This is a genomic window from Kitasatospora sp. NPDC086009, from assembly GCF_044540385.1.
In the GTDB taxonomy this organism is placed as follows: domain Bacteria; phylum Actinomycetota; class Actinomycetes; order Streptomycetales; family Streptomycetaceae; genus Kitasatospora.
In genome coordinates this window covers 283578-377967 of record NZ_JBITSA010000004.1, presented here as the reverse complement: position 1 = coordinate 377967, position 94390 = coordinate 283578, and the positions used below count along the sequence as shown (strand labels likewise).

General features: G+C 73.7%; 83 protein-coding genes (1 of these 83 running past the window's edge). 33 read left to right on the top strand and 50 right to left on the bottom strand.

The window, feature by feature from the left end:
* Window positions 1–135: 135 nt before the first annotated feature.
* Complete coding sequence (locus ACIF6L_RS13585; protein ID WP_329485246.1) at window positions 136–306, bottom strand: hydrophobic protein; 171 nt, start codon at window positions 304–306, stop codon at window positions 136–138.
* 251 nt (window positions 307–557) lie between these two features.
* On the opposite strand from ACIF6L_RS13585, the gene ACIF6L_RS13580 reads away from it, so the two are divergent.
* Together ACIF6L_RS13580 and ACIF6L_RS13575 are read left to right on the top strand one after the other, a co-directional pair.
* Complete coding sequence (locus ACIF6L_RS13580) at window positions 558–869, top strand: DUF4193 domain-containing protein (RefSeq protein ID WP_329485247.1); 312 nt, start codon at window positions 558–560, stop codon at window positions 867–869.
* A gap of 31 nt (window positions 870–900) precedes the next feature.
* Entirely contained in the window at window positions 901–1530 is a 630-nt protein-coding gene (locus tag ACIF6L_RS13575; protein WP_396489051.1) for a hypothetical protein, read from the top strand.
* A 312-nt stretch (window positions 1531–1842) separates the two neighbouring features.
* Here ACIF6L_RS13575 and ACIF6L_RS13570 read toward each other — a convergent pair whose 3' ends face one another.
* On the bottom strand, window positions 1843–2751 hold the full coding sequence (locus ACIF6L_RS13570; protein WP_396489469.1) for a GlxA family transcriptional regulator: 909 nt from the start codon (window positions 2749–2751) through the stop codon (window positions 1843–1845).
* Window positions 2752–2892: 141 nt separating this feature from the next.
* Here ACIF6L_RS13570 and ACIF6L_RS13565 point away from each other — a divergent pair, with 141 nt between their 5' ends.
* The 10 genes from ACIF6L_RS13565 to ACIF6L_RS13520 all read left to right on the top strand — a co-directional run bounded on the left by ACIF6L_RS13565 (window position 2893) and on the right by ACIF6L_RS13520 (window position 14510).
* Entirely contained in the window at window positions 2893–3486 is a 594-nt protein-coding gene (locus tag ACIF6L_RS13565; protein WP_329485251.1) for an MBL fold metallo-hydrolase, read from the top strand.
* Window positions 3487–5102: 1616 nt separating this feature from the next.
* Window positions 5103–6479: a nitroreductase family protein gene (locus ACIF6L_RS13560; protein ID WP_396489053.1), complete on the top strand. Its 1377-nt coding sequence runs from the start codon at window positions 5103–5105 to the stop codon at window positions 6477–6479.
* Complete coding sequence (locus ACIF6L_RS13555; protein ID WP_396489055.1) at window positions 6460–7926, top strand: class I adenylate-forming enzyme family protein; 1467 nt, start codon at window positions 6460–6462, stop codon at window positions 7924–7926. The genes ACIF6L_RS13560 and ACIF6L_RS13555 overlap by 20 nt, the downstream gene beginning before the upstream one ends.
* Before the next feature lie 27 nt (window positions 7927–7953).
* A complete protein-coding gene (locus ACIF6L_RS13550; protein ID WP_329485254.1) occupies window positions 7954–8217 on the top strand; it encodes a hypothetical protein in 264 nt (87 codons plus the stop codon).
* A complete protein-coding gene (locus tag ACIF6L_RS13545; protein WP_329485255.1) occupies window positions 8210–8929 on the top strand; it encodes a dihydrodipicolinate reductase C-terminal domain-containing protein in 720 nt (239 codons plus the stop codon). Before ACIF6L_RS13550 ends, ACIF6L_RS13545 begins: the two co-directional genes overlap by 8 nt.
* Window positions 8926–9675 carry a class II aldolase/adducin family protein gene (locus tag ACIF6L_RS13540; RefSeq protein ID WP_359806725.1) on the top strand — a complete coding sequence of 250 codons (750 nt, stop codon included), beginning with the start codon at window positions 8926–8928 and terminating at the stop codon, window positions 9673–9675. Before ACIF6L_RS13545 ends, ACIF6L_RS13540 begins: the two co-directional genes overlap by 4 nt.
* Before the next feature lie 108 nt (window positions 9676–9783).
* A complete protein-coding gene (locus tag ACIF6L_RS13535; protein WP_359806723.1) occupies window positions 9784–11052 on the top strand; it encodes an MFS transporter in 1269 nt (422 codons plus the stop codon).
* A gap of 46 nt (window positions 11053–11098) precedes the next feature.
* The gene (locus ACIF6L_RS13530; RefSeq protein WP_396489057.1) at window positions 11099–12550 is read left to right on the top strand and encodes a condensation domain-containing protein; all 1452 of its coding nucleotides are present in this window, start codon (window positions 11099–11101) and stop codon (window positions 12548–12550) included.
* The gene (locus ACIF6L_RS13525) at window positions 12547–13374 is read left to right on the top strand and encodes an HAD family hydrolase (RefSeq protein ID WP_352292765.1); all 828 of its coding nucleotides are present in this window, start codon (window positions 12547–12549) and stop codon (window positions 13372–13374) included. Before ACIF6L_RS13530 ends, ACIF6L_RS13525 begins: the two co-directional genes overlap by 4 nt.
* A complete protein-coding gene (locus ACIF6L_RS13520) occupies window positions 13371–14510 on the top strand; it encodes an acyl-CoA dehydrogenase family protein (RefSeq protein ID WP_396489059.1) in 1140 nt (379 codons plus the stop codon). Before ACIF6L_RS13525 ends, ACIF6L_RS13520 begins: the two co-directional genes overlap by 4 nt.
* 290 nt (window positions 14511–14800) lie before the next feature.
* Here the strand turns inward: ACIF6L_RS13520 and ACIF6L_RS13515 are convergent, their stop codons facing one another.
* On the bottom strand, window positions 14801–15304 hold the full coding sequence (locus ACIF6L_RS13515) for a GNAT family N-acetyltransferase (protein ID WP_359806717.1): 504 nt from the start codon (window positions 15302–15304) through the stop codon (window positions 14801–14803).
* Window positions 15305–15819: 515 nt separating this feature from the next.
* Here ACIF6L_RS13515 and ACIF6L_RS13510 point away from each other — a divergent pair.
* The 3 genes from ACIF6L_RS13510 (at window position 15820) to ACIF6L_RS13500 (ending at window position 17584) form a co-directional block, all read left to right on the top strand.
* A complete protein-coding gene (locus ACIF6L_RS13510; protein ID WP_396489061.1) occupies window positions 15820–16194 on the top strand; it encodes a hypothetical protein in 375 nt (124 codons plus the stop codon).
* Between the two features lie 344 nt (window positions 16195–16538).
* Entirely contained in the window at window positions 16539–16898 is a 360-nt protein-coding gene (locus ACIF6L_RS13505) for a hypothetical protein (protein ID WP_359835920.1), read from the top strand.
* Window positions 16898–17584, top strand: coding sequence for a rhomboid-like protein (locus ACIF6L_RS13500; RefSeq protein WP_396489063.1), 687 nt, complete (start codon window positions 16898–16900; stop codon window positions 17582–17584). Before ACIF6L_RS13505 ends, ACIF6L_RS13500 begins: the two co-directional genes overlap by 1 nt.
* 120 nt (window positions 17585–17704) lie before the next feature.
* Here the strand turns inward: ACIF6L_RS13500 and ACIF6L_RS13495 are convergent, their stop codons facing one another.
* The 3 genes from ACIF6L_RS13495 to ACIF6L_RS13485 form a co-directional block, all read right to left on the bottom strand.
* The gene (locus ACIF6L_RS13495; protein WP_396489064.1) at window positions 17705–18598 is read right to left on the bottom strand and encodes a carbon-nitrogen hydrolase family protein; all 894 of its coding nucleotides are present in this window, start codon (window positions 18596–18598) and stop codon (window positions 17705–17707) included.
* Between the two features lie 184 nt (window positions 18599–18782).
* Window positions 18783–19181: a VOC family protein gene (locus ACIF6L_RS13490; protein WP_352292756.1), complete on the bottom strand. Its 399-nt coding sequence runs from the start codon at window positions 19179–19181 to the stop codon at window positions 18783–18785.
* Between the two features lie 190 nt (window positions 19182–19371).
* Entirely contained in the window at window positions 19372–20172 is an 801-nt protein-coding gene (locus ACIF6L_RS13485; RefSeq protein ID WP_396489066.1) for a DUF6597 domain-containing transcriptional factor, read from the bottom strand.
* 64 nt (window positions 20173–20236) lie between these two features.
* On the opposite strand from ACIF6L_RS13485, the gene ACIF6L_RS13480 reads away from it, so the two are divergent.
* On the top strand, window positions 20237–20830 hold the full coding sequence (locus tag ACIF6L_RS13480) for a TIGR03086 family metal-binding protein (RefSeq protein WP_396489068.1): 594 nt from the start codon (window positions 20237–20239) through the stop codon (window positions 20828–20830).
* 259 nt (window positions 20831–21089) lie between these two features.
* Here ACIF6L_RS13480 and ACIF6L_RS13475 read toward each other — a convergent pair whose 3' ends face one another.
* On the bottom strand, window positions 21090–21557 hold the full coding sequence (locus tag ACIF6L_RS13475) for a MarR family transcriptional regulator (RefSeq protein WP_396489070.1): 468 nt from the start codon (window positions 21555–21557) through the stop codon (window positions 21090–21092).
* Window positions 21558–22332: 775 nt separating this feature from the next.
* Here ACIF6L_RS13475 and ACIF6L_RS13470 point away from each other — a divergent pair.
* The 3 genes from ACIF6L_RS13470 (at window position 22333) to ACIF6L_RS13460 (ending at window position 24626) form a co-directional block, all read left to right on the top strand.
* Window positions 22333–23040 (top strand): tRNA-dependent cyclodipeptide synthase, encoded by a 708-nt coding sequence (locus ACIF6L_RS13470; RefSeq protein WP_396489071.1) that lies wholly within the window; start codon window positions 22333–22335, stop codon window positions 23038–23040.
* Entirely contained in the window at window positions 23037–24257 is a 1221-nt protein-coding gene (locus ACIF6L_RS13465) for a cytochrome P450 (RefSeq protein WP_396489073.1), read from the top strand. The genes ACIF6L_RS13470 and ACIF6L_RS13465 overlap by 4 nt, the downstream gene beginning before the upstream one ends.
* Window positions 24258–24452: 195 nt before the next feature.
* Window positions 24453–24626, top strand: coding sequence for a hypothetical protein (locus tag ACIF6L_RS13460; RefSeq protein WP_359806689.1), 174 nt, complete (start codon window positions 24453–24455; stop codon window positions 24624–24626).
* A 90-nt stretch (window positions 24627–24716) separates the two neighbouring features.
* Here the strand turns inward: ACIF6L_RS13460 and ACIF6L_RS13455 are convergent, their stop codons facing one another.
* The 5 genes from ACIF6L_RS13455 to ACIF6L_RS13435 all read right to left on the bottom strand — a co-directional run bounded on the left by ACIF6L_RS13455 (window position 24717) and on the right by ACIF6L_RS13435 (window position 30569).
* Complete coding sequence (locus tag ACIF6L_RS13455) at window positions 24717–26657, bottom strand: YhgE/Pip domain-containing protein (protein ID WP_396489076.1); 1941 nt, start codon at window positions 26655–26657, stop codon at window positions 24717–24719.
* Window positions 26654–27430, bottom strand: coding sequence for an ATP-binding cassette domain-containing protein (locus tag ACIF6L_RS13450; protein ID WP_396489078.1), 777 nt, complete (start codon window positions 27428–27430; stop codon window positions 26654–26656). Before ACIF6L_RS13450 ends, ACIF6L_RS13455 begins: the two co-directional genes overlap by 4 nt.
* A 472-nt stretch (window positions 27431–27902) precedes the next feature.
* On the bottom strand, window positions 27903–28679 hold the full coding sequence (locus ACIF6L_RS13445) for an RNA polymerase sigma factor (RefSeq protein ID WP_396489080.1): 777 nt from the start codon (window positions 28677–28679) through the stop codon (window positions 27903–27905).
* A 337-nt stretch (window positions 28680–29016) separates the two neighbouring features.
* Complete coding sequence (locus tag ACIF6L_RS13440) at window positions 29017–29373, bottom strand: STAS domain-containing protein (protein ID WP_396489082.1); 357 nt, start codon at window positions 29371–29373, stop codon at window positions 29017–29019.
* Window positions 29374–29675: 302 nt separating this feature from the next.
* Entirely contained in the window at window positions 29676–30569 is an 894-nt protein-coding gene (locus ACIF6L_RS13435) for an SDR family oxidoreductase (protein WP_396489084.1), read from the bottom strand.
* 186 nt (window positions 30570–30755) lie between these two features.
* Between ACIF6L_RS13435 and ACIF6L_RS13430 the strand changes: the two genes are divergently transcribed.
* Both ACIF6L_RS13430 and ACIF6L_RS13425 read left to right on the top strand, forming a co-directional pair.
* A complete protein-coding gene (locus tag ACIF6L_RS13430) occupies window positions 30756–31229 on the top strand; it encodes a hemerythrin domain-containing protein (RefSeq protein ID WP_329485275.1) in 474 nt (157 codons plus the stop codon).
* Between the two features lie 721 nt (window positions 31230–31950).
* The gene (locus ACIF6L_RS13425) at window positions 31951–33006 is read left to right on the top strand and encodes a substrate-binding domain-containing protein (protein WP_396489085.1); all 1056 of its coding nucleotides are present in this window, start codon (window positions 31951–31953) and stop codon (window positions 33004–33006) included.
* A gap of 98 nt (window positions 33007–33104) precedes the next feature.
* Here ACIF6L_RS13425 and ACIF6L_RS13420 read toward each other — a convergent pair whose 3' ends face one another.
* From ACIF6L_RS13420 to ACIF6L_RS13330, 19 genes are all read right to left on the bottom strand, one after another.
* Window positions 33105–36590, bottom strand: coding sequence for a carbohydrate binding domain-containing protein (locus ACIF6L_RS13420; protein WP_396489086.1), 3486 nt, complete (start codon window positions 36588–36590; stop codon window positions 33105–33107).
* A gap of 708 nt (window positions 36591–37298) precedes the next feature.
* The gene (locus ACIF6L_RS13415) at window positions 37299–38234 is read right to left on the bottom strand and encodes an aldo/keto reductase family oxidoreductase (RefSeq protein ID WP_396489088.1); all 936 of its coding nucleotides are present in this window, start codon (window positions 38232–38234) and stop codon (window positions 37299–37301) included.
* Window positions 38231–39724: a GMC family oxidoreductase gene (locus ACIF6L_RS13410; RefSeq protein WP_396489090.1), complete on the bottom strand. Its 1494-nt coding sequence runs from the start codon at window positions 39722–39724 to the stop codon at window positions 38231–38233. The genes ACIF6L_RS13415 and ACIF6L_RS13410 overlap by 4 nt, the downstream gene beginning before the upstream one ends.
* Window positions 39721–40647: an adenosine kinase gene (locus tag ACIF6L_RS13405; RefSeq protein WP_396489092.1), complete on the bottom strand. Its 927-nt coding sequence runs from the start codon at window positions 40645–40647 to the stop codon at window positions 39721–39723. Before ACIF6L_RS13405 ends, ACIF6L_RS13410 begins: the two co-directional genes overlap by 4 nt.
* A gap of 185 nt (window positions 40648–40832) precedes the next feature.
* Entirely contained in the window at window positions 40833–42932 is a 2100-nt protein-coding gene (gene malQ, locus ACIF6L_RS13400) for a 4-alpha-glucanotransferase (protein WP_396489094.1), read from the bottom strand.
* Entirely contained in the window at window positions 42916–43824 is a 909-nt protein-coding gene (locus ACIF6L_RS13395; protein ID WP_396489096.1) for an HAD family hydrolase, read from the bottom strand. Before ACIF6L_RS13395 ends, malQ begins: the two co-directional genes overlap by 17 nt.
* 3 nt (window positions 43825–43827) lie before the next feature.
* Entirely contained in the window at window positions 43828–45987 is a 2160-nt protein-coding gene (locus ACIF6L_RS13390) for a glycogen/starch synthase (protein WP_396489098.1), read from the bottom strand.
* A 38-nt stretch (window positions 45988–46025) separates the two neighbouring features.
* Window positions 46026–46568 carry an NUDIX hydrolase gene (locus ACIF6L_RS13385; protein WP_329485284.1) on the bottom strand — a complete coding sequence of 181 codons (543 nt, stop codon included), beginning with the start codon at window positions 46566–46568 and terminating at the stop codon, window positions 46026–46028.
* Window positions 46565–47452, bottom strand: a complete 888-nt coding sequence (locus ACIF6L_RS13380; protein ID WP_396489100.1) for a sugar nucleotide-binding protein — start codon at window positions 47450–47452, stop codon at window positions 46565–46567. Before ACIF6L_RS13380 ends, ACIF6L_RS13385 begins: the two co-directional genes overlap by 4 nt.
* Entirely contained in the window at window positions 47449–48477 is a 1029-nt protein-coding gene (locus tag ACIF6L_RS13375) for an ROK family protein (protein ID WP_359806648.1), read from the bottom strand. The genes ACIF6L_RS13380 and ACIF6L_RS13375 overlap by 4 nt, the downstream gene beginning before the upstream one ends.
* Window positions 48470–49570 carry a sugar phosphate nucleotidyltransferase gene (locus tag ACIF6L_RS13370; RefSeq protein WP_396489102.1) on the bottom strand — a complete coding sequence of 367 codons (1101 nt, stop codon included), beginning with the start codon at window positions 49568–49570 and terminating at the stop codon, window positions 48470–48472. Before ACIF6L_RS13370 ends, ACIF6L_RS13375 begins: the two co-directional genes overlap by 8 nt.
* Window positions 49563–51668, bottom strand: a complete 2106-nt coding sequence (locus ACIF6L_RS13365; protein ID WP_396489104.1) for a glycosyltransferase — start codon at window positions 51666–51668, stop codon at window positions 49563–49565. Before ACIF6L_RS13365 ends, ACIF6L_RS13370 begins: the two co-directional genes overlap by 8 nt.
* 5 nt (window positions 51669–51673) lie before the next feature.
* Window positions 51674–53140: a hypothetical protein gene (locus ACIF6L_RS13360; RefSeq protein WP_396489106.1), complete on the bottom strand. Its 1467-nt coding sequence runs from the start codon at window positions 53138–53140 to the stop codon at window positions 51674–51676.
* A 2-nt stretch (window positions 53141–53142) separates the two neighbouring features.
* Window positions 53143–53949, bottom strand: a complete 807-nt coding sequence (locus tag ACIF6L_RS13355; RefSeq protein WP_329485290.1) for an ABC-2 family transporter protein — start codon at window positions 53947–53949, stop codon at window positions 53143–53145.
* Entirely contained in the window at window positions 53946–54791 is an 846-nt protein-coding gene (locus ACIF6L_RS13350; protein WP_396489108.1) for an ABC transporter permease, read from the bottom strand. Before ACIF6L_RS13350 ends, ACIF6L_RS13355 begins: the two co-directional genes overlap by 4 nt.
* Window positions 54788–55804 carry an ATP-binding cassette domain-containing protein gene (locus tag ACIF6L_RS13345; protein ID WP_396489109.1) on the bottom strand — a complete coding sequence of 339 codons (1017 nt, stop codon included), beginning with the start codon at window positions 55802–55804 and terminating at the stop codon, window positions 54788–54790. Before ACIF6L_RS13345 ends, ACIF6L_RS13350 begins: the two co-directional genes overlap by 4 nt.
* Entirely contained in the window at window positions 55801–57102 is a 1302-nt protein-coding gene (locus ACIF6L_RS13340; protein ID WP_396489111.1) for an aspartate aminotransferase family protein, read from the bottom strand. Before ACIF6L_RS13340 ends, ACIF6L_RS13345 begins: the two co-directional genes overlap by 4 nt.
* Window positions 57099–57506: a cupin domain-containing protein gene (locus ACIF6L_RS13335; protein ID WP_329485294.1), complete on the bottom strand. Its 408-nt coding sequence runs from the start codon at window positions 57504–57506 to the stop codon at window positions 57099–57101. The genes ACIF6L_RS13340 and ACIF6L_RS13335 overlap by 4 nt, the downstream gene beginning before the upstream one ends.
* Before the next feature lie 58 nt (window positions 57507–57564).
* The gene (locus ACIF6L_RS13330) at window positions 57565–58785 is read right to left on the bottom strand and encodes a sedoheptulose 7-phosphate cyclase (RefSeq protein WP_396489113.1); all 1221 of its coding nucleotides are present in this window, start codon (window positions 58783–58785) and stop codon (window positions 57565–57567) included.
* A 176-nt stretch (window positions 58786–58961) separates the two neighbouring features.
* On the opposite strand from ACIF6L_RS13330, the gene ACIF6L_RS13325 reads away from it, so the two are divergent.
* From ACIF6L_RS13325 to ACIF6L_RS13315, 3 genes are all read left to right on the top strand, one after another.
* On the top strand, window positions 58962–60623 hold the full coding sequence (locus tag ACIF6L_RS13325) for a glycoside hydrolase family 13 protein (RefSeq protein WP_396489114.1): 1662 nt from the start codon (window positions 58962–58964) through the stop codon (window positions 60621–60623).
* A gap of 133 nt (window positions 60624–60756) precedes the next feature.
* Window positions 60757–61191: an Hsp20/alpha crystallin family protein gene (locus ACIF6L_RS13320; RefSeq protein WP_359835810.1), complete on the top strand. Its 435-nt coding sequence runs from the start codon at window positions 60757–60759 to the stop codon at window positions 61189–61191.
* 162 nt (window positions 61192–61353) lie between these two features.
* Window positions 61354–61752, top strand: coding sequence for a DUF2267 domain-containing protein (locus tag ACIF6L_RS13315; RefSeq protein ID WP_329485298.1), 399 nt, complete (start codon window positions 61354–61356; stop codon window positions 61750–61752).
* A 100-nt stretch (window positions 61753–61852) separates the two neighbouring features.
* On the opposite strand, the gene ACIF6L_RS13310 is transcribed toward ACIF6L_RS13315, so the two are convergent.
* The 8 genes from ACIF6L_RS13310 to ACIF6L_RS13275 form a co-directional block, all read right to left on the bottom strand.
* The gene (locus tag ACIF6L_RS13310) at window positions 61853–63163 is read right to left on the bottom strand and encodes a cellulase family glycosylhydrolase (RefSeq protein WP_359806619.1); all 1311 of its coding nucleotides are present in this window, start codon (window positions 63161–63163) and stop codon (window positions 61853–61855) included.
* A 119-nt stretch (window positions 63164–63282) separates the two neighbouring features.
* On the bottom strand, window positions 63283–63897 hold the full coding sequence (locus ACIF6L_RS13305; RefSeq protein ID WP_396489117.1) for an SGNH/GDSL hydrolase family protein: 615 nt from the start codon (window positions 63895–63897) through the stop codon (window positions 63283–63285).
* 66 nt (window positions 63898–63963) lie between these two features.
* A complete protein-coding gene (locus ACIF6L_RS13300) occupies window positions 63964–65271 on the bottom strand; it encodes a cellulase family glycosylhydrolase (protein WP_396489119.1) in 1308 nt (435 codons plus the stop codon).
* 56 nt (window positions 65272–65327) lie between these two features.
* Window positions 65328–66521: a mannose-6-phosphate isomerase, class I gene (gene manA / locus ACIF6L_RS13295; protein WP_396489121.1), complete on the bottom strand. Its 1194-nt coding sequence runs from the start codon at window positions 66519–66521 to the stop codon at window positions 65328–65330.
* A 94-nt stretch (window positions 66522–66615) separates the two neighbouring features.
* Window positions 66616–67644 carry a LacI family DNA-binding transcriptional regulator gene (locus ACIF6L_RS13290; RefSeq protein ID WP_396489123.1) on the bottom strand — a complete coding sequence of 343 codons (1029 nt, stop codon included), beginning with the start codon at window positions 67642–67644 and terminating at the stop codon, window positions 66616–66618.
* A 157-nt stretch (window positions 67645–67801) separates the two neighbouring features.
* The gene (locus tag ACIF6L_RS13285; RefSeq protein WP_396489125.1) at window positions 67802–68683 is read right to left on the bottom strand and encodes a carbohydrate ABC transporter permease; all 882 of its coding nucleotides are present in this window, start codon (window positions 68681–68683) and stop codon (window positions 67802–67804) included.
* Window positions 68680–69678: a carbohydrate ABC transporter permease gene (locus ACIF6L_RS13280; protein WP_396489127.1), complete on the bottom strand. Its 999-nt coding sequence runs from the start codon at window positions 69676–69678 to the stop codon at window positions 68680–68682. Before ACIF6L_RS13280 ends, ACIF6L_RS13285 begins: the two co-directional genes overlap by 4 nt.
* Window positions 69679–69775: 97 nt before the next feature.
* Window positions 69776–71083: an extracellular solute-binding protein gene (locus ACIF6L_RS13275; protein WP_329485306.1), complete on the bottom strand. Its 1308-nt coding sequence runs from the start codon at window positions 71081–71083 to the stop codon at window positions 69776–69778.
* A 348-nt stretch (window positions 71084–71431) separates the two neighbouring features.
* On the opposite strand from ACIF6L_RS13275, the gene ACIF6L_RS13270 reads away from it, so the two are divergent.
* Complete coding sequence (locus ACIF6L_RS13270; protein WP_396489129.1) at window positions 71432–72433, top strand: ROK family protein; 1002 nt, start codon at window positions 71432–71434, stop codon at window positions 72431–72433.
* A 233-nt stretch (window positions 72434–72666) separates the two neighbouring features.
* Window positions 72667–73695, top strand: a complete 1029-nt coding sequence (locus ACIF6L_RS13265) for a LacI family DNA-binding transcriptional regulator (RefSeq protein WP_396489131.1) — start codon at window positions 72667–72669, stop codon at window positions 73693–73695.
* A 14-nt stretch (window positions 73696–73709) separates the two neighbouring features.
* Here the strand turns inward: ACIF6L_RS13265 and ACIF6L_RS13260 are convergent, their stop codons facing one another.
* Entirely contained in the window at window positions 73710–74765 is a 1056-nt protein-coding gene (locus ACIF6L_RS13260; protein WP_396489471.1) for a LacI family DNA-binding transcriptional regulator, read from the bottom strand.
* 523 nt (window positions 74766–75288) lie between these two features.
* Between ACIF6L_RS13260 and ACIF6L_RS13255 the strand changes: the two genes are divergently transcribed.
* The 3 genes from ACIF6L_RS13255 to ACIF6L_RS13245 all read left to right on the top strand — a co-directional run bounded on the left by ACIF6L_RS13255 (window position 75289) and on the right by ACIF6L_RS13245 (window position 82381).
* Window positions 75289–77700: a glycoside hydrolase family 2 protein gene (locus ACIF6L_RS13255; RefSeq protein ID WP_396489133.1), complete on the top strand. Its 2412-nt coding sequence runs from the start codon at window positions 75289–75291 to the stop codon at window positions 77698–77700.
* 536 nt (window positions 77701–78236) lie between these two features.
* Entirely contained in the window at window positions 78237–81020 is a 2784-nt protein-coding gene (locus ACIF6L_RS13250) for a M4 family metallopeptidase (RefSeq protein ID WP_396489135.1), read from the top strand.
* A 383-nt stretch (window positions 81021–81403) separates the two neighbouring features.
* Window positions 81404–82381 (top strand): 2-hydroxyacid dehydrogenase, encoded by a 978-nt coding sequence (locus ACIF6L_RS13245; protein ID WP_396489137.1) that lies wholly within the window; start codon window positions 81404–81406, stop codon window positions 82379–82381.
* A 157-nt stretch (window positions 82382–82538) separates the two neighbouring features.
* Here the strand turns inward: ACIF6L_RS13245 and ACIF6L_RS13240 are convergent, their stop codons facing one another.
* The 9 genes from ACIF6L_RS13240 to ACIF6L_RS13200 form a co-directional block, all read right to left on the bottom strand.
* Window positions 82539–82904: a hypothetical protein gene (locus ACIF6L_RS13240; RefSeq protein WP_359806588.1), complete on the bottom strand. Its 366-nt coding sequence runs from the start codon at window positions 82902–82904 to the stop codon at window positions 82539–82541.
* Between the two features lie 187 nt (window positions 82905–83091).
* Window positions 83092–83469: a peptidoglycan-binding domain-containing protein gene (locus ACIF6L_RS13235; RefSeq protein WP_359806585.1), complete on the bottom strand. Its 378-nt coding sequence runs from the start codon at window positions 83467–83469 to the stop codon at window positions 83092–83094.
* Window positions 83470–83955: 486 nt separating this feature from the next.
* A complete protein-coding gene (locus ACIF6L_RS13230; RefSeq protein ID WP_396489139.1) occupies window positions 83956–85074 on the bottom strand; it encodes a hypothetical protein in 1119 nt (372 codons plus the stop codon).
* 268 nt (window positions 85075–85342) lie between these two features.
* Window positions 85343–85987 (bottom strand): dihydrofolate reductase family protein, encoded by a 645-nt coding sequence (locus tag ACIF6L_RS13225; protein WP_329485314.1) that lies wholly within the window; start codon window positions 85985–85987, stop codon window positions 85343–85345.
* Window positions 85988–86128: 141 nt separating this feature from the next.
* Entirely contained in the window at window positions 86129–86794 is a 666-nt protein-coding gene (locus ACIF6L_RS13220) for a maleylpyruvate isomerase N-terminal domain-containing protein (protein WP_329485315.1), read from the bottom strand.
* A gap of 127 nt (window positions 86795–86921) precedes the next feature.
* The gene (locus ACIF6L_RS13215) at window positions 86922–87380 is read right to left on the bottom strand and encodes a DUF1877 family protein (RefSeq protein WP_396489142.1); all 459 of its coding nucleotides are present in this window, start codon (window positions 87378–87380) and stop codon (window positions 86922–86924) included.
* Between the two features lie 117 nt (window positions 87381–87497).
* Window positions 87498–87995: a hypothetical protein gene (locus ACIF6L_RS13210; protein WP_396489144.1), complete on the bottom strand. Its 498-nt coding sequence runs from the start codon at window positions 87993–87995 to the stop codon at window positions 87498–87500.
* Window positions 87996–88406: 411 nt separating this feature from the next.
* On the bottom strand, window positions 88407–88667 hold the full coding sequence (locus ACIF6L_RS13205; RefSeq protein ID WP_352292661.1) for a hypothetical protein: 261 nt from the start codon (window positions 88665–88667) through the stop codon (window positions 88407–88409).
* Window positions 88664–89002 (bottom strand): DUF6247 family protein, encoded by a 339-nt coding sequence (locus ACIF6L_RS13200; protein ID WP_359840228.1) that lies wholly within the window; start codon window positions 89000–89002, stop codon window positions 88664–88666. The genes ACIF6L_RS13205 and ACIF6L_RS13200 overlap by 4 nt, the downstream gene beginning before the upstream one ends.
* A 712-nt stretch (window positions 89003–89714) precedes the next feature.
* Here ACIF6L_RS13200 and ACIF6L_RS13195 point away from each other — a divergent pair.
* The 3 genes from ACIF6L_RS13195 to ACIF6L_RS13185 all read left to right on the top strand — a co-directional run bounded on the left by ACIF6L_RS13195 (window position 89715) and on the right by ACIF6L_RS13185 (window position 92464).
* Complete coding sequence (locus ACIF6L_RS13195) at window positions 89715–90584, top strand: hypothetical protein (RefSeq protein ID WP_396489146.1); 870 nt, start codon at window positions 89715–89717, stop codon at window positions 90582–90584.
* Window positions 90585–90859: 275 nt separating this feature from the next.
* On the top strand, window positions 90860–91516 hold the full coding sequence (locus ACIF6L_RS13190; protein ID WP_359836059.1) for a DUF6215 domain-containing protein: 657 nt from the start codon (window positions 90860–90862) through the stop codon (window positions 91514–91516).
* Window positions 91517–91738: 222 nt separating this feature from the next.
* The gene (locus ACIF6L_RS13185) at window positions 91739–92464 is read left to right on the top strand and encodes a rhomboid family intramembrane serine protease (protein WP_329485324.1); all 726 of its coding nucleotides are present in this window, start codon (window positions 91739–91741) and stop codon (window positions 92462–92464) included.
* Window positions 92465–92778: 314 nt separating this feature from the next.
* Here ACIF6L_RS13185 and ACIF6L_RS13180 read toward each other — a convergent pair whose 3' ends face one another.
* Window positions 92779–93990 carry an alpha/beta fold hydrolase gene (locus tag ACIF6L_RS13180; RefSeq protein ID WP_329485325.1) on the bottom strand — a complete coding sequence of 404 codons (1212 nt, stop codon included), beginning with the start codon at window positions 93988–93990 and terminating at the stop codon, window positions 92779–92781.
* A gap of 88 nt (window positions 93991–94078) precedes the next feature.
* Here ACIF6L_RS13180 and ACIF6L_RS13175 point away from each other — a divergent pair, with 88 nt between their 5' ends.
* On the top strand, window positions 94079–94390 hold the 5' portion of the coding sequence (locus tag ACIF6L_RS13175) for a TetR/AcrR family transcriptional regulator (protein ID WP_396489148.1). Its footprint extends 270 nt past the window's final position; 312 of the gene's 582 nt are visible here — the first part of the coding sequence; its start codon is at window positions 94079–94081; the stop codon falls past the right edge of the window.

Sequence of the window (94390 nt, the reverse complement as noted above, 5' to 3'; positions counted from 1 at the left end):
GTTGGCGCGGCCCCCCCCCCCCCGCCCCCCCCCCCCCCCCCGGGGGGGGGGGCCCGGGGGGCCCCCCCCCCGGGGGGGGGCCCCCCCCCCCCCCCGGCCCCCCCCCCCCCCCGGGCCGGATCCTGAGGGCGTGACCTACCAGCGGTACCACCGGTGGCGCCGGCCCGAGGAGTGCGTACCACGGGCCACGAAGCCCACCAGCCACAGCACCAGTACGGCGATCGCCACCCACCAGAGAATCTTCAGTGCGAACCCGGCGCCGAACAGGAGCAGAGCGAGCAGGAGAACGAGAAGAAGGGGAACCATCGGAACCTCCGCAGTCGGTGTCGAGCACCCGACTGCCCCGGGGGCCGCTCGCCTATTCGTACGAATCTTTCCGGCGGTCCGGGGCAAGGGCCTCGCTTGTTCGGCGGCGGCGGGCCGTCGGCGACCGTCGCGGACGCCCCGGTCGGCGACCCCGCCTGCGTGATCGGCGGGCGCGGGGGACAGTGGTCCGAGGCGTGACGATCCGGTCCGCCCCCCGCGCGTACCGGATCCCTCCGACGGAAGGTGCAGCAGTGGCAACCGACTACGACGCCCCGCGTACGAACAGCGACGACGAGGAGGTCGACAGCGTCGAGGAGTTGAAGAGGCAGCGTGCCGAGCGTTCCGGCGGGACGCCGGACGTGGACGTGGCGGAGGAGGCGGAGTCCGTGGAGCTGCCGGGCGCCGACCTCTCAGGGGAGGAGCTCACCGTCCAGGTGGTGCCCGTCCAGGGGGACGAGTTCACCTGCGCGCGGTGCTTCATGGTCCACCACCGCAGCCGCTTCTCCCGTGAGGAGGACGGGCAACCGGTCTGCCGGGACTGCGTGCCCGCCCCCGGCGACTGACCGGGCGGGCGGTGAGCGGGCGACCCGCTACGTGCACCAGAAGAGGAACGGCGTGCAGGTGGGCGTCGGCTTCGCGGTGACGGTGGCCGAGGGGTGCGGAGCGGCCGTCGAGGGCTGCGGGGCGGTGGGCGGGGCCGTGCTCGAAGCGGCCGGGACGGGAGGCGGCGACTCCGGGGCACGACTGCTCGTCGGCGCGGGCGGGGCGGTGCTCCTGGTGGCCGTGGCGGAGGCGGTACGGCTCGCGCCGGTGCGCTGTGTGGTCGGCGCGGCCGGGACCGTGGTCCCGCCCGTCGCGGTGGGGGGCGCGGCGGAGGTCGGGGCACTCGGCGTGGGCGTCGCGACCGGCCCGCCCGCGGCCGGCGCGGGCGAGGCGCCCTCACTGCCGTTCGCGGCGAGGGCCGCGGCACCGAGCCCCGCGACTGCCAGGCCGACGACGGAGAGCGCGAGCACGCCGGCCCGCCGCGCCGGCCGGCGCCCGGAACGCCGGGACCGGGCCGGTGCGGCGGACCGGCCGGCCGCCGGAGGCGGTGGCACAGCGGGCGGTGGTCCCTGGGACGGCGTCAGGGTCGCGTCCGGCAGGGTCTCCCGGGTCGCCGCGGGGGCCCCGCAGCCGGGGCAGGTCATCGCGCCGTTCAGATGGCGGCGGCAGGGTGCGCAGTAGTCCATGTGGTCTTCCCGTGCTGCCGGGGTGGCCGGCCCACACCGGTCGTCGGCGGCTCCGCGCACGTCGTCGTGCGCATGCGGAGCCTAGGCAGCCCGGCTGTGAGGGTTCCAGACCCAGCTGTGACGCTTCTGCGAAGATTGCGCACCCTCCGGAGCGGCGAGTCCCCGTACCCGCGGGGGATAGGAGGAGGGTCCGACAGCACGGCCGCCGTCCGCGAACGCCCTCGTGCCCCGTACGGCGCACGGCCGGACATCCGCCGGGCGCGTGGCGACGGTGGACGCCGGGGGCCGGGGCGGACCTGCCGGACCGTCACGGCGTGCCGGTGAAAGCGCGCCGGTAGGCGCGGGGCGGGACTCCCCGGCGCCGCACGAACTGGTCGCGCAGGACGGCGGCGCTTCCGTAGCCGACCCGGCGGGCGATCTCCTCGACCGGCAGGTCGGTGGCTTCGAGGAGTTCCTCGGCCCGGCTCAGGCGCAGGTCCCGCAGCCAGGCGTGCGGGGTGGTGCCGGTCGCGGCGGTGAAGCGGCGGGCGAAGGAGCGCCTGCTCATCAGGGCGCGGCGGGCCAGTTCCGTGACCGGCAGGGGCTCGTGGAGGTGCTCGCGGGCCCAGCCGAGGACCTCGGCGAGCCGCTCGTCCTGGCCGTTCTCGGGGACGGGCGCGGCCAGGTACTGGGCCTGCCCGCCGTCGCGGTGGGAGGGCAGCACCATGTCGCGGGCGACGGCGTTGGCCAGGGCGGCGCCGTACTCCCGCCTCAGCAGGTGGAGGCAGAGGTCGAAACCCGCGGCGGCTCCGGCGCCCGTGACGACGTCTCCGTCGTCGATGTAGAGCGCGTCCGGGTCCACCGTGACGTCCGGGTAGCGGCCGGCGAGCAGGTCGGCGAACCGCCAGTGGGTGGTCGCCCGCCGGCCGGTGAGCAGTCCGGCGGCGGCGAGCGCGAACGTGCCGACGCAGTGGGCCGCGACCACGGCGCCGCTCGCGTGCGCGGCCCGCAGCGCGTCGAGCACGGCGGGGGCGGGCGGTTCACGGAATCCGGCCCCGGGCAGCGCGATGAGCAGATCGGCGCCGGCGAACCGGTCCAGTCCGTGCGGGACAGCGAGCGGCACTCCGCAGTCCGTGGGCACCGGTCCGGGGCGGTCGGAGCAGAGGGCGAAGTCGAAACCGGGCACCGCCGCTCCGTGCGGACCGAACACCTCGGTGACGATGCCGACGGCGAGCATGCCCGCGCCGGGCGGGACGTAGGCGGCGACGGTCCGGAAAGGCGGCACGCAGGCAGTGTCGCACAGGGTTGGCACGAATCCTGCGGTCACCGGCAGACGTGCCACTCGTGAGCCGCCGTCAAGACCGGAAGGATCGAAGCCATGACAGACGCACCGCTCGGCCGCAGCGCCGCCTTCAAGGTCCTGACCACCGGCTATGTGGGCTCCACCGGCCCCGGGGTCGCCGCCACCGTCTCCTACATCTCCGACGCCGGACGGCACGTGATCTTCGACCCGGGCATGGTGGCGAGCCGTGACCACATCCTCGCCCCGCTCGCGGAACTGGGCCTCGGCCCCGACGACATCACCGACGTGGTGCTCAGCCACCACCACCCCGACAACACCATGAACGTGGGCCTCTTCGGCCGGGCCCGGGTGCACGACCACAAGGTCGAGTACCTGGGCGACCACTGGACCAACCGGGACGCCGAGGGCTACGAACTCACCCCGTCGCTGCGGCTGATCCGCACCCCGGGCCACAGCCCCGAGGACATCACCCTGCTGGCGGGCACGGACTCGGGCGTGGTGGCCTTCGCCGGCGACCTGTGGTGGCACGCCGACGGCCCGGCGGACGACCCGGTGGCCCCGGACCGCGAGGTGCTGCGCGCCTCCCGGCTGCGGGTGCTGGCCGCGGCGGACCTGATCGTGCCCGGCCACGGCGGGCCCTTCGTGGCGGACGACACCACCCCGCGGTAGCGGTCCGGCCGGCCCGGTCGGGCGCCGCCCGGCGGAGTCCACCGGGACCCGGAACCGCCAGGACACGAGGACGCGTCCTCGCCCGTACGAACTGCGCCGATCCCAGGGGGACCGTACGTACTCGCACGAGTGCCCATCACCACGACGGGCGGGCCGAGTCGTGGGGCCGGTGGTGCCGCGCCGCCCGACCGGGCCGCCCCGCCGCCCACGCCCACCGGCGCCGAACCCGAACGCGGCACAACGGCGAGCCGAACGCCGCGGAACGGGGAGCCGATCGCCGACGAAGGAAACCTCCGGCGCTTCGGCGGGCGTCATGGACCGGTCGGTGATGTCGGCGCGCTCCCCGTGCGGGAATGCGGGACGCGCGACCGGTTCGCGCGTGCGGACCGGCCGGGTTCGGCGCAATCCCGGCCGGTCCGACCCGAGGGCGCCCGCGGGGATCTCCAGCCCGCCTTCCCCGGCGCGGTCGCCCAGGTGGGCGCCCTGCTCGGCGGCGCTCCGCAGGTCCGTCGGCGCGGGTTCGGTTCCGCCGGCCCCGGCCTCGGAATCCGCTGGGCAGAGGCGGTCGGCCGACGAGTCGCCGGGCCGCTCGGAGCCGGTCCGGAATTCCCCGGTCGGCGCCGACCGGACCCCGCGCCCGGGCGGCCCGTGACGATGGATCACCAGCTCCGTCGGGCACGTCTCGGAGCGGGCGGATGCGCGGCGTTCCGACCGATGCCGATTCCCCGCGACCAGGGAATCCGGCCCACGCCGGATATCGCCCGTTCCGGCGATCACCGGAAATTCCTCGGACATACTTCGCGCCGTTTCACCCAGGGTATTCGACGGATTCTCGGCCGAGGCCGAGGGACATTCCGTCCGGCTCCGTTCCGGATCGAATCACCGTCGGGCCGGTCCGCAGATACCTGTCCCGCGGTATCGGCCGGGGCAGCGCGGACCGACCGGTCTGCGCCGGCCCGGCGTCCGGCCGGCGGGGCGGACACCGGGGGCGGACACGCGGGTCGTCAAGCGACCGCGTGGGTGGGTCTCCGCCACCGCCGGGAGCGAGCGCTCCGGCCGGCGCCGGTCGCGCCGCCCGGGACGGGGGGCTTGGGTCCAATGTCGGTATTGTCCGCGAACCAGCGTCTGCTACAGGCGATTTGAATGATCGCCAGCTCTGCGCCGCGGTCACTTTCGGCAGGTCGCGACCGCCCCGCCGGGGGCCGCCGAACAGTCCCTCGATGGTCTACGCCAATCCTTGACAGCGCTCACGTGGGTGCCACAGGATGATCGCCAGCCGCCGCTTACCCAGGGCGCGGAACAGGTGATTCATCCACTTCACACAGGCCGTTCACGGGGGACGGGCTGTCGACGCCCGCAATGACGCGGGCGGCACAGTCATGTCGAAGTCTGTACACAGTTCCCTGTAGCCGCCGCATGCCATCTGCCGAACTGGCCGGGGGGCTTTCGCCTGCCCTCTCGCAGGCCTGGTCGGCCGTGCCACCAGACGAGATGAGGTTTCGTCAGACGTGCAAGGCAATGCAGACACATCAGCCATACCCGCCGTACGAGCAGTACCCCTCGCCCGTAGACCCGAGCACGCGCCGCCGGACTTCGAAGCCGACATGTGGGCCCGGATGGCCCTGCCCGCGGCACCGTCCGAGTCGCCCGCCGAGCCGGCCGCGGCTCCGGGCCTCAGACTCGCGCTGTCCCTGCTGGAGGAAGGCGCGCTGACCAGCCGGGCCGACCGTTCCCGCAGGTCGCACGGGGCTCGGGCGGTCCCGTCCGCCGGGGCCGTGTACCCCTACGAGTTCGCCGTCCTCACCATGGAGAACGGCGCGCCGGCCGCCTTCCGGGTCGACGCCGACCGCCGTACCTGCACCCGGCTGGCCACCGGGGACGTCGCCGGAGCACTGCACGCCTCGACGCTGGCGATCCCCGGAGACGGCGGCGCGGTCATCGTCACCCTCACCCGGCCCTGGTTGTCGATGCGCAAGTACGGCGACCGCGGCTACCTGTACACCCAGCTCGACGCCGGGCACGCCGCCGGGAACCTGCTGCTGGCCACCACCGGCCGGGGCGCGCCGGGGACGCTGCGGCTGCGCTTCCCCCGCTTGCCCCTCTCGGGCCTGCTGGAGGCGGGCGAGAACTGCCGGGAGGTGCACTCCGCCCTCCTGGTACCGGCGGCCGAGGCCGACGACGCCTGGACCCGCTGGACGGTGCACGACGGCGCCGCCCGGGACGGACACGCGCCCACCTGGCGGTCCTGGCTGGAGCAGACCTGCTGGGACTCCCTCTCCGCGCGGGCGGAGCACGCCGGGACGGACGGCGCACCCGACGCCCTCGCCCCCCTCGCGGACCTGCGCGACCGCGGGCGGGCGGCCGGTGGGCAGCCCGGTCTGGGCGATCCTTCCGAGTGGCCGAAGCTGCTCGCCACGCGGGCCTCCAGCAAGGCGTTCGTTCCCGGCACCGTCCCCGCGGCCGACGTCTGGCAGGCCGTCTCGGCCCTCTCCACGCCGGTGCGGACGGACCTGCCGGCCGCCTCGCCGATGGGCGCCACCCTGGTCCTGCGGTCGGCCGAGGAACCCGGACAGAACGCCGTGCACCCGTTGACCGGCGAGGGCGCGCGGCGCACCGGCCGGCTGCCCTCCGCCGACGAGGTGGTGCGCGCCTGCATGCAGCAGCGCACCCTCGCCGGCGCCGCCGCCGTGGTGCTGCTGCACGCACCGCGCACCGCGCTCACCGACAGCGCCGGCGACTCGGCCGCCGGCGCCGAGGACCTCCGCGAGCTGGCCTTCCGCTGCGGCGCCCTGGGGCAGCTGCTCTATCTGGGAGCGAACCGCGCCCGGATCGGCGTGACCGGCGTCGGCGGGTTCGACGCGGCGCTCTGGCACACCCTGGCCGGGCTGCCGGAGAGCGACGAGATCCTCTACGTCCTGATGCTCGGCCGTCCGGACGACTCCGGCGTCAAGCTCGACCGGCTGGCCACCGCCCATGCCCAGAACGAGCGGTGAGGCCACGATGAACGCCGTCCTTCCCCACGCCTTCACGGACGCCCTCGCCCGCCACGGCGACCGCGTGGCGGTCACCGACCCCGACGCGTCGCTCAGCTACGCCGAACTGGCCGACCGGGCCCGGGCCGCCGCCGCCCGGCTCGCCCCGTACGGCGTGGCCGGCGACCGACTGCGGATCGGCCTGTACGCCACCAACTCCACCGACTACGTGGTGGGTTACCTGGCGGCACTGTTCGCCGGCGCGGTCCCCTTCCTGGCCGACTCGGCCTTCGGACCGTTCGAGCTGTCCCGGATCGCCGAGGACTGCGGGCTGGACCTGCTGATCCACGCGCCGGACGCCGACGTCGAGCAGGTCACCGCGGAAGTCCTCACGGCGGGAGGCGAGTTCGGCGGCCTCACGGTCAGCCGGGTGCGCCGCTCCGCCACCCCTCCCCCGCCGCTGCTGCCCGGCACCGAGGTGTGCCGCTTCACCTCCGGCTCCACCGGCCGGCCCAACTGCATCGAGTTCTCCGGCACGGCCGTGCTCGCGGCGGCCCGCAACTGGGCCGAGGGCACCGGACTCTCGGCCCAGGACCGGATCGCCTGCCTGGCCGCGCTCTCCAACGGCCTGGCCTTCAACACCTCGCTGCTGGCGGCCTTCCTGCCCGGTGCCTCGCTGCACCTGTCACGCGGCCTGCCGACCGCCTCCCGGATCGTGCGGCTGCTGGAGAGCACCGGCGCCACCCGCCTGGTGGCGTTCCCGGCACTGTACGAGTCGATCGTGCGGCGCTCCTCGACCGGGGGCTTCACGGGTGTCCGGGCCGCGATCTCCTCCGGCGCCCCGCTGCGCGACAGCGTCCGCGAGGAGTTCACCCGGCTCACCGGCGTACCGGTCCACAACTACTACGGCGTGGCCGAGGCCGGGCCCCTGACCTACGCGGCCGACGGTGACGGCACCGGGCTCGGCACCGCGCTGCCCGGCGTGGAACTGATCGCCGACGAGCAGGGCGTCCGGGTCCGGAGCGAGTCCATGGGCTCGCGCTACCTCAACGCGCCCGGCGTCTTCGAGGAGCGGATCGACGCCGAGGGCCGCTACCGCACCGGCGACCAGGGCCACCTGGTCGCCGGCGTGCTCCACCTGACCGGGCGCACCGGGCGGCTGGTCAACGTCGGCGGGCGCAAGATCGACCCGATCGAGGTCACCGAGGTGCTGCGCGAGGCCGCCGGGGTGCTGGACGCGGTCGCCTTCGAGGCCGAGAGCCGGCACGGCGAGCCGATCCTGGCCGCCGTCGTCGCCGTCGGGCCCGGTCCGACCGCGCAGTCCCTGCGCAGCCACTGCTCGGCGGTGCTGCCCTCCTTCAAGGTGCCCTCGGTCCTCCACCTGGTGGACCGGATCCCGGTGAACTCGATCGGCAAGCCTTCCGTCGAGCGCCTGCGGCGGCTGCTCGCCGACGCCCAGAGCAACTGACCCCCTCCCCCAGCCCAGGAGAACCCCATGGACAACAGCTCCCTCCACACCAAGATCCTCGACCTCGCGGTCGCGGCCGGCGACGGCAGCTTCACCGCCCGCGAGCTCGCCGAGGCCGGCTACTCGCTGCGCGCGGTCAGCTTCTCCTCGCTCTCCTACATGCGCCTGATCGACAGCATCGAGAACGACCTCGGCGTCTACCTGGACCCGGAGGTCGACGCCGAGCACTACGAGACCATCGACAGCGTCGCGGCGCTGGTGGTCGCCAGCGGTGTCGGCGCCGATGCCTGAGGCACCCGCGACCGGCGGCCCCACCCTGGGCGTCGTCGGTCGCGGGCGGCTCGGCGCGGCGCTGCTGGCGGCCTGCCGGGCGGACGGCACGCGGGTTTCGCTGACCGCCTCCCGCGGCGGCGGCTGGCAGGTCGACGCCGTGCCCGACGTCCTCGTGGACGCCAGCGCGCCCGACGCGCACCCGGACGTGCTCGACTACTGCGCGGCGCACCGGGTGCCGCTCGTCGCCTGTGTCTCCAACCTGACGGACGCCCAGTGGACGTCCCTGGCGGAGCTGGCGACGGTGGTCCCGGTGGTCCGGGCCACCAACCTCTCCTTCGCCCACTACCTCCAGCTGCGCATCGCCGAGTTCACCGCGGCCCTCACCAGGGGTCCGCTCGGCGCGGCCACCACCACCGTCCGGGAGCGGCACCCGATCGGCAAGGCGCACCGGCCGAGCGCCACCGCCGTGGTCCTGGCCCGGGCCTGGGCCGGCGCGAGCGGCCGGGAGGTGGCCGACATCGCCGACGAGCGCGCCGGACTCCCCGTCAGCGAACACGAGTTGACCCACACCTGGGACGGCGAGTCGCTGCACGTACGGCACCACGTCGGCAGCTGGGCGGTGCCGGCCAGGGGTGCGCTGACGGCCGCCGACTGGGCCCGCACCGCGCCTCCCGGCCTGGTCACCATGCGGACCGTCTACGACGACCTGACAGCAAGGAGCACGCCATGACCACCGCAGAGGGGCGGCCGCTGAGCCCCGCCGAACGCCGGCTCGTCCTCCAGGTCGCGGTCGGCGCGCGGATGCTCTCCCTCGACGGGCACGACGACTTCAACCAGGGCCAGATCTCGGCCCGGATCCCCGGCCGGGACGAGTTCTTCATCAAGGGCGCCCTGGTCGGCTTCGACGAGGCCGCCCCCGCCGACGTGGTCCGCTGCCCGGTCGACCACACGCTGCCCGCCCCGCCCCTGGCGCCCCCGGAGCTGCCGCTCCACCAGGCGATCTACCGGGCGCGCCCGGACGTCAACGGCATCGTGCACAGCCATGCGCCGTACACCCTGCTGTTCGGGGCCACCGACCTGCCGATGCGCCCGATCTCGCACGACGGCGCGTACTTCCGGGACCGGATCGGGCTGTTCACCGAGACCAGCAACACCGTCCTGGACATCGAGACCGGTGACCACATCGCCAAGGACCTCGACGACCACCCGGCCGTCCTGCTGCGGAACCACGGCGGCGTGATCGTCGGCAAGAGCGTGCGGCACGCCGCCGTCTTCGCCCAGGTGCTGGAGCGCGCCTGCCGGCTCCAGCTGACCGCCGAGGGCACCGGCGTCCCGTACGCCTGGTCCACCGAGCAGGACGTGGCCGCCAAGCAGGACTTCATCTACGCCGACCTCTCCGTCCGCTCGTACTGGGACTACGCCGTCCGCCGGGTCGGCCGGCACTGGCCCGAGACCGCCGACTGGGCCCGCGGCTGACCCGCGGGCCCGGCCCGCCACGGGCCGCCCCTCGGGGCGGCCGGAGATCCCCCCATCACCCCCGCAGACACGCACAGACCCCGCAGACACGCACAGAGCCGGAGCGCCATGCCGACCTTGACCACCACCACCGACCCGCCGCGCCACGACCGCGCCCGGGTGCAGCGACGGACCGTCCGGACGCTCGTCGTCGCCGAGGTGATCAGCGGCAGCGGCATCGCCACGGGCTTCGCCGTCACCAGCCTGCTGGCCGAGGACCTCGGCGGGAGCGCCACCCTCGCCGGCCTGTCGCAGACCGCGGCGACGCTCGGCGGCGCGGCCGCGGTGGGGGCGATCGCGGCGATCACCCACGTCCGGGGGCGCCGGCCCGGGCTGGCCACCGGCTACCTGGCCGCCACGGTGGGCGCGGTGGCCTGCGTGGTGGCCGCCGTGGCGCACAGCTTCCCGCTGTTCCTGGTCGGCATGGTGCTCTACGGCGCCGCCGGGGCGACCGGCCTGCAGGCCCGCTTCGCCGCCGCCGACCTGGCCGAACCGCAGCACCGGGGCCGGGCGATGTCGCTCGTGCTCACCACCACCGTGGTCGGCGCCGTGATCGGCCCCAACCTCACCGGGCCCGGCGCGGCGATCGCCGAACACCTGGGCCTGCCGCCGCTCTCCGGCACCTACCTGTTCGCGGTCGTCGGCTTCGCGATCGCGTTCACCGCGATCGCCGTCCTGCTGCGCCCCGACCCGCTGCTGCTGGCCCGCGGGCAGGACGAGGCCGGGGAACGGGAGAAGCCGCCGCCGCTGCGCACCATGCTGAAGGCGCTGCGCGGCAACCGGCCGGCCGTGCTGGCGATCCTCAGCATCGTCGCCGGACACCTGGTGATGATCGCCGTGATGTCGATGACCGGCATCCACATGCACCACGCCGGTACCGGCCTGGGCGTGATCGGCATGGTGCTCAGCGGCCATCTGGCCGGGATGTACGGCTTCTCCACCCTGTTCGGCTGGGCCGTGGACCGCTTCCGGAGCACCCCGGTGCTCTACGGGGGCACCGCCGCGATGCTGCTGTCGCTGTGGCTCTGCGGCACCGCCGACGGCGACGACGTCGTCCAGCTCTCCATCGCGCTGGCGCTGCTGGGGCTCTCCTGGTCGGCGGTGCTGGTGGCGGCCTCGGTCCTGCTCTCCGAGAGCGTGCCGGTCGCCGAACTCCCGGCCGCCCAGGGGTTCTCCGACATGGCGATGAACCTGGCCGCGGCCGCGGGCGCCGCACTGTCCGGCGTCGTCCTGGAACGCCTCGGCTTCGCCACCCTGAGCGCGCTGTCCGCGATCGTCCTGCTGCTGCCCCTGCTCGCCCACCCCGCGCTGCACCCGAAGTCCGACCGATCCGCCTGACTCCCCGGCCGCCCCGGGCCTCTCCCTGCGAACGGACCGCCACACCATGACGATCCCCACCACCGTCCACGTCACCCGGCCGGAACCCAACACCTCCACCGAGGTCCGCCCCGCCACCCGGGGCGCGGCCGTCCCGGCCACCCACACCCAGCGGGAGCGCCTGCTCTGGGGCCGGCACGTGCACCAGGTGAACAACAACATCGCGCTCGGCCTGCGCTTCGACGGGCCGCTCGACGTCGCCCTGCTGGAGCGCAGTCTGAACCTGCTGGCCGAGCGCCACGAGACCCTGCGCACCGTCTTCCCCGAGGTGGACGAGGCGGCCGGGGAGGAGCACGTGATGCTGCTGCTCCCGCCGGAGCCGCGCGCCCTACCCGTCCTGGAGGCGCCCGACGAGCCGGCGCAGACCCGCCTGCCGCGGGTGTTGGCCCTGCTCGCCGAGCACGCCAACCAGCCCTTCGACCTGGCCGCCGGCCCGCTGTTCCGCCCCGTGCTCGGCCGGGTGAGCGAGAGCCTGCACGTGCTCTCGATGACCACCGACCACATCGTCTTCGACGCCTGGTCGGCCCGGATCATGATCAACGATCTGCTGACCATCTACGCCACCGAGCAGGGCGACGCCGTCCCCGCGCTCCCCGAACTCGGCGTCCAGTTCCCCGACTTCGCGCTCTGGCAGCACGGCCACCTGGACGGCGTCCAGCTGGAGCGCCAGCTCGGCTACTGGCGCAAGCAGCTCGACGGCATCACCCCGATCCCCGCCTCCGGCCTGGCCGACCCGCAGGCGCCGACCGGCGCCGAGCCGGGCGTGACCAAACTGCTCGAACCGATCGGACCGGAACTGAGCACCACCGTCGAGGAGTTCGCCGCCCAGGAGCGGGTGACCTCGGCCGTCGTGGTCTCCGCGGCGCTCAAGGCGGCCATGTGGCGGCTGCGCCTGGAGACGGTGGGCGAGGACGCCGCCGGCGACGTGGCGACCTTCGGTTCGCTCGCCAACCGGACCCGGCCGGAGACCGACGCGATGGTCGGCTACGTGGCCACCCCGGCCACCTTCCGCACCCGCTTCACCGGCGCGACGCCGTTCGGCGAACTCGTCCGCCTGGAGGCGCAGACGCTGTTCAACGCGATGCGCCACCAGCGGATCCCGTTCTCGCTGATCAGCCGGGAACTCGCTCCCGAGCAGTACGGCATCCGCTTCCGCGAGCCCGGCAGCGTGCCGATCTACCTCAACTTCGACATGGACATGGTGGAGGACGAGCGCGAGCCGCTGCTCCAGCCCACCGGCCTCGGCGTGCAGCCGATCGGCATCCCGATGCCCGAAGTCCCGCGCGGCGGCCTGCGGGTCATCGGCTACCAGCGCAAGGACGGCATCGCGCTCGAACTCCGGTACCGCCACGACCTCTACGGCCGCGACTGGTCCACGCGCTTCGTCCGCCTGATCCACGCGTTCCTGCAGCACGGCGTGGACGCGCCCGGCACCCCGATCGAGGAGCTCCCCGCATGACCGCCACCCCCGACCTGCCCCGACTGATCGCCGTCGACCTCGACGGCACCCTGCTGCGCCCCGACTACTCGGTCGCCCCGCGGACCCGCCGCGCCGTCGCCCTGGCCCACGAGCAGGGCATCGAGACGGTCTTCGTGACCGTCCGCCACGCCGCCGCCATCGAGTACATCGTCGAGGCCCTGGACCTGACCGGCGAGGCGATCTGCTGCGGCGGCGCCGCACTCTGGCAGGTGCCGTCGATGGAGCTGACCGAGGCGTCCACGATCGACGCCGCGACCGCGCGCGAGACGGCCGCCCGGCTGAAGCGGGCGCTGCCGGACGCCAGGATCGGCTGGATGCTGGCGGACCGCCGGGTCGGCTACGCACCCGACTACCCCGAGCCGCTGCTGATCGGCGAGTCCTACCGCGCCGACCCCGAGACCATCGACGTCCCGGTGCTCAAGCTCTTCGCCGTCACACCCCGGCTGCGCGAGATCGACACCGCGGAGGTCGAGGAGATCCTCGGCGGGCTGGTCACCGTCTCCCACCACCACAGCGGTGTGGTCGACCTGGTCGCCCACGGGGTGAGCAAGATCGCCGCGCTGGAGAAGCTCTGCGCCGGGCGCGGCATCGCCCCCTCGGAGGTGATCGCCTTCGGCGACGCCCGGACCGACCTGGACATGATCCGCTGGGCCGGCCGCGGGGTGTTCATGGCGAACGCCGACCCCGCCCTGCACGCCGAGGCCGACCTGATCGCGCCCTCCAACGAGGAGGACGGCGTCGCCGTCGTCCTGGAGAACCTGCTGCGGTCGCAGCACCCGACGCTCACCGAGGTGGCCCGATGAAGGTCCAGCGCATCCTGCCCACCGAGGAGGCCGCCGACCTGCTCGACCTGGTCCGGGACCTCACCACCAACGAACTCGCCCCGAGAGTCGCCGAGTTCGAGGCCAACCACGAGTTCCCCCGCGAGGTCGTGCGCACCCTCGGCAAGGCCGGACTGCTGAGCCTGCCCTACCCCGAGGAGTACGGCGGCGGCGGGCAGCCGTACGAGGTCTACCTCCAGGCGCTGGAGGAGGTCGCCTACCACTGGCTCGCCGTGGCCGAGTCGGTCAACGTGCACAACCTCGCCTGCTTCGGCACCGCCACCTACGGCACCCGGGCCCAGCGCGAGGAACTGCTGCCCGCCATGCTCGGCGGCGAACTCCTCGGCGCCTACTGCCTGTCCGAGCCGGAGGCCGGGTCGGACGCGGCCTCGCTCACCACCAAGGCGGTCAAGGAGGACGGCGGGTACCGGATCTCGGGGACCAAGTCCTGGGTCACCCATGCCGGTTACGCGGACTTCTACAACGTGTTCAGCCGGACCGGCGGGCCGGGCGCCCGCGGCCTCTCCTGCCTGGTGGTGCCCGGCGGCACACCCGGCATGGTGGTGCACGAGCGGGAGAAGAAGCTCGGCGTCTGGTCCTCCCCTACCGCCCAGATCGGCTTCGACTCCGTCCAGGTCCCCGCGGACCGGCTGATCGGCCGCGAGGGCAAGGGCTTCCTGATCGCGATGGGCGCGCTGGACTGCGGCCGGCTCGGCATCGCCGCCTGCGCGGTCGGCCTCGCCCAGGCCGCCGTCGACTACGCGGTGCGGTACGCCAAGGAGCGCCGGCAGTTCGGCGAGCGGATCATCTCCTTCCAGGGCATCGGCTTCATGCTGGCCGACATGGCCACCCAGGTCGCCGCCGCGCGGGCGCTCACCCTGGCGGCCGCCCGCCTCAAGGACGCCGGCCTGCCCTACTCGCTGGAGGCGGCCAAGGCGAAGCTCTTCGCCACCGACATGGCGATGAAGGTGACCACCGACGCCGTCCAGGTGCTCGGCGGCGCGGGCTACGTGGCCGACCACCCGGTGGAGCGCTGGATGCGTGAGGCCAAGCTGCTGCAGATCGTCGAGGGGACCAACCAGATCCAGCGGCTGGTCATCGCCCAGGGCCTGGCCTGACACCGCGGTGTGGTGGGGCCCGGCCGGCCCCGGCGGGGCGCCCCCCCCCCCCCCGCCCCCCCCGGGGGGCCGCCCCCCCCCCCCCCCCCCGGCGGTGGGCCCCCCCGTGGCTCCCGCCCCCCGCGCCCCCCCCCCCGCCCGGGGGGCGCCCCCCCCCCCGGGGGCCGCCCCCCGGCGGGGGGGGGGGCCCCCCCCCCCCCCGCGCCCCCCCCACCACACCGTCACGCTCTCCCGTGCGGGCCCGGACTCCCGACAGCGCCGCGGGGCGGGCGCTCCGGCGCACCCCGGTGCTACGCGCCGGGGTGTGCCGGCAGGGCGAGCCAGCGCGACCAGGAGATCTCGCGGCCGACGAAGCGCGGCCGCCCGAACGGCCAGTCGGCGGCGATCCACTCCGGTACCAGCGCGTCCAGCGCCCGCTCGACCCCGCTGCCCACCAGCTCGTCCACCACCCACCAGGAGATCTCGGCGTCCGCGCCGGCCCGCTCCGGCGGGTCGATGTAGACGCAGCCCAGCAGGGCCGTCTCCGCCGTGTCGAACAGCGCGTAGTTGAAGGACTGGTGTGCGGCGATCTCCTTCTCGTGCCGCAACAGGTCGGCCTGATCGGCCTCGTAGGTCATCGTGGCCGCGGGCCAGCCCCAGGCCGGACCGAAGAGGGTCCACAGCCGCTCGCGCGAGCCCATCACCGCCGGATAGTCCAGCGGGGTGTCCGCCTCCCGGATCGGCCGCAGATGATGACCGCCACCCGGCAGCGGCACCAGGACGGGGTGGACGAAGTCGTCGGGAAGCCAGTTCATGGCGCCCGACCGTAGCACCGCGCGGGCATCCGGGCTCCTGGATTTCCCCCGCACCCCCGCCCGGTGGTCACCGCCGGGTCCAGTCCCGGCACGCCATCTCGTGCCAGGTCGTGCGCACGGCCGCGCCGCCCGGCGTGAGGTGCTGGCTGGACCAGGTCCGACAGCACCCGCCCGTCACGCGCGGCCGGGCCGGTGCCGCCGGCCTCGCCACGCGGACCGGGGCGGCCGCGGAGGCCGGGGAGGCCGGATGGCGCCGGCGTAGTGGACCACTGGTCGAAGGTGTCGTCATGCCGCAGGCTCTGCCCACGTCGCCGGGGCACCGAACCCCGCCGCCACTCGAACGGCCCAGCCCAAACCGCCCCCAGGCGTACGCTGCGCCGCACCGGACAACCGGAGGCCGGGCGGGCGTGCCCGCCCGGGGGCGCCCGGCGTCGACGGCCGGGGACCGACGGATAATGGCCTGGCCGCAGGCCGCCCGCGCCGGTGGCAGTGACCGACGGAGAGGCGGAGAACGGATGACCCTGGACGAGGGCCGACGCGTGAGGTTGGCCGAGGACCTGGCGATCGGTGAGGCGGTCGCCGGGGAACCCGGGGCCGCCGTCGGGTTCCTCTCGCTGGGGGCCGGGGCGGAGGGCACCGTCGAGCGGGTGGACGGGGAGCTCCCGGAGAGCACGGAGGTCCGCGAGTACCAGCGGCTCAAGGCACTGTTCGAGGACTACGGGCACACCATGCCGGCGGCGAGCCGGGAGCGGCTGGAGACGGAGATCGCCGCGCTGGAGCCGGCGTGGGCCGCGTACCGGGAGCAGGGGCGGCGGGTGACGGTCCGGGTCCGGCTGGACAGCGGCTTCGTCCTCGACGGGCTGCACCAGGACGTCCTCACCCCGCTGTGACGCAGGGCGTCCCGGTGCGACGGCGGCGGCCGGGGTTCCCCTCGGCGGACGGAGAAGCCCGGTAACGGGACGGCCGGTGGCACCGGTGCCCCGTCCGGTCGGCAAGGGCCGGTCTCCCGCGGGCAGCGGAGGAGCCGGGGCCGGCTCCGGCCCGCACCACCCGTACGCTGGTGGCCGGTCCCCTCGCGTCGACGAGCGCGAGGGGGCCGACCATCTTCGCGGGCCGCCCACGGCCGGGGGCCGCCGGGGCGGGGCGGGTGGAGCGGGGCCGGGGCGGGTGGAGCGGGGCCGGGGCGGCATACGATCGGCGGGTGTCGGAACGCAACGATCCCTCGTCATCGGCTCTGTCGGCCTCGGTGGCCGCAGCGGCCTCGTCCGTGTCGTCCTCGCCCTCGTGGTCCCGGTGGTCCGAGGACTCCACCCTCTCGATCGGCTCGGTGGCCTCGGTGCTGTCGATCGGTTCGGTCGGCTCGGTGCTCTCGGTGGGGTCGGTCGGCAGCGTGCTGTCGATCGGCTCCGCCGGTTCGGCCCTGTCCGTGCTGTCCGCCGGGTCGTGGCTCTCCCTCGGGTCACTGCTGTCCGCCAACTCGCGCTGGTCGGTGCTGTCCTGGCGCTCCCGCCACGGGCTGATGGCCGCCGGTGCGGTGGCCGTCGCCGCGGGCGCCGCGCTCGTCGGCGGTCCGCGGCCGCGGCGCGCCCGGTAGTGGCCGGCCCGCGCCCGACGCGCGCTTCGCTGCGGCGGCTGATACGGAACCCGGCGTTCTGGTTCGTCGCCGTGCTCGCCGTGATGTGGCCGGTCCTGCGGCTGCTGCCGTCCGAGCAGGTGCTGGCACTGCGGGAGTGGGCGTCGACCAACCTCGACAACCTGCGCCTCTGGCCGTCGGGGCACCCCGTCGAAGCCCTGACGGTGTCCGTGTTCGTACCGCAGAGCACCCTCTGGGTGTGGCCGGTCTTCGCGCTGTCCGTGTTCGCCGTGGTGTCGGCGCTCGGCGCCCGCCGCGCGGTGGCGGGACTGGCCCTGGCCCACCTGACCGCGACCGGGCTGACGGAGGCGCTGGTGTGGTGGCGCGTCGAGCACGGCGAACTGCCCGCCGCCGGGGCGCACGTGCTGGACACCGGCCCGTCCTACGTGGTGGTCGCCGCGCTGGCGGTGGCGATCGTAGTGGCCCGTCCGGCGTGGTCGCGGGCGGTGTGGCTGGTGATGCTGGCGGTGGCCGCACCGGACCTGCTGTCCGGGCTCGGGGACGGCGAGGTGTCCGCGGTGGGCCATGTGCTCGCCTTCGCCGCCGGCCTGGCCATCGCGGGCGCCCACCGGCTCGGCCTGCCACCCGTGGCAGGCCGAGCCCGTCCGGGCGCGGCGCCGGCGCCGTCCGGAGGCCCTCGTCGCTGAGGCGCCGCCACTCCGGGTGGAGGCCCCTCGACGGGCCGGCCGCCGCAGGTCGTCCCACGCGCGGGGGCGCCGGGCCGGGGACACCGAGAGCCCGTGCCCGCGGGACGGGATCGTCTGCCGTCAGAACGCGGTGCGGTCGGCGCTGCGGGGGTCGTCGGCCGCCGTGTGGCCGTCGTAGAGGCCGGTGCGGGCGAGGCGGCGCCAGGGGCGGACGAGGTGCAGGGCGGTGTGGATGTCGGGCTCGGTGCTGTCGAGGTCGAGGTCGGCGATGGCGAGGCCGGGCCGACCGTCGCCGGCGCAGCGCGCGAGCCAGCGGCCGCCCGGGGCGACCAGGCCGGCAGGGACGGTGGCGCTGTACTGGGCGGGCAGGGCGTAACCGAGCCAGTAGGAGTAGAGGTTTGCGTAGGCCTGGGCGAGGGTGGCGCGGGCGGCGTCGTCGACCATGACGGAGAGCAGGACGCAGTCGACGTCCAGGGCCTCGTACTCGGCGAACAGGGCGGGGAAGTTCGCCTCGATGCACAGGGCGGTTCCGAAGCGGATGCCGTCCACGTCGAAGACGAGCGGGTCGGTGCCCGGGGTGTAGAGGTAGGAGAGCTCCGTGTGCGAGAGGAAACGCTTGTCGTAACGGGCGCTGAGGCGGCCCTCGTCCGAGACCACGTAGAGGCTGTTGTGCGGGCGGCCGGGGGCGGTGAGGGGGTGGATCGAGCCGAACACCGTCCACAGAGCCAGCTCCCCCGCGAGCCCGGCGACCGCCTCCGCCTCCTCGCGCAGGACGTCCCAGGCGGCCCCCTCCCAGTTCGCCGGGCCGAGGCCTCCCTCCGGGCGGCCGGCGACCACGTGCTTGTCCGGGTAGACGAGCGAGCCCTCCGGGAACTGCACCAACCGGACGCCCGCACCCGCCGCCTGACGCATCAGCGCCCGCATCTGCCGCCCGGCGCCCCGGATCGCCTCCTCGTCCCGCGGGTCCTCCGGGACCGTGCTCTGCGCCACCGCCAACCGCAATGTCCTCGCCATCGGGCGACGATACAACGCCACGCTCGCCGGCTCTGGGGAACGGCCGCGGACGGGCCGCCGATGACCGGATCCCGCGCGAGCGGATCAGGCCACCGACCGGCCCACCTCCCGCGCCCCGGCCCGTGCGGACGAGCCGCGGCCCCGCCCTCCGGGTGCCGCGGCTCGCCGTTCCGGACCGGGGAGGTCAGCGGGCGAACTTCTGCCGGGCGGCCGGGGTCACCGGGGTGAAGAAGTTCACCAGGTTGCCGTCGGGGTCGCGGAGGAGGAGCGAGCGGTTGCCCCAGGGCATGGTGGTGGGCTCGTTGACGAAGTCCTCCACAACGCCGGTCAGGTCGCGGTGCACGCGGTCGACGTCGTCGACGAGGAACTCGATGACGACGCTGCGGTTCGCGCCCGGCTCGGCCGAGCCGGGCGCGAAGAGCGGGACGGTGCGGGTGCTGCCGATGGCGAGCGCGGCCGTGGCGGTGGTGAGTTCGGCGAAGTCTTCATTGGCCCACTGCGCCGTCACGCCGGTGGCGCGCTCGTAGAAGCCGACCAGTCGTGCGACGTCGGCCGTGATGACGCGGATCGAGACGAGGTTCACGGGTGTTTCTCCTGGAGTACGTCGTGCTGTCGACCACACGTTATGGCCGATACCGGACAGAATCGGCCCGGTATCGGCGAGTGGATTCCGGGCAGGCCGCGATCCGGTCACCCGCTGCTCGAACCCCATCGGCCGAGGGAACGGCCCGGGCCCTCGGTGCGAGCGGCAACCCGCCTGCCGGTGGCCGGAGTTACGGCCTTCCCGAGGCGTAGCGGACTGGTGGCGTACCGACCGTGGCCGTGAAATCGCGGGTGAGGTGGGCCTGATCGGCGTAGCCGAGGTCGGCGGCGAGCGCCGCCCAGTCGATGTCGGTACCGCGGTCGGCTCGCTCGGCGGCCTCGTGCAGGCGGGCCCGGCGCAGCACCCACTTCGGGGTGGCCCCGACGTACTCGGCGAACAGCCGCTGCAGGCGGCGCACCGTGATGCCGAACTCCTCGGCCAGTTGGTCGACCCGGCGCAGATCGGTGGCGCCGGCGATCCGCTCGACCATCGCGGCGACCTGCTCGGCCACCGGGTCGGGCGCGGGCGTCCGGGCGAGCAGGAAGGAGTCCACCCGGGCGGCGAGGGCGGCGAGGTCCCCGGCACCGCGGAGCACCTCGTCGTTGAGCCGGTCCGCCCCGGGGCCGAAGACCTCGGCGGCCGGGACGATCCGGTCGGCCAGGTCGGCCACCGGGCGGTCGGTGAACGGGCGGAAGCCGCCGGGGCGGAACTTGACTCCGAGGACGTGGCCGGTCCCCTCCAGCCTGCGGACGAAGAGGGACTTGCCGACCCCGTGGACGTGGGCCGCCGGCGCCTCCAGGACGAGGTGGACGCTGGGGTGGACGAGCACCTTCTGCTCGTGGGCGGGCAGGCCGTCACGGTTCCAGCGCACCAGCCAGTAGAACTCGACGAAACGCGCCAGCTCCGGGGCGGGCTCGTACCGGATCAGGCTGATCGCGGCCGCGGCCCGGCCGGGATGGAGCACTCCGCGTCCGAAGTCCGGGAAGGTCATGCCGCCAGGCTAGCCGTCGCGTTTGTTCAAGACGGCGCCCGGCCCCCGGGGCGAGGATCGGCACATGAACGGTCACGCACTCCACCCCCTCATGTCCCGCGCCGCAGCGGAGGCCGCGCGCATCGCCCGCGGTGTCCGACCGGAGCACCTGGACGGGCCGACGCCCTGCACCGCGTTCGACACCAGGACCCTGGTCAACCACTGGGTGCTGTACACCTCCCACGGCCTCGAACGCCGGGCACGCCGGGAGCCGCTGCCGGAGGAACTGGTGGCGCGCGACTTCACCGCCGACCCCGATTGGGCGCTCGCCTACGCGGACCAGCTCGACCGTGCCGTGGCGGCCTGGTCGGACCCGGCCGCCTGGGAGGGGGAGATCGATCTGGGCGGGATGTCGGTGTCGGCGGCATCGGTCGCCCGGATGGTGGTCAAGGAGATGGTGCTCCACGGCTGGGACGTCGCCCGGGCCACCGGCCGGCAGGCGGACGTCGACGACGATCTGGCCCGTCTGGTTCTCACGGTGGTCGAGGAGAACGCCGAGATCTACCGCCAGTACGGCGGCTTCGCCGAGGCGGTGCCGGTGGCCGCCACCGCCTCGTCCCTCGACCGCGCCCTCGCCGCCTCCGGCCGCGACCCGGGCTGGGAGCGTTCCACGGGCTGAGTTCCCGACCGCCGCCGCCGGTACGGCGGTCGAACCGATGGAGGGCGAACCGACGGCGGGCGAACCGACGGCGGCGCAGCGGCCCTCGCGCGGCCACGAGCGGCGTGAGCCACTGGCAGCCGACCGGACGGCGCCGCCCGGAGGTCGTGTTCCCACCGCGGCTGAGACCCGCAGCCGAGCCCCGCGGCTGAGCCGCGGGGCGGAGGCCCGGGCCCGTGGTGCGCCCCTGGCCCGGGCCGGGCGCCCGGGCCAGGAGCCGCTAGGCGAGCCGCCCGCCCGCGTTGCGGATCAGTCGCCGGAGCACCTTCACGGCGGTGACGTAGTCCGCGTCGTCGATGCCTTCGTGGAGCGCGGCGCGGATCGCGGGGGCGTTGCGCGCCAGGTCCAGGCGGGCCCGCTCCCCCTCCTCGGTGAGCCGGAGCCGGTCCCCGGTGTCCCGGCTCAGCCAGCCGCGCTCCAGGAGTACCGCGGCCTCCGCCGCCAGATCGTCCTCGGGCCGGAGGTACGAGGCCATCGCCTCCCGGAGCTCGGACAGCGTCATGCCCGCGCCGTCGGGCGAGATGTCGTTCACCGACAGATTGCGCAGCAGCCAGAACTGCGGCTGCGTGTAGCCCTTCTCGGCCTGCCGGGCCCGGGTGAACGCGATGAGCGACTCGTAGGCGACACCGGTCCAGTACGCGGCGGGCTGGCCGGCGAGCTCGACATCGGACATCTGCTGGGTCGTCATGGGGTGTCCCCTCGTGGTGCTCAGGTGGAATCCGCGGGCCCGGCACCTGCCGGGCGGGTCATACGAAGACCGTAGAACCTCAAGTCCGGTTGAAGGCAAGCCGCCCGAGCCGGTCGGACAGAACCACTCTCGACGCCGCCGGGCTGGGACCTCCTGTTCTCGGGGGGCGTGCTGCTGCTCGGCAGTGCCGTCCTCGCCCTGCGGCAGCGGTTCCAGAGCCGGTCAGCCGGATGAGCGAGCATCCCACCAGCAGCCTCGACGACGTCGTGCACCAACGGGTGCGCCTGGGCATCCTCGCGGTGGCCAGGGAAGCCCGGCGGGTGGAGTTCACCTTCCTGCGCGACACGCTCGGTCGCCGAATCACATGCCGAGGAGGACACCGGGATGAGTGCCTTCGAGGCGGCCGCGAAGATGCCCTACGACTTCTCACCAGCCCGGATGCGGTGCATGGAACTCACGGCCCAGCTCCTCGCCCGGGACCTCACCGACGACAGCTGACGGACACCCGCCGGCCGGCCCCGGCGGCGCCCGCGGCTCGTGGCCGGCGTCGGCCGCGAAGGCCCGCAGCCGGTTCTCGGACGCGTGGCGCTGGGCGAGGGAGTCCCGGCCGCCCCTGGTCGGGGTCCGCGGCGTGCGGACGCCGGCCACCGTTTCGGACAAAGCCCGGCGGTGACTGTCAGTGCCCGTGCGCTGCGGATAGAGTGACGGGGCCGCGGCGTCACACCGAGGGGCACGGGGCCCGGTCGGCAGCAGCGCGCGGTGGAGGACTACGCGTGTGATCACAGCACCCCCGGTGAAGGCCGCCGACGTGTTCCGGGTCAAGCCCTACACGCGCCACTGCGAGGTCATCCACGACGAGGGCGCGCACGCCGTCATCGGCGTCTCGCCCGGCAACAGCTACTTCTCCGCCCAGCGCCTGCACGACCTCGCCGCCTGGGGCCTGGACCATTACGGCCGGGTCGACTTCGTCTACACCGACCTGCACGTGGCCGAGATGTACGAGGCGTGCGGGTACGGCCCCGACGACGCCCGCAGAAAGGCGGCGAAGAACCTGCGGAGCGTTCGGGCGAAGGTCCGCGACGCCGTGACGACGGCGGATCCGGGACAGACGCGGCTGCACTGGCGGCCCATGTCCGACTTCCGCCCCAACACCGCCTACCAGGAGATCCACCGGCAGCTGACGCGCCGCCTCGAAACGGACGCCGACCTGCGCCGGGCCTGCGACGACCTGGTGAGCCGGTTCCTGACCGCACGGGGGCAGGAACCCACCGAACGGCAGCGCGCCGTGTGCCTGGAGTACGTGTGCGCCGAGGCGCCGCTGTTCCTCGACAGCCCCGCGATCATCGGCGTGCCGTCCTCGCTCAACTGCTACCACCAACTCCTGCCACTCGCCGAACTCCTGTACGCCCGGGGCGCCGGCCTGCGCGCCTCCCGCAACCAGGGCCACGCCATCGTCACCCCCGCCGGAGGAGCCCGCGCATGAGCACGACCACCACGACCGGGCACCCGGCCGTCGCCAGCCCCGACCTGCTCGACTTCCCGTTCTCCCGGGACGGCACCCGGCTCCCCGCCGACCTGGCGCGGCTGCGTGCGGCCACCCCGGTCCGGCGGGTGCGCACGATCGCCGGAGACGAGGCCTGGCTGGTGTCCTCGTACCGGCTGTGCAAGCAGGTCCTGACGGACGACCGGTTCTCGCTGAAGGACACCTCGGCACCGGGCGTGCCACGCCAGTACGCCCTGACGATCCCGCCCGAGGTCGTCAACAACATGGGCAACATCACCGGCGCCGGACTGCGCCGAGCGGTGCTGAAGGCGCTGAACCCGAAGTCGCCGGGGCTGGTGCGGTGGCTGCGCCAGGAGGCCGAGCGGCTCGTCGACGGGCTCGTCGAGGACGGCCCCACGGCCGACCTGCGCGGCGCGTTCTGCGAGCCGTACTCCGCGGGGCTGCACTGCCGCATCCTCGGCATTCCGCAGAGCGAGGGCCGCGCGTTCCTGCGCAGCCTGGACATCGCCTTCATGAACTCGGCCTGCCCGATCGCCGGCGCCGCGATCAACTGGGATCGCGACATCGCCCGCATGACCGTCCTGCTGGACGACCCCGCCACCTCCGGCCTGGTGGGCGAACTCTCCGCCCTGCGCGAGGACCCGGACTACGCGCACCTGACCGACGAGATGCTGGCCACCGTCGGCGTCACCATGTTCGGCGCCGGCACCGTCTCCACCTCCGGCTTCCTCACCATGGCCCTGGTCCACCTCCTCACCCACCGCGACACCTGGCACCTGTTGCGCGACCGCCGCGACCTGCTCGACGCGGGCGTGGAGGAACTGCTGCGAGTGAACCTCTCCATCGGAGATGCCCTGCCCCGGCTCGCACTCGCCGACGTGCGGCTCGGCGATGTCGACGTCCAACAGGGGGAGTTGGTCCTGGTGCTGGTCGAGGGCGCGAACTTCGACCCGGAGGAATTCCCCGACCCGCACCGCTTCGACCTCGACCGCGCCAACGCCGCCGACCACCTCTCCTTCGGCGGCGGTTCCCACTACTGCCCTGCCACCGCGCTCGGACGCGTCCACGCCCGGATCGCCCTGGAGACCCTGCTCGACCGGCTGCCGGACCTCGAACTCGCCGTTCCCGTCGCTCAACTGGTCTGGCGGACGGGCTTCATGAAGCGGATTCCCGAACGGCTCCCGGTGATGTGGTAGGCGGGGCCGCCGCCTCCGCGGCCCACCATCGGTCCGGGCCCGGCGTGACCGCGGTCAGCCGGCCACCCTCCCCGCGGGCCCGCCCGCCCGCGGGACCACCGCCACCATAGGCCGCACCACCTCCGCCGCCGCGGGCCAGGTCCGCGACATCGCCGCACCGCCTGGAGCCGCGCCGCCGGCTGGACGCCCTGGATCATGACCGGTGACTGGAAGTACGGCGGCTCCCCCACCACGGTCTACAACCCGGACACCAGGACGGCCGAGGTGTTCGCCCTGCGCACCGACGGCGTCATGGCTCACGCCGCCGACCCGGCCGGCGGAGGCTGGACCGGCTGGTCCGTGGTCGGCCGGATCCCCACGACCGGCTGACGGCGAGGGCCCGGCGCCGGGCGGCCCGCCCTCGGCGTGAGGGCGAGCCGCACGGCGCCCCCCGGGCGGGGCCGCGGTCGGGTCCGTCCGTCAGAGGTCCAGGTCGGGGTGGAGCCGGGCGACCGTCCACACGCGCCGACGGCGCAGGGCCAGCGAGGTGAGGACCAGGAACAGGACACCGAAACCCGCCAGGACGGCGATGTCCCGGATGACATGGGAGGACGGGCCGCCGCTGATCGTCACCCGGAGCCCGTCGACCAGGTAGGTCATCGGCAGGAAGGGGTGGACCGCCTGGAACGGTGCCGGGGTGGTCTGCATCGGGTACAGGCCGCCGGAGGCGGTGAGCTGCAGGATGAGCAGGACCAGTGACAGGACGTCGCCCGCCGTACCGAACGCCGTCCGCAGGCAGTGGTCGATGGCGATGAACGCGGCGGCGCCGACCGTGAGGAGCAGGACGGTCGTCCACGGGGCGGCGGCGTGCAGCCCGAGACCGGCGCTGACGACGCCGTAGAGGATCACGGCCCCGAGCACGCCCAGCGCCGCGGCCGGGAGCCAGCCCGCCACGGCGACGGTGGAGGCCCGGGTACGGGCGGCCAGCGCCCGGGTGTTGACCGGTCGCAGGAAGAGGTAGGCGAAGAGGCCGAACACCCACAGCGCGATGCCGAAGAAGAACGGGGCCAGTCCGCGGCCGTACACGCCGGCCGGGTGGAGGTTCGACCGGTCGATGGCGACGGGTGTCCCCAACACCTCGGCGGCGTGTTCCAGTTGGGCCGAGTCCAGGACGGGCACCTGCTTCTTCCCGTCGTCGATCACGGTGGCCAGGGTCGTGGCGCCGTTGTGGGCCTGGTCGGCGGCGGTCTGCAGCGCCACGGATCCCTGCTGAAGGGCGGACAGCCCCGTGGACACGGTGGCCGTCCCGGCGGCGATGCTCCGGGCGCCGGAGTCGACCAGGGCCAGCGGGGTCTGCGCGTTCTGGGCCGACTGCTGGACGGCCGCGGCCGTCCTCCGGAGACCGACGGCCTGCTGGAGCGCCGCGTGGGCGTTGCCGGCGGCGGTGGCGGCGTGACCGTCGATCTGCCCGGCCGCGGCGTCGGCCGCCGTCACGTCCTGTTGGAGGCGCTGGAACAGGGGGTCGTCGCCCAGTCCCGGGTGCGCCGCGGCCAGGTGGTCCAGATCGGTCACCGCCTTGGCGGTTCCCTGCTTCACCGTCGACGTCGCGGTGTGGACGGCGTCCACGCCCTGGGTGACGAGAGTGGCCGCGCTCACCACGGCGTCGGCGGCCGCGCCCAGCGGCGGCGCGGCCTCGCCGAGGGCGGTCGCCGCCGCGTGCACCTGGGTCGTGGCCTGGCTCAGCTTCTGGGCGCCGTCGGCGAGCTGGGTGGAGCCGGACCGCAGCGTGGCGCTCGCGCCTGCGGCGGCTGAACTCCCCTGCTGGGCCACGGTGGTGGCGTTCACCAGCCCCTGGGCCGCCTGCGCCGCCGTGTCCAGCTTCCCGCCGATGTCCGCGAGCCGACCGTAGACGCCGCGGACGTAGGCCTCGTGCGCGGCGGAGTTGACCTGCTCCTGCAGCTTCGCTTCGACGACCTCGGTCATGACGCCCGCGATGTAGTTGTTCGCGTCGTTGAGCAGGATGTGGATCCGGGCCTGTTCGGGCTGGGTGTCGGGGCCGGTGGCGAGGCCGGCGCTGAAGTCGGCGGGGATCCGGATCGTGAACGCGTAGCGCCCGCGCTCCAGGCCGTCGCGGGCCGCGGCCTCGTCGACGAACGCCCAGTCGAACTGCCGTGAGGCCTTGAGCTCCGTCACCACCTGGGCGCCCGCGTCCACCCGCTGTCCCTGCCGGGTCTCGGCCGGGTGGTCCTCGTTGACCACCGCCACGGGGATGTGCCCCGTCTTGCCGTAGGGGTCCCAGTTCGCCCACAGGTACATGGCGCCGTACAGCAGCGGAACCAGGCACAGCACGAGCGGGACGAAGCGCCTCAGTGGGCCCCGGAAGCCGCGCAACTCCAACACGGCCAGCCTGATCGCGGTCATGCGTCCTCCTCGCCCCGGCGCGCGCCGGTGCGCCCGCCGTCCGGTTCCCGCCGCCCGAGCAACCGCCACGACCGCGCCGACGCGTCTGTCCCGTCTGGCTCGGCTGCCCTGTCCGCCCCGTCTGGCTCGGCCGGCTCGCCTGCCCCGTCCTCCTCGGCGGCCGGCGCCGGCCGCTCGGGCAGGTGGCTGCGGCGGGGCAGGGCCACCAGCACCGGCGCCGGGCCGAGGCCGGCACCGGAGGCGGGAGGGTCGAGGGCGCCCGCCACGACCGTGCAGCCCACCCGGCAGACCCGCCCCACGAGCTGCCAGGCCCGGACGCGCTCGTCCGCCGGGCACCCGCGGTCCACGTCGTCCGCGACGATCACGGCGGGGCGCGTGGCCAGAGCGAGCGCGAGGGCCACGCCCAGTGCCTCCACCGGCGGCAGGTCCCGGACCAGCGTCCGGTGGTCCACGTCGACGCCGAGGACCGAGAACGCCTCCCCGAGCTGTGCTCTGCTCAGCCGGCGGCTCAACCAGCGGCGCTCGTCCACCAGCTCCCGCACCCGCAGATCCGGGTCCAGGCCGAGGGCGGGCTCCGCACGGGCCACCGCCACCAGGTCCCTGACACGACGGCCGTCGCGGGGCAGGACGTGCCCGCCCACCCGAACCGCTCCGCCGTCCAGCCGCATCCGCCCCGCGAGCGCGAGCAACGCCGTCGTCCGGCCCGAGCCGCCCGGCCCGTGGAGCACCAGCAGCCCGCCGGGTTCCACCCCCAGGTCCAGATTCTCGAACACCGCTCCCCGGGGCCCTCGCACGCTCGCTCCGCGCGCGACCACGTCCATGCCGGCAATCTCCACTCCCAGTGGGTAACCCGTCCGTGCCGCGCCATGTCTGTCAGACCGGTCACACTCCCGCGTCCGCGGACCGCGGTCACCCCTCCGGCCGGGCGGCGGGAGGGCGGACTGCCGGGCCGTGCACAAGCTACCCACGGCACAGCGGAGTTGGGCGGCCTCGCAGTCGGAGCACATCGGCCTCCCCGTAGCGCCATGGGCGGCGGGGCGAGCGCGAGGCTGTCGGCCGGCGGTCAGCCGTGCCCGGTCGACGCGGCCGAGGGGGTCGGGAGGGGGTCGGGTCACGGTCACCGCTCTGCCGCACGCGGACGCCCCGATCGCGTACGCGAAGCTGCTCGGCGCCCGGGGGCCGCCGGGCCGCCGCCCAGCGGCCCACGGGCCCGCGCGGTGCGGTCCGCTCAGGCGTCACTCCGGCTCAGCAGGACCGCACCGGCTCAGGCCCCGCACGCCACGGCGCCTCGCCCTCCGGGCGACGGTCGGCCCGGCGGAAGTCCCCGGCCACCCGCCCGCGGCGCGGGCACTCCCCCGAATGGCAGGCCGGCGCCCGCCGCCGACCCGGGCGGCGGGCCGTGCCGGTCGGCAGCGGGGTGCGGCAGCGGTAGCGGTACTCCGGGGGCGGTGTCCTCGTCCACGTGCGCGCGCGGGTACGCCCCGCGCGGGCACGGGCGGCGAGGGAGCGGACGCCGCTCGGGGTCATGCCCATCCGCTGGGCGACGGTGGCGGCCGGCTCACCCTCCACCACGAAGCACCAGAGCAGCACCTGCCAGCGCTCGGGTAGGGACCCGTAGGCCCTGGCGACCAGGGCTGTCTCCTCGGCCGCGAGCAGCGCGCCGTCGGTCTCCACCTCGTCCGCCAGGCGCTCGGCCCATTCGGCGAAGTCCTCCGGCAGCACGACGCGGCCCCTGGTCCGCGCGCTCTCCATCGCGGTCCGGCGGACGACCGCCATCAGGTAGGGGCGCCAGGCATGCCGGGGGCCGCGGCCACGGGCGACGGACGAGTAGGTGCCGGCGTAGGCCTCCGCGGCGAGGTCCTGGGCGGTCTGCGGGTCACGGCAGTAGCCGCGGGCGTAGGCGAGGACGGCGCCGTAGTGGCGGGTGAACACCTCGGCCATCACCTCCCGGACGCGGGATCCCCCGGTCCCGGTGGAGTCGGTGAGTACGGCCGAGAGTTCGGCGTCGCTCAGTGCGCTCAATCCCGTTTCACAAGCGCTGGCAGGAAGGGTCAACGTGTTCCCCTCGACTCTGTCCTTCTCACGGCGGGGAGTTCGCGGGCCTGACCGACGGGACGGCCGGACGGGCCGGGAACGGGAAGTGGTGGCCGGATGAAGGGCATCGACGGCGGTCTGCTGCTGCGGCCGACGGGACGGTGTGGCGGGAAGAGCCACAGCACACCAGTGCTACGGGTTTCAGGGCAACAGTTCCGGACACCGCCGGCCGCCCGGCGATTCCGGATCAGAACCGTGGGAGAGTCAGCCCTCGCTCCGGTCGCCGTCCCCAGCGACGAGGCCGCCTGTTCCGTCCCGACCCTCCTCAGGCGCTGCGCGCCGGCGGCCCCTCGGTCACCTCGAACACCTGGTCCGTGCCGGTGACGTCGAGCAGCCGGACCACCTGGTGCGAGGGGCGGGCGAGAGCCAGGAGAGTCCCGCGCTGCTCGGCTTGCAGGCGGGCCCGGAGCAGCTCGTTGAGGCCGCTCGAATCGCAGAACGGGACCGCCGACAGGTCGACGAGCACCACGGACGGGGCCGGGGTGCGTAGCAGGACCCGGTTGAACACGGCATGCAGGACGTCGACTTGGTCGATGTCCAGGTCCCCCGAGACCTCGATCACAGGCCCGGTACCGGTCTCCCGGACGACGGCCGCGAACTCACGCCCTGGGGTATCGCTCACGGTGGCCCCCTCTTTCCGCTGTCTCGCATCGAATGGACACGACGATCCTAGAGGGGGTCCGACCGCTGGTGATCCGGCGAAGCCTCTGTCCACCGCCCCGTCTCGTCAGTGATCGAGGGCGGGGTGTGTGGCGCCTGTCGGCCCCGGGGTGGGCGATCCCCGCCGGGGCCGCCGGTCGTCGCGGCGGGCCTGCCGTCCACGCGCGGGCACGCTGCCACACACCCGCCCGACTCGACCGGATGCGGCCGCCCGCCGTCCGGGCCTCCGCGAGCCCGGGCGTCCGGAGGCCGGGGCCCCGCTGGTCAGGGCAGAGGCGTGCCGCCGGTGGCGTTGACGATCTCGGCGGTGATGTACGAGGACTCCTGGGAGGCGAGGAAGACGTAGGCGGGGGCCATCTCGGCGGGCTGGGCGGCGCGACCGAGCGGGGACTGCTCGCCGAAGTGCGCGACCTTCTCCTCGTCCATCGTCGCCGGGATCAGCGGCGTCCACACCGGGCCCGGCGCGACGGCGTTCACCCGGATGCCGTCGGGCGCGAGCTGCCCGGCCAGGCCCTGGGTGAACGCGACGATCGCGGCCTTGGTCATGGCGTAGTCCAGAAGGTGGGGGCTGGGCTTGTACGCCTGGACGGAGGCGGTGTTGATGATCGAGGCGCCTTCGCGCAGGTGGGGCAGGGCGGCCCGGGTAATCCAGAACATCCCGTACAGGTTGGTCCTCATCACCCGGTCGAACTGGTCGGTGGTGATCGCGGCGAGGCCGTCGGGCTGGGACATCTGGTAGGCGGCGTTATTGACGAGGATGTCGAGGCGGCCGAACACGTCGACGCAGCGGGCCACCAGCTCGGCGCAGAAGTCCTCGTCGCGCAGGTCGCCCGCGACGGCGAGGGCGCGCCGCCCGGCGTCCTCGACCAGCCGGGTCGTCTCCGCCGCGTCGGCCTCCTCCTCGGGGAGGTGGCAGAAGGCGACGTCGGCGCCCTCGCGGGCGAAGGCGAGGGCGACGGCGCGGCCGATGCCGGAGTCGCCACCGGTGATCAGCGCGACGCGGCCGGCCAGCCGGTCGGCGCCGCGGTAGCTGTCCTCCCCGTGGTCGGGGCTGGGGCGCATGGTCTCACCGGTGCCCGGGTGGGGCTGGGACTGCTCGGGGAACGGCGGCTGCGGCTGCTGGGAGGTGGGGTCCTGAGGGGTGTGCTGGTCGCTCATCACGGCGGATCCGGTGCTCCTTCGGAGTGGGTGCGTCGGGTTCGGGGCGAGTCTGGCCCCGCGCGGGGCCGTTCGCGCGGTGGGACGGGCCGTGCGGGTGGTCCGTGCGCCGCCCGGGTGTCCGCGGCGGCGCACGGGGTACACGTGCGCCCGACCACGGGCCGTCTACCCCGGAAAGGAACGCGCATGGACGCGATCGTGCTGCTGAAGGAAGACCACAAGACCGTCGAGAGCCTGTTCAAGGCCTTCGAGAAGGCCGGCGACCGGGCCTTCGCCGAGAAGCGCCGGATCGCCGACCAGGTGATCGAGGAGCTGACGGTCCACGCCGTCATCGAGGAGGAGGTCTTCTACCCGGCCGCCCGCGAGGCCGCGCCCGACACGAAGGACCACGTGCTGGAGAGCGTCGAGGAGCACCACGTCGTCGTGTGGATGCTCTCCGAGCTGGCCGGCATGGACCCGGAGGACGAGCGGTTCGACGCGAAGATGACGGTGCTGATGGAGAACGTCCGCCACCATGTCGAGGAGGAGGAGAAGGAGTGGTTCCCCGAGGTCCGCAAGGCGATGGGCCGCAACCGCCTGGTCGAACTCGGCGAACAGCTGGAGGAGGCGAAGAAGTCCGCCACCCGCGACCCCCTCAAGGTGCCCAGCGCCACCGCGTGACGGGCGCGCGAGATGTACGGGAGCGTGTCGTCGCCGTCGACGGTGAGAGGTTCCGCTGCTTCGGCTGCCAGGGCGTGGCGGTGACACGTTCGTTCACGGGGGATCGTGTGGTGAAACCGAACATCCGCCCGTGAGCATCCGGGGGGACGCGGTGGAGGCCGTCCTCGGGGCCTCTCCGCGGTGCAGCGTGTCTGGAAGGACGCCGGCGCCGGCGTGTTGTGCTCGCCGGCGCCGGGCCTCCCGGTGAGCAGAGGAGCAGAGCAGCAGCCCGGTGGGCCGCCGGTCAAGGGCCCACCGGGCTGTCGGCTTTCCGCTGGTGGGGCGGCACTCGGGGGAATCGTGCCGGTGCGCGCGGGGGATCCTACGGCTCGGTCGGGCCACCCCCGCCAGGCCCCCCGGAAGCATCCCCCGACAGACCGTGACGGAACGTCAAAGCGATCTCTTTAACGTCCGATCTCTTGACGCTCGTCGGCATGAGGGTCTTCCATGTCACTGCACGTCGGAACCTGTTGCATTCCGTTTCCTTCTGTTGTCATGGTTCCGTCTGTGTGCGCCCGGCACCCACCCCTCCGCCGGGCACCTCTCGTCCCCGGTCCTCGGGTCCGGCCACCTACCCCGGTCGTCGTGACTTCCCGATCACCACCAGCAGCCCGGCCGCCCTACCGGCCTGCGACGCACCCTTCCTTCCGCGCAGAGTCGCGCGTCCCCCACTGGAGCCGTCATGTTCACCACGCCCCAACGCCGAGCCGTGGCCGCCACCGGCCTCCTGCTCACCTTCGGTCTGAGCAGTGCCTGTTCCACCGGCCAGGAGTCCACCTCGGCCTCGGGGGCGGACGCCCCGATCGCTCCGGTCAGCGGGAAGATCTCCATGACCTACCTCCAGAAGCAGGGCGACCAGGAGTACTTCGTCGGCGAGGCCGAGGGCGCCAAGGCCAAAGCGACCGAGCTCGGCGTCGACCTCAGGATCGTCAACCTCGGCAGCGACGCCAACAGGACCGTCAGCGAAGTCCGGTCCGCCATCGCGCAGAAGAGCAACGGCCTGATCGTCGTCGTCCCCGACCCGGCGGTGGGCCCGCAGGTGGTCCAGGCCACGCGGGACGCCAAGGTCGCGCTGCTCACCTCCGACGACCAGATCTGCGCCACCGGCCCCGACCCGTCCACCTGCGCGAAGCAGAACCTGGTGCCCCGGATCGGCTTCTCCGGCGCCCAGATGGGCGGAGAGGTCGGCAAGCGGGCCGCCGAGGAGTTCAGGAAGGCCGGCTGGAACCCGGCCGAGACCCGCACCATCTCCGCCTGGAAGCAGGACGTCACCGTCTGCACCGACCGCGTCAAGGCGGCCAAGGAGGCCTTCGCCGCCGGCGCCAGCGCCGGTGTCCAGAACATCGACGTCGCCACCGACAACACCCCGACCGGCGCCCAGGACAGGATCGCCGCGACCGTGACCGCGAACCCCGGGGTGAAGAACTGGGTCGTCTGGGGCTGCAACGACGAGAACGTCCAGGGCGGCGTCACCGCGCTGGAGAACGCCGGCATCGGCCCCGACCGGGTCATCGGGGTGGGCCTCGGCGCCTACCTCGCCTGCAAGAACTGGACCGGCGGCAGGCCCACCGGCATGAAGGCCGCCCTGTTCATCAACGGCAAGGACGTCGGCGCCCTGGCCGTCCAGACTCTGTACGACAAGCTCAAGAACGGCAAGGACATGCCCGCCGAGGCCTTCGCCCCCACCACCATGGTCAACGCCACCACCTGGCAGAGCAGCGGCGTCACCTGCCACTGACGTCGCTCCCCCACCGGGCGCCCCCGGGCCGCGAAGCAGGCTGTGGCCGCCGGGAGACCCGGCGGCCACAGCTGGTGGAGCGTTGCCTCGGCCCTCCCCTACTTCAGGTAGGGACCGTCGGTGCCGACCTTGCCCGGGGCGGCGTTCTTGCCGCCCAGGTCGAGGACGTAGACCCGCAGGTTGCCCTTCCCGGGGGCGGCGATCGCCATGGTGCCGTCGGCGACGACCTTGACGTCGCCGGAGACGGCGTCCTTGTAGGTGCCGTTGGGGATGCCGGTGAAGGTGGCGCCGTCGGTGACGGAGACCAGGGCGAAGGAGTCGACCCCGCTGGTGGCGTCGGTGTAGCGGCGCTTGAAGGACATGCCGCCGCCGTTGACACCCTCGGTGGAGTACTGGCCCATCTGCAGGGCGGGGACCGCCCGGCGGATCTGGTTGAGCCGCTGGACCTGCTTGACCAGCGGCTGCTGCAGCGTGGTGGCCACCGCCCCGCTCGCACTCGACACCACCGAGAAGTCGGAGGCGGTGACGCTGCCCTCGACGTGGTCGCCGTAGTAGGCCCGGCCGGTGGTGGCGAGCGGGCAGGACGGGCCGCAGTCGATCTGCTTGCCGGCCTGGAACTCGATCTCGGAGCCGTAGTACAGGGTCGGGATGCCGCGGAAGGTCCACATCAGGGCCATGTCCTCGGCCCAGGCGTCGGTGCCGCCGGTGTACCGGACGCTGGACTTGTTGGGTCCGTAGTCGTGGCTGTCGACGTACACCACGTTGTAGGTCGCGTCGTTGGTGGAGTCGTCGGAGTCCTTGCCGTTGTTGAAGGCGTTGTGCGCGTCACCGAAGTTCATGTGCATCCGCATGTCGATGATGTTCATGCCGGAGAACTTCGAGTGGTCGGGCGCACGGTAGGTGTTGCCGTCCAGGAAGGCGTTGGTGGACGTCGGCTGGTTACCGGTGCCGAGCTGCTCCTCGTAGGTGTACTGGTCGAGGGCGGCCTGCACGTCGTTGCTGGTGTAGTCCTTGCGCTCCTTCCAGGTGTAGAACTGCGCGGAGTGGTTGACCGAGCCGCGGTTCCACTTGTCGTTGACGAACGCGGCGACCTCGCCGAAGACGAAGAAGTTCTGCGCCTTGGCCGGCCCCCAGTCCTGCGTGACGCGCTGCTGGATGGCCGGCAGGAAGCGCCGGTTCCAGGTGACCCGCGGGACGTGCACGGCGGTGTCGACGCGGAAGCCGTCGACGCCCATGTCGATGTACTTGTTGTACGCGCCGATCAGGTAGTTCTGGACCTCGGCGTTCTCGGTGTTGAAGTCCGCGAGGTCGTCCGCCAGCCAGCAGGAGCGCGAGTCCTCGCCCTCCCAGTTGCCGATCCAGCACTGGTGGTAGTACGTGGACGGGAACATGCCCGAAGTGGGGTTCGGCCACTGGCAGTTGTAGATGGTGTAGCCCCCGGGGCTCTTGTACTGCGTCGGGGTGCCCCAGCCGACGCAGGTCTGGCCGGCGGGCTGGGTGGAGGACCAGAGGTCGCCGTTGTAGTACGACTTGCCGGTCTTCGGGTCGATGGTCAGGCCGTCGTACTCGAAGCCGTCCTCCTTCTCGTCGTAGTACCAGGACCACTGGGAGTCCCGGACGCCGTAGACGGTCGGGACGAACAGGCCCTTGGCGCCCCAGCGGGAGCTGTGGTTGTAGACCACGTCCTGGTAGATCTTTACGCCCTTGGCGTGGGCGGCGTTGATCAGGTCCTGGTAGGACGCCCCGGCGGACTCCAGGCGCGGGTCGACCTTGTAGAAGTCGTAGCCGTGGTAGCCGTGGTAGTCGTAGTCGGAGCGGTTCAGCACGACCGGGGTGATCCAGATCGCGGAGAAGCCGAGGCCCTTGACGTAGTCGAGCTTCTGGACGAGGCCCTTGAAGTCGCCGCGGAACATCGGGTCGTTGTTCGCCGCGTTGCCGGAGGCGACGTTCTGGTTGCCGCCCCGGTCGTTGGACGTGTCGCCGTCGTAGAACCGGGCGGTCAGCACGAAGTAGATCGGGTCCTTGCGCGGGTCGGTCCCGATCATCTCGCCGGCCTTGGCGGGCGGCGGGGCGTCACCGGTGGTGGCGACCGCGGCGGCCGAGGCCGCCGAGACGTTCCCGGCGGCGTCCAGGGCCTTCACCGTGTAGGTGTAGACGGTGCGCGCCTCCAGGCCGGTGTCGGAGTAGACCGTCGAGCCGGCGTTGATCACCGAGGTGCCCTTGGTGCCGCCGGTGCGGGTGATCTGGTAGCCCGTCACCCGGGTGTCGTCGGTGGACGGCTCCCAGGTCAGCACGATGGACGTGTCGGTGGCGGAGGCGTTCACCGAGCCCGGCACGCTCGGCGCGGTGGTGTCCGGCTTGACGCCCGCGCACGGGTCGGCGGTGTTCGCCGTGACCTTGCTGTTCTGCACGGTGCTGATGCCCGCCGGGACGACGTAATTGTTGCCGTTGTTGTTGTCCCAGGTGCCGAGGCCGTTGTTGAACGTGGCCGCCATGCCGGTCGCGGAGCCGAGCGGGACGGTGCGCTTGAACCAGCCCGGGCAGGCCAGTTCCATGCCGACGCCGGGCACCGCCGTCCACGCCCCGCCCGTCGGGGCGTAGTGCAGGTTGACGGTGCTCCAGCCCACCGCCGCGGTCGAGTAGAAGACCGTGGCGCTGTTCCCGGCCGGCGGGGTGCTGCTGCCGGACGGCGACGGGGACGCCGAGGAGGACGGCGTCGCCGAGGACGAGGGGGAGGTCGACGGCGAGGGGGAGGTACTCGGGCTCGAACTCGCGCTGGGGCTGGGACCGGGGCTGCCGTCGGTGCCGCACGGCTCGGCACTGCCGACCACGCCGTCCTTGACCGTGACCACGCCCGTTCCGAGGGCGTAGTTCTTGCCGCCGTTGCTGTCCCAGCTGCCGGCACCGTTGTTGAAGGTGGCCGCCAGTCCGTTCGCGGTGCCCAGGGCGAGGGTCTTCTTCACCCAGTCCGTACAGGCCCCCTCCATCGCGACGCCCGGCACGGTGGTCCAGGTGCCGCCGTTGGGGGCGTAATGCAGGTCGTAGGCCGACCAGTTGCGCGACTTGGTGTAGTAGTAGACCGTCGTGCTCGCGCCCGCCGGGGACTGGCTCGGGGCCGGGCCGGGCGAGGCGCTGGCGCCGCCGTTGTCGGCGCCGCACGGGTCGCTGTGGGCGATCACGCCGTCCTTGACCACCACCGTGCCGGTGCCAAGGGCGTAGTTCCTGCCGCCGTTGCTGTCCCAGGTGCCGGCGCCGTTGTTGAACGTCGCCTGCAGGCCGCTGGCGCTGCCCAGGTCGACGGTCTTCTTCACCCAGTCGGTGCAGGCCGCCTGCATGGCGGTGCCCGGCGTGGCGGTCCAACTACCACCGTCCGGAGCCCAATGGAGGTTGTACGTCGACCAGTTGTGGGTCTTGGTGTAGTAGAAGACGGTGGCGGTGTTGCTGCCGGTGGCCGTACTGGCCGTCGTCGCCGCGGTCGCGGCCGTGTCGAGTGGAGCGGTCGACAGCAGACCGGCGGTCAGGGCCGCCGCCGCTGTCAGGACGGCGACTGTGGAGCGCCGCCGGTGCCGTGCTCGTCCGGTCAAGGGAGAGTCCCTCGGTCATGGCCGCAGGCGGTGGGGACTGCCTTGCGGCAGGGAGTGGGTGGGGCCACTTGCGCAAGAACCTGCAAAAGCTTCCAGGAGGTTACTGACGCATGACCGGGCTGTAAAGGCTTCCCGGCCACCTGTGAACACCGGCATAGCGTCACAAATCCCTCCGTTCCGCGGCCGGATCTTTCGCGCCCGACGCCGACCCGAGCCCGGGGAGCCGTTCGGGACGCCGCACGCGGGGTGGCGCGCCGATGCGGAACATCCCCGGGCGCACCCGCGGCAGCGGCCTACGCCCACCAGGGCTCTGCCGCCGGCCTGGTGACCCTCCGTCGGGAGATCCGAGCTGAAAAGATTTGCAGCACATTCATGTACGACTTTGCACGAGCCCTTGACGATCCCGCCCCAGGGCGGGATGGACGTCTCGCATCCTCCACCGCCCGCCCCAAAGTCTCCGGGCGCCCCGCACCGCCGTCCAGCCGGACGCCCACCCCCGCGTCCGTCCGACGGCCGGCCCGCCGGAACTCCTGACGGGATCCCCACGGCCTGCGGGCGGCCCCCGGCCGCGGAGCCTCCAGCCGGGTGGCGCCCCACCGCCGACCGTCGTGACGAACCCCCCGGGACTCGAGTCCCGGGGGGTTCGTTCCGCCCTGCGGTGTCAGGCCGCGCGGTGTCAGGGCCGCGCGGGACCGGACCGGCGCCGGATCAGGGCAGCGGGGCGCCGCGGGCGGCGATCCACAGCTCGTACCACTCCTCGTGGCTCAGCTCCGGCTCGCGCAGCACGGCGTCGCGGCAGGCCGCGATGCGTTCGGGGCGGGCGGTGCCGATGACCGGCGCGATGCCGGCCGGGTGGCGCTGGAGCCACCACAGCACGATCGTCTCCGGCGTCGTCCCCCTGCGCTCGGCGAGCCTGCCGACGAGTTCAGCGGCCGGCGTCGGCTCGCTGCCGGTGAAGCGGCCCCGGGCCAGGGCGCCCCAGGCCTGGAGCCGGATCCCGTGGGCGGCGCAGTACTCGACCGTCCCGTGCGGGAAGCCGTTCGAGGCGGCGGCGGAGGTGTTGACCAGGACGCCGGCCTCGACCCAGTCCCGGCGGTCCAGGCTCATCTCCAGCTGGTTGACGACCAGGGGCACGTCGAGCACCGACTGGAGCCGGGCGATCTGCGCGGCGCTCATGTTGGACACGCCGAACCGCCGTACCAGGCCCTGCCGGTGGAGCGAGCCGAGGGCCTCGGCGATCTCCTCCGGGCCGGCCAGCGGGTCGGGCCGGTGCAGCAGCAGCACGTCGAGGCTGTCGGTGCGCAGCCGGGTCAGGCTCTCCTCCACCCGGCGGAGGATGCTCGGCCCCCGCAGGTCGTAGTGGCCCGGCCGCCCGCCTTCGGGGAGCCTGATACCGCACTTGGTCTGCAGGGTGATGCGCTCCCGCAGGCCGGGGGTGCGGGCGAGCACCTCGCCGAAGACCGCCTCGGACTTGCCGTACCGGTAGATGTCGGCGTGGTCGAAGGCGGTGATCCCGGCGTCCAGCGCGGCGCCAACCGCCGCCTCGGCGTGGTCGATGTCCGTCGCCGTGTACGGGCTGTCGTCCCAGCTGCCGCCGAGGCCCATGCATCCGTACAGGACGCGGTCGGCGGTGGCCCCGGTCATGCCGCTCCCCCGATCAGGTCCGCCAGCATCTCCGCGACGGCGAGCACCGGAAGCTGGGTGTTCGCCGCCGGGACGGTCGGCAGGACGGAGGCGTCGACGATCCGCAGGTTCGCCACGCCGCGTACCCGGGCCTCGCCGTCGACCACCGCCAGGGGGTCGTCCGGCGCTCCCATGGCGCAGGTGCCGACGGGGTGCCAGTAGGTGCCGAGCCGACCGCGCAGGTCCTGGTCGGACAGGTCCCGGGCGGGGTGGCCCCGGACCGGACCGGCCAGTGGCTTCAGGGCCGCCGTCGCGGCCATCCGCTCGACGATCTCCAGGCCCGAGCGCAGGACGGCGAGGTCGTGGCCGCCTTCGTCGGTGAGGAAGCCGGGGTCGATCTCGGGGGCCGTGGCGGGGTCGGCGGACGCCAGCCGCACGGTGCCGCGCGAGGTCGGTTTCATGACGAAGGCGGAGATGCCCGCCTCGTACCGGCCCGGCGGGAGCTTGCCGAACAGCGGCGGGCCGGCGACGGGCAGGATGTGGAGGTCCCAGGAGTCGTCCGGGCAGAGTTCGCCGGCCGCCCGGACCAGCATCCGGCTGACGTACAGGTCGCCGTCGGCCTCCTTCGCGGCGAGCGCCGCGTTCAGCTCGTCGGTCGGGGCCAGCGGCACGAAGACGCCGGGCTGGTCGGTGAGGTTCGATCCGACCCCGGGGAGGTCGATCTCGGGGCGGATGCCGACCGTCCGCAGGTGGTCCGCCGGGCCGACCCCGCTGCGCATCAGCACCGCGGGCGAGCCGAAGGTGCCGCAGGCCAGCAGGTAGGCGTCGGCGACGAGGGCCTCGTGCCGGCCGCCGATGTCGACGCGGACGCCGAGGACCCGGCCGTCCCCGATGTCCAGCCGGTCCACGGCGGCTCCGGCGAGGACGGTCAGGTTGGGCCTCGCGCGTGCCGCGTCCAGGTAGGCGAAGGCGGCGTTGTGGCGCACTCCGTCGAAGGCGTTGAGCAGGGGCGTGCCGTAGCCGGGCCCGCCCGGGGTGCCCATGTCCACCTCCCGGAAGCCGAGTTCCGCGGCCGCCGCCAGGGCGGCGCGGCTCCACGGTGAGAACTCGCGCTCCGGTACCCGGCGCAGGCCCATCTGTTCGACCGCCGCGAGGCGGTACGGCTCCAGCGCCGCGGCCGTCCAGCGCGGACCGCCGGTCCGGGCCCACTCGGCGTGGTCGGCCTCGGATCCCCAGGTGTTCCAACAGCCGTTGATGCAGGAGGAGCCGCCGAGGACGCGGGCGCGGATGCGGTGCGCGGGGGCGTGCCGCTCCCACACCTCCTCGCGCGGCAGGGCGCGGGCGTTCAGCACCTTCGCCGGCCAGTCCTGCCGGTCGGGGCCGAAGTCGGGACCGGCCTCGACCAGGCAGACGGTGCGGTCCGGGTCCTCGCTCAGACGGGCCGCCAGCACGCAGCCGGCCACTCCCCCGCCGAGGACGATCACGTCGTAGCCGGCCGGTGTGCCCGTCACGCGCCCGCTCCCGCTGCCGCGGCGTCGAGTTCGGCGAGGCGGGCGAGGAGTGCGTCCCGGCCGATGGAGTCGGTGCCGGTCGCCGGCACGGTGCAGGCGAAGGCTCCGGCGATCGCGCCGTACCGGGCGCAGCGCGCCGCCGGCTCACCGGACAGCCAGCCGAGCAGGAAGCCCGACGCGAAGGCGTCGCCCGCGCCGTTGGAGTCGATCACCGGTGCGGGCGGGGTGACGACCGGGACGTGGGTGATCTCCCCGTCGGCGAGCAGGTACGCGCCTTCGGCGCCGGCGGTGGCGACGACCACCCGGGCCCGGCCGCGTTCGGCGATCTGCCGCATGGTCCGCTCGGGGTCCGCCAGGGCGGTGGTGGACACGAACACGACGTCGGCCTCGTGGGCGAACGGCTCGTGGTAGGGGTTGGTGCCGTCCCAGTTGTGCAGGTCGGTGGAGACGGTCAGGCCGGCCTCGCGCAGCAGCGGCAGGGCGAAGGCGCAGGGATAGGTGATCGAGACGTGCGCGTGGCGGCTCGCCGCGGCCAGCGCCCGGACGGTCTCCTCGGGCAGCCGGTCCGCCTCGTGCGAGCGGCTGTCGTCGTAGAGCGACAGGCGCCGCCCGTCGGGGCCGACCAGGTTGACGGCGCGCTTGGTGCCGCCCGGCAGCGGGACCTCGGTGAGCGGGATCCCCCGGTCGCGGTGCAGGGCCCGGATCAGGTCGCCCGCGTGGTCGGCGCCGATCATGTCGAGGTGGTGGGTGCGCAGGCCCAGCGCGCTCAGGCCGAGGGCGACGAAGTCGCCGGTCTGGCCTGCCCGCATCTCGATCCTGGGCACCATGTAGCTGTCGGCGAACGGGAGCGGCAGCTCGGGCACGTACACGATCGTGTCGACACCGGCGCCTCCCAGGACGAGGACGTCTGTCTCGGTGCTCATGGGTGTTCCTCTCGGACGTAGGGTCCGGGTGGCGGTGGCCGTGGGCCCCCACCCGGTGGTGGGCCGCTCCCCCGGCGGGCGGGTCGGCGGGGCGGTGCGGCGGGGCGGTGCGGCGGACGGGCAGGGTCCCGCGGACGGCTCCGGCGTGAGCCGTCACCCGGTCGAACGCGGGGCCGCCCCGGACGTCACGGGGCGGCCGGCAGGTCCCGGTAGACCTCGGCGACGGCACGGGGGCCCGGCAGGGCGGCCAGCTCCTCCAGGGTGAGCGGCCGGCCGGCCGGATCGGCTATGGGCAGCCGCCAGTTGGGGTACTCGTCGACCGTGCCGGGCAGGTTCTGCGGGCGGCGGTCCCCCACCGTGTCGGGCAGCCAGACGCCCAGCAGCTTCGCCGGGGTGAGCGCGAGGAACCGGTGCAGGCCGAGCACCTCCCGGCTCGGCACCTCCGGGCCCGGCACCTCCCCGGTCCGCGGGCCGGGTGCGCCGAGTGCGCCGGCCCGCTCCGCCTCGGCGAGCCAGCCGGCGCTCTCGGCCGCCGCCGCGGCCGCGGCCTGCTCCACCGGTTCGGCGAGCAGGCCGAGCTTCTCGTGCAGGCCGACGTGGTCACCGTCCAGCCAGGCGGCGGTGCTGGGCAGGTCGTGGGTGGTGAGGGTGGCCAGGCAGCCGTCGCGCCACTCCTCGGGCGGGAGCGGACCGGAGCGCTGTTCCGAGCCCCCGAGGTACTCGAAGCGCAGCACGGACGTACCGAGGATCCCCCGGTCCGTCAGCTCCTCGCGGACTCCGCGCTCGACGGTGCCCAGGTCCTCGCCGATCACCATGCTGCCGGCCCGGTGCGCCTCCAGGGCGAGCACACCCAGCATCGCCTCGTGGTCGTACCGGACGTAGGCGCCCTCGGCGGCCCGCGCCCCGGCGGGGACCCACCAGAGCCGGAACAGCCCCATGATGTGGTCCAGCCGCAGTGCGCCGGAGCGGTGCAGCGTGCCGCGCAGCACCTCGGCGAACGGCGCGTACCCGGCCTCGGCGAGCGTGTCGGGCCGCCAGGGCGGCAGGCCCCAGTCCTGGCCGTGCGGGTTGAAGTCGTCGGCCGGGCAGCCGACCGTCATGCCCTCGGCGAGGTAGCGCCGCAGGCTCCAGGCGTCCGCGCCCTCGGGATCGACGCCGACCGCCAGGTCGTGCATGAGCCCGATGGCCATGCCCGCCCCGGTCGCGGCCCGCTGCGCCTCGCCGAGCTGTTCGTCGACCAGCCAGGCGACCCTGCGGTGGAACTCGATCCGGCCGGCCAGCTCGCGCCGGGCGCCGGCGACGTCGGGCCCGTCGGGGCTGCGCAGCCCGGCGGGCCAGGACCGCCACCGGGTGCCGTGCACCTCGGCGAGGGCGCACCAGGTCGCGAAGTCGGTCAGCCCCGGCCCCTCCGTGTCGGTGTACCGCCGGTAGGCGGCCTGCCGGGCCGCGTCGAGCGGTACCCGGTGGAGGAGTTCCAGGGCGCGGAACTTGAGGTCGCGGACGGCCGCCCGGTCGATCAGTGCGCCGGTGAGGACGGCCTCGCGCAGCCGGCCCCCGCTCGCGGCCAGCTCCTCGACGGCGGCCCGGTCGGCGGGTGACAGGGCCGCGTACTCGGGTACCGCCTCGATGCGCAGGTTCATCGGGTCGGGGTAGCGCCGGCTGCTGGGCCGGTACGGGGACGGGTCGGGCAGCGGGCCGGGCACGTACGCGTGGAGCGGGTTGAGCTGGACGAAGTCGGCGCCGAGGGCGCCGGCCCAGCGGCCCAGGTCGGCCAGGTCGCCGAGGTCGCCCATGCCCCAGGAGCGCGCGGAGAGCACCGAGTAGAGCTGGGCCAGGAATCCCCAGCCGCGCCCGGCGGGACCGGCCAGCCGGGTGGGCGCGACCAGCAGCGGGGCGGCCTCCCGCCGGCCGGCCCGCTCGGCGTGGAGGGTGTGGCGGCCGACCGGGAGTTCGGCGAGGTCCGTGCCGAGGTCGCGGACGGGCCTGGTCCGGCCGTCCTCGGTCTCGACCAGCAGGTCGGTGCGGGGCGGTGTCCGCAGGTCGGCGCGCGGGCGTCCGGAGCGGAGCACGACGCTGGGCGGGAGCAGGCGTTCGGCGAGGGCGCGCCGGCGCTCGGAGAGGGCCGCCCGGACGGAGCCGCCGGTGGCGGCGTCGACGCCCAGGGCGGCCAGCACGGCCCGCAGCGTGTCCGGGGAGGTCTCGATCCGTCGGCCGACGTCGGTGGTCCAGTGGGTGGAGACGCCGTGCAGTTCGGCCAGTTCGGACAGCTCACGCGTGGGCGACATCGGTCGGACTCTCCCGTCGGTCGGTGGTGGATGGGGCGGCGGCGGGCCGGTCGGCGGCGGATCGACCGGCGTCGGGCGGGAAGAACCGTTCGAGCACCACCGCGACCCCGTCCTCCTCGTTGCTGGGGGCCGTTTCGTCCGCGCGGCGCCGGAGTTCGGCGTGGGCGTTGCCCATGGCGACTCCGTATCCGGCCCACTCGATCATCGGGATGTCGTTGGGCATGTCGCCGAACGCGATGGTGTCGGCGGGGGTGAAGCCGAGCAGGGCGGCCGCGGCGGCCAGTCCGCTCGCCTTGCTGACTCCGGCGGGGAGCAGCTCCACCAGCCCCTCGCCGGAGTGGGTGACGGCGACCTCGTCCGCGCAGACCCGTCGGGCCAGCGCGGCGAGCTCGTCGTCGCCCAGGTGGTCGTGCCGGATCAGCACCTTGTCCACGGGCCGCGCCCAGAGGTCGTCCGGGCTCTCGGCCAGCCGCCAGCCGTGCCGCAGGCGGCTCTCGAACCCCGGTGTGACCAGGAAGTCCCCGGTCAGGCCGGCGGTCACCACCGCGAGTCGCAGCGGCCCCGCCTGCTCGGCGATGCGCGCGACCAGGGGTCGCACGGTCGGACCGTGCAGGCCCTGCGAGGACAGCAGCCGGTCGGCGCCGACGTCGTAGAGCTGGGCGCCCTGGCCGCAGACCGCCAGTCCCCGGTAGTCGAGTCGTTCCAGCAGGGTCCGGCAGCCGGCCGCTGCCCGGCCGGTGACCACCAGGTGGAGGGCGCCGGACGCCTCGGCCCGCGCGAGCGCGGCCCGCGTCCGGGCGGAGAGGCTGAGGTCGCCGCGCAGCAGGGTCCCGTCCAGGTCGGTGGCGACCACCCCGAAGGGCGGCGGACGGCGGCGGGTGGGTGCGGTCATGGGTCAGTCCCTCTCCAGTCCGGCGCCGACCGGCGTGACCCGCCGGGGGGTTTCCAGCGGGCACTCGTCCCAGGCGGAGCGGCCGTCGCTCAGCCGCAGCAGGAGGACCAGCGGCCCCTGCGGCCGCTCCCGCAGCACGGTGGTGAAGTACCCCTCGGCCCCGGCCAGCCGGTGCTCGCCGGTCGGCAGTACGAGCAGCACGCTCTCGGCGTGCGGCAGTCGGTAATCGATCCGCAGGCCGTCGCCGACCGGCTCGACCAGGCAGCGCCCGTCCACGAGGGCGGTTCGGCCCGGGTCGTCCAGGAGGACGGCGAGTTCGGCGCAGCGGGCGAAGTCGGCCCTGGCGTACGCGGCGGCGAACAGCTGCTCCAGCGCGGTCCGGTCCACCGCCGGCACGCATCTGCGGTAGTTCGCCAGGTCACCGCGGCCGAGCGCCGATTCGGCGATCTCGCGCCGGTGGGTGACCCAGTCGGTGTCGGCCAGGCTCTCGAACCAGCCGTACCCGGCGGCCCGCTCCGGCGTCAGTCCGGGCAGGACTCCGGCGGCGGCGGCCGCGAAGGTCGCCAGCCGGGTGGTGGCGGCCTTGCGCCAGGTGAAACGGCGGGCGAGCGCACGGGAGTTGTCGGAGAGGCGGCGGTACTCGGCCGGGTCCTCGCGGTGGATCCGGGCGGCCTCCAGGATCCGGTCCGTCAGGGCGGCGGCGAGCAGCGGGTCGTCCTCGGTGAACGAGCGGGGGACGGCGAAGCCGGTGGCGTCCGGGTGTTCGCGCGGCAGCTGGTGCCGGTAGTGGGTGGTGACCTCCTGTGCGGTGCCGATCGGCACCGCGCCGCAGGCCATCAGCTGTCCCTGGGCGATCAGGAAGGAGTCCAGCTCGAACTTGGACGGGAAGAGGCAGAAGTCGGCCGCCACGGCCTCCCGGTGGAGCACGTCCTCACCGGCCATGGACCAGTCCAGCCGGACCCGCCCGGGGTGACGGTTCGCGACCTCCTCGAAGAAGGGGTCGCCGACCGGGCTGACCACACCGTCCCCGCCGGCCGCGACGGCGCAGCGGACGACGAAGTTGATGTCCGGGTCGACGGCGAGCACGGCGTCGATCGCCCGGAACAGTTCGACCTGCCCCTTGTGGTGCACGGAGAAACGGGCCACGTGGTAGAAGGTCGGCAGGGCCGGGTCCAGCCCGCGGGCGGTGAGCAGTCGCGCGCGGTCGGCCCCGGCCGGGTCGCGAGCCAGCCAGCCGTCGGGCACGGCGCAGCCGCCGACGAACTGGCGGGCCGCCGACTCCCGGACGATCCGCGCGACGGTCAGGTCCTGGAAGGCGCGTTCGAAGGGCGTGTCCCGGAAGGTGGAGTAGAAGTCCAGCTGACCGGGGGTGAGGAAGTCCAGCAGGTCGCAGTTGGCGGCGACGAGCGCGTAGTAGCCGATGCCGTCGGCGGTGGGGCGGTCGGCCAGGTGGGTGCTGGGCAGTTGGGAGGTCATCGCCGCGGCGAGCCGGCCGGTGGCCGGCGGGTCGGCGAGCGCGTCCAGGTCGGCGTCGGTGTCGAACAGTTCCAGCAGCCGCTCCAGCTGCGGCCGGTGGACCTGCTGGTTGATCGGCATGTTGCTGGCCAGGGTGCTGACCACCAGGAAGCGCGGGTCGGTGCGCAGCACCGGCGGCAGCAGGTAGTGGTAGTAGGGCTCGTAGGCCTGCACCACCGCGGGCTCCGCGCCCAGGTCGAGGTGGGCGCGCAGGAAGCGCAGGCCGGAGACCTGGAAGACGAGCGGCTTGAAGAAGGCCAGGTCGTGGCCCTCGCTCGTGCGGGCCGGGTAGATCCGCTCGGGCAGCAGGTCGAGGTACTCGTCGGACAGGAAGTAGATGTCGACGCCCTCGTGCCGGAGCCGGTGGGCGCGGGTGGTGAGCCGCAGTTCGAGCTCGGCGGGGTGGCCGGGCCAGACGGCGCGGTCGAGTACCAGCGGCACGGTGTGCCGGTCGACGTGGTCCAGTTCCTCCAGCTCGTAGTGGGCCCTGAGGTGTTCGAGGCAGCCGTGCGCCGGGGTGATCACGGAGACGCGGTGACCCTGGTCGGCGAACTCGCGGGCCAGGTTCCACACCAGTGAGGCGAGGCCGCCACGCATGAGGCGGATGTCGAAGCCCACGCTCTCGAAGGCGAATTTGACGATGTGCACCGCCGGGTCCTCTCTGTCGTCGCGTCGGTCGTGCTGTCTCAGGCCTCGCCGGGGGCGTGCAGCGTGAGCAGGGTGTGCGCGGCCAGGGTGGCGGCGTCGGTGATCCGTCCGGACCGGACGAGGGCGCGCCATTCGTCCGGATCGGCCCAGCGCTGGACCATGTCCGCCTCGGAGGCCTCCCGCTCCGGCTCCCCCGCCGTCAGCTGTTCCGCCAGGAAGACGTGGCAGCCCTGGCTGGAGTAGCCGTAGGCGACGTGCAGCCGGCCCAGGTAGGTCATCCGGGCGGCCCGCAGGCCGGTCTCCTCGCGCAGTTCGGCGCGGGCCAGGTCGAGCGGGGCCTCGCCGCGGTGGCCCTCGGGCCAGGAGCCCTGCGGGAACTCCCAGTACCGGCCGCCGGCCGGGTAGCGGTACTGCTCCACCAGGTGCACCCGGCCGTCCTGGCGGGGGACGACCAGGGCGTAGTCGGGTTTGTCGACCACCCCGTACCGGCCGGCGCTGCCGTCGGCCCGTTCGATGTCGTCCTCGCGGACGGTCATCCACGGATTGCGGTAGACCTCGCGGGAGCGGACGGTGCGGATCACGGCTTGTCCTCCAGCAGGGCTCGGGTGCCCTCGGTGACTCCGCGCACCCGCAGCCCGTGGGCGGCCAGGAAGCCGGCCAGCCGGTCGCTGGTCAGGCAGGTGTTGGTGGGGCGGCTGGCGTAGCGGCCGGCGGCCTTGGGCACCTTGCGGACCAGCGAGCGGGGCACGCCGAGGCCGTCGGCGACGGCCTCGGCCCAGGCCGCCCGGGAGATCCGGTCGGGGCCGCCCAGGTGCAGCAGCGGGGGCGCCGCGCCGGCCAGCGCGGCGGCGGTGACGGCGGCGACGTCCTCGACCAGGACGGGTGTCGTCCACTGGTCGTCCGGGGCCTCCACCGGCTCCCCCCGGCGCAGGCTGTGGGCGCAGGCCGAGAAGAAGTTGAGCCACTTCCCCGCGTCGGCCGGCTCCCAGCCGTAGATCAGGCTGACCCGCAGCACGGTGGCGCCGGGTGTGCGTCCGACGATCCGCTCGGCCCGCAGCTTGGCCCGGCCGTAGGCGTTCGCGGGGGTGGTGGGCGCGTTCTCGTCGTTGGCCGGCGAGCTGCCGTCGAAGACGTTGTCGGTGGAGATCAGCACCGTCCGGCAGCCGGGTGCGGCGGCCGTGAGGTTGGCCGCCGCGGCCGTGTGCAGGTCGGCGGCGCGTTCGGGGTTGGCCTCGCACCAGGTCACGTCGGAGGGGCCGTGCACGAGCACCAGCCGGTCGGGGCGGACCTGCTCCACCACCCGGGCGCAGGACCGGGCGTCGGCCGCGTCGAGCGCCACCCAGGGGGCCGGCGGGGCGGTGAGCGGGTGCCGGGAGGCCAGCACGGGGCGGTCGCCGGAGGCGGCCAGCCGGGTGGCGACGGCGCGTCCGACGAAGCCGCTGCCGACGATCAGGGTGCGGGTCACCGGGCGGCCACCGCCTGCCGGGCGGTGCCGCGGGCGGTGAGCAGCCGGCCGGCGCCGATCAGCCCGTGGTCGTCGTCCGGCTCGCCGAGGACGACCATCCGGCCGATCTCCTCGGCGCTCAGGCCGAAGCAGCCGAGCCGTCGGAGCTCCTCGGTGAGCAGTTCGACGAAGCGCGGGCCGACGGCCAGGGCGAAGCCGCCCATCAGGACGTAGCGCCGTACGCCGATCGAGGCGAAGACGGAGGTGATCGCGGAGGCGAGGTGGGCGAGGCCGCCCCGCAGCACGGCGGTGGCGAACGCGTCGCCGGCGCGGACGGCGGCGACCAGGGCGCGGTTGTCGAGCCGCGCGGGGTCGGGCGCGTCCTGCGCGAGCCGGGAGCCGGCGTAGCCGGCCGGGTCGGCGAGGGCCGCGCGGCGGGCGGCGGCCTGCATGCCGCGGCCCGAGGCGATGGCGCCGAGGTGGCCGCGTCCGCCGCAGTCGCAGCGCGGTGCCCGCGGGGACGGGTCGCTCGTCCAGTGGCCGAGCTCGCCGCCGTGCCCCTCGGGGTCGAGCAGCACCTCCCCGGCGCGGTAGACCTTGCTGCCGATCCCGGAGCTCACCGTGATCAGGCAGAACGGCTGCCGGCCCTCGGTGGCGACGTACCGCCAGACGGCGGCCGTCAGGTCGTTGACGACGACGACCGGGAGGCCGAGCCGCTCCTCCAGCAGCAGGCGCAGCGGCAGCGGTTCGCCGCGGCCGCCCCAGACGGTGGGTGCGGTCATCACGCGGCCGTCGGCCGTGACGGGGCCCGCGAAGGCGAGCGCCAGGGCGCTGCTGCGGTGGCGCCGCACGGCCCGGCCGGCCAGTTCGGACAGTTGTGCGACGATCCGGTCCTGCAGTTCGGGCACCGGCGCGCCGGGGTGCCGGTCCATGCCCTCGGTGGGGGTGCGGCGGATGTCGGTGAGCGCGTCGGTGGCGGTGTCGTAGCGGGCGATCCGCAGGGTGGTTCCGCCGAGGTCGGCGACGGTGAAGGCGGACTCAGACACGGGCCCCTCCCCGGGCGTACTCCATGGGCTGCACGTAGCCGTCCTCCAGGACGACCGCCGAGTCGATCTCGGCTCCCGCGGGCACGCTCGCGCCGGGCAGCAGGACGCTGCGGCGCACCACCGCCCCGGCGCCGATCCGCACGCCCGGGAAGGCGACGCTGTGCTCGATCCGGCCGTGGTTGGCCAGGTCGGCGGGCACCACGCTGCGCTCGACGCCCGGGGCGCGGACGACCAGGCCGCGCGCCGTCGCGGGCCGGACCGTGAGCGGCAGCCGGTCGAGGGGCAGGGTCGGGCCGTCCCCCACCATGGCCAGGTGGGCCCGGTGGTAGCGCTCGACGGTGCCGATGTCCTCCCAGTGCCCGGGGACTTCGTAACCGAGGATCCGCTCGCCCCCGGCGAGCATGGCGGGGATGACGTCGCGGCTGATGTCGTGCTGCCAGTCGGTGCCGTCGAGGTGCTCCAGGTAGCGGTGCAGCACCGTCGCGTCGAAGACGCAGAAGGCGGCGAACACCAGGTCGCTGGTCGGCTCGGCGGGCTTCTCCACGAAGCCGGTCAGCCGCCCGGCGGCGTCGAACTCGACCATTCCGAAGAGGTGGACGAAGCGGCGTTCGATCCGCTGGTAGGCCACGGTGAGCGCGGCGCCGGTGCGGCGGTGCCGCTCGATCAGCGGGCGGTAGTCGAAGCGGTAGACGTGGTCCGCGTGCAGCACCAGCACCTCGCTGGTGCCAGGGCCGAAGACGTAGCGGGCCTTGCGGATCAGGGCGTCCGCGGTGCCCCGCTCCGGCGGCCCGTCGGGGCGGACGAGCGCGCTCTCCCCGCCCTCGCGGTAGGCCCGGTCGTAGGGGCCGAAGTTCACCCGGAAGCCGGGGCGCCACCACGTCCGGTGCAGGTCGTCCATCAGCTGCTTCTCCTCGTACTGGGAGAGCAGCAGCACCTCGCCCAGGCCGGAGGCGGCGGCGTTGGCGAGCGAGAAGTCGATCAGGCGGCAGGCACCGCCGAAGGGCACCAGCGGCTTGAGCCGGCCGTGGCCGAGCCGGCCCATCCGGCGGCCCTCGCCGCCGGCCAGCAGGACGGTGCGCACGGAGTCAGCCATGTCGGATCACGTCCCAGGTCGCGCGGCCGGTGGTGAGGGTGAGCAGGAAGTGCAGGTCCTCGCCGGGGGCCGGCAGCGGGCAGGTGAACACGTCGCCGCTGCGGTCGAGCTGGTGCACGATCACCTGTCGGCGGCCCGGTCCCGGCGGGGCGAGCCGGACCAGTTCGACCCGCTCGGCGTGCGGCAGCCGGTAGACGATCGAGCCGTCCTCGACGGTGCAGCGCCCGTCCAGCCTGGCGCGCAGCGCCGGGTCGCGGTCCGCGGTCGGCTCGCAGCGGACGAAGTCGGCGCGGGCCCAGGCCGCTTCGAACAGGGCGCGGTCGGTCGCCGGGTCCGGTTGGTGGCAGCGCCGGTGGGCCTCGGCGTCGCCGAGCCGGGCGGCGGCCTCGGCCACCGCGGCCCGGTCGCTCTCGTACGCCTCGTCCGGCAGCAGGTCGAACCAGCCGTGCCGGAGCACGCGGTCCAGGCCCAGCTCCGGCGAGCGTCCCTCCCAGAGCGGGGTGAAGGCCGCCACGTGCAGGTCGGCGGCGTGACTCCAGGTGAACCGCCGGGCGTTGGCGACCGCGTTGGCGCGCAGCCGGCGGTACTCCTCCGGCCGCTCGCGCAGCAGTGCCGCGGCCTGGTGGATGCGCCGGGCGAGGGCGTCGGCGAGCAGGGGGTCGTCCTCGGCGAACGAGCGGTTGACGGCGAAGCCGGTGGCCCGCTCGGCCTCGGGGCCGGCCAGCGGGTCGGCGACGTGTCCGAAGTGCGCCATGCCGCGCTGGGCGGTGGCGATCGGCACCGCGCCCGCGGCCATCGCCTCGCCCTGGGCGATCAGGAAGGTGTCCATCTCGAACTTGGACGGGAAGAGGCAGAAGTCCGAGGACGCCGCGTACTCGACGATCCGCCGCTCGTCGACGCGCTGCCACTCCAGGTGCACGCGGCCCTCGTGGCGTCGCACCACGTCGTGGACGTAGGGGTCGTCGATCCCGGAGTCGCTGATGCAGCGCAGCACGAAGTTGGCGTCCAGGCCCTCGTTCAGGACCCGGTCGACGGCGCGGAACAGTTCGACCTGCCCCTTGTGGTTCACCGCGTAGCGCGCGTTGTGGAAGAAGGTCGGCCGGGCGGGGTCGAGTCCGAGCCCGCCCAGCACGGCGGCCCGGTCGACGGCGGGCGGCTCGCCGGTGGTCCAGGTGTCGCCGACGGCGCAGCCGCCGACGAAGCTCTTGTGGGCGTTGCGGCGCACCGTGTCGTGGATCGGCAGCCGGGTGAAGAGCTGTTCGAAGGGGGTGTCGGCGAAGTCGGTGTAGAACTCCAGGTGGCCGGGTGAGAGGAAGTCGACCAGGTCGGCGTGGTCGGCCACCAGGTCGTACACCCGGACGTGCCCCGGGCCGTACTCGTAGTGCAGGTGCGTGAGTTGCTGGTAGCCGCTCATCACCTGCTCGTGCTCGGTGAGCGGGTGTCCGGCGTCCTCGGCGGGCAGCTCGACCCCGGCGCCGAGGAACTCCAGCAGCCGTTCCACCTTGGGGCGGTAGACCTTCTTGGTGATCGGCATGTTGCTCTGCACGGTGCCCACCACCAGCTTGTCCGGGTCGTGGCGGAACGCCGCGGGCATCAGGTAGTGGTAGTACGGCTCGTGGGCGTGCAGGACGGCCTTCTCCTCGGCGAACCGCTCGCGCACGAAGCGGATGCTGTCCACCTGGTAGGCGAGCGGTTTGAAGAAGACCAGGTCGTGGCCCTTGCTCTGGTAGGGCGGGTAGAACCGGTCGGGCAGTTCGTCGAGCAGCCGGTTGGAGAGGAAGTAGAGGTCGACGCCGTCCAGGCGCAGCAGGTGCGCGGTGGTGGTCAGCGGGATCCGCACCTCGGCGGGGAAGCGCTCGCCCCAGGTCTGCGGGTCGAGGACGAGGGGCAGCTCGTACTCGTCCCGGTAGTCCAGGGTCTCCAGGTCGTGGAGGCGCCGCAGGTCGTCCAGCCGACCGTGGGCCGGGGTGACGATGGAGACGCGGTGGCCGCGGTCGGCCAGCGCCTTGGAGAGGTTCCAGAGGTAGACGGAGGTGCCGCCCTGGATGAGGCGGTGGTCGAAGCCGCCGCACTCGAAGTAGGTCTCGATGATGTGCACGGGTGTCAGTCCTTCGCCGCGGAGGCGGGGAGTCGGGCGGCCTCCACGGCGTGCCGCAGGTTGATCGCCGCGTGGTAGGCGCGGTCGTGGGCGTACGCGTAGTCGAGTTCGTGGACGAGCCGGCGCAGCCGCAGCAGCCGCCAGGCGGGGTGGCCGGCCAGCGGCCGGCCGTCGGTGATCAGCAGGTCGCCGGTGCGGGCCGCCCAGAGCCGGGCGGCGGACGTGAGCCGGGCCAGCTCGGCGACGTGCCGGGGGGTCCAGCCGGGCGTGTCCGGCTCCGCGCCGGCGGCGAGCAGCAGCGCCGTCCGGCAGGTGTCCTCGGGGTCCGTCCGGAGCGTCCGGGCCGCGTGGTCGGCCAGCTCGTCGGCGGTGAAGATCTCCAGGCCGCGTTGCAGGGCGGCGAGGTCCTGCCAGGGCGACTGCGCGGTGGACGGGTCGGCCGGGTCGGCCTCCGGGGTGGAGAGGTCGATCACGCACAGCTCCCAGCTGCCGTCCGCGCGCTCGCGGCGCAGCAGGTGGGACAGGTGCAGGTCGCCGTGGCAGGGGCCGGCCGGCCAGGGCCGCGGCGGCAGGGCGGCGATCCGCGCCAGCTCGCGGTCGAGACCGGCGGCGGCGGCCTGCCGGACGGTGACGGGGAAGCGGTCGTCGTCGAGGATCAGCGGGCGCAGCGCGGCGGTCCGCCCGGCGGTCTCGGCCAGGAAGTCGCTCGCCGGGAACTCCGGGTGCGGGCCGAGCCGTTCGGCCAGGTCCCGGTGGAACTCGTGCAGGAACCGGCCGGTCGCGCGCAGCGGCCCGGCCAGGGCGCGCTGGGAGTCGGCGACGGCGTCCTCCGGGTCGGCGCCGGCGTGCAGGAGGGGCCACATGGCGCGGATCGCGGCGCTCAGCGGAACGTTCAGGCCGTCGCCGTCGACGTAGCGGTAGAGCACGCCGAGCGGCTCCCGGCGGCCGGTGGCGGTCTCCACGTAGGCGTAGTCACCGGCCGGCTGCTGGGTCCGGCCGCCCGGTGCCATCAGGCGGAGCAGCTCGGGCTCGCGGGTGCCGACGCCGATCCGCCGGTACGTCTTGTGGGCGTGCGCGGCGCCGCCGAGGTCGAGCAGCGAGAGCGCGTTGGAGGACCAGCCCGGGTCGAACGGCAGCCGGCCGCGGTACTCGGCGGGGTCGCCGCGGAACTCGATCAGGTTGCCCCGGGCGGTGGGCAGCCGCAGGCCGTTCCGCAGGGCCCGGACGACCAGTTCGTCGTACTCGGGGGTGCGGTCGGCGCCGCGGCCGGGGTCGTCGTCCATGACGGGCACGAACCAGCGGCCGGTGCGCTCGCCGGCGGGGGCGACGATCAGCAGGCGGACGGTCTCCAGCGTGGCCTGGTCCAGGAGTTCGAACCGCCCGGCGCGGCGGCCGGTCTCGTCGATCCAGGAGGCCCGGCGCAGGAGGTCGACCGTGGCCGGCGGAAGGCTGCCGAGCAGCAGGGTGTCCATGTTCAGCTCCCGGTCATCTCGTAGCGGTCGACGCCCCGGTGCCACACCAGCAGGGCGAGTGCCGCCAGGGCGGCGGTCACCACCGGCAGCCAGCGCAGCAGGTCCGTCGCTCCGAAGAGCAGGTAGGACGCGGGGGCGTAGGCGGTGAAGGCGTAGGGCAGCAGCCAGGTGAGCAGCCACCGCAGGGAGGGGTGGTACAGGTCGAGGGGGTAGCCGGCGAAGTCGCCCAGCTGGTTGGCGGCGTACAGGGCCGGGAAGCTGTTGGTGGTCCAGAAGGACAGCGCGGCGAACGCCGTCTTGATCGAGGCGAGGATCAGGGCGCCGCACAGCACCAGCAGCGGGACGAGCAGCAGCCGGCCGGCGCTCGGGCCGAGGTCCAGCTGGTCGGCGGCGTACCAGGTGATGGCCACGCCGGTGACCAGCTCGCCGAAGCCGTCCGGGTAGAGGAAGCGTTCGGACAGCAGCGCGTACAGCGGGTGGACCGGCCGGATCAGGTACCGGTAGAACTCGCCGGACTGCACCAGGCGCCGTGCCAGGATCCACAGTTGGTCGGTGAACAGCCGGTCCAGGCCGCGCGGGAGGAGCGAGAACCCCAGCAGGAACAGCACCTGGTGGAAGTTCCATCCCGCGATCACCGGGACCTGCCGGAACACCATCCCGACCACGGCGAGCTGGCCGCCCACCCGGAGCAGCAGGCCGCCCGCCCCGAGGGCGAAGTCCATCCGGTACTCGGTCAGCCGGTGCAGGCTGACGGCGCTCAGGTACCAGGTCAGCCGGGTGTAGCGGGCCGCGGTGGTGAACGCGCTCATCCGCCCAGCACCTCCACCCTGCGGACGGCCCCGCGCCAGGCGAGGGCGGCCAGGGCGGTCAGGCCGACGGCCCAGCCGGCCTGACCGGCCAGGATCCCGGCGGCCTCGGCGGGCCCCCGGTAGTGGCCGAGCAGCAGCCGCAGCGGTCCGTCGACCAGGGCCTGGAACGGCAGCAGGTGCGCGACGGCGGCCAGCGGCCCCGGCATCAGGGCGAGCGGCACGACCTGGCCGGCGAAGAACGCGACCACGCTGTCCTTGACGATCCGCACGCCCCAGATGTTGGTGGTGACGAAGCCGGCCAGGCCGACCAGCAGGTTCACCCCGAACCCGATCACCAGCGAGAGCCCGGCGGACAGCGCGAACAGCAGACCGCCCGCCCAGCTCGGCGCGGACAGCGGCAGCAGCAGCGCGTACAGCAGCACCACCGGGACGGCGACCGTCCCGGCGTTGACCAGGGAGACCGGCAGGCCGGCGGCGAACCGCGCCAGCGGGTAGCTGACCGGGCGCAGCAGCGAGACCGCGATGTCGCCGCGCTGGACCTCCCCGGCCACCTCCTCGTCCACCCGGCTGGCCTGGAGCAGCGCCAGCATCTGGGCGAGCAGCACGTACGTGGTCAGCTCGGGCAGGTCGTACCCGCCGGGCGGGCCGCCGGTGCGGCCCGCGTACACCGCGCGCCAGAGGAAGACCTGGAGGCCGACGGCCGTGGTCGCGGTGACCGCGTTGATCACGAAGGTCGAGCGGTACTGCAGCAGGCCCTGCAGGCTGGCGGCGGCGAACGGGGTGTAGCGGCGCCAGGTGACGGCGAGCGGGGTGCGGCGGTGCCAGGTGGCGGAGGCCGTCACAGCAGCGCCTCCCGGGGCTCGGCCCGGCGGGTGTAGATCCGGCGGAGCACCGTTTCGAGGTCGGGCTCGGGGGCGACGCAGTCGGTGACGTCGAAGTGCTCCAGCAGGAAGCCCATCACCTCCCGGGCGGACGAGTGCCGGGTCGGGTACTCGACCCGGATCCGTCCGCCCTCGACCGGCCGGGCGGTCACGCCCGGCAGCCTGTCCTCGATCATCGCGATCGCCTGGGCCGGCGCGGGCCAGCCCTGGTGCTCGAAGACGACCGACCGGGTGTCGGCGGCGCGCAGCAGCTCGTGCACGGTGCCCTGGTGCACCACCTCGCCCCGGTTGACGACCAGGACCTGGTCGCAGATCGAGGTGATGTCGCCGATGTCGTGGCTGGTGAGCATGACGGTCGTGCCGAGTTCGGCGTTGACCCGGTTGACCAGTTCGCGCACGGCCTCCTTCAGGACCAGGTCCAGACCGACGGTCGGCTCGTCGAGGAACACGACGGCCGGATCGTGCAGCAGGCTCGCGGCCACCTCGGCGCGCATCCGCTGGCCGAGGCTCAGCTGCCGCACGGGGGTGCTGCCGAGGGCGTCGAGGTCGAGCAGCTCGCGGTAGAGCGCCATGTTGCGCCGGTAGACCGGGGCGGGGATCTCGTGGATGCGGCGCAGGATCCGGAAGGAGTCCGGGACCGGGAGGTCCCACCAGAGCTGGCTCCGCTGGCCGAACACCACGCCGATGTTGGCGGCGTTGCGGCGGCGCTCCCGGTACGGCTCCAGGCCGGCCACCAGGCAGCGGCCGGAGGTCGGGTTCATGATCCCGGTCAGCATCTTGACGGTGGTGGACTTGCCCGCGCCGTTGGCGCCGATGTAGGCGGCCCTGGCGCCGGCCGGGATCTCGAAGGAGACCCCGGAGACGGCGCGCACCAGGCGGTGCTCCCGGCTGAACAGCGTGCCGAGGCTGCCGAGCAGACCGGGCCTGCGCTCGTAGACCTTGAACTCCTTGACCAGGTTCTCCGCGACGATCACCGGCCGGCCTCCGTGACCCGCTCCAGGGCGCGCCCGAGCAGGGTGATGCCCTCCTCCAGGAGCGCCCGGTCGATGGTGAACGGCGGGGCGAGCCGGATGATGTGGCCGCCGAGCGAGGTGCGCAGTCCGAGGTCGAGGGCGGCGAGGTAGACGGCGCGGGCGATCTCGGGCGCGGGCTCCCGGCTCTCCCGGCTGCGGACGAACTCCAGCCCGTGCAGCAGTCCGAGTCCCCGGACGTCGCCGAGGACCTCGAACCGGGACTTGAGTTCGGCCAGCCGGTCGTCGAGCAGCGCACCGAGGGTACGGACGTTCTCGATCAGGGTGTCGCGGGCCACCACCTGCAGGGTGGCCTTCGCGGCGGCGATGCCCAGCGGGTTGTTGGCGTAGGTGGAGGCGGTGGATCCGGCCCCGGCCGCCCGCGGGTGGCGCAGCAGCTCCGCGCGTCCGGCCAGGACGGCGAACGGGAAGCCCGAGGCCATGCCCTTGGAGAGGGCGACCAGGTCGGGCTGGACGCCGAAGCGCTCGCTCGCCAGGAAGCTGCCGGTGCGACCACCGCCGGTGAGGACTTCGTCGGCGACCAGCACGACCCCGTTCTGCCGGGCGCTGTCGGCGATCTGCTCCCAGTAGCCGGGCGGCGGCACGATGACTCCGGCCGCGCCGAGCACCGGCTCGAAGACCAGCGCCGACACGTTGGACTTCTCGGTGATGTGCCGCCGGACCAGCGAGGCGCACCGCACCCCGCAGGAGGGGTACTCCAGTTCGAGCGGGCAGCGGTAGCAGTACGGCGAGTAGCCGAGGATGCTGTTGCCCGCGTGGGCCTGGTTGCCGATGTCCCAGTGCACCAGCATCCGGGCGCCCTGGGTCTTGCCGTGGAAGCCGTGGCGCAGCGCGCCGATCCGGTTGCGGCCGGGGTCGGCGACGGCCTGCACGGCGCGCAGCGCGGCCTCGACGACCTCGGCCCCGGTCGAGAAGAAGCCGTAGGTGTCGAGCTGTTCGGGCAGCAGGCGGGCGAGCAGCTCGCACAGCTCGGCCCGGTCGGCGGTGGCGAAGTCGTGGACGTTCCACAGCCGGCCGGCCTGCTCGGTGAGCGCCGCGACCACCTCGGGGTGGCAGTGGCCGAGCGACTGGGTGAGGGTTCCGGCGGCGAGGTCGATGTACTGGTCGCCGTCGAGGTCGGTGAGGACGGCGCCGCTGCCCTCGACGAACACCCGGCGCCCGAGGGCGGACTCCTCCGAGGCTCCCGGCGCGAGGTGGACGGCCTCCCGGGCCAGCAGCTCGCTCTGGCGCGGGCCGGTCACCGGGCGCCGCCCATCGGGCCGACCTCGAAGACCAGCAGCTGGAGGTCTTCGTCCGAGGCGTTGGCGAGGCCGTGCTCGCCGTACGCGCGGTTGGGGACGACGTCCCCGGCCCGGACCTCGAACTCCTCGCCGTCCAGGGTCATCAGGCCCCGGCCGGACAGGATCACGTAGGTCTCCTCGTCGTCGGCGTGGCGGTGCAGGCCGATCGAGGTGCGGGGCGGCAGCACCACCAGGTCGATGAAGGCGACGGGGGCCGGGGCGCTCTCGCCGTGGTAGGCCCGGTGGGCGAGGATCGTGCCGGCACCCCCGTGGTCGGCGTTCACCCCTCGGAGCAGGCCCTCGTGCAGGTTGGACACCCGGCTGCGGGTCACACCACGGGCCGGCGGCGGTTCGGCGGGACTCATCTCGGTGCGGGCTCCTGTCGGGGACGGGACGGACGGGGCGTCCGTCGGCGGGCCGGGTTCAGTGCGCGACGGCGAGCGGACCGGGGAGGGTTCCCGGGCGGACGGCCAGGGCGTCCAGCGCCTCCTCCAGCGCGGCGGCCGGGATGTCCTCCAGGTCGTCGACGAAGACCGCGGAGCCGATGCCGTCGGGCACCACCAGGTGCAGCCGGCGCCCGCGCCGCTCCCAGGACGCTCTCAGGGCCCGCTGCATCAGCTCGGGCGTGCAGGTCTGCGGGTCGTACACCGGAAGGCCGAGGCGGGAGATCAGGCGGACGATCCGCTCGCAGTCCTCGGCGCCGATCACGCCGAGCACGCGGGCGAGTTCGCTGGAGATCGCCATGTCGACGGCCACCGACTCGCCGTGGGCGATCCGGTAGTCGCTGGCCGTCTCGATCACCGGCCCGAAGGTGTGCCCGAAGTCGACCAGCCGCGCCAGGTCGTGCTCGCGGAGGTTCGGGCAGAGCTCCTCCATCATCAGCGCCATGGAGGTGCGCAGTACGTAGTCCTCGACGCCGCGCCCACCGTCGGCGGCCAGCCACGAGGGGGGCGGGCAGGGCTGCCGGAAGACCTCCGGGCACTCCTCCAGGGCGCGGAACAGCTGCGCGTCCTTGATGATCGCCATCTTGGCGATCTCCCCCAGCCCGCAACGGATCTGGCGCGCGGGCAAGGTCCGGAGGAAGGCCGGATCGTTGATCGACGCGTGCGCCGGGTGGTACGACCCGAGCATGTTCTTGGTGCCGAGGGCGTTGACCCCGGTCTTGACGCCGACGCCGACGTCGACCTGGCCCACCAGGGTGGTGTTGACCTTGATGTAGCGCACGCCCCGGCAGTAGACGGCCGCCGCGAAGCCCACCGTGTCGCAGGTGACGCCGCCGCCGACGGCGATCATCACGCCGCGCCGGTCCAGCCCGGCGGCCTTGGCCTCCGCGCAGATCCGCTCGACGGAGTCCATGGTCTTCTGTGCCTCGCCGCCGCCGATCACCACCACGCTCCAACTGCCCGGCGCCAGACGCTCGGCCAGGTAGCGGCGTAGCTGTTCGCCGTAGAGCCGGTCCACGGACGGGCCGAGGAAGGCGATCACCCGGCGCCCTTCGCAGTACTCGGCCAGCAGCGGGTTCCCCGGTGCGAACACGCCGTCGGTGAGGTCGACGCGGTACGAAGTCCCCTCCGGTGCACGGAGCGCGAAGCCCCCGTCGTCGGCCCGCACGCCGTGCCCGGCCCATGCTGTCTGCTCCGCCACAACACTCCTCGGATCGGCCGGTCCCTGACCGGACGTGTCGTCAACTGCGGTAACGGGCCAGAGTTAAACAGTTGATAGCCAGATATGGCAAGGATCTTCAGAAACTTGCAGCAATCGCTTGCAGAGGCTTGGGGCCGGTGCGAGCATCGAGGCTCCGCCACCCGAGGAGTCCTCAGATGACCGCACCCATGACGGCGCCGGCCCCCGCACGCACACGTTCGGACTGGTGGGAGGACGCCGTCATCTACCAGGTCTATCCGCGCAGCTTCGCCGACAGCGACGGCGACGGCTGCGGCGACCTGAACGGAATCCGCGACCGTCTGGGCCACCTGCGGGAGCTGGGTGTCGACGCGCTCTGGATCTCGCCGTTCTACACCTCACCGCAGGCCGACGGCGGCTACGACGTGGCGGACTACCGTGCCGTCGACCCGGTGTACGGCACGGTCGGCGACGCCGACGCGCTGATCACCGACGCGCACGCCCTCGGCCTGCGGGTGATCGTCGACGTGGTCCCCAACCACTGCTCGGACCAGCACCCGTGGTTCCTGCGGGCACTGCGCGAGGGCGCCGGCTCCCCGCTGCGGTCCCGGTTCCACTTCCGCCCCGGCCGCGGCCCCGGCGGCGAGGAGCCGCCGAACGACTGGATCTCCCTGTTCGGCGGCCCCGCCTGGACGAGGACCACCGAACCCGACGGCACCCCGGGCGAGTGGTACCTGCACCTCTTCGCCGCCCAACAGCCCGACCTCAACTGGGACTCCACCGCCGTCCAGGACGAGTTCCGGTCCATCCTGCGGTTCTGGCTGGACCTCGGCGTGGACGGATTCCGGGTCGACGTCGCGCACGGCCTGGTCAAGGCCCCGGGCCTGCCCGACCTCGGGCGCTACGAACAGCTCGGCCTCCTCGGCGAAACGTCGGTACCGTACTTCGACCAGGACGGCGTCCACGAGATCTACCGGTCGTGGCGCGGCCTGCTGGAGGAGTACCCGGGCCAGCGGATCGCGGTGGCGGAGGCCTGGACCCGGACACTGGACCGCACCGCCCGCTACGTCCGCCCCGGCGAGCTCCACCAGGCCTTCAACTTCAAGTTCATGAACGCGCCCTGGGACGACGTCCGGCTGCGCGAACTGATCACGACGTCCTTGGCCGCCATGGGCACCGTCGACGCCCCCACCACCTGGACGCTCTCGAACCACGACGTCATCCGGCACGCCACCCGGTACGCGCAGGGCGACCCGGTACGCGGCCTGCGCCGGGCCCGGGCCGCCGCGCTGCTGATGCTCGCGCTCCCCGGCTCCGCGTACCTCTACCAGGGTGAGGAGCTGGGCCTCCCCGAGGTCACCGACATCCCCGACGAGGTCCGCCGGGATCCGGCGTTCCACCGCGCCGATGGCGGCCACGGCATGCGCGACGGCTGCCGGGTCCCGCTCCCCTGGTCCGGCACCCGGGCCCCGTACGGCTTCGGCCCCGTGCCCGGCGGCCCCTCCTGGCTGCCGCAGCCCCCCGAGTGGGCCGACCTCAGCGTCGAGGCGCAGACCGGCGATCCGCGATCCGTCCTGGAGCTGTACCGCAGCGCGCTGCGCCTGCGCCGGACCCATCCCGCGCTCGGCGCCGGCCGGTCCGTCGAATGGCTGGACCTGGCACCCGGGGTGCTCGCGTTCCGGCGCGACAGCGACCAGGGCGCCGTGGTCTGCGCCGTCAACACCACCGGCGCACCGGTCCGCGTCACCGACGGCGGACTCGGCGCCCTGCTGCTCTCCTCGGCCGAACCGCAGCCCGCCGAGCACCCCGGCGAGGTGCTGCTGGCAGCCGACAGCACCGGCTGGTGGCTGGCCGGCTGACGAGCATCCCCGGGGGCTTCCCGCTGCCGTCACTCTATCGGCGACGCCAGAGCTTGTCATCGGATGGATGACGCGCTACAAAGGTGTCAGGTGAAGCGCACTGGCCCCCTGATCCTTCTGGAGGTGTTTCGCGATGCTGATGCGCACCGACCCGTTCCGCGAACTGGACCGTCTGACCCAGCAGTTCCTGAACACGACCGGCACCTGGTCGCGTCCGACCCCGATGCCGCTGGACGCCTACCGCACCGGCGACGAGTACGTGATGTGCTTCGACCTGCCGGGTGTGAGCCCGGACGCGATCGACATCGACGTCGAGCGGAACATGCTCACCGTCAAGGCCGAGCGCCGTCCCCGCCCCGAGGGCGACGACGTGAAGTGGGAGCTGTCCGAGCGCCCGCTCGGGATCTTCTCCCGCCAGGTGATGCTCTCGGACACCCTCGATCCGGCCGGGATCAGCGCCGACTACGACGCGGGCGTGCTGACCCTGAGGATCCCGGTCGCCGAGAAGGCCAAGCCCCGCAAGATCGCCATCGGCCACAGCGGCACCCCGAAGCAGATCCAGGCCTGACCCGCACCCCCGGAGCCGTTCCGGGCCGCCCCGCCCCTCCCCCCGCGGGGCGGCCCGGAAGACCTCGCTACGACCTCCTCCTCGGCCGCCCCGCACCACGGCACCGCTCCTGATGACACGTCCCGCACCGCGCGGGCCCCTCTCCCCCGGAAGGCCACCGTCATGACCCGGCACCGCCACCTGATCCAGCAGGTCCGCGCCCTGGGCCGCTACACCACCGACGAGGAAGCCGAGCGCGTCCTCACCGCGGTCCTCACCGTCCTCGGCTCCCAGCTCACCGGCGAGGAACGCTGCGACCTCGCCGCGGCGCTTCCCGAGCGGGCCCGCGCCCTCTTCGCCGCCCAGATCCCCCTTCCCGAACCGGTCACCGCCCCCGCCTTCGTCGAAGCCGTCGCCCGCAACCTGGGCACCAGCCTCACCGCCGCCCGCTGGGACACCTCCTCCGTCCTGGCCGCCCTCGGCGACCTCGCCGACGACCGGCTCACCGACCGCCTCCTCACCCACCTGCCCCGCGGCTACGCACTGCTGTTCGGCCGCGCGGACCTGACGATCGCCGCCTGAACGGCCCCGCGCGCCCAGGCGTCCCGGCCCCGGCCGGGCGCCCGTTCCGGAAGCTCGACCTGCCGCCCGGAGTCGCCGTGCGCGGACCAACGGCGGCCGGTCAGAGGTCGGCGCGGCCGCCGCGGACCACGCAGGAGGCGCTGTTCTCCCAGCCCCACCCGTCACCGTCGGGGTCGGAGGAGGCGCTCACGCAGTACGGGTAGCCGTTCGGCGCCCTGGTCGGCAGCGGAGACGGGGTACTGCCGGTGTCGGCCCGGCCGCCGCGGACCACGCACGAGGCGCTGTTCTCCCAGCCCCACCCGTCACCGTCGGGGTCGGAGGAGGCGCTCACGCAGTACGGGTAGCCGTTCGGCGCCCTGGTCGGCAGCGGGGACGGCGAGGGCGATTGGCCGGGCCGGTCGTAGATCGTGGCGGGGCGGGCGGTGGCGGCGATGCCGTTGGCTCCGTCGAAGAACCGCTTGCCCCAGGCGGTCGGCGAGTTCGTGTCGAAGCCGTCGACCAGGTCGAGGTACTCGACGCCGCCGCCGTTGCCGCTCCAGGACCAGCCGATGTAGCCGACCGAGAGGGACTGGGCGGTGGCCATGATGGCGTCCTCGTCGGGGTTGCCGTCGCTGTGGTTGGCGCCGAACTCGCCGACCACGATGGGCAGTCCGGCGTTGACGTAGGCGCCGAGGTAGGACTGGACCTCGGCGGCGGTGTCGTAGACGCCGTACATGTGGATCGAGAAGATCGTGTTGCGGTCGGGGTCGGACTGGAAGACCGAGCCGGCGTTGTCGCGCATCGTGTGGGACCAGTCCTGGCCCCAGTTCGGCCCGTCGACCATCAGGGCGTGGTGGAGGCCGGCGGCGCGGATCCTGCTGATCGCGCTCTTGGTGGCGGCGGTCCAGGCGGCGTAACCGCTGTTGCCCCAGGGTTCGTTGGCGATGTTGACGACGACGTAGGCCTCCTGGCCGGCGAGGACGCTCTTGTTGTCCACCCAGAACTGGGCGGCCCGATCGAGCGTGGTGGCGGCGCCGTCCTCGCCGTAGCCGGTGGCGTCGTGGACCTCCAGCACGCAGATCACCTTGGCGCGCTTGCACTGGTCGATCAGGGTGGCGAGCTGGGCGGAGCCGGTGCGGGTCCAGCGGTCGCCGTTGCTGAGCACGACGCGGACGGTGTTGGCGCCCCTGGCCGCGATGTCGGCGATGGCGGTGGTCCGGGTGGGGTACCAGGTGTACGCGTGGTTGACCCCTCGCATCACGAACTGGCTCCCGTTGGCCTCGTAGACGCGGCCGTTACTGACGTGGATGCCGGTACCGGCGGCCTGGGCACCGCCCGGGCCGAACCCGAACACCCCGAACAGCAACCCGAAGGCGGCCGCCAGTGCTGCTCCGACCGTCGTGAGCGCTCTGCGGCTCTGCGGCTTGTCCATGGCTCTCCTTACATCGTTTGTGGGGGCCTGGAGTCGATGGCCTTGACCAACGCGCGGGTACGCGTCGACGCCGTCATCGCCCTCCAGTCGTTCTCGAACGGCCTGCCGGTGATGGGGCGTCAGGCCTTCGGGGCGCTCACCAGGGCGAGCCACGCGTCGGCCAGCAGGCGGTGGCCGAGTGGGGTGGGGTGCACGCCGTCGGCCGCGATCAGGGCGGGATCGCCCGCCGTCCGGGCGGCCTGGTTGAGCAAGCCGTCGGCGGCCAGCAGGCCCGCGTCGTGCGCGGCGGCGAGGCGGCGGACGGCCTGGATCCGGGCGTCGAGGTCGGCCCGCCAGCCCCACTGCTCCTCCCGCACGGGCACCAGGAACGGCTCGATCAGCACCAGTCGGGGAGCGCAGTGCCCGGACAGGTCTCCGAGCAGCCGGTGGTAGTCCCGCTCCCACCGGTCGACCGGGCTCGGCAGGCCCCGGTCGTGGCGGCGCCAGGTGTCGTTGACGCCGATCAGGACGGAGACCAGCGCGGGCCGGTGGGCGAGGGTGTCGGCCGGCCAGCGCTCGCGCAGGTCCGCGAGGCGGTCGCCGCCCACGCCCCGGTTGAGCACCACCGGGGTACCGGGGAGCCCGGCGGCGGCCAGCGCGGCGTAGCCGTGGCCGAGGTCTCCGGGGCAGCCGCGGTCGCGGCCGGCCTCGGTGATGCTGTCGCCCTGGAAGAGGACGGTGGTGCGGGGGTGCATGCGGGACTCCTCCCGGAGGGCCCGCCGCCCGGGCTGACGGTCACCGGGCGGCGGGCGGTCAGTGGGTCAGCCCGCCGCGGCCATCGCCTTCGCATGGGCTGCGAAGAGCTGCGCGCCGGCACGGGTGGGGTTGGCCGGGTCGTTGTTCCACATCACCCGGTGGCCGTCGTGGTCGGGGTAGAAGGAGCCGTCGTCGACGCGGGAGGTGAGCAGCCAGAACTGGTCGCCGGCCGCGCCGTTCGCGAGCGCGGCGTCGGTCCAGGCTCGATAGGCGGCGTCGCGGGTCGCGGCGTCGGGGATGTCGCGGGCCGGGTCGATCTGCAGGCCGAACTCCTCGACGACGACGGGTTTGCGGAGCTTGCGGCCGTCGGCGAGATGGTCGGTGATCCAGCGGGTGCCCCATTCGGTGGCGTTGGCGCCGTGCTTGGAGCCGCTGGTCTCCCCCCAGTTCTGCGGGTAGACGTGCACGGTCCCGTAGTCGACGGCGGGCAGGGCGGTGAGCTTGCGCCAGTCGCTGCCCTCGTAGTCGGAGTAGGGATAGTCCGCGTGGCCGGGCTCGCCGTAGAAGCCCTCGTCGCCGACGGCGAGGAGCTGGCGGGGGGCCAGGGCCTTGACGTAGTCGCTCATCTCGCGGGCCCAGCCGAGGAGAGTGGCGCCGGACTTGTCACTGCGGCAGCGCGGCTCGTTGGCGAGCTCCCAGGCCATGACGGTGGGGTCGTCGTCGTAGCGCAGACCGGTGTAGCGGTTGCGGCGCCCGATGACGTGCTTGGCCCAGGCCCGGTAGGCCTTCTTGCAGGTGGCGTCGGTGTAGAAGCGGTCGTGGTGGGTGCCGTCGCCGTAGGAGTCGTCGGGCAGGTCGAGGAACCAGGAGACGTACTGGCGCATGCCGCCGTAGTCCGGCCAGTTGTTGACCAGCGGGAGGACCAGACGGAGACCGAGCCGACCCGCCTTGTGGACGGCGTAGTCGAGGCTGTCGAAGGCGGCCTCGTCGTACTGGAACGGCTTGGGCTGGAGGGCTCGGTGGGAGTGGCCGTCGCCGTCGGCGAAGGCCCAGGCGCGGATCACGGTCAGACCCATCGCGGCGGCGTCGTTCAGCACGGCGTCGATCATGTAGTGGGACTGCTGGTGCAGGTAGTAGCAGTTGGTGCCGCCGAAGCGGAACTTCCGGCCGTTCAAGCGCAGTTCACCGTTTCTGGCGGTGACGAACGAGCGCCTTGCGCCGTCCTCGCTGCCGCGGCCCTGCCGCTGCTCGTCGTCCTGGCCGGCGCCAGTGGTGGCGGAGGCGGCGCCGCCGAGCAGCGGGGTGGCGGCGACGCCGAGGGCGACGGCGCCGAGCAGGGTGCGGCGGGCGGTGGTGCGGGGCTGGTCGTTCACGGGTCTCCTCCGGACAAGTGGCGGGTGGGATGGTGCCTGGGGGCGTGCGGGTTCGGTCAGCGGGCCCGCGGGACCTTCGCGCGGAACAGGGTGGCGTCACCGTCCAGCCGGACGGGTCCGCCGGCAGCGGGCAGGTAGGCGGACCGGCCGGGTCCGAGGGCGGGCCCGTCGTCGACCCGGGCGGTGCCGCGGACGCAGAGCAGGATCTGCGGTCCGTCGTCCACGATCCGCAGGGGTGCTCCGAGTTCGATCCGGGAGAGGCTGAACTCCTCGGCGGGGGTGAGGAACTCGAGCTCTTCGGGCCCGACGGGGACGGCGGGGACGTGCTGCGGCGCGGTGGGACGGAAGTCGACCACGGCGGCCAGCCCGGCGGTGTCGACGTGCTTGGGGGTGAGGCCGCAGCGCAGCACGTTGTCGGAGTTGGCCATGATCTCGACGCCGAGGCCGTGCAGGTAGGCGTGCGGAACACCGGCGTCCAGGTAGAGGGCCTGGCCCGGGCCCAGCCGGACGTGGTTGAGGAGCATCGCGGCGAGGATCCCCGGGTCGCCGGGGTGGTCGAGGGCGGCGCCCCGGTAGGCGGCCCAGGTGGCCGCGTCCGGGTCGGCACCGGAGGCCAGGTCCGCCAGGGCGGAGGGGAGTTCGGCGGCGGCCTGCTCTCCCCTGGTCCGGTCCTCGGCGAGTGCGCCGGTCAGCACGGTGCGCAGGGCCTGGTCAGCGGGGGCGGTACGCAGCTGCCGGATCCAGGGGTCCAGTACCGGCAGTGCCAGCCGCTCCCAGAGCGCGGCGGTGACCCGCGGGTCGCGGAAGCCGCAGAGTGCCTCGAAGTCGCTCAGTGCGCAGATCAGTTCGGGCTTGTGATGGCGGTCGCGGTAGATCCGGTGCGGGGCGTCCAGCGGGATGCCGGCGGCCTGCTCCCCGTCGTACCCGGCCGTCGCCTGGGCGGTCGTCGGGTGGACCTGCACGGAGAGGGCGTGGTCGGCGGCCAGGAGCTTCAGCAGGAAGGGCAGGCGGGGTCCGAAGCGGCCGGCCACCCGGCCGCCGAGCTCGTGCTGCGGATCCCGGGTGATGACGGTGTCCAGGCCTTCGCTGCCGTGGCCGCGGTCGATCCGGGCGGGAGCGCCGGGGTGGGCACCCATCCACAGCTCGGCCTCGGGTACGCCGGTGGGCCGACGGCCCGTCAGTCCGGCGAGCGCGGTGGTGGACCCCCAGGTGTAGTGGCGGATGGGAGTGGTGAGCAGGTCGGCGGTCATGTCGGTGCTCCGGTGTGCGTGGGCCCCGACCCGTCCCCGGGCTTCCTCACCCTCACGAGGAGTCGGGGACGGGTCGGGAGTCTGTGGGAGGGAGTCAGCGGGCCGGTGGCCCGCTGCTGCCGCGCGGCACCAGGACAGGGGTGGAGGCCGGGCCGGTGGGCGGTCGCTGGTGCTCGATGACGTCGAACAGGGTGCGGGCGACAAGGGCTCCGTAGCCGTGGACGTCGTGGCTCATCGCGGACAGCGGGGGGTGGGTGAGCCGGCACAGCTGGGAGTCGTCCCAGGCGATCAGCGACAGGTCGGTGGGTACCCGGAGGCCGAGTTCGGCGGCGACGGCGATGCCGGCCACGGCCATGATGTCGTTGTCGTAGATGATCGCGGTGGGGCGGTCGGCGGAGGCCAGCAGCATCCGGGTGGCCCGGGCGCCGGCCCGGCCGGAGAAGTCGGTGGGCAGGCTGCGCGGCGGCTCCAGGCCGAGCTGTTCGGCGACGGCCTCCAGCGCCCGGGTACGAATGGCGGTGTGGCCGAGTGCCGGGTCGCCGCCGACCCGGGCCAGCCGGCGGTGGCCGAGCATCGCCAGGTAGCGGACAGCGTCCTCGACGGCGGCGCGGTCGTCGGTCCAGACGGCGGCCAGCGCCCCGCCGGCGAGCGTCGGGTGGCCGGCCGCCACGGCGGGCAGGCCGAGCGCGGCTACCGCCGGGACACGGGGGTCGGCCCCGGTGAGGTCGACCAGGACGGCGCCGCCGACGCGGCGGGCGCGCCACCAGGTGCGGTGCACGGCGATCTCCTGCTCGCGATCGCGCACCAGGCGCAGCAGCAGGGTCGCCGAGCGCTCCGCCAGGACGCTCTCGATGCCGGAGATGAACTCCATGTAGAAGGGTTCCAGGCCGAGTTGGTGGGCCGGGCGGGCGAGGACCAGTCCGACGGTCTCGCTGCCGGGGGCGCGCCGGGCCAAACTGCGGGCGGCTCGGTCGGGTACCCAGCCGAGTTCTTCGGCGGCGGCCCGGATCCGCTGCCGGGTGGGCGCGGACACCCCGGGCCTGTCGTTGAGGGCCAGTGATACGGCGCCGGCGGAGACACCCGCGCGGGCGGCGACGTCGCGAATGGTGACGCGTACGCTCATCGCCGTGCCGTCCTGGCAGTGCTCCGGGCCGGGTTCCGGGCGGGGTGCCGGGCCGGGTTCCGGGCAGTGCTCCGGGCCAGGTTCCGGGCAGTGCTCCGGGCCGGCGGCACCGCGGCGCGGGTGCGGTGCCGCCGGACCGTCGCCCTGGGGAGCCGGTTCACTTGCTGGAGCCGGCGGCGAAGCCGGCGTAGATCAGACGCTGGAGGACGAGGAAGACCACCAGCGTGGGCAGGATGACCAGGATGGTGCCGGCGGAGATGATCTCCCAGTTGACGCCGAACGGTCCCTGGAAGCGGAACAGTGAGGTGGAGATGGTGCCCAGGTCGCTGGAGGGCATGTAGAGGAAGGGGATGAAGAAGTCGTTGTAGACGGTCACGCCCTTGACGATCACCACGGTGGCGATGGCGGGCTTGAGCATCGGCAGGATGATCCGCCAGTAGATCGTGAAGCTGTTGGCACCGTCGAGGCGGGCGGCTTCGTCGAGGGAGACCGGGATGGAGCGGATGAACTGCAGGAAGATGTAGATCGAGATGATGTCGGTGCCGAGGTAGAGCAGGATCGGCGCCCAGCGAGTGTTGAACGCGCCCAGGTTGTCGATGATCTGGAAGGTCGCCACTTGGGTGGTGACGCTGGGCACCAGGCTCGCCAGCAGGAAGAGCGCCATGACGAGCTTCTTCAGCCGGAAGTCGAAGCGGTCGATGGCGTAGGCGGTCATCGAGCCGATGACCACCGTGCCGGTCACCGAGACCAGCAGGATGAAGGTGGTGTTGAGGAAGGCGGGCAGCATCTTGCCCTGGGTGAAGGCGATGTGGAAGTTCTCGAAGTTGAGCCAGTTGCCCGGCAGGTCGAGCGGGCCTGTGTCGAGGGCCTCCTGACGGGTCTTCAGCGCGGTGAACATGATCACGACGAGCGGGATCAGCACGACGGCGCCGGCCAGGACCAGGGAGAGGTACTTGGCGCCGCCGGCGGCGGCGGACCGGGCGTGGATCCTCCCCGCGGCGCGGGGGTGCCGCGCGGGGGTGACGGGGTCGGTGGTCACGACAGTTCCACCCTCTCCTCCGGCACCAGGCGGCGCTGGATCCAGGTGACGAGCAGGATCAGGACGAGCAGGACGACGGCGCTGGCCGAGGCGAGGCCGTACTTGTCGAACTTGAAGGCCATGTTGATGCTCTGGATGACGAAGGTCTGCGAGCCGTTGGCGCCGCCGGTCATGATGTAGGGGATCTCGAAGACGGCCAGCGAGCCGGAGACGGCGAGGATCGCGCTGAGACTGATGACGGGCTTGATGCTGGGCGCGATGATGTGGCGGAACTGCTGCCAGCGGTTGGCGCCGTCGAGCGCGGCCGCTTCGTAGAGGTGGGGCGGGATGGACTGGATGGCGCCGAGGAACAGCACCAGGTTCAGGCCGGTGTAGCGCCACACCGACACGCCGGCCAGCGACGTGTTGACCAGGTCCGGGTCACCCATCCAGAGGTGCTCGCCGTGGACACCGAGGAGCGCGAGCAGGGAGTCCAGGGTGCCGTGCGGCCGGAAGAAGTAGAGGAAGACGAAGCCGATCGCGACGCCGTTGATCAGGTACGGGAAGAAGAGGATGCCCTTGAAGAGGTTCCGGAACCTGGTGTCGAAGCTCAGCACGGTGGCGAAGTAGAGCGCCAGGCAGATCTGCACCACCGCGGCGATCAGGTAGACGCCGCTGACCAGGAACACCTTGAACAGCTCGGGGCGGGTGAACAGGTCGGTGTAGTTCTCGAACCCGACGTTGTTCTTCTCCGGGCTGATGCCGTCCCAGTCGGTGAAGCTGTAGCCGATCATGTCGCCGATCGGCAGGTAGGTGAAGGTCACCAGCAGCCCGAGCGGCACCAGCAGGTAGAGCCACGGGGTGAACCACCAGTGCCTGCGGACGCCCTCGCGCCGGGCGACGCGGTCCCGGACACCCTCGCGCCGGGCGACGCGGCCCCGGTCGGCCGGGGCGGCGGCGAGGGTGGTCCGCGCGGGGGGCTTTCCGGTGCCCCGGTCCCTCTGCAGTGCAGTCATCTTCGTTCCTTCGTAGGTCCTGGCGTCCGGTGAGCGGCACGGCCCGGCCCCGATGTCAGAGCGGATGGGCCGGGGCCGCGCCGCTCGGTCCCGTGGGTCAGCCGACCGTCTTCTGCGACTCGGACCACTTCTTGTTGAGCTCGGCGAAGTAGCTCTTCTGGTCGCCGGCGGCGGCGCCGCGGGCGATGTCGACCAGCTTCTGCCGGTAGTCCGGGGCGTCCAGGTTGATCTCCGCGCCCTTGTCGATCTTCTTGACCGCGGCCAGCTTCTCCTGGTTCTGGCTGATCATCCGCACGCCCTTCTCGATGAAGGGCTTGAGCGCGCTGGGGAGTTCGGTGCCCTTGACGGAGGAGATGCCCTGCTCGTTCTGAGCGGCACCGGACTTGTTGACGAACCAGTCGATCCAGGCCCGGGCCGCTTCCTGGTTCTTCGAGTGCTTGTTGATCGCGTACTTGTAGTCCGGCTGCAGGACGGTGCACGGAGTGCCGGTCGTCGAGGGGAAGGGCATGTAGCCGATGTCGTCCGGGTTCGCGCCGGCCTTGGAGGCGGCATCGCGCACCTGCGCGATGGACCAGGAGCCGAGGTACATCGACCCGACCTTGCCGGTGGCCAGCAGGACCTTCGAGTTGTCCCAGTTGGTGGTGGTCGGGTCCTCCTCGGAGAGCTTCTCGTGGACGACCGAGTACAGCAGGCTGTCGATGGTGAAGATGTCGTTGCCGCCGGTCCACGGCAGCGGTGTGGTGGCCATGGCGTCCTTGGCCCCGGGGTCGCAGCTCGGGGAGCTGACCGCGTCGGTCCACTGCCGCAGCGGCCAGCCGTCGTGGTAGTTGGTGTAGTACGGGGTGGCGGCACCCTTGGCCTTGAGGGCCTTCAACGCGGTGACGAACTCCTCCGGCGTCTTCGGCCACTCGGTGACGCCGGCGTCCGCCCAGACCTTCTTGTTGTAGACGAAGCCGGTCACCGTGCCGTAGTTGGCGATGCCGTAGACCTTGCCGGCCACCGTCGAGTAGTCGGTCCACTGGTACTGCTTCGACAGCTCGGCGGCCTCGCCCAACGGCGAGAAGAAGTGGGGGAACTGGGCGATCGACAGGTCCGAGGGGATCGGCAGCACGTCACCGTAGTTCTCGGTGTTCATGCGGATCTTGACTTCGCCCTCGTAGTCCTTCATCCCCTCGAACTTCACCTTGACGTTCGGGTAGACCTTCTTGAACTCGGCGGCGTACTTGTCCAGGATGCCCTCGCCGAGCTGGTCCGTGCGGTTCGTCAGGACCGTGATCGAGCCCGACACCTTGGCCGGGTCGGCGTTGACCGTCGGGACCGAGGAAGCGCCGTCGCCGCCGTTGCTGCTACACGCCGTGAGCACCACCGTGGTCGCGGCCGCGACGGCCACCCATCCTCTTCGCATCTCGCTCATCCTTCGTGCTGATCGTCTTGTGACACGGGGGAGGCAACACCCAGCAGGCCTGGCCGGTCTCCCTGGCTGCTGGACGCTTAACGTAGACGTCACTTCGCCGTCATGTCCATAGAGCGGTCAACATTGATATCCACCAGCTCTGGGTCCAATCAAGGTGCTCTTTACTAAAACATTGCCTAACAAGATATCGAATCGTCCTTGCTGCCCGATCGCGACCGGTGGGCGCTGGACAACGTTGTCGCGGTGGATCAGAATCACCGGGATCGCCCCGGCGGCGCCCCGTCCAGCACTGCGGCGCCCCCCTGTCACACATGCGGAGAAGTTACAATGAGTTACAACATGGCCGCTCCCGCAACGACACCCGGACCTGCTGGGCCGGCCCCGGGCGGCGCCCTCGCGGGACCGCTGATCGCGGCTGTCGACATCGGTGGCACCAAGATCGCGGGCGGCCTGGTCGACACCGACGGCACACTGCTCCACCAGCTCCAGGTGCCCACCCCCGCCGACGGTGACCGGCACGAGCTGATGGCCGCCGTCGACCACGTCCTCGACGACCTCGCCCGCCTCCCCGCCTGGCAGCACGTCCGGGCCCTCGGCATCGGCAGCGCCGGCCCCGTCGACATCGCCGCCGGCACCGTCAGCCCGGTCAACCTGCCCGGCTGGCGCGGTTTCCCGCTGCGCTCCGAGGCCGCCGAGCACCCCGCCGTCCGCGGCCTTCCGGTCGTACTCGGCGGCGACGCCGTCGCCATGACCGCGGCCGAACACTGGCGCGGCGCCGCCCGCCCCTTCCGCAACGCACTGTGCCTGGTGGTCTCCACCGGCGTGGGCGCCGGGCTGGTGCTCGACGGTCGCCTGCACACCGGCGCCACCGGCAACGCCGGGCACCTCGGCCACATCAGCATCGACTACCGGGGCCGCCCCTGCCCCTGCGGCTCCCGCGGCTGCCTCGAAGGACTGGCCTCCGGCACCGCCATCGCCCGCACCGCCGCAGAACTCGGCTGGCGGCCAGGCCCGGACGGCGTCGCCACCGCAGGCGCGGTCGCCGTCGCCGCCCGGGCCGGCGACCCGCTCGCCCTGACCGCCTACGACCGCGCCGCCCTGGCGCTGGCTGCCGGGATCGCCGCCACCGCCACCCTCGTCGAGATCGAGGCCGCGGTGATCGGCGGCGGCGTGGCCAGGGCCGGCTCCGTCCTCTTCGACCCGCTCACCCGCCACCTCGCCTCGTACGCCACCCTGCCCTTCGCCCGCGGACTGAGCCTGGTGCCCGCGCACCTGGGCACCGACGCCGGCCTGGTCGGCGCCGCCGCCCTCGCCCTCCCGGCCCTGCCCGCCCACCGCTGACGCCCTTGGCCTTCCCGCCGACCCGCCGGACGACGGCGCCGACCCGCGCCGGCCCTGCCCTCCGAACCCGGATCCCCACCCGGCCGACCGCCCGGGGATCGGCGGAGAAGGCCCCGCCGCCCGCGAGATGAGCCGCGGGCACGCGGCGGTCCGCCGGCCGGCCGACCTGACAGGATGTACCGGGAACGCGTGCACGCGCGTCGCCGGGCCACCAGCCGTCGGAGGGGAACAGCATGCAGCACCGGGTGACGATCCGAGACGTCGCCGCCCGCGCCGGGGTCTCCGCCGGCGCCGTCTCGCTCGCCCTCAACGACCGGCCCGGCGTCTCGCAGGAGACCCGCCGCCGCATCACCGAAGCCGCCCGCGAACTCGGCTGGTCCCCCAATCTCGCCGCCCGTTCACTGGCCCGCGGTCCCCGGGTGCACACCATCGGCATGGCGATCAGCCGCGAAGCCGTGGCCGAGGGTCTCGACGCCCTCCACATGGCGCTCATCGGCGGCATCGAGAACGTCCTGTCGGAACGCCCCTGCTCCCTGCTGCTCCGCCTCACCGCCAGCAGGGAGATGGAGATCGCCCTCTACAAGCAGTGGTGGCAGTCCGGCCAGGTCAACGGAGCGGTGCTGACCGGGGTGACCGCGGACGACCCCCGGATCGAGCCGACCCACCGTCTGGGCATGCCGGTGGTCGCCGTCACCCACCCCGACCACAGCGGGCCCTTCCCGGCGGTCTGGATGGACGAAGCGGCGGCGATCACGGAGGCCGTGCGCTACCTCGCCGTCCTGGGACACCGCCGGATCGCGCACATCACGGGCCCGGCCAGGCTCGGCAGCGCGCTGGTCCGCTCGCGGGCGTTCGAGGACGTCGCTGTCGAACTGTCTCTCCAGGACCACCGCCACGTCCCCACCGACCTGTCCGCGCACCAGGGCGCCAGAGCCACCCGGGAACTGCTCGCCTCCGATCGGCCGCCGACCGCGATCGTCTACGACAACGACATCATGGCCGTGGCCGGCCTGGCCGTCGCCGCCGAGTTGGGCCTGCGGGTCCCCGAGGACGTGTCGCTCGTCGCCTGGGACGACTCCGACCTGTGCCAGATCACCAGACCCGGACTGTCCGCCCTCAGTCACGACCCGTTCGCGTTCGGCTCCGAGATCGCGCGGTGCCTGCTCGAACTGCTGGACACCGGGCGGGCCGATTCCCGCATTTCCGGTACGCCCGTCCTGGTCCCGCGCGGTACCACCGGCCCGCCGCCGCGCCGGCCGTGAGCCCTGCCCCGTGCTCAGGGCCGGGTCGCTGGGAGGGGTGGTGCGGCAGTGCTTCCGCGGGGTGTCAGCTGCGGGGCGGTGTCTTCGTAACCGCCGCTCTTCTGCCCCGAGATCAGCGCCAGCAGGGTCCGGGCGGCGTGCGCGCCGTAGGCGTGGATGTCCCGGGTCAACGCGGTCAGCGCGGGGCGTACCACCTGGACGAGTGGGGAGTCGTCCCAGGCGACGATCGACAGGTCCCCGGGCACCTGGAGTCCGATCTCCTGGGCGACCGACAGGCCGGCCACGGCCATGATGTCGTTGTCGTACAGGATCGCGGTGGGCCGGTCGGGGGTGAGCAGCAGACGCCGCGTCGCCCGCGCACCCTCCACGCCGGTGTAGTCGGTGTGGACGACCGGCGCGGCCTCCAGCCCCAACTCCTGGCACACGGTGGTGAAGGCCACGTCACGCAGTGAGGTGTGCACCAGGCCGGTGAGCCCGGCGACCCGGCCGACCCGGTGATGGCCCAGCACCGCGAGGTACTCCAGCGTCTCGCGGATCGCCGCGGCGTCGTCGGACCACACCGGGGTCAGGCCGCCCGAGCCGGACGGGTGACCGATGACGACCGTCGGCAGGCCGAGCTCCTCCAGGGCCGGCACCCGCGCGTCGTCCTCCCGCAGGTCCACCAGAATCGCACCGTCGATCTGCCGCTCGCCCCACCAGCGCCGGTACGCCTCCAGACCGCGTTCGTGGTCGGAGACCACCTGGAGCGCCAGCGAATAGGAGGCGTCGGACAGGACGTTCTCGATCCCACCGATCAGCTCCATGAAGAACGGCTCGGTCCCCAGCATCCGGGCCGGCCGCGCCAGCGCCAGACCCACCGCCGATGACTTCGCCCCGCTCAGCGCCCGGGCGGCGCTGTTGCGCACGAACCCGATCTCCTCGGCGACCTCCGCGATCCGGGCCCGGGTCGCCTCCGAGACGCCCGGCTGGCCGTTGAGCGCGTTCGAGACGGAGACCTTCGAGACGCCGACGATCTTGGCGATGTCGGCGATCGTCGGCCGTCGCCCGGCCGGACGCTGCTGCGGGGACACCTGATCCACGAGGACCCTTCTGAACGGCTGGGGCAGACCTTGCGCCCCCAAGCTACTACGGGCCCGGCCGTCCGCAGAAGCCGCCCCGGCATGCTCGGGGCAACCGGTTAACCAGCGGGTGAAAGCGAGCGATGACCACGATGGCGCCCCTCGGAGTGAAGCGGTTAACTCGACGGGCGCCGTAGCCGGACGCACCGGCGGCCGCCTCGGCGCGACCGCCGCCGACTCCGGTCGCGCCCCCGCGGTCGGAGATGGCGCGCCGGTGCCGCTCAACGGACGGCCTGCCGCACACCAGTGGTCGACCGCAGCTGGCGAACCGGTAAAGGAGCGGCACTTAACTCCGTGCTCGCCGTCAACGATCAGCGAGCTCCCCCAGGCTCGGTGGCCCGCCCTAGCAGGGACTTCATCGCTCGACTCGGCCCACAAACCTCACCTAACCGGTTTATGGACAGGTTCAGTAGGAGGGGCTACGGTTGCTCCCACCCGCCTTCGGAACCACCCCCACAGCGAATGGAGCCGCACGATGAAGGACGTCACCCAGCTCGACCAGGGCTGGGCCCTGCACCACGCGGGGAGTCGGCTCCCCGCCGCCGTGCCCGGCTGCGTCCACACCGATCTGCTGGCCGCCGGTCTGATCCCGGACCCGTTCCTGGAGGCCAACGAGACCGACGTCGCCTGGGTCAGCCGCCAGGACTGGACCTACACCCTGGACCTGCCGGACCACGGCACCCGGCACGAGCGCACCGACCTGGTCTTCGAAGGGCTCGACACCGCCGCCACCATCACCCTCGGCGGCACGGAACTCGGCTCCACCCGCAACATGCACCGCGGCTACCGCTTCGACGCCACCGGCCTGACCGGCGAGCTGGCGGTGCGCTTCACCAGCGCCTACCGTGAGGCCGAGCGGGTGCGCGCCCTGGTCGGCGACCGCCCCAACGTCTATCCGGAGCCGTTCCAGTACATCCGCAAGATGGCCGCGAGCTTCGGTTGGGACTGGGGCCCGACCCTGCCCGGTGCCGGCATCTGGCGACCGGCCCGGATCGAGCGCTGGTCCACCGCCCGACTGGCCCGGGTGCGCCCGCACACCACCGTCGACGGCGCCACCGGCACCGTCGAACTCCACCTCGACCTGGAGCGCACCACCACCGGCGCGGCCCGCGAGCTCACGGCCACCGCCACCATCGGCGACCACACCGCCACGGTCGCCTTCCCGGTCGGCCAGGACACCGCTGTCATCGTCCTGGATGTCCCCGACCCCGCGCTCTGGTGGCCGCGCGGCTACGGCGACCAGGCCCTGTACGACCTCGACGTGACGCTCGCCGACGCACAGGGGCCGCTCGACAGCTGGCACCGCCGCGTCGGCTTCCGCACCATCGAACTCGACACCTCCGACGACGAACACGGCAGCGGCTTCACCCTGGCGGTCAACGGCGTCCGCCTGTTCGTCCGGGGCGTCAACTGGATCCCCGACGACACCCTGGTCAGCCGGGTCACGCCCGAACGCTACCGGGAGCGCCTCACCCGCGCCGCCGAGGCCAACGTCGACCTCGTGCGGGTCTGGGGCGGCGGCATCTACGAGGACGAGGCCTTCTACGACACCTGCGACGAAATCGGCCTGATGGTCTGGCAGGACTTCCTCTTCGCCTGCGCCGCCTACCCCGAGGAGCAGCCGCTGCGCGGCGAGATCGAGGCCGAGGCCCGCGAGAACGTCGTCCGCCTCATGCCGCACCCCTCACTGGTGCTGTGGAACGGCAACAACGAGAACCTCTGGGGCTTCCGCGACTGGGGCTGGGAGACCGAACTCGCCTCGGCCTCCTGGGGCGAGGGCTACTACCTCGGCGTGCTGCCCCGCATCGTCGCCGAACTCGACCCCACCCGCCCCTACACGGCCGGCAGCCCCTGGTCCGGCAGCTGGGACCACCACCCCAACGACGTCGACCACGGCACCCACCACTCCTGGGAGGTGTGGAACCGCCAGGACTACGCCGAGTACCGGGCCACCGTCCCCCGCTTCGTCGCCGAGTTCGGCTGGCAGGCCCCGCCCGCCCACGCCACCCTGCGCCGCGCCCTGCCCACCGAAGAACTGGCCGCCGACTCCCCCGGCATGCTCCACCACCAGAAGGCCGAAGACGGCAACGGCAAGCTCGACCGCGGCGTCGAGCGCCACTTCGACCTCCCCGCCGACTTCGACCGCTGGCACTACCTCACCCAGGTCGTCCAGGCCCGCGCCGTCGCCGCCGGCATCGAGCACTGGCGCTCCCACTGGCCCCGCTGTGCGGGGACCGTCGTCTGGCAGCTCAACGACTGCTGGCCGGTCTCCTCCTGGGCCGCCATCGATGGCGACGGCCGCCTCAAGCCGCTCTGGTACGAGCTGCGCCGCGTCTTCGCCGACCGACTCATCACCATCCAGCCGACCACCGGCGACGCCGCCCCGACCCTCGCCCTGGCCAACCAGGCAGCCCAGCCCTGGCACACCGTCGTCACCCTGCGCAGGGTCTCCGCCGACGGCACCACCACCACGACGACCGAACTGCCAGTGACCGTCGAAGCCCGCTCGGTGCTGCGCCTGCCGGTACCGAACGCGCTGGCGCCGACGGCCGGCTCGACCAAGGAGTTCCTGGCCGCCGACGCCGACGACCTGCGTGCGGTGCACTTCCCGGTACCGGACAAGCACTTCGACTACGTGCGGCCCGAGTTCGACGTGACCGTGGAGCCGGTGGCCGGCGACGACACGGCCCGCGACATCGTGGTCACCGCCCACACCCTCGTCCGCGACCTGCTGCTGCAGGCGGACCGGCTGGCACCCGACGCGGTCGCCGACCGAGGCCTGCTGACGCTGCTCGCGGGCGAGCGGGCCCGGATCCGGATCACCGGAGCGCCCGGCATCGACGCCGACACCGCTCGCGCCGCCCTGTACTGCGTGGAACCCGCGTGACCAGGTCCACCTGACGCGCCGCTGACGGCTCGCTGCTACCGGGCTCCCACCGCCGGCAGCAGCGAGCCGCCAAGCGCTTCGCCGCCCCCACCATGGTCGACGCCACCACCTGGCAGAGCAGCGGCGTCACCTGCCCCTGACCCACACACACCCGGGTGCCGCCGGGCCGCGCCGCTCCCGACGCGGTCGCGGGCCGCCGTACTCGCGGGCCGCGACCGCTCCCCGACCCTGCCGAGGGGCACCGGTCTTGATCGGCCGGCGGGCCGGCGCTGCCGCGCACGCCGGGCGGCGGCCGTACGGGGCGGGGGCGGGGGCGGTTCACCGGCGGGGGTGGTTTCCGCGGGCGGGGGCGGTTCGTGCCCGTTCGGACACGGGGCGGTTGCGCCCGTGCGCAGGAGTTGGCCCCGCGCGCTGCCCTTTCGCCCGACGGTCTGGACGGGCCCGACGGCCGCGATCGAGCATCTGGTGATCCATCGTCACCTCGCCGCCCCGTCAGCGGCGTTGCCACCGGCTGCCGATCACCGTGGAGGACCGCCGTGCAGCACCGTTCCCGCCCCACCCCCAAGGCGCTCGGCGCGGGCGCCGCCCTGAGCCTGGCGCTGGCGCTCACCCTGAGCGCCGCACCGGCCCTGGCCGCGCCCCCGGGGCCGGGGGCCGAACCCGATCCCGTCCCCGCCCTGGTGGCCGGGGAGGGCACCGCCGCCCCTCAGCTGGTGACCGGACTGGCGGAGGCCGCGCCCGGCGGCGCGGGCGAGGCGGCACGGGCCCACCTCGCGGCCCACCCCGACCGCTACCGGATCGACCCGGCGCAGCTGACCGAGCTCGCCGTCGAGCGGACCGCCGCGGACCGCCGCACCGTCAGGTTCCAGCAGTACCACGGCGGCATACCGGTCCTCGGCGGGCAGTACCTGGTACGCCTGGTGGGCGACGGAGCCGGTCAGCGGGTGGAGTCGGCCGGCGGCAAGTACTTCACCGGGCTGACCGCGCCGACCACCGCCGCCGTCCCGGCCGCGACCCTGCGCCGACTGGCACTCGACTCGCTGACCGACCAGCGCGCCCGGACCGCGGCCACCGCCGAGGACCGCGGCCCCGCCGTCCTGCCCGGCGGCGCCGGGCGCCTCGCCCAGCACTTCACCGTACGCTCCACCGACCCGGCGACCGGGGGCCCGCTGGTCCGCGAGGTCTACGTGGACGCCACCCGCGGCGTGGTCGCCCTCGCCCATGACGCCCGGAGCCCGTACCGGGCGGCGGACGCCGGTACCGGTGCCGCCCGTGGCGCGGCAGCGGCCGCCGCACCCACCGGGCCGGCCGGCGAACCCGCCACCGGCAGCGCGCCCGACCTCCTCGGCCGCACCGTGCCGGTCAGCATCGCCCGTCAGTCCGACGGCAGTTACCGGCTCGTCGACCTCACCCGGCGCGCCACCATCTCCACCTACGACGGGACCGGCCGCGACTACCGCGAGTTCGGCCGGCTGCCCGCCGACGCCCTCCCGGTCGCCTCCCCCGGCCCCGACTTCCCGGCCGCCACCGGTACCAGCGGCGCCACCGACGCCCACGTCAACGCCGGTACGGTGTACGACTTCTACCGCGACCGGCTCGGCCGGGACGGCCTGGACGGCAAGGGCAGCCCGATCACCTCCGTGGTGAACGTGAGCAACGGCGGCAGGCCCTTCCCGAACGCCTCCTGGGACGGGCAGAAGATGGTCTACGGCAACGGCGACGCCACGCACCGCCAGTTCGCCGCCGCCCTGGACGTGGCCGGCCACGAGATGACCCACGGCGTCATCCAGCACACCGCCGACCTGGAGTACTCCGGGCAGTCCGGGGCGATGAACGAGGCGCTGGCCGACTACTTCGGCAACGCCATCGAGGTCACCGCCCGCGGCATCGCGATGACCGACCCCGGGGCCGCGCTTCTCGGCGAGAGCCTCTGCCTCACCGGCACCCCCGAGGCCTGCGCGGGCCGTCGGCTCGACGACCGCCGCACCACCGTGGACGACTACCTCGGCGCCGGGCTCGAACTCGACAGCGGCGGCGTGCACCTCAACTCCACCATCTTCGGCGGCGCCCTGTGGGACCTCCGCCGCACCCTCGACCCGCTCACCGCCGACCGGCTCGTCTACCGCGCCCTCGCCGAATTCCTCACCCCGCTGGATGACTTCGTCGACGGCCGCAACGCCGTCCTGGCCGCCGGCCGCTCGCTCGGCCTCAGCCGGGCCGAACTCCGCACGGTCGCCGCCGCGTTCGACGCGCACGGGATCCGCGCCGGCTGGCAGAGCCGGGTCCGTACGGACAGCCGCCCGCTGCTGCGCGGCGCCATGGCCCCGACCGGGCCGGCCGCGGGCGGGGGCCACTGGGTGATGGGCAGCACCAGCGGCCCCGTCGGAGGAGCCGTCCCCCTCTACACCGGCTCCACCACCGCACCCTCCACCCCGACCCGGCTCAGCCCGGAGGACGAGCGGATCCACGGCTGGGCCGCCACCGACGGCACCTCCGCCGTCTGGCTGGCGATCGGACTGGACGACACCGGCACCTGGGGCACCGAGGTGCTGACCCGCTCGCTGTCCGGCGGCCCGGTCCGCAGCCTCTTCAAGTCCTCGGCCCAGTCGCCCGTCAGCGTCCAGGTCTCCGGCACGGACATCGCCTTCGTGCTGACCGACGGCGACACCGGCCGCAGCCGGGCGATGCTCTCCCACGACGGCGCCCCGCCGGTGGAACTCCCGCTGCCCGAGGGCCACAACCTGGTGCCGTACACGAGTTCCTCCCTCTCCCTCAGGAACGGCCTGCTCGGCTGGCTCGAAACCTGGACGACCGGCGAGTCGACCGTCCAGGCCCCGACCGTCTACTCGATCGCCGCCGGCCGGACCACCGCCCAGTACCCGGTGAGCACCGCCAACGGCGCCGAGGCCCCGTTCCTCGACTCCCCGACGCTCGCCGGCGACCGGCTGCTCTGGACGCAGACCGCGCCCGGGCAACCCGGCGGCGGGGCCATCCGCTCCGGCGCGCTGAACGGCTCGGGCGTCGGCGAGCTGCTGCCGGCCGGCTCGCCGCTCGCTCCGGCCGACCTGGCGATCACCGCCACCGACCGGGCCGTCACCTTCCAGCAGCGCGGCGACAAGCCGGCCAACGGCTGGTCCAACGCCGCGCTGCCGAAGCTGTACCAGCTCCCCGTCACCGGCGGCACCCCCGTGCGCGTCTCCTGCAACCGGGGCACCCAGTTCCACCCCGCCGCCGACCAGGGCAACCGGGTCGTCTGGCTCGACGCCACCACCGGCGGCAGCGACCTCGTGACCCGCGACCGGCCCGCCGCCGCCTGCTGACCCGACCCGCCGTCCACACCGCTGCGCCGTTCGCCCCTATCCCCGGGGCGAACGGCGCAGCGGCGTGTAGACCGGAAATCCTTCGGCACCGGACGGTGAGAGACCGTCATTCGAGGCGGTGAAGACCGGAAGATTTCCCGTCTCGCCTCGGTTGTCGCCCCGTCACCCGCCGACCGGAGCACCGGCGAGGACGCCCGCAGCGTCGCCCCGGCGTGGCCTGCGGAGCAACGGACACGGCGTCGGACCGCCCCCGACGGGCGACGACGGGTGGACGGCTTCCGCCGGACCGGCGGAGACATCCGGTCCGCCGCCCGTAGGCTGAGGCCCGCGGCGCCGCCGGGGGGCGGAGCGTGCCGCGCACAGAGTCGACCGAGGAGCCGAGCATGGACAGGCGCAGGGTGGTCGTGACCGGGGCGACCTTCCCGGACCAGGTGGTACGGAAGCTGGAGGCCGGCGGGTTCACCGTCGAGTCGCTCCCCGGCGACCTGGACGAGGACAAGGTGGTCCAGGCGCTGCACGGCGCCTGGGGCTACGTACTGGGCGGGTCGGAGGTGATGTCCGCGCGCGCGTGGGACCGGCTGCCGGACCTCGCGGTGGCCTGCTTCATGGGCACCGGCTACGGCTCCTTCATGGAACTGCCCGAGGGTGCTTCGCCGACCCGGTTCTGCTACACCCCGCACGCCAACGCGGTGGCGGTCGCGGAGTTCACCGCCGCTCAGATGCTCGACCTGGTCCGCGGGGTGACCCGCCGGGTGACGGGCGTGCGGGCCGGGCTGTGGAGCGAGGACGCGACGCCCTCGCTGGTCGGCGCCCGACTCGGGGTGGCCGGCATGGGCCACATCGGCCGCGAGGTGGCCCGGATGGCGCACGCCGCGTTCGGCATGGAGGTCCTGTACTGGAACCGCACGCACCGCCCGGAGCTCGACGGGCTGCCCTACACCGCGGTCGCCTCCCTGGACGACCTGTTCGAGGCCGCCGAGGTCGTGACCCTGCACTTCCCCCACCAGCCGGGCGTCAACGACGGCGTGATCGGCGCACGGCAGTTGACGGCGCTGGGTCCCGACGGCTTCCTGATCAACACCGCCCGCGCCGCCCTCGTCGACCCCGACGCCCTGCGCACGGCACTCGCCGAGGGCCTGATCGCCGGCGCGGCCTTCGACGGCTACTACACCGAACCGACGCCGGACCCCGCCGAGGACCCGTACGGACTGCTGGAGTTCGTCCCGGACCGGCTGCTGGTCACACCCCACTGCGCCTACCTCAGCACCCAGGCCGTCCGGCGCATGGCCGACATGGCCGCGGAGAACCTGCTCTCCGTCGCCCGGGGCGACGAACCCCGCTACCCCGCCACGGCCGGGTAGCGCGCCGCGCCGGGTGGTCGGTGACGCGGCGGGCAGGTGGCCGGTCCCGGGCGCGGGATGCCTTCGACGTCCCCGGTGACGGTCCACCCTCGCCCGCCGCGGTCCGGGCCGCCGGCTCGCGGCGACACCCGCACCGCGGCGGTCTCCTCCCCGGCCCCTAGCGAACGACCTCGTAGCTCAGCGCCGGGAACGGGAAGTCGGCCCAGTGCAGGCTGCCCAGCACGTAGGACAGGTCGCTCGGCTTGCCGGGCAGGCCGGTCCGGCAGTCGGCGGTGAAGTAGACCCTGATGTTCACCTCGGTGAAGTCCACCGCGGACAGTGCGGGGGACGGCAGCGCGCGGCAGCCGGTGCTGCCGGTGTCGACCGGGAACCTGGTGCCCGTCAGGTCGGCTCCGGTGGCGAAGTAGGCCACCGGGGCGTGCGGGAGTTCGACGGCGGCGGCGGGCTGGGCGAGAGCTCCGCCCAGCAGCAGGGCGGCCGCGGTGGCGGCGACGGCGGTGAGGCGCTTCAGGTGGACGGTCATCGCGGGACTCCTCCTCGAAAGGTCTTCCTACGGTGCGGTCAAGCTCATTGCATCTTCAACTACGCCTGCCACCCGTGCCAAGACCACCCGGGAACCAGCCCTCCCCCCAACGCCGGTAGGCGGCCGCGGCGATGAGCACACCCGGTGCCCACCGCCGCGGCCGCCTACCGGCGCCACGCGCCGGGGGTCACCGCAGCGTGGGCAGCGAGGCGTAGCAGTGGAACATGTCCTTGGTGGCCGAGACCATGACGTCACCGGTCCGCGGGCCGACGACGCCGTCCTGGTCCAGGCTCGCCCACCGCTGGATGGCCACGATCGCCCCGTAGGTGTCCGGCCCGAAGGAGCCGTCCACCGCGATCTCGTGGTAGCCGGTCTGGTACTGCAGCGAGTTGGAGGTCTGCTGCACGCACTTCACGCTGGCGTACGTGTTGCTCTTGCCGTAGCCGACCCAGAGGGAGCCGGAGTTGGGCACCGCGTGTGCGCTGCCGCCCATCACGCCGACGGTGAGCAGGGCCGCGGCAGCGGAGACGAGCGCGCCGCGCCGCTTCAGGGAGATGCTGTTCAAGGGAACCCCAGATTCTTCGAGATACGGGCTGTGTGTCGGATGTCCGGCGGTGCGGTCGGCGCGGCGGCGGCCGGGCCGTTCCCCGGATGGTCGCCGCTGACCGGCCGTCATGCCGCCCAGCGCCGCCGAGGCCGGGCCGGGAGGCCAGGCCCGGGGCGCACGGCGCCGAGCACCGTGCCCCGTCCCCGTCCCCCGTGCCCGCCGCCGGTCCCCCCGGCACCGGCGGGCTGCCACCGGACATGAAGATCACCCTAGGCCCGCTCACACCCTCCCGAGGGCGATCGGACGGCGGATGGACCGGGTTCGCGCGGCGTCCCATGATCGTCTCATCGCGCTGACCTGGCTCTTGGGACGCCGGACGGGCCCGCGACGAAGACGTCTCCATTTGCACGGACCGGTCCGGGTGTCCCCTGGCGCAGGTCCCCCGGAGCCCAACCGGCCCCCGGCCGGGAGAGCCGACAGCGTCACCACGCCGATCGGGAGCCCTCAGCCCTCCGGGGCCCCGTCCGCCCGCCGCGGCCGGAGCCCGGGTATCAGCCGCGCGAGCTCCTGCCCGTCCACGCCCTCCACCTCGACGGCGCCGTTCACCCAAAGCGCGAGATGGGCGAACCGGGGTGCCAGCCACACCAGTTCGGCTGCCGGATCGCCCTCGCCGTCGGAGCGCCCGATCCGCAGGTCGGGAAGCACGAGGCTGTCGAGCCCCGGCAGGACCGGGGACTCCGCGAGCGCCGAGAACACCTCGAACAAGGTGGCGTCGAACTCCGATCCGCCGAGGTCCAGGTGCGTGAGTCCGGGGTACCCGGCGGGCGTCAGCTCGTCGAGCTGCTCGACGGGGCAGCTCGCGCCGTAGACATCGCACCCGATCTCCACCACCAGGGACGCCACGCCCGGTGTCCGCCCGAGGTCGAACACGGCGCCGTCGGACGTCGCCGGGCCGTTGACCCGGAGCCGGGTCAGGCCGTCGTGGTCGATGGCGTCGAAGAGGAAGGCCCCGTCGAGCTCCAGACTGCGCAGCGCGGGCAGGGCCTCCCATGGCGCCGTCCGCACCAGGGCGCTGTGATGGTGGTCCATCGGGTCGATCCGACCGCCCGTCGACGTCTCGCCGTCCTCGTAGAGGTACTCGAAGCCGTAGCCGAAGCGCAGGTGCTCCAGCCGGGGGCGGGGGTGGCCCGCCAGTGAGCGGGCCGCGTGCTCGGCGGAGTGGTGGTAGTCGGTGAGGCGCAGGTCGAGCGTGCGCAGCCGGTGGGTGACCGGATGGGACAGCAGGGCGTCGATCAGTGCGCCCTCCCAGCGTTCGGGATCGGTGAGGTCGACAGCCGCGGCGTGGGGGTGGTCGGCGAGGAGCCGTTCGAGTAGCTCCCGGCGGCCGGACGGCGTGCGCCCGGTGAGGGCGAACCACGCCTCGTCGACGAAGCCGCGGCGCCAGGTGAACCGCAGGAGCCGTCCGTGCGCAGCCCGTCGAGGCCGAGCCGCCGTTCGACCTCCCCGTAGGCGGCGGCGACCCCGGCGTGGTCCGCGCCGGCGGTCTCGGACGCGTGCTCCAGGCGGATCGCCGCACCCCGCGGGTCGCCCGCCGCGCTCAGCAGGTCCGCGTGGGCGAGCCACTCCTCCCAGCCGTCCGTCGCAGGCGCGTCCGCGTCACAGCGAAGAAGTGCATGCCGTTCTCCAGGGCCTCGGGGTCTGTCGGTCGCCGACGGCACTCTAGGCGTGGCGACCGACAGACCCCGCGGGGGCCGGCGGCGGAGCGGGCGGGACGGTCGGCGCCGTCGTACCGGTGCAGGACGCCCGAGCGGGCCCGCCCGCCGTGGTCACCGTGCTCGGCGGGCGGCTCCGGGGAGGCACCGCGGCCGGTGGGGGCCGCCCCGGGGCTGGGTCACTTCCGCCAGAACAGGTGGTGCGTCACGCCGCTGGAGCTGGGCACGACGTCCAGGTGGAAGCGGTCGAGCAGCTCGTCGGGGGACTCCCAGAGCCGCAGGCCGGACCCGAGCTTCAGCGGCGAGACCGCCACGTGCAGGGTGTCGACGAGGTCGGCGTCGAGGAACTCCCGGACGGTGGTGACTCCCCCGCCGAGCCGGACGTCCTTGCCCTGCGCCGCCTCCCGCGCCTGCTCCAGGACCGTGGCCGGGTCGCCGTCGACGAAGTGGAACGTGGTGTCGGAGAGCGTGAACGACGGCCGCGTGTGGTGGGTCATGACGAACACCGGGGTGCGGAACGGCGGCTCGTCACCCCACCAGCCGCGCCACTCGTGGTCCTGCCAGGGCCCGCGCTGGGGCCCGAACTTGTTGCGGCCCATGATCTCGGCCCCGATGTTGCGGGGGTAGTCGCGGGTGAAGTAGTCGTCGAGACCCCGGCTGCCCCCGGGGTCGGTGCGCATCGGCCAGCTCGCCGTCGCACCGGCCCAGGAGAACAGCCGCTCGGGGTGGTCGAAGCCGAACGGGCGCTCGAAGCTCTGGTCCTCGCCGGCCGCGACGCCGTCACTCGAGACGACGAAGTTCTGGACTCTCAGCAGTTGCGTCATGTGTGTTCCTCCAGTGGTTCCTGCCGGACGACGACGGTGCGGCTCCCGGGTGCGGGACAGACACGGCGGCAGTCTTGCAGGCGCCACCGACAATCGGGCCGAACCGCACCGGTCGGCGGCGGGCCGCTGCGGCCGCCCGGCTCACCCGAGGACCAGCGGCACCTTCGTCCCCGGTGCCCCGTGCGCCCCGAGTGCCGTCCGCTCGGCCGGGGTCGCGGCCCGCCGCCCGGTGCCGACCAGCAGCGCGTCCGCGTCCGCGAACGAGGCCGGGAACGCTCCTCCGGCGATCCGCTCCAGCAACCGACGCGCCCCGGCCAGCCCCTCGGCGGGCGGGCCCGGCAGGTGCGGCAGGTGAGCGACCAGATCGAGGTGGTGCAGCGTCCACTCCAGCACGTAGGCGTCCAGGTAGTCACCGGCGGTCAGCACCTGCCCCTGGGTGGCCACCCGCAGCCGCGGATCGGCGAGTTCGGCGGCGCGCCCCGCCGCGGAGCCGACGTCGTCGAGGTGGAGGCGGAGCAGCCCCGGGTCCCCGTAGGCGGCGGCCAGCCGGACGGTCAGCGCGTCCAACGGGTCCTGGCCGTCGGGCGGTTCGGCGGACACCTGCCAGTACGACGCCGCGTCCCGGGTCGGCTCCGCGGGGGACGGGGTGACCAGGGTGATCAGTACGTCCTGGGCGTCGATCACCAGATGGCACACCAAGTCCCGCACCAGCCACCCGGCACAACCCGACGGCTCGGCGAAGTCCTCCTCCGCGAGCCCGTCCACCGCGGCCCGCAGCGCCGCCCATGACCGTCCGAAGAGATCCACGCCCGCAAGCTACCACCGCCCCCGCCCGGGCCGCCGGAACCGGCGACGGGTGGAGCGGGAGCGGGCCGACCGCCTGCCCGCGCACCCGCGGCGAAGCCTTCTCGGCGCGGAATGCGGCGGCGGTGCCCTACTCGGTCGGTGCCCTACTCGGTCCGGACGAGCCCGGCCTGCCGGTAGCGGGCCGCCGTCCGGAGGAAGTCGGCGAGGGCCCGGTAGTGGCCGGAGGCGAGGTGCGGAGCGTCCTCCTCCGTCCAGCCGGCGGGCAGCGCGACAGCGGCGGCGAGTTCCGCCGGGTCGACCCGTCGACCCGGGCGCCGGGGGACAAAGCCGTGAGCGCGTCCGCGACGGCGCGGACCTGTTCGGGGGTCAGGCAGCGCGGCGGGCCGTAGCCCCGGTCCCCCGCGGCGGGGAGCTCGTCCTCCCCGTGGACGACGTCGACCGGGAGGGCGTGGCGGCGGAGCAGGAAGCCGAGTACGTGCCCGGCTCGTCCGGTCTCGTGCAGCCGCTCCCGGGCGGCCGCCCCGCCCCCGTCGAGCGCGGCGACCCGTGCCCGCGCCCGGTCCGGCTCGGCCGCCGAGCGCCGCAACTGGTCGGCGCTCGCCGGAGACAGCGACCGTTCATTCCCATGGCCCTGAGCCTGGAGCCTGACGACTCGGCGTCCCCGCCAGGGGAGCAGGCGGCCTGAGGATGGTCGGCACCCGCGTCAACTCCCGGGCGATGCGGCGGTCGTGGGACAGTCGTGGTGATGGGGTGGCAGGCACACGACGTTCAGGACCGGCTCCTCGTCGTCCACGATCTCGAAGGTGAAGACGGCGCCGGAGGGTTCGGCCTCGACCGAGCGCTGACCCTCGAAGGTGAGTGCCGGGTACGGCCGCCAAGGACAACCCGCCCGGTCCAGGGCGGCGATGACGTCGGTGTAGTACGGCTGTCCGGGAAGGGCCGGTCGGCCGGCCAGTGCGGGTGGGAGGTCGATGACTTCACGCCAGGTCTGGAGGCAGACGAGCACGACGGCTCCACAGCCGCACACCGCCAGTTCCAGGTCTCCGTAGCCGACCAGTCGGGGCCACTCGTGACGGTCCCCGACGGCGCCCACCCACGGCTCGCCGTACTCTGCGATCACGGAGGCCAGGGACACCCCGTTCGCGACCGGCCCCAGGTGCCCGGTCCGCGCCAGGCCGGTCAGGACATCGAGTATCTCCACGACGGCGGAGCCTGCCACCTGCGGCGATGGCTGTCCAACCGGTTGACCGGCCCCGGACGGCCGCGCCCGACCCGGAGCGAACGGCCGAGCAGTTCCCCACACGGGAGGCTCGTGGACGCGGGCCCACCGCAAGGGGTCGACCCGCAGCCGGTGGGCGCGTGCCACAGTGAAACCGATGCCCGGCAACGGTGGTGACGCCGACTCGGCGACATCCGTATTCCCGATTCCCGGATGCCGGCCGATCCTCGTGGACTCCCGAACCGGATTCTGCGGGTTCTCCTCGCTCGCGGAGCGGGAGAGGTGGCGGGTCGCCGGCCGATCGTTCGACGCAGGCCGGCGCGGACGTCCAACAGTGCGGTGACGGCGGCCCGTTCAGGCGGTGGGCGCGGTGGAGGTCGGCCGAGCCGGAGGTCAGCCGAGCCAGACGATGTCGAGGACGTACAGGCGCTCGGCCAGGCGGTTGACCGAGTAGACCAGGCTGAGCTGGCCGACGGAGGCGCAGCGCAGGTCCTCGCCTTCGAGGTCGGTGGCGTCCCACTGCGGCCATCCCCAGGGGGTGCAGGAGGCGATGTCGAGCAGGTCGCGGACCGTCAGCTGGGCGTGCCGGGGCAGGTCGACGAAGGTCTTGGCCGCCTGCGGGGACAGGCGGGCCGGCCAGACCCGGTCGGTCACGGGTTCGTCCCGGTGAGTTCGGCGAGGTCGATGCCGTCCTCGTCGTCCAGGCCGGCGGCGGCGAACGCGTCGACCGCCGGTGCGCTGTCCAGGCGGAACCGCCAGGTGCGGACCACCTCGTGCAACGGGGAGAGGTCGTAGGTCTGGCGGGAGTCCTCCAGCGCCTTCGCCCAGTCCCGCTCGAAAGCCGGCAGCCACCGGGCGGACCGCTCGGGCGGCTCGGCGTGGATGCGGACGAGCAGTTGGGCGGCGGCGCGAGGCGCCGGGGCCGACGGCGGGGCGGGCAGGTGGTCGGGCTGGGCGCTCAAGAGGTCCTCCACTTCGTCGTCGGTCACGGTACGGCAATCGGTGGGCGCGAGGGCGGGGCCGCTACCGGATTCCCTCCTGGTTGGCCGATTCGCGTGTGTCCCGAGCCGTCGGTCCGGCCTGCCCCGGGTCCGGCGGTCCGGGGCGTGCTCGTCCGCCCCGGTGCCCCAGAGGGGGCGCCGCCGCGTCGAGTTGCCCCGCGCCGTACGGGTCGCGAGTCCGCGCCCCTGCCCCGCCGCCCGGGGGCCCGGCGCGGACGCGACAACCCCCGTGCCGCTGTTGCCGCTCACGAATCTCACCCCTCGGACCCGCTGCCGCCCGGACCGCCGCGGGGGCGGCGGACCGCACCGTCGGGGTGTGCGGCGACTCTTCGGCGGCATACGCCCCTCCACCGTGTCGGATGCCTCCGGCAGCGGTCGCCACTCGACCGGTCCGTCGAGCAACACCCCTCCGGTAAACGGGAGATGGGGCGCGGACAGGGGTGCCGTTCAAGCACCGCGTCGGGTGCCGGGAGCCCTGGTCGGCCTCCATCCGCCAACACCCGCCCGCCCTCCGCGCGTTCGCTTCCACACCGGGGTCCACCGAGGTCGGGCCACGCACCGTCGGCACCCCGTGCGATGGAACATTCCGCAATCCTCGTACACCCCGCCCGGCTAGCCGTACATTCACTGCACGACTGGTGACGGACTACGCGTAGGAGTGGTTGTGGGAAACGGGAACACTTTCGGTACGGACAGCGGTGTGGGATCGACGATTTCGCTGTTGGAGGGGAGGCTGCCCGCAGTGCGGGACCGGCTCGCCCGGGCGGAGCAGGAACTCGCCGCCGCCAGGGCCGAGGAGGAGGCGGTGGCCAAGGCGCTGGCGGGCCTGCGGGGGCTCGCCGGCGTGTCGATCGGTGCCGGGGGCGAGTCGGGCGCCCCCGAGGCGCAGCCGGTTTCGGCCGAGGCACCGCAGGAGGAGGCCGCGGCGACGGAGCCGACCCCGGCGGCACCGGCACCGGCTGCGGCGGAGGCGCCCGCTGCCCCGGCCACGCCTGCCGCTCCGGAGGCGTCCACCGCTCCGACGGCGAAGGCGCGGAGCAGGAAGCCGGCAGCCGCCAAGAAGGCGGTGGCGGCGAAGAGTGCCGCGTCCGATGCGGAGCAGGCGGCGCCGTCGTCGGCCCCCGGCAAGAAGCGGACCGCGACGAAGGCGGCGGCCAAGGACAGCGGGCCCAAGCCCACGGCGAAGCGGACGCCTGCCAAGAAGGCCACGTCGACTCCGGCGGCGGCCCCCGCCAAGAAGGCGGCCCCGGCTCCGGCGACCACCGCCAAGAAGGCCGCACCGGCGACCCCGGCCAAGAAGGCCGCACCGGCTCCGGCGACCGCCGCCGAGGGCAGGACCGCCTCGACGGACCGCCGGCGCCAGGTGGCGGACGCGGACAGCGTGGTGGCGGTGCTCGCGAAGGCCGAGGCCCCGCTGCGCGCCCGCGAGGTCACCGAACTGCTGGGCCTGGAAACGCACGAGGGCAACATCAACACGATCCGCACCAGGCTGGAGCGTCTCGCGAAGGCCGGCCGCGCGCAGCGGCCCGAGCGCGGCCTCTACACGGCCGTCGCCGGGGCGAAGGCCTGACCGCCGGACGGGGGCGTGCACCGGTCGACTCCGGTGCACGCCCCCGTCGATGACGTCCGTCGGGCGGCCGGGCCCGTCGCGACGGGCCCGCCCCGACCGGTGGGGGTGAGGGCATCGGCACGAGGGGACGAGGCCGGTGCACGCGGGCACCGGTGCGGCGAGCCCAAGGGGACGGCCGCGACACGCGCGCAGCGCTCTGTCCTATGATCATCCCTGCTCATCGGGTCCCCGAGACACGGCGGACGAGCCGCGTCGACGAAGAAGGAGCCCGATCGGTGGCGACAGTCAAGCCCGGCAGGAACACCGCGGCCACGGTGACGGCGGTGGCACTCGCCGCCGTCGGAATCGGCGGCGGCGCGTGGGCGCTGGTCGCCCCCCGCACCGAGCGGGCCGAACCCCCGGCCGCGTGTGCCGCACCCCGGCCCACGGACCCGGCCGGCTACGCCGCGCTCTGCGCCGCCCTCAACCGCCCCGACCTGCCGGCCCTGCTGGGCACGCCGCAGGACCGGGTCTCCACGGCCGGTCCGGCACCCTTCGGCCTGGGCAAGGACGCCATGGTGGAGGTCCGGCTGGGGGTGAGTGCCGTCGCCCTGACGGACAGCTCCACCACGGTCGAGGACATCGCCGACATGCCGCGGTTCCTCCCCCGGCCCGCCACCGTGCTCGGCCATCCCGCCATGACGTACTACACCGACGCCATGAGCCTCGGCTTCGGCACGGACGGGAAGGCCACCACCGGCGTCGGTTCCCCTGTCCGGAACCTCGTCGTCGCGCAGGGCCCCGGCGCCCCGGGCGGCCGGGCCTTCGAGGTCGCCGTTTTCCGCCACGACGGCCGTCCCGTCGACGACGCACTCCTGTACCGGGTCGCCGAGGCCGTCATGCCCACCCTCCCCGGCTGGGTCACGGCGCCCTCGGAACCGTCCGGCCACTGACCGCGCCGCACGGCGACCACGACAGCCCCACCAGCCGGGGCGCGGGAGCAGCCCCGACAGCCCGGCCGGGCGCCGGACGGACGGCCGCGGGCCGGCCCGCGGCTATGACGACTGTCACGGCCCGTGAATGATCACCCGGCTGGTGCGGCGTTCCGCCCGGTTGCGATGATGGGTGACATGGACGGGGCGAGGTGCCCCGAGCGGTCGAACGGGGGGTCGGCGATGTCGCCGCATGAGATCGGGTTGTACGCGAGCGCGGCGGTGGTGGTCGGTGCGGGGCTGCGGACCTTGGTCCTGGCCGGCCTCACGGGCGGCTCCGGACACGGCGGTTCGGCGAGCGGCGACTCCGGGCCGGGCGAGGTGTTGGCGGTCGTCCGTACCGCCTTGGCGCGGCGCCCCAGGGTCACCCTCGCGCTGTTCGCGGTGATGGCGGCGATGGCGGTGGTCCAGTACGCGGTGCCCGGCGTGGTCGAGGACCTGATGCGCCGGCCGGGTGCGCTGTCGGACGGTCAGTGGTGGCGGGCCGGGACCGCGCTGCTGGTGCAGTCCTCGGGGATCACGCAGATCGCGTTCAACCTGTCGGCGCTGCTCGTGATCGGCGCCGTCACCGAAGCGGTCCTCGGACGGTGGCGGACCCTGGGCGTCTTCCTGGCCAGCGGTGTCCTGGCCCATGTGGTCAGCCTGGCCGGCTGGGCGCCGAACGGGGGCGGCGACTCCGTGGCCATCTGCGGACTGCTGGGCGCACTGGCCGTCACCTGTCTGCTGGGCAGGAGCACGCTGGGCGTGACCGCCAAGGACATCTGGCCCGTACTGCTCATCCCCGCGGCCGGCACGTTCCTGTGTCTGCTGGAGAACAACCACGGTGCCGGACTGGTGGCGGGCTGCCTGATCGGCCTGGCCCTCGCGCTCCGCGGCAGGGAGCTGCCTCCGCAATCGGTCGTGGCGTAGCGCCGCCACGAGTCCCGCCGGCGCGGGCCGGCAGCCCGTCCCGGAGGCGGCCGCCCAGGGACGCGTTCGCCGCCCCGATGCCGCGACCGCACCGCCGATGACCCCGAGGCGGCTCGACCGTCTCGGGGGGGCGGGCTCCGGATCGAACCGCGGCGGGGCCGCAGGGACGCGGCCCGGCGTTCCCCGGGGCGGGGCGAAGCCGGGCGGGGCGGGGCGAAGCCGGGCGGGGCGAGGCGAAGCCGCCACCCCGGAACCGTCGGTTCGGCGGCCGGCCCCGGTCCGGCTCCGCACCGGGCCGGGGGCCACCGCCTCCGTCACCGCAGGACGGTGTCGAGCCAGTCGAGGATCCGGCCCATGGCGAGACGCTGGGCGCCGGTGTGGCAGTGGGCGCCCGCACCCTCGGCGACGGTGAAGCGGGCGAGGGTCTTGGGGCAGGTGAGGCGGTCGTAGAGCTGCTGGGCCTGGCCGTCGAAGAAGAGGTCCTCCTCGGCGTCGCAGACGAGGGTGGGGCAGGTGATCCGCTCGGCGATGCCGTCGGCGAGCGTGTAGTCGAGGTAGGAGGCGAGGAACGCGCGCGGGGTCGCCACGTCCATGACGTAGGAGCCGTGCGTGATGGCCCAGCGCACGGTCGGGTTGGTCTTCATCAGCGCCTCGATGGAGGCGTCGATCTCGGGGGCGTGCTCGGCGCGCAGCAGGGCCTCGGCCTCGGGGCGCGGCATCGGCAGGTTCTTCACGCTGACCTCGCCCAGGTCGTACACGCCGTCGACGGCGATCACGGCGGCCAGTCGGTGCTCGAAGGCGGCCGCCCTGGGCGCGAGCAGGCCGCCCATGCTGAGGCCGAGCAGGGCGATGCGCTCGGGGTCGACCTCGGGGCGCTCGGCGATCAGCCAGTCGACCACCGGGGTGACGACGCTCTCCCAGTTCGGGCGGAACGGCAGCCCGTCACGGAAGCGGGCGGCCGGCTGGCCCGGGCCGTCGAAGGTGAGCACGTGGTAGCCGCGCTCCTGGCCGGCCGCTCCCCCGAAGAAGTGCATCTCCTCGGCGGACCCGTCGAAGCCGTTGTGCATGACGATCGTGGGCGCGGGGGCGTCGCCGGGGGCCCGGTAGAAGTAGCCGTGGAGCACGGTGCCCTCGAAGGGGATCTCGACGGGTTCGATGCGGGGCTCGAAGAGGGCGGCCGCCGAGCGGAAGGTGTCCACCGCGCGCTCGTAGGAGGCCGCGATGCGGGGGTCCTTCGGGTTGCCGTGCAGGAAGAACTCGGCGGAGCGGAAGTAGTTGCTCGCCCGCAGGTAGGCGTCCCGGGCGCTGATCCGGTGGCCGCCGGCCAGGGCGGTGGCGGCCTCGGCGGCGGTGCGCTCGGCGGTGGCGGACCACTCCTCGTACCAGCCGTCGTAGTCACCGGCGGTGATCCTCTGGGCCGTGGCGATCACCTCGCCGAAGTCGGAGCCTCCGTAGGCCGCGTGACCGATCGCCCGGAGGGTCTCGTACCAGAACTGCGGGTCGTTCTCGAAGAGCAGGGGCTTCATGGCGTTCTCCTAATGCAAGATTGGTTGCGTTTATTACGGTAGTGAGCCGAAGCCATAGACGCAAGTTCTCTTGCGTTAGTCTTTGGCTGTGAACGAAGACCAGGTACGGCGCAGGACCGGCGGCCGAAGCGCCCGCGTACGGGAGGCGGTGCTCGGCGCGACGGCCGAGCTGATCGCCGAGCACGGCCACGCACGGATCTCCATCGCCCAGATCGCCGAACGCTCCGGCGTCCACCAGACCTCGATCTACCGGCGCTGGCGGTCGACCGACGCGATCGTGCTGGAGCTCGCGGTGGAGCGCCTCTCCGCCACGTCCGTGATCCCCGACACCGGGACACTGCGCGGGGACCTCGTCGCCTACGCCCACGGGGCGGCGGCGTCGATCGAGGGGCCGGACGGC

Coding starts and splice junctions, on each gene's coding strand:
- ACIF6L_RS13525 (WP_352292765.1), top strand. CDS start 12,547: ATGACCGCCACCCCCGACCTGCCCCGACTGATCGCCGTCGACCTCGAC.
- ACIF6L_RS13320 (WP_359835810.1), top strand. CDS start 60,757: ATGCTGATGCGCACCGACCCGTTCCGCGAACTGGACCGTCTGACCCAG.
- ACIF6L_RS13405 (WP_396489092.1), bottom strand. CDS start 40,647: ATGAGCACCGAGACAGACGTCCTCGTCCTGGGAGGCGCCGGTGTCGAC.
- ACIF6L_RS13560 (WP_396489053.1), top strand. CDS start 5,103: ATGGCCCTGCCCGCGGCACCGTCCGAGTCGCCCGCCGAGCCGGCCGCG.
- ACIF6L_RS13435 (WP_396489084.1), bottom strand. CDS start 30,569: ATGAGCGACCAGCACACCCCTCAGGACCCCACCTCCCAGCAGCCGCAG.
- ACIF6L_RS13540 (WP_359806725.1), top strand. CDS start 8,926: ATGACCACCGCAGAGGGGCGGCCGCTGAGCCCCGCCGAACGCCGGCTC.
- ACIF6L_RS13225 (WP_329485314.1), bottom strand. CDS start 85,987: ATGACGCAACTGCTGAGAGTCCAGAACTTCGTCGTCTCGAGTGACGGC.
- ACIF6L_RS13565 (WP_329485251.1), top strand. CDS start 2,893: ATGACAGACGCACCGCTCGGCCGCAGCGCCGCCTTCAAGGTCCTGACC.
- ACIF6L_RS13275 (WP_329485306.1), bottom strand. CDS start 71,083: ATGCGAAGAGGATGGGTGGCCGTCGCGGCCGCGACCACGGTGGTGCTC.
- ACIF6L_RS13460 (WP_359806689.1), top strand. CDS start 24,453: ATGACCGGTGACTGGAAGTACGGCGGCTCCCCCACCACGGTCTACAAC.
- ACIF6L_RS13310 (WP_359806619.1), bottom strand. CDS start 63,163: ATGGACAAGCCGCAGAGCCGCAGAGCGCTCACGACGGTCGGAGCAGCA.
- ACIF6L_RS13530 (WP_396489057.1), top strand. CDS start 11,099: ATGACGATCCCCACCACCGTCCACGTCACCCGGCCGGAACCCAACACC.
- ACIF6L_RS13245 (WP_396489137.1), top strand. CDS start 81,404: ATGGACAGGCGCAGGGTGGTCGTGACCGGGGCGACCTTCCCGGACCAG.
- ACIF6L_RS13280 (WP_396489127.1), bottom strand. CDS start 69,678: ATGACTGCACTGCAGAGGGACCGGGGCACCGGAAAGCCCCCCGCGCGG.
- ACIF6L_RS13510 (WP_396489061.1), top strand. CDS start 15,820: ATGACCCTGGACGAGGGCCGACGCGTGAGGTTGGCCGAGGACCTGGCG.
- ACIF6L_RS13265 (WP_396489131.1), top strand. CDS start 72,667: ATGCAGCACCGGGTGACGATCCGAGACGTCGCCGCCCGCGCCGGGGTC.
- ACIF6L_RS13360 (WP_396489106.1), bottom strand. CDS start 53,140: ATGGACACCCTGCTGCTCGGCAGCCTTCCGCCGGCCACGGTCGACCTC.
- ACIF6L_RS13455 (WP_396489076.1), bottom strand. CDS start 26,657: ATGACCGCGATCAGGCTGGCCGTGTTGGAGTTGCGCGGCTTCCGGGGC.
- ACIF6L_RS13425 (WP_396489085.1), top strand. CDS start 31,951: ATGTTCACCACGCCCCAACGCCGAGCCGTGGCCGCCACCGGCCTCCTG.
- ACIF6L_RS13520 (WP_396489059.1), top strand. CDS start 13,371: ATGAAGGTCCAGCGCATCCTGCCCACCGAGGAGGCCGCCGACCTGCTC.
- ACIF6L_RS13395 (WP_396489096.1), bottom strand. CDS start 43,824: ATGACCGCACCCACCCGCCGCCGTCCGCCGCCCTTCGGGGTGGTCGCC.
- ACIF6L_RS13185 (WP_329485324.1), top strand. CDS start 91,739: ATGTCGCCGCATGAGATCGGGTTGTACGCGAGCGCGGCGGTGGTGGTC.
- ACIF6L_RS13545 (WP_329485255.1), top strand. CDS start 8,210: ATGCCTGAGGCACCCGCGACCGGCGGCCCCACCCTGGGCGTCGTCGGT.
- ACIF6L_RS13585 (WP_329485246.1), bottom strand. CDS start 306: ATGGTTCCCCTTCTTCTCGTTCTCCTGCTCGCTCTGCTCCTGTTCGGC.
- ACIF6L_RS13535 (WP_359806723.1), top strand. CDS start 9,784: ATGCCGACCTTGACCACCACCACCGACCCGCCGCGCCACGACCGCGCC.
- ACIF6L_RS13515 (WP_359806717.1), bottom strand. CDS start 15,304: ATGAACTGGCTTCCCGACGACTTCGTCCACCCCGTCCTGGTGCCGCTG.
- ACIF6L_RS13495 (WP_396489064.1), bottom strand. CDS start 18,598: ATGGCGAGGACATTGCGGTTGGCGGTGGCGCAGAGCACGGTCCCGGAG.
- ACIF6L_RS13370 (WP_396489102.1), bottom strand. CDS start 49,570: ATGGCTGACTCCGTGCGCACCGTCCTGCTGGCCGGCGGCGAGGGCCGC.
- ACIF6L_RS13305 (WP_396489117.1), bottom strand. CDS start 63,897: ATGCACCCCCGCACCACCGTCCTCTTCCAGGGCGACAGCATCACCGAG.
- ACIF6L_RS13240 (WP_359806588.1), bottom strand. CDS start 82,904: ATGACCGTCCACCTGAAGCGCCTCACCGCCGTCGCCGCCACCGCGGCC.
- ACIF6L_RS13555 (WP_396489055.1), top strand. CDS start 6,460: ATGCCCAGAACGAGCGGTGAGGCCACGATGAACGCCGTCCTTCCCCAC.
- ACIF6L_RS13465 (WP_396489073.1), top strand. CDS start 23,037: ATGAGCACGACCACCACGACCGGGCACCCGGCCGTCGCCAGCCCCGAC.
- ACIF6L_RS13270 (WP_396489129.1), top strand. CDS start 71,432: ATGGCCGCTCCCGCAACGACACCCGGACCTGCTGGGCCGGCCCCGGGC.
- ACIF6L_RS13180 (WP_329485325.1), bottom strand. CDS start 93,990: ATGAAGCCCCTGCTCTTCGAGAACGACCCGCAGTTCTGGTACGAGACC.
- ACIF6L_RS13415 (WP_396489088.1), bottom strand. CDS start 38,234: ATGACCGGGGCCACCGCCGACCGCGTCCTGTACGGATGCATGGGCCTC.
- ACIF6L_RS13550 (WP_329485254.1), top strand. CDS start 7,954: ATGGACAACAGCTCCCTCCACACCAAGATCCTCGACCTCGCGGTCGCG.
- manA (WP_396489121.1), bottom strand. CDS start 66,521: ATGACCGCCGACCTGCTCACCACTCCCATCCGCCACTACACCTGGGGG.
- ACIF6L_RS13475 (WP_396489070.1), bottom strand. CDS start 21,557: ATGACGACCCAGCAGATGTCCGATGTCGAGCTCGCCGGCCAGCCCGCC.
- ACIF6L_RS13255 (WP_396489133.1), top strand. CDS start 75,289: ATGAAGGACGTCACCCAGCTCGACCAGGGCTGGGCCCTGCACCACGCG.
- malQ (WP_396489094.1), bottom strand. CDS start 42,932: ATGTCGCCCACGCGTGAGCTGTCCGAACTGGCCGAACTGCACGGCGTC.
- ACIF6L_RS13570 (WP_396489469.1), bottom strand. CDS start 2,751: ATGCTCGCCGTCGGCATCGTCACCGAGGTGTTCGGTCCGCACGGAGCG.
- ACIF6L_RS13355 (WP_329485290.1), bottom strand. CDS start 53,949: ATGAGCGCGTTCACCACCGCGGCCCGCTACACCCGGCTGACCTGGTAC.
- ACIF6L_RS13325 (WP_396489114.1), top strand. CDS start 58,962: ATGACCGCACCCATGACGGCGCCGGCCCCCGCACGCACACGTTCGGAC.
- ACIF6L_RS13290 (WP_396489123.1), bottom strand. CDS start 67,644: ATGAGCGTACGCGTCACCATTCGCGACGTCGCCGCCCGCGCGGGTGTC.
- ACIF6L_RS13485 (WP_396489066.1), bottom strand. CDS start 20,172: ATGACCTTCCCGGACTTCGGACGCGGAGTGCTCCATCCCGGCCGGGCC.
- ACIF6L_RS13315 (WP_329485298.1), top strand. CDS start 61,354: ATGACCCGGCACCGCCACCTGATCCAGCAGGTCCGCGCCCTGGGCCGC.
- ACIF6L_RS13335 (WP_329485294.1), bottom strand. CDS start 57,506: ATGAGTCCCGCCGAACCGCCGCCGGCCCGTGGTGTGACCCGCAGCCGG.
- ACIF6L_RS13480 (WP_396489068.1), top strand. CDS start 20,237: ATGAACGGTCACGCACTCCACCCCCTCATGTCCCGCGCCGCAGCGGAG.
- ACIF6L_RS13430 (WP_329485275.1), top strand. CDS start 30,756: ATGGACGCGATCGTGCTGCTGAAGGAAGACCACAAGACCGTCGAGAGC.